This window comes from Algoriphagus resistens, from assembly GCF_001442615.1.
Taxonomy (GTDB): domain Bacteria; phylum Bacteroidota; class Bacteroidia; order Cytophagales; family Cyclobacteriaceae; genus Algoriphagus; species Algoriphagus resistens.
Genome location: NZ_LMXN01000001.1, coordinates 115,344 through 230,686 on the forward strand (window position 1 = coordinate 115,344; position 115,343 = coordinate 230,686).

Below are 115,343 nucleotides of genomic sequence, written 5' to 3' on the forward strand. Positions count from 1 at the left end.
AGATGGTCGCGAGCATCCCATCAACCCGGGCATCCAAAAGTGTGTGTGTGGACTTGATTTCCTGCATCTGATGTTCATTGGAGGTGCAGATCAGCAACTGGTATCCAGCCTGTGAGGTGACACTTTCAATTCCCGCGAGTAAGCAGCTGTAAAAATGATGGGTAAATTCCGGAATGATCAGGCCTATGGTATGCGTACGGTTTTCCAGAAGACTTTTTGCAATAGGGTTGGGCCTGTAACCCAGTTCTTTGGCCAGGGAAATAATCTCAAGCCGTTTTTTCTCGCTTACCTTACCTCCTCCATTCAACGCCCGTGATACAGTGGAGGGTGTCACATGGAGTGCATTGGCAATATCAGTGATGCTTATTCTTTTCTTTTTCATTCTGGGTGGCTTGTTAGGCCTAATTTAGAATAAATGAACGAAAGCTGGTGGATTTTAGACCTGAGTTTGAATTAGCAGGTCAAACGTTTGACCAATATACTTTTAGCCAGATTTGTGATATTGGCTAATTGTTCTGGGAAAATGGTTTTATGCCATATAAAATCCCGAGCATTTAGGTGCTTGAAGCATTTTCAAATATGGAATTAGGACAAATCGGCATAGACGTACCTTCGATGATTATAGGGACAAGTTCCCTGGGCAATCTCTACGAAGCTAAGCCTTATGGACAAAAGCTAGAATTGGTTTTGGCGGCGCTGGAATGCTTTCCCAATGGGATAGTTTTTGATTCGGCGGGAAAATACGGGGCTGGATTGGCGTTGGAAACGTTAGGACAAGCACTCTATGATTTGCAAGTTCCAAAAGACAAGGTGCTGATAAGCAATAAAATTGGGTGGAAGCGTGCGCCTTTGAAAGATATAGAGCCAACTTTTGAAAGAGATGTCTGGAAAGAACTTGCCTATGATGCGGTTCAGGATATCAGTTACCAAGGGATGTTAACTTGTTTTGAAGAAGGAAATAAATTACTCAAAGGCTACCAGACTCAGTTGGTGTCCATCCATGATCCCGATGAGTATCTGGATCAGGCTGTGTCTCCAAAAGATTATGAAAGAAGATTCTCAGATATTCTGGAAGGCTATGCAGCATTGGAAGAACTAAAGCAAGCCGGCAAAGTGAAAGCTATAGGTGTGGGATCTAAGAACTGGAAAGTTATCCAGAAAATCTATCAGCATTATCCGCTCGACTGGGTGATGATTGCCAACAGTATGACAATCTACGATCATCCGGAGGAGCTGTTTAACTTTATGAAGCTATTGGAAAAAGAGGGGGTAGGAATAGTGAATTCAGCGGTTTTTCACTCGGGATTCTTGGTAGGCGGAGAATGTTTCGACTATCAAAAGATGAAGAAAACCGATTCGGATTATCAGAAAAGGCATCTATGGAGAACTCAGTACTTTGCCCTTTGTGAGGCATTTGCCATCGATCCGGCTCATGGCTGTATCCAATTTGCCATGCAATTGCCAGGGGTCAATTCTCTGGCGCTGAATTCCACTTCCACACGTAGGGTACAGGCAAATGCAATGTTTTGCGAAACTCCCATTCCTGATTCGTTTTGGGATGCCTGTAAGGAACAAGGATTGATTGCCGGGTATTTATCAGAATTTAAATTGAATAAGACAGAATGAAAATTTTAAGCTGCGTCTCTCCTGGCGAATTTAGCTTTATAGAAGGGGGATTACCGCAGATTTCCGGTGGAAGAGCTATTGTCAAGATTAAAAAAATCGGCATCTGCGGTACGGATCTGCACGCATTTGAAGGCACTCAGCCCTTTTTCTCATACCCGAGGATATTGGGTCATGAATTGGCAGGGGAAGTGATGGAAATCGAAGAAAATAAAGAAATATCCAAGGGGGACTGGGTGACTGTGATTCCTTATTTCAGTTGTAACGTCTGCGTGGCCTGTAGAAATGGCAAGCCTAATTGTTGTCAGAAAATCAGTGTATTCGGAGTGCATGAAGACGGAGGCATGCAGGAATTTGTCTCCTTGCCAATAGCTTCTTTGGTGAAAAGAGCAGGACTCAGCCTGGAGCAACTTGCCTTGGCCGAGCCATTTGCCATAGGTGCCCATGGAGTGCGCCGGGCAGCAGTGAAGTCGGGTCAGTTTGTGCTTGTAATCGGTGCTGGACCGATTGGACTGGGAGTGATGGAGTTTGCGCGTATAGCCGGAGCAACTGTACTAGCGATGGATATCAACGAGAAGCGACTGGAGTTTTGCCGGGAAGTTTGGAACATTCCACATGTGGTGAAAGCAGGAAATTCTGCCTATGGGCTAATTGAGGAGATCACAAACGGGGATTTCTGTGATGCCGTGATTGATGCTACAGGTAGCTTGACTGCAATCAACCAGGGATTTCAATACATTGCTCATGGAGGATCCTACGTGCTTGTAGGCTTACAGAAAGGAGAGATAGCTTTTTCCCACCCTGAATTTCATAAGCGTGAGGCGACTTTGATGAGTAGCAGGAATGCCACCAGAGAAGACTTTGATCAAGTGTTGGATACTATGGCTTCCGGGCAGTTGCCACTAGAAAAATACATCACCCATCGGGTACAGTTTGATCAGGTAAAAGAGGATTTCCAGTCCTGGCTCAATCCGGAAACCGGGGTGATTAAGGCTTTGGTGGAAATGTGAATTGAACAAAAAGCCATTGGAGGCTAAGCGACTAATGAAAAATGATTATTGAGTCCAATTGAGTCTAAAAAAGAAAACTTTAACAAACCCAAAAATGCCTGATTATCAAAATTCTTTAAGAAGTTTATTTGCCCTTCTTTTTATTACTTTTTCCTTTCCGATAAAAGCACAGGAAAGCTCGCCGCTGACGCTCTGGTACCAGCAGCCAGCAGGAGATGTATGGACAGATGCTTTGCCGATAGGCAATGGACGGCTGGGCGCCATGATCTATGGAAACGTGGAAAATGAGCTGATCCAGCTCAATGAGCATACCGTTTGGTCTGGAGGTCCCAATAGGAATGATAACCCGGATGCCTTGGCTGCTTTACCTGAAATCCGACGCTTGATTTTCGAGGGAAAGCAAAAAGAAGCTGAGGAGCTGGCCGCTAAAACTATCCAGAGCAAGAAGTCTCATGGTCAGAAGTTTCAGCCTGTTGGCGATCTGAATATTAAATTTGATGGGCACGATGTATATACGGATTATCGCCGGGAGCTAAATATAGAGCGGGCTGTTTCCAAAGTCAGTTATGAAATAGACGGTGTTACCTTTACCCGGAAAGCCATCGCTTCCTTTGCGGACAATGTGATCGCAGTTCATTTGGCTGCAAGTGAGCCAGGTAAAATATCTTTTACAGCATCCATGTCAACTCCGCAGCCCAATGCAATGATTGGAATAAATCCGGCAAATGAACTGACTATCTCAGGAACCACGACAGACCATGAAGGGGTAAAAGGGCAGGTGAAATTCTATAGTCTCACCAAAATCAAAAATCAGGGAGGTAAGCTTACTGCTACAGATACCTCCCTTACGATAAAAAATGCCGACGAAGCCACCATATATATTTCCATTGCGAGCAATTTCAATAATTACCTGAATCTCAATGGTGATGAAAATGCCAGGGCAGAGGCTTACATGGCAAAAGCAGCGACCAAATCTTTTGAAGATCTGCTGAATACAAATGTGGCGGATTATCAAAACTATTTCAATCGTGTAAGCTTGAATCTGGGTGAGACAGATGCTTCCCTGCTACCGACAGATGAGCGCTTAAAAAACTTTAGGACAGGGAATGACCCTCAGTTGGTCACGCTTTATTATCAGTACGGAAGGTATTTGTTGATTTCTTCTTCCCAGCCTGGAGGACAGCCCGCAAATCTGCAGGGGATTTGGAACAAAGAGATGTCGCCCCCATGGGATAGCAAATACACCATCAACATTAATGCGCAGATGAATTACTGGCCAGCGGAGAAAACCAATCTGGCTGAATTGCATGAACCTTTCCTCAAAATGGTCTCCGAGATGGCCGAGGCGGGAGAAGAAACAGCAAGAGTGATGTATGGAGCCCGAGGTTGGATGGCTCATCACAATACGGACATCTGGAGAATTACCGGCCCTGTGGACGCGATTTTCTGGGGAATCTGGAGTGGAGGTGGGGCCTGGACCAGCCAGCATCTTTGGGAGCACTTCCAATATAGTGGAGATATGGATTATCTTAAGTCAATCTATCCCATTCTGAAAGGCGCGGCGATGTTCTATGTGGATTTTCTGGTGGAACATCCCGATAGGCCCTGGCTTGTTGTCAATCCGGGAACTTCACCTGAAAATGCTCCTGCAGCACATGAAGGTTCTTCCTTGGATGCGGGCACCACCATGGACAATCAATTGGTGTTTGACGCTTTTAGTGCGGTTATCCAGGCTTCAGAGATGTTAGAAAAAGATCGGGCTTTTGCAGATTCGCTTAGAGCCATGCGGGATCGGTTGCCCCCAATGCAAATCGGGAAACATGGACAACTGCAGGAATGGCTGGATGATATTGACGATCCCAATGACCATCACCGACATATTTCCCATCTGTATGGACTGTTCCCTTCCAATCAGATTTCTCCTTTGCGCACCCCCGAACTCTATTCTGCAGCTAAAAATACCCTTATACAGCGTGGGGATGTGTCCACAGGCTGGAGCATGGGATGGAAAGTGAATTGGTGGGCTAGGATGCTGGATGGGAACCATGCCTATAAACTCATCCAAAATCAGCTATCGCCGGTGGGGACCAATCAGGGAGGCGGAGGTTCCTATAACAACCTTTTTGATGCACATCCGCCTTTCCAGATTGACGGCAACTTTGGCTGCACTTCAGGGATTACCGAGATGCTGGTGCAAAGTGCCAATGGAGAAATTCATCTATTGCCGGCTCTACCAGAGGTTTGGCAAAATGGAAGCATTGCGGGAATTAGAGCTAAAGGAGGGTTTGAAGTAGTGGAATTGAAGTGGAACGAAGGGAAGATTGAGAAAGCGGTGATCAAATCCACTATCGGAGGAAACCTACGACTGAGGGTTCCAAACACTTTGAGTTTGGAAAATGGAGTTGCACTGAAGCATGCAAACGGCGAAAACCCGAACACTTTCTATCAGGTACCAGTTACTGCCGATCCAATTGTGGCCATAGAAGCTGAGATGATACCTGTGGACCTAAGCGATATGGAGCTATATGATGTACAAACTACTGCAGGAGAGGTAATCACGTTGGTAGCAGGGAAATGAGTTTGACATTATGTCAATTTCTAGCATAGACCGAAAATATAGAAGTAGTAAGTAGAAGCACATTTAAAACTGATCTATTATGGAACCCATTGAAAATTTTATTCTATCAAGGTTTAGTATGAGGCAGTTTTTCGGACTGGTGGCTTTAGGATTGTCCTTGATTTTGACAGTGAATCTTCCTGCCCAGACCAATCCTGTGAATAAAGTTCTAATTGTAGATGGATTCAGTAATCATGACTGGAAGCAGACTACTAAAGTGGTCAAATGGATTTTGGAAGGAAGCGGGAGGTTTGAGGTGGAGGTTTCCACGGTGCCAGCTGACAGTATTCAGAGACAGGAGTGGAATCCGGATTTTGAATCCTACGCAGTAGTCATTCAGAACACAAATAATATTCATGATCTAAAGTTAACCTGGCCTGAACCTGCACAGAAGGGGCTGGAAGACTACCTGAGGCAAGGTGGAGGTTTGTATATTCTTCACTCTGCCAATAATGCATTTCCAAATTGGAAGGAATACGACAAGATGATTGGATTGGGTTGGCGCTCAGCAGATGCAGGTATAGCGTTGGAAATAGACGGTCAAAAACAGCTGAAAAAATATCCTCGGGGAGAAGGGAAGGGGACAAGTCATGGTGATCGTTTTGATGCACTCATACAAATACTAAATCCTCACCCCATTAATGAGGGGTATCCTAAATCATGGAAAACGGTGAATACAGAAGTTTACAGTTTTCCCCGTGGTACCATGGAGAATTTGACTGTACTGTCTTATGCTTTTGATAGCACAGACACCAAGAAGATGTGGCCTGTGGAATGGGTGGTCAGGTACGGGGAAGGGAATGTATATAATTCAAGTATGGGACATCTTTGGAGAGGAGAGACCTACCCACCTGCCTATAGATGTGCGGGATTTCAGACTACTGTGATTCGGGCTACAGAATGGTTGGCTAGCGGAAAGGTAACTTACCCAGTGCCTGATGATTTTCCAACACGTGATAAATCCAGTCTCCGCCCACAGGAAATGTTGGGTACAAATGAACATGAATGATTCCTTTTAAATACAATGCCATGATAAACCCTATACCTTCTAAAAAAACCGATTTTTTGAAAAAAAGCACATTTAAACTGCTATTAATAAGTTTTTTAACCAGCTTCTGCACGATAAACAGTTTTGCGCAAGATCCTAATTTTTACATTTTCCTGAGCTTCGGCCAGTCCAATATGGAGGGGAGCGCAAAGTATGAATCCCAGGATACTGTCGCAAATGAACGCTTTAAAGTACTGCAGGCAGTGGATTGCCCGGATTTAAACAGGGAAATGGGGAATTGGTATCCAGCTGTTCCACCGCTTAGCCGATGCAATACCGGTCTAACTCCCGGAGATTATTTTGGGAGGACTTTGGCAGAAAGCCTTCCGGACAGCATCAAAATCGGAATTATCAATGTGTCGGTGGGTGGCTGTAAAATCGAGCTTTTCGAAAAGGACAGTTATGAATCGTACGTGGAAACTACCCCGGGATGGATGAAAGGGATGATCGCTCAATACAATGGAAATCCTTACGGAAGATTGCTTGATTTGGCAAAGATTGCCCAAAAAGATGGGGTGATCAAGGGAATATTGCTGCACCAGGGAGAGTCCAACACCGGTGATGAATCCTGGCCAAGGAAAGTGGAAGGAGTGTATGATAATCTGTTAGGTGACCTTGGGTTGGTACCGGATTCTGTTCCGCTTTTGGCCGGTGAATTGGTGAGTGCGGACCAGGGAGGCAAGTGCGCCAGCATGAACCCAATCATTGCAACGCTACCCGAGTTGATTCCGAATTCTTATGTGATTTCTTCTGAAGATTGTGAGGCGATTTCCGACGGACTTCATTTCTCCGCTGCCGGTTACCGGTTATTGGGATCCCGCTATGGTGAACAAATGGCCCAGCTGCTGATGGAAGAGTAAACACCGGGCTTTTAAGCCAAAAGAGTACAACCAAGAAATAACCTATAAACCTATGAACCGCTCAAAAAACCTATTACTCCTATTGTTTCTATTTGCCGGGCAACTCCAGGGTCAGCAACTGGAAAAGGAAGCCCCGCCAGGCTTCGACCAAACCAGAAGTGGGATTTCCCACGGTAGAATTGACACTGTTACCTATAGTTCTAAAACTGTGGGCAATAACCGGAAAGCCCTGGTCTATACCCCTCCTGGTTTTTCCAAAAAAGAAAAATATCCAGTGCTTTACCTACTTCACGGCATAGGTGGAGATGAAAAAGAATGGCTTAACGGTGGACATCCGGAGGTAATTCTTGATAATCTCTATGCAGATGGAAAGCTGGAACCCATGATTGTAGTCATGCCAAATGGCAGGGCGATGAAGGACGATAGAGCCGGGGGAAATATCATGGAGCCTGATAAAGTTCAGGCTTTTGCTACGTTTGAACAGGATCTGCTGAATGATCTGATTCCTTTTATTGAGAAAAAGTATCCTGTATTGAACGACAGAGAGCATCGGGCCATTGCCGGCTTGTCTATGGGTGGAGGCCAATCGCTGAACTTTGGTTTGGGCAATTTGGAGAAGTTTGCCTGGGTGGGAGGATTTTCTTCTGCTCCAAATACCAAAGCGCCTGAGGAATTAGTACCTGATCCTGAGAAGGCAAAAGAACTGCTGAAAGTACTCTGGATTTCCTGTGGGGATGCGGATGGATTGCTACGTTTCAGCTCACGTACTCACGATTACCTGTTAGAGAATGATGTACCGCATATTTATTATTTAGAAATCGGAGGGCATGATTTCAAGGTTTGGAAAAATGGCCTTTACATGTTTTCCCAGCTGCTTTTCAAACCTGTGGATCAAGCCAAGTTTGATCAATACAGTCCGCTGGGTACTCCTGCATCTACGAATGTAGGAAACTCAAAATACCCCCAGATTTTCCCTGACGGAAGGGCGGTTTTTAAGCTCAATGCGCCGGAGGCAGGAAATGTGCAATTGGATCTCGGAAAGAAATATGAAATGGTCAAAAGTGCTGAGGGAGTTTGGGAAGTGACCACAGATCCTCTTAGTGAGGGTTTTCATTATTATTCCTTAATTATTGATGGTGTGGCGGTAGCAGATCCTGCCAGTGAAACCTTCTATGGGATGGGGCGAATGGCGAGTGGAATTGAGGTACCTTTCAAAGGAGACGGGTATTACGAACTGAAGCGTGTGCCGCATGGTGAGGTGCGCAGGGTTCGGTATTTTTCCAATGTCCTAAGAAGTTGGAGACAGTTTTTCATTTATACTCCGCCTGGATATGATTCCGGTAGTTTAGAAAAATATCCGGTCTTATACATCTACCATGGTGGGGGAGAGGATGAGACAGGATGGGCCAATCAAGGAAAAACTGATTTGATCCTGGATAATTTGATAGCTGAAGGAAAAGCCAAACCTATGCTGGTAGTGATGCCTGACGGTAATATGCCAGCCAGCGCTTTTAGCGAAAATGGACTGAAGCAATTTGAGACAGAACTGAAAGCCAGTCTGGTTCCCTACATCGAAGAAAATTACCGGGCGAAAACAGGAGCTGAAAACCGTGCGTTGGCAGGCCTATCGATGGGCGGTATCCAGGCACTTTATTCCGGAATCAACAACACAGATCTGTTTGCTTATCTGGGCGTTTTCAGTTCAGGGTGGATCGCTTCCAGACAAACTGAAATTGTAGAGGCCCAATACGATTTTATGAGCGAAAATGCCGATAAAATCAACTTTGGATTGAAGGAATTCTGGATAGCAATGGGAGGCAAGGAAGATATTGCTTATGAAAACTGCCGGTTGATGCTAGGTAAATTCGATGAAATGCAGATAGATTATACGTATACCGAATATCCAGGAGGACATGCATGGCCGGTCTGGAGGAATAATCTGTACAAATTTGCTCCGCTGCTCTTCCACTAAAACCTGAAATTGAACTTTCCTGCTAAGTGCCTGGAAGCCTATTTATTTCGATTTTCTCGGAAAGCATCTCTTCACAGCTGCTCAAAGTCTGGGACTGTTTTCCAATTCTCTTAAACTTCTAAACAAGTAACAAAACCCAATAATACCATGAACCTATTCAAAACCTCAATTCTGGCATCTTGCCTGTTAATTACCTCCTTTGCCATGGCGCAGGATGGCACTATTTATCCTTTAGAAAACCCCGAAGAACCTAACGCCATACTACTCGGCACTGGAGGAGTAGAAAATCAGCCCGCTGCCGAAACCTGGTTTAAGCAATGGGGTGATCCCATGGCGAGAAACATCACTACTGCTACCTTAACGCCATTTTTACCTGAGCCTGGCAAAGCCACAGGTGCTGCGGTAATCGTCGCCCCCGGTGGGGGATTCAGATGGTTGTCCATGGGCAATGAGGGGTGGGAAGTTGCTCAGGCCCTTGCAGATAAGGGTATAGCAGCTTTTGTGCTCAAATACCGTCTGCGTCCAACCCCAGAATCAATAGATGGTTTCAAAGAATCTATGAACCAGACCTTATCCCCTCCACCAGCCCCTGAGGATTCACAGACTGCAACGCGACCGGCCCCCGCTCCTTTCACTCTTTCAGATCAGCTAGAAGATGCTGAGGCTGCCTATGCAATGATTTTGGATCGGGCAGAGGAGTGGGGAGTGGATACTAAGCGTCTGGGAATGATAGGGTTTTCTGCCGGAGCAGGATTGACTATGCATTGCACCCTTAATTCTGAGTTAATGAAACTGGCCTTTATCGGCCCTATATATGGCGGGATGGGTCCAGTGGAAGTTCCCGAGGATGCTCCTGCTATGTTCAATGTAATCGCAACAGATGATTTCCTTTTTAGAGGACAGTTCGGTGTGGTGGATTCCTGGTACAAAGCAGGCATACCTGTGGAGTTTCACCTTTATCAAAATGGGGGCCATGGATTCGGCTTGGGCAATCCTGACCGAACCAGTAATCGATGGTTTGATGCTTTTATGTATTGGCTGGAGGTTAATGATTTTCTTGATAAGTGATCGGTAGTCTTGTAAAATAACTAACCCGCTAAAGAAGGGAAATATGGAATGGACATTTGATAAGGCAATAAATTCGGAGAATGAACTCCGTGGGATATTGGGGTACCCCAGCGAAGTAGTTACAAGGAAAACCATCGATTATATTGATGCTCACTGTAGAAGTTTTATAGAGAAATCCCCTTTTATTACCATTGCCACATCTGATATGCATGGGAATTTTGATGTTTCTCCCAAAGGCGATCCTGCCGGTTTTGTAAAAATTCTCAGTGATAAACTGCTCGCTATCCCGGATAGACCTGGAAACCGCAAAGCGGATACCTTGAGAAATATCATTCAAAATCCGAATCTGGGATTGATTTTTTTAATTCCCGGAATAAAGGAAACCTTAAGGGTGAACGGTGAGGCAAAAATAGTAACTGACCAAAAAGTTTTGGAGCTACTATCTTGTGAGGGGAAAATACCTTCTCTGGCCATTATTGTCAGCGTGAAGGAGGCTTTCATGCATTGTGCCAAATGTATTATCAGGTCAAAGCTATGGATGGATACAGAAAATACCTCGCAAAGCTCACTTCCCTCCTTGGGCAAGGTGTTAGTGGACCATGGAAAACTGGAAATCTCTTATGAGGAATTGGATGATAGCATCAAGAGTGATGAGAAAACCAATCTGTATTAAAGGCAGGTAGCTTCCCGGGATTTTCCAGTGCCATAAGATCTTCTCAAAGTTGCCATATCCTGTTTGTGCCAAATTTGGTTTATCAAAAAAGTTAGAATTGAACCAAATTTTTGATTCAGAATATAATTCTGTCATATCAATCATATGTCATTTTTTATGAATGTAAAATCTGTTGCTGAAAGTTTTTTCAGATACGGATAAAAATATTTTAAAATAATGAGGTTGTTTGACCTCAAAAAGCACTCTTTATAAGTGAAGAGTGGAGATACCTTCCTGTTCAAATGAAAAAAGCCCAAAGTAAACCTATTGAAACCACTAAATCCTCCGCTATGCTCTATATGCAGCATAGTCAAGTGATGATTGTGTATACTGAAAAATCAGACCGCGAAGTCTGGAACTCCTTTAAAAACGGAGATGAAGCCGCATTTAACTATATCTACCGCAAGCATGTTGCCGATCTATACAATTACGGGATGCAGCTTTGCCAGCAGGAAGATTTGATCCGGGACTGTTTGCAAAAAATGTTTGTGGATCTGCGCAAAAACCAAGGGAAACTTGGAGATGTACAGCGGATAAAAGGTTATCTCTTCACTATCTTCCACAGAGAGCTTTTTAAATTTCTTAAAAAGGAAAAGAAATTAAACGCAGATTTAATTACGCTGGAGTGTGAAGAGAGTATTTTTTTTATTGAGACTTCACATGAAACCAAGTTGATCGACGAAGAATTTGCTCTGGAACAGAAAGCAGAAATTTCCAAAGCACTCAATCAGCTTTCCCCGAGACAAAGACAAGCTATTATCCTGCTCTATCAGGAAGAATTATCCTATAAAGAGATCGCTGAAATCATGAATTTCAACGAAGTCAAAACTGCCAGAACCTTGGTCTATCGTGCCATGGAGAAGCTAAAAGAAATATTTGAAGTCAAGCAAGCCTGACCGGCACACTTCCTCCCGATACCATGGACGAAAAAAATAAATACATAGATTTTGAGATCGAGGATTTTTTGAATGATGAATTTTTTATTCAGTGGGTAAAAAATCCTGGAGAAGAGACTAACCACTTCTGGCTTAAGTGGATTGAAAACAATCCAGAAAGAAGACATGTCCTTCAAAAGGCTCGTGAAATCATCGTAATGGTCGATTACAAAGAGAGATATGTGCTATCTGATCATGCCTATATGGATCTCTATGAAAATATAGTGGAAAAGAGTCATCAGACACGGGCAGATGGCAAGCACTTCCAGTGGAGTGGTTGGCACAAAGCTGCAGCAATTTTGTTTTTGGTTTTTTCTACTGTCTATGGCATTGAAATTCTCAATAAGAAAGACGAAGCCCAGTCTGAAGTACAGGGAGTAATCACCTGGATGACTGTGGATAATCCAGCAGGTCAGAAATACCGGTTTAGGCTGCCTGATGGCACACTTGTCCACCTTAACGCCGCAAGCAAAATCGAATATCCTCAAGCTTTTGATTCAGATCACAGAACTGTTCGCATGACCGGGGAAGCATATTTTGATGTGTCAGAAGATCCCGACCGGCCTTTTATTATTCAAATTGAGAATAGTCAGGTGAAAGTATTAGGGACCTCATTCAACCTTAAAAACGGTGATGATTTTGAACTCGCACTGGTAGAAGGAAAAGTAGAAGTAGCAGATTCTACCGGCGGGGTCATTACCCTTTTTCCAAATGAAATGCTCGTCAAACGGAAAAACGGAGAGGTTTCCAAAACTGGATTTGATCCCTTTGAAACACTAGGCTGGAGAGATCAATACCTCATTTTTAAGGATAACACCTATTCTGAGGTCATAGAAAAACTAGAAACTTGGTTTGGTGTCACGATCAACAGTACACTGACTGTAGAAAAAGGATGGTCTTATTCAGGACGGTATCACAATAAGTCCTTAGACCATGTTTTGGAAGGCCTCAGTATTTCCTCAGAGTTTACTTATACAATCGATAATAAAACAGTAACAATCTCAAACCCATAACCTATTAACCATGGAAAACTATTACCCCAACACCAGCTGAAAGAAAATAGGCAGAATTGCTAATGCTCCTCTGCCTATAGCCTTTGCCTCAATCGTCAAATTAAACAAAGGCTAAATCTCAAGTAATACACACTTAAAATCTTAAACAAAAGTATGGAAAAATCAATACTTAGGAAAATCATTATGCTTTCCAAATATTTTGTGTGTGCGTTCCTTTTTCAGCTGTTTTTCACAGCAGTACTGATGGCAAATACAGGCCATGCCCAATTAAAGGGGCTGGCCGATGTGACTGTCACAGTCAAGTTTAAAGGGAGTACACTCAATAATGTCATCACCGAGCTAGAAAACCAAAGTGGTTTTCAATTCACCTACAACAAGGCAATGGTAGCCATGAACGAGCTCAAGGTGAATATGTCTAAGTCCAATGCCCCTCTGTCGGAAGTGTTACTAGAAATTTCCAGTCAGACAAATCTAAAATTTGTACAGCTGGATGATAATATCCATATCGCAAAAGGATCGAAAAGGCCCTCCGTCAGCGAAGAAGTAAAACCAATTTCGGTAGTGGAGATCACAGGCCAGGTTCTGGATCCCACCGGCCTTGCACTTCCTGGGGTCACTGTTAGAATAAAGAATACGACCAAAGGGACCACTACAAATCTCGATGGTGAATATACCATTCAGGTCAATGAAGGGGAAACGCTGGTTTTCAGCTTTATGGGCTTTATGGAAAAGGAAGTTGTAGTAGGGAATCAGGCAGTAATCAATATAATATTGGAGGAAGATCTCCAAAGTCTCGATGAAGTAATTGTAGTGGGCTATGCAGAGCAAAAGAAGGAAACCATCGTGGGAGCGGTGGCGCAAACCAGCGGGGAAGTGCTCAAGCGTACCGGCGGGGTGTCCAACGTAGGGGCCGCACTGACAGGGAATCTTCCAGGTGTAATTACCACTGCCAGTACTGGTGTGCCTGGGGGAGAAAACCCGCAGATAATAATCCGCGGACAAAATAGCTGGAACGGTAATTCACCTTTGATTCTGGTAGATGGGGTGGAGCGGCCAGAATTTTTTAATACCATGGACATTGCTTCAGTGGAGAGTATTTCTGTATTGAAAGATGCCTCAGCTACAGCAGTATTCGGATCAAGAGGTGCAAATGGTGTAATCATCGTCACTACCAAAAGAGGCCGCGAGGGCAAAGCCCAGATCACTGCGAACGTAAGCTCTACAGTCAAAGTAGTATCCAAACTCCCGGGTAAGTTTGATGCGTATGATGCGATTGGAATCCGCAATAGAGCGATAGAAAATGAACTCTCCGCAAATCCGGCTGGTTGGGCGGATTATATTCCATACCAAACGCAATACAAATATAGATTTCCTTCAAGCCTGGAGGAGTCCGAGCGATATCCGAATGTGGATTGGCAGGAAACTCTTTTCAAGGATTATGCAATGGCTTACAATGCCAATGTAGGAATCAGGGGAGGAACTAAGTTTACACAATATTTTGCCAGTATTGATTTTCAGAATGAAGGTGATCTTTTTAGAAGTTTCGATAACAACCGGGGATATGAACCGGGATACAATTATAACAGGCTGAATTTCCGCAGTAATCTGGATTTTCAGCTGACATCCTCTACCAAACTTCAGGTAAATCTGGGTGGATCATATGGAACAAGAAAAACCCCTTGGGGGGGAGGCAATTCCAGCAGTTTCTGGAGTGCCGCCTATGCAAACCCTCCTGATGCGTTTTTGCCTGTATATTCAGATGGGGCATGGGGCGTATATGCACCGGATGACGTGGCGGCTGAGAATTCTGTTAGGATTTTGGCGGTCAGCGGCCTCCAATACATTACCAAAACCCAGCTTTCCACCAATTTTGTCCTAAATCAGGACTTGGGAATGATTTTGAAAGGCTTGAATTTCCGCGGCACACTGGCGGTGGATAATTCCTTCACCGAAGGAGACAGGGGGGTAAATGACCTTTATAATACCCCTTTTCAAAAGTGGATAGACCCTGTGACCGGAGCACATTTATATGATGATATTGTAGATGCAAACAGCCGGTTTGACTTTAGAGAAGCTGTGACCTGGGGGATTGCAGAGGGGGGAGTGGTTACGATAGGACCGGATGCTCCTCAGAGAAGACTTTACTATCAGTTCCAGCTGAATTACGCAGGAAACATAGCGGAGCATCACAATTATGCACTTATGGGCTTAATGAGCCGCCAGCAGGATGCTACGGGGAATATGATTCCGTCGTATCGGGAAGACTGGGTGTTTCGTGCCAATTACGATTACAAGAATAAATACCTCCTTGATTACAGCGGTGCCTATAACGGTTCAGAGAAATTTGCACCTGAATACAGGTTTGCCTTCTTCTCTTCCGGGGGGATAGGCTGGGTGCTTTCCGAAGAAGGGTTTATGAAGTCCCTTTCATTTTTAGATTTTCTCAAAGTCAGGGCCAGCTATGGAGAGGTTGGAGATGACAATATCGGCGGCAGATTTTTATTTATGGATCAATGGGTGTACGGAAATAGCTCTCAACTCGGAATCATAGGGGAAGGCGGGGAATACAGTCCCTATACTTGGTACAAACAATCATCGGTAGGAAACCCTGAGGTACATTGGGAGACCGTATACAAGACTAACATCGGAGTTGAGTTTGACATGTTCAACGGAGCCATCAATGGAAACTTTGAATACTTCAAAGATGATAGAAAGGATATTCTGATGTCCGATGATCGCTCTATTCCCAGCTACTATGGTACCGCAGCACCGGCAGCGAATCTTGGGCGTGTAGTGACCAACGGGTTTGAATTTACCCTAGGAGCCAGTCATACCTTCGAAAACCAGATCCGTGTATGGGGAGACTTTTCTATGACCCATGCAGAAAACGTGGTAAAGGAAAGGGATGATCCGGAATTGCAGGTGGACTACCAAAAAGACCAAGGCTATCAGCTTGGACAATACCGTACGCATATCAGCAATGGGTATTACAGTTCATGGGATGAAGTGTATGCCAGTACTCCTCACAATTCAAACGATCAGTTTAAACTTCCGGGAGGAATGCAAATCCTGGATTTTAACGGTGACGGTGTGATTGATTCATTCGATGCAGCCCCTTACGGATTTTCGGGTGTGCCTGAAAATACTTTCAGCACCAATATCGGAGCAGAATGGAAAGGGCTCAGCGTATATGTCCAATTTTACGGAGTAAATAACGTAACCAGAGATGTACCCCTAGGCAGTTTGAACAACCGGCTGAACAGGGTATATGAAGAAGGAAGTTATTGGTCTGAGGATAACATGGACCCGGATTCGCCTATGCCAAGATGGGGAGCACTGATGCCGGGATATAGTAACGGGCAGCGGTATTTATATGACGGCTCTTATCTACGACTGAAGAACGCCGAAATCGCCTATTTATTTAATGCAGATTGGGTAAGAAGAATCGGTGTAGAGACTTTCAGGATCTATGTGAACGGCAACAACCTGCTATTGTGGACCGATATGCCGGATGATAGGGAATCCAATTTCTCTTCAGCAGGTTATGCCGGCGCTTATCCTACGGTAAGAAGAATCAATCTTGGCCTTAATGTTTCATTCTAATCCAGCATTTTAAGATGAATAACTATATAAATAATATCATTAAAGGCGGGTTATTGACACTGCTTTTCCTGTCTGCCACTTCCTGTGAAGATTACCTGGAGAGATCACCCGACTCGATTATATCCGAAGAGACGGCCTTCCAGAATTTCACCAACTTCCAGGGATTCACCGAAGAATTGTACCACTGCATCCCAAATTTCACACTTGCTTACTGGGTAAGTGCATGGAATTTTGGAGAAGACGAGATAGAGTCCACTGCGGGGACTTTTACAGTCTCTTACAATTTTGACCGGGGCAATTTCTGGGCCTGGCAAGCCGAGCAAGGTGGGGGAGTAGGCTGGTTTGACAAAGGAGATGCTTCCACTACAGATGGTCATCACAGAAAGGCATTGTGGCCATTAGCATGGATGGGTATTAGAAAAGCGAACTTGGGTTTGGAAAATCTCCACCGTTTGTCGGATGCTACTGACGAGGAAAGAAGGTTTATCGAAGGCCAACTCTTGTTTTTCAGAGGCTGGTTTCATTTTCAGCTGATTCAGTATTTCGGCGGAATGCCTTATGTAGACACAGTGCTTCCAAGCAATGAGAAACTTAGACTTCCTAGACTCTCCTATAGAGAATCTGCTGACAGGATCACTGATGATTTGCGGAGAGCGGCAGATCTTTTACCGCTGAATTGGGACGATACTACTGTAGGAAAAAATACTATCGGAAAGAATTCCATGCGGATCAACAAGGCAATGGCTTTGGGGTATTTGGGCAAAAACCTGCTTTGGGCAGCTAGTCCGCTGATGAATTATACGGACACAGGGAGCAGAACTTACGATGCTGCTTATGCCAAAAAAGCAGCGGATGTATTCGGTGAATTACTGCAACTGGTAGAAACCGGGCAGACACTTTATTCTCTGATGCCATTTGCACAGAAGTCAAACCTCTTCTACACCACTGGCCAAAACTGGGCTATGCCTGGCGGCACTGAGGCGATGTTCAGGGCACCTACGACTGGTGCTAATGGTAGTAACTATCAGATTTCCAAGCAATTTATGCCATTGCTGATCAGTCAGGGGGATGCGACGATGTTTATGCCTACGGCAAATTATGTACATGACAATTATGGCATGGCAAATGGCCTACCGCTTCCCGATGATATCACCAAAGCTGATCCCGAATCTGGATATGATCCTAATTATCCTTGGAAAGGCCGTGATCCAAGATTCTACAGTGATATCACCTACGACGGTGTCAAGGTCATTCAAGGTTCTATCCCTGATGCCAATGAGGAAAGAAACAGGTATGCTAATTTGTTCACCAACGGGAGCTATAGAAATCTGAGCAATGGAAGCCGAACTGGCTACATGAGTAGAAAGTTTGTTCCGCTCAGAGCCAACAAATACGACAATGCATACGATTGGGGTACTTCACTTCATATTAATGTGCCTTACATGAGACTGGCTGATATCTACCTGATGTATGCAGAGGCAACTCTGATGGGCTACAATTCCCCAAATGCACCAAGTGCAACTTTTGGCAAAACAGCGGTAGAGGCGGTAAACGTAATCAGGGACCGAGCAGGCATGGCCAATGTGCATTCCAAGTTTACAGGGTCTGTGGAGGATTTTCTGCCTGAATTGAGACGTGAGCGGGCAGTGGAGCTTGCTTTTGAAAGGCATCGATTCACTGATCTGCGCAGATGGTTGCTCTTGATAGAGGAGCCTTATACCATCAAAACATCAGTGGAACTGGATCGGGTAGGGGATTTCAATGTGGATGATCCTACTGAAAACCGTGTGGCAAACATTCGAGAGGTAGTCATTTTGGAGCGTCCATTTACCGAAAGGCATTACTGGCTTCCACTAAAAGTATCTGATGTGTCTTTGTACCCAGAAATGACTCAGAATCCAGGCTGGTAATGCGTGCGATTACTTTTTATCATCTAAATGAATAATCATAATGAAATATATTAGACTAGTGATGGTAGGCTGTGTCGTGGCGGTAATGTTTCCGTTTCAGCTGTTGGCACAAAGTACCTTGAAATTAACTCTTAACCCAGTGGTGAAGTCCAGTATCGGTAAAACGATACAAGGAGCCATAATCACAAGCGAAGAAGACGATTACTCGGCTGTTTCAGACAGCTTAGGAGTAGTGAAACTGGTAGTCACTTCCAATGCATACCTTTCTGTGGAAGCGCCAGGATATGAAACCAGACTGTTCAGGGCCACACCTGATCTGTTGGAGATTACCCTCTATGGTGACCTGGAAGGGCAGGAGGTGAAGGTGGCCTTTCAGACAAAGGATAAGCGTGACCTAATAGGAGGAATATCCTATGTGAATATGCCTGAAATCCTTCAGGATAACTACATCTCCAATCCACTGGATATGATGGAAGCCTATGTGGGCGGTTTCAATGGCAACATCTGGGGAAATAGTAGCTCCTTGGTCTTAGTGGATGGCGTTCCCCGAGAGCTGGATAGTGTGCACCCTACTGAAATAGCGCAGATCACTTTTCTCAAAGGAGTCAGTGCAGTTGCCTTGTATGGTAGCCGTGCTGCGAAAGGTGTCATCATGATTACGACCAAAAGGGGTGTTGCAAATAGTCAGAACATCACCTTACGAACAAATGCCGGTGTGAATACTCCAAAAGCCTATCCGGAGTACCTGGGCTCTGGAGAATATATGTCACTTTATAATGAAGCGAGAGGCAATGACGGACTGTCACCACTTTATTCTGAAAATGATATCTACAATTTCTCCTCTGGGAACAATACCTACAGGTATCCAAATGTTGATTATTATTCTCCGGAATACCTGCAGGAAGCTTATGCAAAATACGATGGCAACCTGGAAATTTCAGGTGGGAACGAGACTGCCAGGTACTACACCAATGTGGGTTTCATGACAGAAGGCACAGTTCTTAATTTTGGCCAGGCTGCCGAAAACAAGAACGAGCGCTTCAATGTGCGTGGAAATATTGATCTAAACCTTAATGACTTCATTTCTGCCAAAGTGGATGCATCGGCTATTTTTTATAATAGCAAAGGAGTCAATTCCATCTACAGTATTGGTGAAGATAATATTGACTACTGGCAGGGCTCTACTATTTTGAGGCCTAATAGATTCGCCCCTCTTATTCCTATTGATTATGTGGAGCAGGGAGACGATTCATCATGGGATCTGATAGAGACTAGCGATCACTTGATTGATGGTAAATATCTCTTGGGCGGTACCCAGTTAGACCAAAAGAACCCAATTGCAGATATCTATGCTGGCGGTTCCAATACCTATACTAGCCGCCAGTTTCAGTTCAACGCAGGTGTAGATGCAGATCTTAGAAATGTAGTAGAAGGACTTTCTTTCAGCTCTCTTTTTGGTCTCAACTACAATACATCCTACACCCTGTCATTTGATAATGAATATGCAGTGTATGAACCTACCTGGACTAATTATAATGGGGTGGACCAAATTCAAAGCCTGACCAAATATGGTCAGGATGCCAGCTCCAGAACCCAGAACACCAATAACAACTGGTTCCGACAGACGGTATCCTTATCAGCGCAGCTGAATTACAAGAGAACCTTCCAGGAAAAACACAATTTCTCGGCAATACTGTTGGCAAATGGCTTTCAGATCTCTGAGTCAGCAATTTACCATAAGGTAAGCAATGCCAATCTGGGCTTGTATTTAGCATACAATTTCAAGCAGAAATACTACGCTGAGTTCAGCAGTGCGCTTGTTCATTCCGCCAAATTGCCGGAAGGAAACCGCAAAGCAATTTCACCGACCATGTCTCTGGGCTGGAGATTGACAGGTGAGGAATTTCTTTCCTCCTCCTCCGTTGTGGATGATTTGAGAATCTCTGTATCTGCAGGTATCCTCAATTCAGACTTGGATATAGAGAGCTTCTATCTCTACGAGCCAATCTATACAGATGAAGGATCCTGGTATGAGTGGAAAGATGGATTGAACAATACAGGCACTGATGTGCGACGTGGGGAAAACCTCAACTTAACTTTTCCTAAAAGAGAAGAAATCAGTTTAGGATTAGAGGCCTCCTTATTTAATAAACTAGTGTATCTCAATGGTTCTGTATTTACCAGTAGGATGACAGGGTTATTTGTCCAGAACAGTATTTTATACCCAAGTTACTTTGTGACAGGCTGGCCAATCTCATCTTGGATCCCTTATGTGAATTATAATAACGACATCAGAAACGGGGTGGATTTTCAGCTCAACCTAAACAAGAAATTAGGGGAAGTGGAATGGACGCTGGGAGTATCGGGATTGTATTATGACACTAAAGCATCAAAACGAGCTGAAAACTTCGAAGATAGCTATCAGAATAGGCAGGGAATGCCTCTTGATGCAATCTGGGGTCTGGAGAGCTTAGGATTCTTTAGTGGAATGGATGAAATCGAAAATTCTCCAACACAGGCATTCGGAGAGGTAAAACCAGGTGATATCAAGTACAAAGATCAAAATGACGATGGTATTATAAATGCCCAGGATGAAGTGTATCTCGGTAGAGGGGGATGGTCTGGGGCACCTTTGACTATGGGATTTCATGTTTCGGTTAAGGTGAAAAATTTCACATTCTTCGCCTTGGGCACCCTGAGAAGTGGAGCCTATGCTATGAAAAGCAATGATTATTTCTGGGTAAATGCTGATGATAAATACTCGGCGGTAGTAAGAGATAGATGGACAGAGGAAACCCAGAATACGGCTACTTTCCCTAGGCTTACTACCCTAAATGGAGCCAATAATTTCAGGAACTCAGATTTCTGGCTTTACAGCACCGATCGCTTTGACCTTGCCAAAGTCCAGCTGTCCTACTCCTTTCCTAAAAATATCCTTGGAAATGGCTTCATCAAGGAGTTGGATACCTATGTGAGCGGATCCAATCTCCTGACAGTAAGTCCAAACCGGGATATTCTGGAAATGAATATCGGTAGTGCTCCGCAGACGAGATTCTACAATTTCGGTATCCGAGCAATGTTTTAATGAGACCCAAAAAACTGAAAATCATGAATATTAAACTATTATTTTTCTTTGGAGTCATCCTAATGCTTTCAGGCTGTCAAGATCTCATTGATCCGGCCATAGAGAACATACAGGGAAGAGAAGATATGTTGGAGAGACCTCGGCTGGCACAGGGGCTCCTGATCAACGCCTATCTAAGGATTCCTACCAATGGCTGGTCATTCAGCGAAATGGCCACTGATGACGCGGTGAGTAACGAGCCTTCCAATGGCTTTCTGAACATGGCCACCGGGCAGTGGGCTTCCAACAGCAATCCTGTTGAGCAATGGACAGGAGCACAATCGGCTATCCAATACCTGAACGTAATGTTGGAGGATGTAGATAGTGTTGATTTTGCTGTAGATCCTATTGTGAACCAGATGTTTGTGGATAGGCTGAAGGGGGAATCCTATGGGCTACGTGCTTTATTTATGTATTATCTGCTTCAGGCTCACGGTGGAATGGCAGATGGACAATTGCTCGGCGTTCCTATTTTGACTGTGCCCCAAGATGTGGAATCTGAGTTTAACCTACCTCGGAATACGTTTGAAGAATGCATGAATCAGCTATACGCTGATGCAGAACGTGCCCTGGATTTACTTCCTATGGATTTGGGAAATATCACTGATCCTTACCTGATCCCAAGTAAATATGCAGATCTGGGTGCCGAGACTGGCCAATACAACCGGGTATTTGGAGATGATGCCATACAATTAGTATCAGGCAGAATTGTCCGTGCAGTCATGGCTCAGGCTGCGCTGCTCGCGGCCAGTCCGGCATTTAATCCCGGAGGGGATGTGCAGAAATGGCAGATTGCGGCAGACCATGCAGCTTCTATACTGAATACCATTGGAGGAATAAGTGGTTTGGCACCAAATGGGGTCACCTGGTTTACCAATACTTCTGAACTCAATGCAATCGGTGGAGGTGTAAATCCTGCTGAGATCCTGTGGAGAACCTCCATCGGACCAAGTAATAACCTGGAAAGGGACAATTACCCTCCCACCTTATTTGGAAATGGGCTGATCAATCCTACCCAGAATTTTGTAAATGCTTTCCCTATGGCCAATGGCTATCCGGTTGATTCGCAGCAAAGCGGATATAATCCCCAAGATCCCTATACAGGTCGGGATCCTCGGCTTGGGCATTTTGTGGTAGTCAATGGAAGTACTGCGGGACCTAACAATTCTGTGATCACTACCGCTGTAGATGGGGGAAATAATGATGCATTAAATAGAGTGGAAACTTCCACCCGAACTGGCTACTACCTGCGTAAGCTCCTTCGTCAGGACGTTAACCTCAATCCCAACTCTACCAATGAGCAGGTTCACATGAAGCCCAGGATTAGGTATACCGAGATTTTCCTGATTTATGCAGAGGCTGCAAATGAAGCATACGGCCCTACAAGTTCAGGTGCAGCAGGATACTCCGCTTACGATGTGATCAAAGCTATACGTCAGCGGGCGGGAATCGGACTTGAAAATGGAGATCCATATCTGGAATCTATCAAGAGTGATCAAAGTGCCATGAGAGAACTTATCCGTAATGAGCGGAGAATTGAGTTGAGTTTTGAAGGATTTAGATTTTGGGACTTGAGAAGATGGGATGCAAACCTGAGCGAAACTGCCCAGGGAATTACCATAGAAGAAGGTGAACATGAGTTGATGAATGTTGAAAACAGGGTGTACAATGATTACATGATCTATGGCCCGGTGCCATATAGTGAAACATTGAAATTTTCTGAACTCAAGCAAAACAACGGATGGTAATCCTGAAAGTACTACACATGCTGGCGAATCTCAATGAACCTAATCACACTGAACAATGAAAAATACTCCATATATAATTTTGGCACTTTGCCTATCCCTGTCTTCGTGTAAAAATGAAGATTGGGAATTCCCTGATTTTGATTATCAGACAGTCTATTTCGCCTATCAATATCCGGTAAGGACGATTACACTTGGGGATGATATCTTCGATACTTCTATGGATAATGAGGGTAAATTCAATATCCTCGCCACCACCGGAGGAGTATATTCTTCCCCTCAGGATGTCTATCTGGATGTGGTCGTAGATGAAAGTCTTACCGAAGGGCTGATGTTTGATTCAGATGGCAATAAAGTAGAGCCACTTCCATCTGAATATTATCAACTATCCACCCAGTCCATAATCATCCCAAAAGGAGAAGTGACTGGAGGAGTAGAGATCCAACTTAACAGCGGGTTTTTCAATGATCCCAAATCAATTAAAAATACCTATGTGCTTCCCTTGAGAATTTCTCAAATCAGTAATGCTGATTCTATACTTTCAGGAGTAGCACAGGTAGAAAACCCGCAACGGAACAATCCCAACAACTGGTCAGTGCAGCCAAAGGATTTTGTGTTATACGCCTTAAAATATGTGAACCCTTGGCATGGCAACTACTTACGCAGAGGCCAGGATATCATCAAAGGCTCAAATGGAAACAGTGCTTTGGACCAAACTGCAGTACGGCATGCAGACTTTGTAGTGAATGATGAAATCAATTCGCTCCATACCAGATCTATGAGTGAGGTGGAATTTCCTCTTGCCTTTCCAGGGGAGGACGGAGAAAATATACCTGCTGATTTATTGTTGACCTTCGATGAAGCCGGAAACTGTACGGTCTCTGCGTTGCGAAACGGTTATACCGCAAGTGGAACAGGCAAATTTATCTCCAAAGGGGAAAAGGATAGCTGGGGAAATCAGGATAGGGATGTGTTGTATTTAGAGTACAAAATCAATCTTCCGGAGATGCAGATAGATACCAAGGACACCTTGGTGGTACGGGACCGCGGAGTAGGTTTTGAGACATTCACACCGCTTTTATCAACTAATTAATCAAACGCAGCAAAATCATGAAGCAATTGTATGTCAGGTATTTTAGCGTTTTAGCTATTTCAATAGGACTCAGCTCCTGCGTAGAACATGTAGAAACAGATAATTTCCGGGTTGAGAAACCAGAGAATATAGCCGCACAGGAGGAATTGAATGGGTATGGAGTACTTCGTACGTATGTGGATTCTATTTCTTATCCCAATTTCAAGTTGGGTGGTGCAGTAGAAATGTCCCAATACTCTGGTAGAGGGGTGATGTACCGCCTTATCAACAGCAATTTCGATGAGATCACCGCAGGCTATGGAATGAAGCATGGCGCTATTGTACAGGCTAATGGGACTATGGATTTTTCAGGAGTTAATTCTACTATCGAAGCAGCCAAAGCCGCCGGGACTAGCATTTTCGGCCATACTTTGGTATGGCATGCCAATCAAAATGCAACTTATTTAAATAGTCTTTTAGAACCTCTGATCGTAGTTTCACCTCCCTTCAAAAATGAGCTGGATCTGTCAGGTCCTATGAATGAGGCGTGGGAAAATTGGGAAACTACCGGAGATGTGAAGATTGTATCAGGTAAAGGTATGGGAGAAGGGACTGACGCTTTTGTTCTTACTTCTGGATCTGGAAACGCTCCTGAAAGTGTACAATTGACTACTCCGGCCATTCCTGTACTCCCTGGAAAAGAATACGAAGTAATCGTCTATGTCAAATCCGACGTGCCTGGCCAGGGAGGGATCACTTTCGAAGGTCTCTCTGATAACAATCCTGAAATTGACTGGATGAACACCGGGGTAGATAGTACTGCTTTTGGTACCACTATTTCCTGGCAGGAAATCAGATTTCGCGTCAGTGATTTTGAAGGAGACTCATTCAAAATGAAGTTCAATTTCGGCTATATGCCTTCCAGTACTTATTCCATTGATATCAATAATCTATATGTATATGATACGCAGGGGGATCCTGTGATCAGCAATATAATTTCCGATGGGGATTTCGAAAACGGTAATGGCTGGGGAGGCTGGGGCAATGGCTCAACCCGTGGAGTCACTGAGGATGGAATGGGTTTTGGAGGGACAGGCAAAGCTTTCTACGTCACAAATCCTTCTGCTACCGGAGGTTTCTGGGAAGTGCAGACTGCCTATGATCTGGCTGAACCAATATCCAACGGCCAGGAATATAAATTGTCATTTTGGGTGAAAGGTGATGCAGAAGGTATCATTAGACCAGAGCTGCAGAGCCCTGATTATTCTTCAAATGGTTTTGGGCAGGTAGGTGTAACTAAGGAGTGGAAGCAGGTGCAATTGACTACAATGGTGACTGCTGGTGATAGACAGCGATTTGTGATTTCCTATGGAGAATTTGCCGGTACTGTCTATTTGGATAACGTAGTGCTCAGCAGTGCAGAAGCCACAGGAGGTTCTACTACGTTGGTGCCGAAAACTGAGGAGGAGAAAAACGCTATAGTGTCTGGAGAATTCGAGCGCTGGATGCAGGAAATGCTTTCTAATTCGAAAGAGTATATTAAAGCCTGGGATGTAGTGAATGAACCTATGGATGATGCAAATCCATCGCAAATAAAAACCGGGGTAGGCAACCCTGATATTCCCTCCGACCACTTTTACTGGCAGGACTACTTGGGTAAAGACTACGCGGTAAAAGCTTTCGAACTGGCAGAGCAATACGGCAATCCAGATGATATTCTATTTGTGAATGATTATAATCTGGAATATAGCTTGGAGAAATGCCAGGGGCTGATCGACTATGTGAGCTATATCGAAACCAAGGGGGTGACTGTGGATGGAATCGGCACACAAATGCACATCAGCATAGATTCAGATAAGGACAAAATCGTTTCCATGTTCAAAATGTTGGCGGGCACAGGCAAGCTGATCAAGGTTTCAGAATTGGATATCAAGGTAAATACCAGCAATCCTACCGCGGAAGCGCTACAGGCACAGCGTGAAATGTATAAATACATAGCTGAAATGTATGCGGAGCACATTCCCGCAGCTCAGCGCTATGGAATCACCATCTGGGGAATCACCGATAGCGCTGACAATGCCAATTGGCTACCTGGCGAGAAGCAGGGACTTTGGGATCTTGATCTAAACCGCAAGCCTGCATATGCAGGATTTGCTGAAGGACTTGAAGGAATGTGATCTGGTTTAAAACTGGCCTATGTATGGATGCAGTGCATAGGCCTTTTCAATTGTGTATGGTAAAGGATTTAGTAAGTGTTTTTTTTTATTATAGTGTTTAATATCAGTAGATTAGATGGGGTTTAGGCTGCCTAAGACTTGAGAAAAAACGTAACATGGAATAATTGTCTGTGATGCGAGATTCCCTGTCCGGAGACATACGGGCATGTGACCTATACAAATCAAAATAAAAATGCATGAAACCGAGCATGTCGCAGGCGGCACACAGAGATGTTTATATCTACCATGCGAGATTCCATATGGCCTTTAAAAGACAAATTATAATCATATGAAACACAATCTGGATTACTTGATTAAACTGGATGACCTAGTAAAAAAAGGCATTATTACTGAAGATGAATTTAACTGCGAAAAGGATAAGATTCTTGGTGATAGTATGACTAGGAGACCTGGAAATTTATTTGGTCTGAACGAAAATACCTATTGCTTTCTTCTTCATATAGCTGTGTTCTTGGGCATTGTTCATATTTTATTGGCTCTCGTGGCACCGGTAGTTCTATGGACCTTGAATAGACAAACAAGCCAGCTTGTTGACGAGCACGGAAGAAATGTGGTTAATTGGGTATTGAGTTTTTTTATATATGCGACTATATGCTTTGTTGTCATTTTTCCTGGGATCTCGCATTTACCAATGAACATTTCACCTAATTTCAATTTGCTTACTTCACTTTACTCAGGATTGTTCCCAATCACTATTTTGCTATTGATAAGCATTATGTTTGTTTTTATCGGAGGACTTAAAGCTAGCAATGGGCAGATCTGGAAGTATCCATTGGCTATTCCTTTTTTTAAACGTTGATATAGCCCATAGAAAAACAGTTATGTAAAATATTGCATTCAATCAAACCTAAAACCTATATAACCATGAAGCAGTTTTCATTTATTTTGATTTTCATTTGGACTTTCAGCAGTTCAATATGCTATTCCCAAATGGAAAACTCCGCGATAAAGGAGGATTTCAAACCTTCATCCAAGAATCAACCAGGCAAGGAATATCCACAGGTAAATTCCCAGGGATATGCCCGATTTAGAGTTGAGGCTCCCGCAGCCCAAAGCGTCAATGTAAGTTTGGGTCTTGGAGGCAAAGGCGGAACGGACCTTACCAAAGATGCTGATGGCGTGTGGACAGGCACTACAGCCGGTCCCATGGACGAAGGGTTTCACTACTACCATCTGACCATAGACGGAGGGGTGTTTAATGATCCTGGTGCAAAGAATTACTATGGATCTACCCGTTGGGAAAGCGGAATAGAAATCCCTGCTCACGACCAGGACTTTTATGCACTGAAGAATGTTCCCCATGGCCATGTTCAGCAAGTTCTGTTTCCATCACCTAGTACAAGCACCTCAAGAAGGGCTTTTGTCTATACGCCTCCGGGGTATAGTGCAGAATCGTCCAAGCGTTATCCGGTGCTTTATCTTCAGCATGGTTGGGGAGAAGATGAAACGGCATGGAGCAATCAGGGGCACGCCAATCTGATCATGGACAACTTGATCGCTGAAGGGAAAATTGAGCCCTTTCTCATCGTGATGACTTACGGTATGACCAATGAAGTGAAGTTTGGGGGGTTAAGGGATTTCAAAATCGAACCTTTTCAGACTGTACTGGTAGATGAGCTGATACCTTATATAGACGCCAATTTCAGGACGATTGGGGATCAGGATCACCGAGCTATGGCTGGATTGTCTATGGGAGGCATGGAAACTCATTCGATTACCCTTAACAGGCCGGAGGTTTTTTCCCGTTTTGCTTTGCTCAGTGGAGGAATCTATACTCCTGAGGAGTTGAAGAATTCTCCTAAGCCGGATTTGATCTTTATCAGCGCCGGAAGCAAGGAAAATCCTGACAGGGTGAGAACTGCGGTTGATGCATTAACAGAAGCCGGTTATAATGCGGTTTCCTATGTATCCGAAGGTACGGCACATGAATTCCAGACCTGGAGACGGAGCTTATATGAGCTGGCTCCAATGTTGTTTTCAAAGTAATTATCTGAAAATGAGAGGTATATGATCTGGTCTAATGAGTAATTTTAAAGAAGAAATGAGGAGCTGCTCAACCCATGAAATCTTGTTTGTACCTAACTCCAACCTATAAATAATTCTAACTATGATAGTCAAAAGCTCATTAACCTTTGTATTGCTTATCTTTTTGTTTTCGGCCAATCCTCCAAAAAATGAGGGCTTAAAAGAAATATTTTCTGGTAGCTATCACATCGGGGTTGCACTTAACTCAAGACAAGTGAACAGTTCTGATGTGAAAGTCAATGCTGTCATTCAGGAGAATTTCAACAGCATAAGTCCTGAGAATGGCTTAAAATGGCAGTTGGTTCATCCTGAAATTGACCGGTACAATTTCGAATTTGGTGATCAATATGTGTCTCTGGGTGAAAAAATCGGAGCATTCACTATCGGGCATTGTTTAGTCTGGCATCAGCAGGTTCCACGTTGGGTGTTTGTGGATGAGAAGCAGCAACAGCTATCCAAGGAAGCTTTGATCGCAAGGATGGAAGAGCACATAGAGACTGTAGCAGGGAGATACAAAGGCAGAATACATGGTTGGGATGTGGTCAATGAGGCCTTTAATGAAGATGGATCTTATCGGGAGTCAGAATGGTATAAAATTGCAGGGAAGGACTTTATGAAAGCTGCATTCCGAAAGGCTCATGAAGTAGATCCGGAAGCTGAGTTGTACTACAATGATTACAATGTATGGAGAGCTTCCAAACGAAAGGGGATTCTTGATTTTGCCAAAGAAATGGTTGCTGAAGGAATCAAAGTGGACGCAATTGGTATGCAGGGGCATTACCAACTCAATTCACCTACTTTAGAGGAAATCGAGCAAGGGATTATTGAAATCCATGAGGCTGGGTTCAAAGTAATGATCACCGAGCTTGACGTGGATGTACTTCCGAGACCAAAGAGGGCTGAAGGTGCTGATCTGAATATGAATTTTGCCAATTCTGAGGAGTATAATCCTTACAAAGATGGTATTACACCGGAGGCTGAAGCTAAGCTGGCTGAGCGGTATGCCGCTATTTTTAAGATTTATGAAAAACACAAAGACAAGATCACCAGAGTGACGTTCTGGGGCTTAGGAGATAGAAACAGCTGGCTGAATAATTTTCCGGTCCGTGGCAGAACGAATTATCCTTTGCTTTTCGATAGAAATCTGGATCCGAAGACCGATGTAATTGAGAAAATTGCCAGTGTAGTGAACTAGTGGATAAGCAAAATGGAAGAAAGGAGCGAATTCATTCAGTTGAATTTATTCCTTTTTTCTTATATGTACCCTGCATAGCCTTTCTGTTATCCCTGGATCCATTCGACAACAGAAGCATAAAATTATCTATAAAACGGACCTACGAAATGGTTACTTTACAAGAAATCCATTTGTGCCTTTACGGAATTTCAGGGGAGTCAATCCAGTTTTGTTTTTGAATACCTTGGTGAAATGGGACACTTCTCCAAATCCACATTCCCAACTTATCTCAGTGACCCGCATATCCGTCGCTAGCAGTAGTCTCATTGCTTTTTCCAGCTTCTCATTTTTCAAATACACGGAAGGACTTTCTTTGAATACTTCCTTGAATTTTCGGTTGAAGGAGGCAAGACTCATGTCACATAGAATAGCCAGTTCCTGTATGCTCAGATCTTCGTAGAGATTTGATTCGATCACTTCGAGAAAATTGATCTGAGAAGGATTAAATAATTCCTGAAAGATCATCCTGATTTTTTGGGAATTTTCGGTAGTACGTATCAGCAGCAGGATCAGTTCTTTGATTTTCAGAGAAATCAATTCTTCTGTGACAAGTGAAGGATTTTCAAAATAGAACAGGATACTCCTGATGTATCCCTGGATAAGCTCATCCACCTTAACTTGATGAATTAGTGTGCCAGAGGAATACGTACTTTGTTGTAAGAAAACAGGAAGATCATTTTTATAGATTTTCCGAAGGATATCGGGATAGAAATGAATATCAACCATTTCTGAAGGGAGGAAGGTGTTCTTTGGAAAGTACTTGGAAATATAATTACCACACTTCATGACCACTGCTTCCTGAGGATAAAGGTGGATTTTTTGTGAGGAAGAATACATCACGTTAGTTGCCTCCCGCTGGTAAAGAAAACAGGCTTCTTCATTCATCATGCGGATTTTGGAATAGGGAGTAGTAAAAAGCAGACGTTCAATCACGGGCTTTCCAAAAAAATCAAACGATTGATACTGATTTTCCATCTGTTGGCGGCTTTGAAATGCTAAGTAAAAGGATTACCTGCCAGATTGCCTCAAATAATTGGTTTTTTGAGCTAAAGTGACAAGAAGATGACATAAATGGACAAATTGAGCGGCTTTAAAAGGTGGAATTTTGAGTCAATGAGAAAGAAAAAAGTTAGGGCGAAAATCAATTGGGAAGAACTATACTTTCCTTCAATATCAGCAGGATTAGTACATCCTACCCATAGTAAAATGAATCACTGTCCGGATTTATTTATCAAAGGCTATCCAGGTCGTCCATTTTAAAAGTTTTAATTCTATGAAATCGAGCATGACGAAAACGTCACACACCGGGATGATTATAATCCATTCGAGATTCCATATGGCCCTTAAAAGACAAATTATAATCATATGAAATCATGACGGGCGGACGACACACAGGGGGATGATTATTTACCCCTAGAAACTCGCTCGACTACCGTCCTAAATGAACTAAGAAATCTAACTTATAATCATATGAAAAATCTATCCTCTGGTCAACTTGCACCACAATTCCAACATCTTACTCTCAGCGGTCATTACGTGACTTTAGATGGATTTTCAGGGAAAAAGGTCTTACTATCCTTCTTTAGAGGTGCGGCTTGTCCTTTTTGCAATTTAAGGGTAAGAGAGCTGATTCTCAACTACCATGTACTTCAACAGCAGAACATTCAGATTCTGGCTGTTTTCCATTCGAGCGCAGAAGAAATTATGGAATATGCGGGTAAGCAAGAGGCTCCTTTTCCGATTCTTCCAGATCCGGATCTCAAGCTGTATAAGGCTTATGGGGTGGAATCGTCTCTATTGGGAAAATTGAGGACAATGGGCAGCCTCAGTAAAGTATGGAAAGTAATGAACAGCGGTTTTTTCAATTTTAGATCAATGAGTGATTTGAATACTTTGCCAGCAGATTTTATTATCGGAGAAGATCAAAGAATCCTGTGGGCACATTATGGGGATAATTTTGGCGACCATATAGCTCTCGCAGACGTGATAGCTTGACCCAGTGTTTGAAAGTAAAGGGAGTTTTTCAAGCGTTGTTGTCAATTACAAGGGGATTTCCCTAATTCATTATTGCTACTTGCCTTAACAACAAGTTAGTCAAGGCAAGATAATACTACTGCTGATACTTTTTCGCTTGATGTTTTTTTACCGTAAGTAAATTTTAATTCCCGCTCATATCGCTATGCAGACCTAATTTGATTATACAGCTTTGGGTTCTGATAGGCGCATTTTTTTCACGAGTAGTTAAAAAAGTGCGTTTTTTTTGCCAAAAGTATTCTCAGTAAAAAGAACCTATTGATTTTCACTGATTTTAAAACAGATAATATTTTGATAATAACAGTTAAAATTTATAAGTTTAAATGTTTAAACATATGAACATTAAACCTAAATCAAAACCCATGAAAAAATCTTTATGTTTTATCGAAAGGCATGAAGGGTGGAGGCAGACCAAAATGCTGCAGCTGACACTCATGCTCTTTTTTTTGGTACAACTGGTAGGTGTTGCCCAGACTCAGAGTAAAACCTATTCGGGAATTGTATATGACAATTCTACCAAAGAAACTCTTCCGGGGGTAAATATCCTTGTAAAGGGTACTACACAGGGAGCTGTCACAGATATTGATGGTAAATTTTCGATTGTCGTCAATACGCCAGATCCAATATTGGTGTTTAGTTTCATAGGAATGGAATCTCTCGAATATCCTTTGGGAGCTCAGACTGAATTGGAAATCAATCTGGATCCTACCGAAGACAGTCTGGATGAAGTCATAGTGGTAGGCTATGGTACGCAAAAGAAATCTGATCTTACTGGATCCGTGGGAGTGGTAGGAGGAGAGGAACTTTTAAGAGCTCCTATAGCAAATGCACTCCAGGGGTTGAAAGGAAAAGTTGCCGGAGTAAATGTGTTCTTGAATTCGGGATCCCCATCATCCAGCCCTAGGGTGTTGATCAGAGGATTGGGGACCATTAATTCTTCCTCCCAGCCGCTATATGTGGTGGATGGAGTGGTGATGGAGAATATCGAATTTTTAAACCCAAATGATATTTTGAGCATGGAAGTGTTGAAAGATGCATCATCCACAGCTATATATGGTGCCAGAGGTGCTAATGGTGTCGTCATGGTAAGTACCAAAAGAGGAGCACAGAACACCGGGGTTACCGTAGGATATGATGGGTATTTCAGCGTAGGCGTATTGCCAAAAAAACTCGATGTGCTGAATGCGGAGGAATTTATGGAAGTTCTGGAGCAGGGGTTTGCAAACCATAGCAAATACCGTCCCGATTCGCCCATTCCTGCATTCACCAAAAACGATCCCAATTTGTTTGATGCCAATGGAAATCCTCTATATGATACTGATTGGCAGGAGGAAGCTACCAGAACAGCTTTATCACAAAATCACCAACTGTCCTTTCAGTCCAAGGCTGAGAAGTCGTCTTTTGGTGCTTTTTTGAATTATTCAGATATGCAGGGGATTATGCTTAATAATTACCTCAAGCGGATAAACGGAAAATTTGCTTTTGATGCAAATCCTAAAAAATGGCTCACAGTAGGATTGAATTTATTGGCAAACAATACTGATGAAAATGTTTTTGAGGAAAGCGGAGGACATCAGATGCCTAGAAGGTCCATGATTGAAATGCCGGCAATTTTCCCTGTCAAATTCCCCGACGGCACCTGGAGCAATTCGGGAATGGTGTCTGATCCGTATGGACTTGAAGCAATACCAAATCCCGTACACGTATTGACCACCCAGGATAGATTGAGAAAAAGAACCAAGTTGTTCGGTAATATTTATACTACATTTCATATTCTTCCCGGTCTGGATCTCCGTACCCAGTTTGGTTTTGATAAGAATGATTACAACGAGCAGATCTATAGTCCAACAGACCTGATCAATATTTCTTCCCCCAACGGATATGCTTACCTGGGGAATGAGAAAAATCTTTACTGGCAGCAGGAGAATTACCTGACCTATACCAAGGAGTTTGGTGATCACGCTATCAATGCCATGGCGGGATTGAGCTGGCAGAAAAGAACATCTGAGTTTTTCAATGTGAGTGCCACTGGGTTTTCTGATGATACATTTAGATTTAACAGAATGCAGTCCGCAAGTCAACCGGGTACGCCAAATTCGGGGTATGACGAATGGAGTATGAATTCCTATTTCCTTCGCGGAAATTATAATTACAAAAGTAAATACCTTGTCACCTTCACTGGTAGGATAGATGGTTCATCCCGGTTTGGGGACAATAACAAATACGGTGTATTCCCTTCTGTTGGTGTGGGCTATGTTTTATCAAACGAGCCTTTTATGAAGAATATGGAGAATATCAATGAACTGAAGCTCCGTTCCAGTTTTGGTATAACCGGTAATACAGAGATACCTACTTACCAATCATTGGGAACCATATCTACAGGGACTACCCTGATCAATGGAACAAGAGCGCCAATCAGCTACGTAAACCGTCTTCCAAATCCAGACCTGGAATGGGAAAAAACGAGGCAGTTTGATGTAGGCTTTGACCTGGCTTTACTGGACAGGGCATTGGTATTCAGTTTTGACTATTACCACAAATTGACCACCGATTTACTGTTGGATAGACCAGTGCCTTCTTCTACTGGATTTTCTGCAGTAAGAGATAACATAGGCTCAGTGTCTAACCAGGGTGTGGAATTTTTGGTAACGGCTTTTCCAGTTACTACCACAGATTTCAGCTGGGAGAGTAATCTGAATTTCTCCTATAACCAAAATAAAATAGAACAGCTTGGCGAAAATGACGAAGATATCTTTCCTGGTCCCAATTGGGTATCTGGTAGCCAGACTATTCTGCGCGTCGGAGAATCTTTGAGTTCCTTCTGGGGTTACGAGCGATTGGGGACTTGGGGTACGGACGAAGCGGCAGCTGCAGCTGAAGTTGGTGCTATACCGGGTGAGGCAAAACGAAGTGCCGAGCGTAAAATTATAGGAAATGGATTGCCTGCCTGGACCGGAAGTTTCATCAATAATTTCTATTACAAAAACTTTGATTTGACGCTCGATATCCAATTTGTTGCTGGGGTTGACATTTTGCAGCAATATTTTCATTCTACTCAGGATAGAACCGGCTATGCCAGTGGATTGAAAGATGTTTTGTATGATGCGTGGACCGAGACTAATCAGAACACAATGGTTCAACAGATCAGAAATGGCCCTTATTCCGGACAAAATAGTGAAGTGGATAGCCATTGGGTGGCTGACGGATCCTATATCAGGGGTAATTTGATTTCACTTGGCTACTCATTCAACCCAACAATGCTTGACAGAGCCGGACTGAATAAATTGAGAGTATATGCAAGTGTGCAGAATGCTTTTCTAATCAGCTCTGACGACTTCAAAGGGTATGATCCAGAAGCATCATCATGGGAGGGAAACCAATGGGGGCAGAATATTTTCTTCTTCCAGTATCCTCGGCCTAGAACCTTTACTGTCGGCTTGAGTCTGCAATTTTAATCCTAAAATCTAATCCAATGAAAAAGTTATCTATACTATACTTAGGGGTGTTGTTACTGGCTTCTGCCTGTGATGGGTTTTTGGAAGAAAAGCCCAAAGATGAAGTTGCTTCTACCCAATATTTTGCTCGCCCAGAACACGCCCGTGATGCTGTGAACGCATTATATAGAACCGGGGCAATGCAGTTTTACGAAGCCAACGGTTCCTATTCAGGATCTAGGATTATGTTTGGCCCCTACTTGTCAGGTTTTGTGGACAATGAATATAAAGGCCAGGAAGTGCACGTCCAAAGAGGACAGAATATGACCTATGATGGGCTTAATCTTTCCAGTTATTTTAATTCGATGTGGTCGGATATGTACATAGGGATTTCCAGAGCCAACAATGCCATTAAATATATACCGGAAACTCCTGGATTAAGTGAGGAGCAGATGAACCAATACATGGCTGAGGCAAAGTTCTTCAGGGCCTTTAACTATTATTATCTGGTAAGGATGTTCGGTGCTGTGCCTTTGATCACCGAACCCTATGAAAGCCTGGAAAACCTCTTTCTGGAAAGAACCCCGCCAAGTCAAGTGTATGCACTTATAACCGAAGACCTCGAGACCGCAATTTCCAGTGGAGGACTATCCGATATGAGTATGGTCAATAACAGCAGCAGGATTACAAAATCTGTAGCCCAGACTGTCTTGGCAGAAGTCTATCTGACTATGAGTGGAGCAGCATTAGGAGAGGATAATTATGCAAAATCTGCCGCGACTGTACGGGAGATTGTGAATTCAGGAACCTATTCCTTGGTGCAACACACGAAAAATGCTGGTGGGGAAATTGTTGCAAACGGCTCTGCCTATAACAAAATCAAAGATCGTGAGGAAGTCCCGGGTGAATTCATTTACTATTATGAATATGAAATCGGGATTGCAAACAATATTTATCCGAGCTGGAGCTATCCGTCTACCATGTCTCCCTTGCTTGCCTATGCAATTGCCAATAATGCTTATGGCCCAACACAGGCTTTAGTAGCTTCTTATGATCCTGATGAGGATCTCAGGGTCCAGGAAAAGCAATATTTCCATACCTCTATTGAACTGGATGGGGAAGTCATTGAATTTCAGCGCGCACCTTTTATGTGGGAGGATCAGGAAGCTGCCTATGAAACGGCACTTTCAGACAAAGATATGCCGATCTATACCTATGCAAACGTATTGTTAATAGGAGCTGAGGCAATTGCAATGTCGGAAGGTGTAACAACAGAAGCGGTAGAATACCTGGCACAGATACGTGAAAGAGCACTGTGGCAAAAATCACCTGCCGAGATCAGAAGTGAACTGTCGGCTCTTTCAGCCGATCAGTTTGTAGAAGAGGTCTGGAAAGAGCGTGTAAGAGAGCTTGTCTTCGAGTTCCCCATCTGGTTTGACGTGATGAGAACCAGAAAATTCCCTAAGCCTACCAATGACGGTACGGGAGATATTGATTTTGTAGATGCTGTTGGTGCTACCAATTTCTTTAACGGTGCGATCAAAGAACAAAACATGCTCTTTCCACTTCCTGACCAGGAGCTACAGCGAAACCCATCATTGACCCAAAATCCAGGCTACGCAAACTAATTTAATATTACCTAAGAAGGACGGGGTTTATACCCGTCCTTAATTTTATAGCAGTTCCTTAAAAAAAGAGAAGTGCCAGCTAACGCTTTGCACTCTTATTAAAATTAAATCATGAATAGATTAAGCAATCAGCCTCAGGTTCCATTAAAAAAACATAAGCAGGATTCTGACTCATACGATATATTTCCGGCTTTCGAACTGGAGCCGGCAAAAATAAATACTGGTTATGAAGCGCTTTTCGACCTACTTGATACGGGCGATAAAATCATTTTGGATGGGTATGTAGGAGTCGACTGGAATGAAATTTCGTCATCAATTTCTACCTATTTCGCACAAAAAGGGAAAGTATATAAGTTAATCAACTGTGCTGATTATTATAAACCGGTTGATGAGATCAAAAAACTTACTGCTCCTTTCTTGGGTGGCGACGATCCGGTTTTTGGTAAGAAAACGGATCTTGGGCTACGTGATTATTTTCTTTCTTCTTTCTTTACTCAGGTTGATCAATCTGGGCATTTGCCTACCATCGTGTATGGCTGCGGTGCCTCATTGAGCGGAATGGAAGGGAGTTTAGTTTATTTTGATCTTCCCAAAAATGAGCTGCAGTACAGGATGCGGGCCGGATCTGTCGTAAATTTAGCTATAGATGAAGCAAAAGACCCGAAACAGACTTACAAGCATTTTTTCTTTGTGGACTGGGTAATCTGTAATAAGGAGAAGAAAAGGTTATTGCCTCAGGTGGATTTCATTGTTGACCAGCAAAGATCAAGCAGCCCGTCCTGGATGAGCGGAGAGGCATTCAGAGCAGGTTTGGATGCCATGTCTGAATCTTATTTCCGTGTAAGACCCTGGTTTGAGCCCGGTGTTTGGGGTGGGCAATGGCTGTCAAAAAACATCCCGGATCTGCCACAGAACGAACCCAATTATGCTTGGTCTTTTGAGATGATAGTACCGGAAAACGGACTGATTTTTTCTTCTTCAGGAATGTTGCTGGAAGTCTCATTTGATTGGCTGATGTATAGGGCTGGGGAGAAAGTCTTGGGCAAGGCATATAGCAGGTTTAGAGATGATTTCCCGATTAGGTTTGACTTCCTTGACACCTTTGACGGGGATAATCTTTCCATACAATGTCACCCGACTACGTCCTATGCAAAAAAGCATTTCGGGGAAAATTTCACTCAGGATGAAACTTATTACATCATGGATACCACCCCTGAATCCCATGTTTACCTGGGATTTCAGGAGAATATCTGCCCGGTTGAATTTAGGGAGGAACTGGAAAATTCCGTTGCCTCCAAATCAAAAATAGATGTAGAGAGATTTGTGCAAAAGCTGCCATCTGAAAAGCATGGTCTGTACCTGATTCCAAGTGGTACCATTCATTGTTCTGGAACTGACAATTTGGTGCTGGAAATCAGTGCAACACCCTATATCTATACTTTTAAAATATACGATTGGCAGCGACTGGATCTGAATGGGGAGCCCCGGCCGTTGAATGTGGACCGCGCGTTTGAGAATCTTGATTTTTCCAGAAAAGGGACTGTTGTTCCAGAGACCCTGATCTCAAAGCCTCAGGTAATTGAAACCGGTGAAGATTGGGAAAAAGTTCTTCTCCCAACCCATCCTGAACATTTTTATGAGGTGATGCGCTATGAATTTGACTCTGAAATCATCATTTCTACAGCCGATCAATGTCATTTATTGATGCTGGTGGAAGGGGAAAGCCTGGAACTGCATACTACAGGTGGACGGATTATGAAATTTCATTTCGCAGAAACCTTCGCCGTTCCAGCAGCCGTGGGGAGTTATGCGCTGAAAAACCTAGGATCCAATCGGGCAAAAGTTGTCATTTCTTATGTCAAAGATTCAGCCTGCTAACCTCAACGCTAAAAATGAACTTATGATGAAATCGAGCATGACTCCAGTGTCACACACTGGGATGATTATAATGTATGCGAGATTCCATATGGCCTTTAAAAAACAAGTATAAACACATGAAAAACAGAAGCTATTATATGCTGAAAGGACTTGAAACAAAAAGAATATTCCTGTTTCTATTGCTGATGGCTGCGGTATTTTCAGCTGCATCAGCGCAGGATAATGAGCTGTTTAGTCTCGGGTCCGAAACAGGATCAGGAGAAGGCTTTTCCCTGTATCCGGATCAATATTCAGAGTTTATCGCAAATGATTTTGGATTTGAGGACAGGATTTTTTGGATCGGCAGAGACAATGTCAAAACAGATTTTCCTTATGTACTTCCGGGGCCAAAAAACGGCTGGGGAGGCACTGGCCCCACAGCGGGCATACGTTCGCATTTTTTGAATTTGGGCTTCGTCCTTGAAAAAGCAACAGGGTCAGACGGCAAGCTGAAGATAGCGCTTACGGATACAGATTCATTGCATGCACCCCATATGAAAGTTATGGTAAATGGAAAAGACTTTCAGTTTATACTGAAAAAGGGGGCAGGATTGGCATTGGAAAAGGGCAAGGGGACTTCCGGATCCGCACAATCCATTGAGATTCCGTTGGGAGAAGGAATCCTTCAGAAAGGACTGAACCGTATATCGATTTCAGTGCTTGATGGAGGCTGGATTGCTTTTGACCACATTTCTTTGACTAGCTCTCTTGCTCTTGATCTGATCAAACCGCAGCATGCGGTAGTAGGTGCTGTAAATGCGGCTTCCTATCAGTTGAATAATTCGGGAACTGCCGTTCAACCCCTGCTGGTAGAGATATTTCATTTGGATGAGGATCCCGAATTGTCGGTTAGGCTCGATGGCGTAGAGATTCTTACCCAAAAACTGGAAGAGGGAAAATACTTAGTTGAAGCAGGAATGCCTGCTGTAAACCAATCTACCAATAGCTCCTATGAAATTTGGCTGGATGGAAAACCGGTCAAACAGGGAGAAATCACCAGGTCTCCCCAGTCCACACAAGGGCTGAGTGGCTATGTCAATACGCTTTTGGGCACGGCACATTCCCGATGGATGATTGCTCCGGGACCCTGGATGCCTTTTGGGATGGTAAAGCTGAGCCCCGACAACCAGAATTCCGGATGGCAGGCGGGCTATGATCCTAATTTTGAATCCATAGGCACCTTCAGTCACATTCACGAGTGGACGATGACTGGACTGGGGACATTTCCGACTGCTGGTGAAGGCATCCAAACCACCGTAGGTGATCAAAGTGATGTTAATTCCGGCTATCGATCTAACATAGACAAAAGTTCCGAATATGCCGGGATTGGATTGTACAAAGTACATCTGACCGACACGGATATCTGGGCCTCTCTGACGGCTACAGACAGGGCAAGTTTTCAGAAATATGAGTTTGGAAAGGGAGAACGGGGGAGAATTATGATCGATCTGTCGATTCCTACGGAATATAGATACCAGATAGAGTCCTGCGAAATAACGAAAGTGTCACCTACTAGAATTGAGGGAAAAAGCCATCAATTGACCCCTAATGCATGGTCTAAAGGGGTAGGGCAGGATTACCTGGTGCATTTTGTGATCGAGTTTGACCGGCCTATTGCTGAGTTTGCCCACTGGGTGGACGGGGAGGTTTCCGTAGGGGAAAACCTATCCGCAACAGATCCGGCCAGTGCCGGAGCATATGTGGAATTTGATATTCTTCAAAACAAAACCGTGCAGATGCGCACAGGAATTTCATATGTGAGCATAGAAAATGCCGCTGAAAATCTTTCTGAAGAAATAACCAAGCCTTTCGGTTGGGACTTTGATGCAGTAGTGTCCAACCAACAAGCTGTATGGGATGAGCTGCTGGGTAGGGTGAACGTTGTCAGCAATGATGCTAGGGAAAAGGAGCGCTTTTACACCAATATGTACCGGGCTCTGGCCAGTAGAAATACGTTTTCGGATGTGGACGGAAAATGGAGGGATGCGGATGAAAACATTCAGCAGTTTGAAGATCCTAACGATCTAGCTTTGGGTTGTGACGCTTTCTGGAATACTTTCTGGAACCTGAACCAGTTTTGGAATCTGGTGACACCCGAGTGGTCCAATAAGTGGGTAAGATCCCAGCTTGCCATGTATGACAATGCCGGATGGCTTGCCAAAGGTCCTGCTGGTATGGAATACATTCCTGTGATGGTGGCTGAGCATGAAATCCCGTTGATTGTGGGAGCATACCAGATGGGAATCAGGGATTATGATATAGATAAGGCCTTTGAAGCAGTGGTGAAAATGCAGACCACGGAAGCCACTGGTGTAGGAGGGGGATTTGCCGGAAATAGAGACCTGGTTGCCTATTTGGAGCATCAGTATGTGCCTTATGACCAAGGCCGTTTCTCCAATTCCCTAGAGTATAGTTTTGATGATTGGACAGTGGGACAGTTTGCAAAATCCCTTGGTAAATCTTCGGAATACAAGCAATTCAATGAGCGGGGCAGCTGGTGGAAAAATGTGATCGATGCGGAGACTGGCTATGCCAGAATGAAGGATTCGGAAGAAAATTGGCTGGAAGATTTTGATCCCTTTACTTCCGGGGCTAACCACCATTACGTAGAAGGCAATGCCTGGCAACTTACCTTTTTTGTGCCTCAGGATGTACCGGGATTGATGAGTACTATAGGCAAGGAAAAGTTTCTGGAACGCCTGGAGTGGGGTTTTGAGGAAAGCCACCGCTGGAGGTTCAACGGTCCTAATGATCAATACTGGGACTATCCGGTGGTTCAGGGAAACCAGCAGTCCATGCATTTTGCCTTTCTGTTCAATTATGCAGGGAAACCTTGGCTAACCCAGAAGTGGAGTAGAGCGATTGCAGATAGATATTATGGCTATGAGGTGACCAATGCTTACCTAGGAGACGAAGACCAGGGACAGATGAGTGCCTGGTTTGTGATGGCTTCCTTGGGTTTGTTTCAGGTTGATGGGGGTACCAGAGCGGAGCCTATATATGAAATAGCAAGCCCGCTGTTTGAGCAGGTGGAAATCAAGCTGGACAATCAATTTGGAAGAGGAGAAAAATTCATCATTATCGCCAATAATGCCAGCAGGAAAAATAAGTATGTTCAATCGGCGACGCTCAATGGAAAACCGCTTAATCAATTCTGGTTCGAGGCCAAAGAACTCCTGAAAGGTGGGGCGTTGGTTTTGGAAATGGGACCGGAGCCAAATGAAAACTGGGGCACAGGAAAAATGCCTTATTAATATCAAATACAATAAGCTAGAAAGTAACAATAACCCAAAAAAATAAAATGAAAAAGTACCTGATAATAGCCGCATTTGCGCTGGTTTCAAATGCAAATGCGCAGGATAAAATAAAGACGTACGAGGAGCTTGGACAACAGATTAAAACTGATGAAAATTTTAAATACGTCAAAGAAAAGGCTCTTGAGGTAATCGCGGAAGGTTTCAATGCGGGAGACGGATACCGTGAAGTTTGGATCAGAGACTATAATACCTTCATAAATCTTGCGGCAAAAGTTTATCCCAAAGAGGAATTAAAGGAAAACCTACTGGTCTTTTTCAGGATGCAGGGAGAAGATGGCAATATCATCGACGGATTTACACCTGCGGAAAGTATAGGGGAAGCAGAGACGGATTTCAGTTATTCGGAACTTGAGCCTAGATATGCCGGGCATAAGAATACCGTGGAGACTGATCAGGAAACTTCGCTGATCCAGACGGTTTATAAATACATCAAAGCAACAGGTGACCCCTCGATATTGGAAGAAGTAATTGGCGGCAAGACTGTCTCTGAGCGCATGGAGTGGGCGATGGATTTTTTGATGAATGAGAGATTCAGTGAAGAGTATGGATTGCTTTGGGGTGCTACTACGGCTGATTGGGGAGATGTACAGCCAGAGCATGGGTGGGGAGTGGATCTGGATGAAAATACGCATCGGGCGATTGATGTATATGACAATGCCATGATGGTTATTGCCTTGGACAACTTGATGGAAATCCTCCCTGAGACCAAGACAAAGTGGGCGTCTGTCCGAGAAAAGTTCGCCGAAAACACCAGAAAGCACCTTTGGGATAAGAAAAAACAGAAATTTATCCCGCACATCTATCTGGAAGGCTCGCCTTTTCCGGAGGATTTTGATGAAGAAGAAATCTACTACTTTGGAGGTACGGCAATAGCCATTGAAGCGGGACTTTTATCTAAGAAAGAAATCAAAGTATCACTGGACGAAATGGTTTCCAGAGTAAAGCAAGCCGGGGCACCTTCTATAGGATTGACTATTTATCCTCCTTACCCTGATGGTTTTTTTGCCAATAAGATCATGAACCCGGTCTATAGTTACCAGAATGGCGGGGACTGGACTTGGTTTGGAGGCAGAATGGTGTTGGAGTTGGTGAAAAATGGCTTTGTAAAAGAAGCCTATGAGCAGATCCGGCCCATGACCGAACGAGTGGTTAAGAATATGGGATTCTATGAATGGTATTCTATTAACAATGAACCCAGAGGTTCGGGCACCTTCAAGGGAAGCGCCGGAGTATTGATGGATGCTATCGAAGCTTTGGAACAGATTGCAGAGATAAAATGATAGCAGAAATGGAAAAAGAGCTGATTCACCTAAAAGAGGGTTTGCTATGATACAGGTAGGTGTGGATATAGGTGGGAGTCATATTGCGGCATGCCTGTATGACAGTATTGGACAACAATTGATTTTGGATTCCAGATGTACTTATCATGTGGATCCCAATTGGGAGGCGGACAGGATATTGGATACCTGGAGCGCGGCAATCAGCACTACCATCTCATGCACCCGGAATAAGGTAGCAGGGGTGGGAATTGCCATTCCGGGACCTTTTGACTACTGTGAAGGGATTAGCAAGATTACTGGAGTCAATAAGTATGAATGTCTCTTCGGTATGAATATAAAAAGTGAACTCGCCAGCCGGTTGAGCATGCAGGTTTCTCAGCTAAGATTTATCAACGATGCATCCGCTTTTGCTATTGCTGTCTCAACTATTGGTAAAGCCAAGTCTTTTGGCCGGTGCGTAGCAATCACGCTTGGTACTGGCTTGGGGGCTTCATTTATAATAAACCGAAAACCGGTGTTTTCACATTCCCAGGTCCCTAAAGGTGGCTTTTTGTACAACCAATTAGTGGATGGGGTTATTGCTGATGACTTATTTTCGACCCGGGGATTACTACATCTTTATCATCTAGTAAGTGGGGAGCGGGCAACCAATGCGTTAGAAATCTACCAAATGGCTAAGAGTGATCCCAAGGCAAAGGAAACTTTTCAGTTGTTTGGTCAGGAGCTGGGGAGGTTTTTGGCCCCATTTCTAGAAAATTTTGGTGCAGAGGTGTTGGTCTTGGGCGGGAATATTTCTAATGCCTTCGAATACTTCAAAGATCAATTGATAGCTGAGCTCCCGATAGCGGATGTGTACCTTTCTGGTTTGATGGATCATGCGGCCTTGATCGGAGGGGCATTATTGGTGGATGACGAATATTATAGGGAATTGTCAGATCTAATCAGGGAAATGTGATGCAACAGACGACTATTCAAAGTATAGGATACAGGAAGATTGCACCAATTCTCCTGAGCTATATCGTAATGGGCTTTGTGGATATTGTAGGGGTATCCACAGGCTTTGCACAACAAGATTTCGAACTGACGCCCACCCTGGCCCAGCTGATTCCCTCGATGGTGTTTGTATGGTTTTTTATTCTTTCTATACCTGTAAGCCTACTACAGAATAAGATTGGTAAAAAAAATGTATTGCTCATAGGAATCGGTGCAACAGCAATAGGTATGTTTACCCCATTTGTGAACTATTCCTATCCGGTATTTCTATTCTCATTTGTATTGCTGGGAATAGGAAACACCTTTATTCAGGTATCCTCCAATCCGCTGTTGAGGGAAGTGGTATCAGAGGGGGAATACCCAAGCCTTTTGAGTATTTCACAATTTGTGAAAGCGATCAGCTCCTTGCTAGGGCCGCTCATTGTAGCATTTATGGTGACTTTTACCGGAGATTGGAAGAATGTGTTTTTGGCATATGGCCTTATCTCCATCTTAACTGCTACATGGCTAAGCAAGACGGTAGTGAATGAAAAATTCAAGGCAGATGCTACCAGTTTCAGAAAATGCTTTGCTTTACTTGGAGATCCTATGATTGCTTTTATGGTGCTTTCTATTTTTCTCATAGTAGGTATTGATGTAGGGATGAATACTAATATTCAGGGCTTGCTCGTTTCCAACTATGGTTTGAGTCTGGAAGATTCTTCCCTTGGGATTAGTTTGTACTTTTTCTCCTTGATGGTGAGCCGGTTTGTAGGAGCAATTATCCTCAATAAAATGAGTCACCTGAAATTTCTGAAATGGTCCAGCCTTCTTACTGTGTTGTTTTTCCTTGGATTGATTTTCTCTTCCAGCCTAACTGCCACACTTAGTTCAATTGTTTTGGTTGGATTGGCATCTGCCAATCTGTTTCCGTTGATCTTTGCATTGACCATTAATAAAAGACCGGCCAGAAGTAATGAGATTTCCGGCCTGATGACTATGGCAATCATTGGAGGTGCAATTATTCCTTTGGTTATGGGATTGGTGCAAAAAAACTTCACAGTAAATCAAGGATTCATTGTGTTGCTTGCTTCCTCGGTGATAATTTCCTTTTCCCATATTGCATTGAAAAAGGGCGGTGATGCAACTATTTAGCTCAACTGTTTACCTAGATTATATTTCTGATTATGGGTAATGTTTTGATTTTGTTGTAGTTAACTTTTTGATAATGTTTATCTGGTAAAATTTTAGTAAAAAAAAATGGTGATAATGAATATCTTAAGTAATGTTGAAGAATCATCGGGTAAATACAAGCCCATTTAAAATACGGATAACTAAATGTGAACCATGCAGGTTAAAGATTTTAGAATAGACCTTAAAAGTTCTATTCCTTATCATGTGCAGGTAGAAAAATACCTACGAGAGCTTATACGAATAAAAGAGTATGCATCAGGAGAATCCTTTTTACCCAAAGAGGAAAGTTTGGCCAAGCGGTTTGGGATTTCCAGAAATACAGTACGTCAAGCTATTGACAAGTTGGTACAAGAAGGATTGGTGGAGAGAAAGAGGGGGGTAGGCTCTAAAGTGATAAGCCAAAATATCTCAACACGCCTGGATCAGTGGATTTCTTTTACAAAAGAAATGAAAGATAAGGGGATTGAGGTGGTGGAATATTCTGTAAAAGTAGGTTTCGAAGTGCCTGATGAAAGAACCTTAAAAGCACTTAATGTTACCGCTGAGACAGAATTGTGCTGTATGGAAAGAGTGAGGGGTGCAAAGGATGCGAAATATCTTTACAGCATATCATTTTTTCATCCCAGAATAGGCTTGACAGGAAAGGAGAATTTTTACCAACCTCTATATGAAATGTTGGAGCAGGAATTTCATGTGGTCGTGGCAATCTCAAAAGAAAAGCTAAAGGCTGTGGCTGCCTCCAGCTCGATAGCCAAGGCGCTTGATATTAAAAAAGGTGATCCTGTCTTGAAAAGAGAGCGTATCGTACTTGATCAGGGAGACCGGCCGGTCGAATATAATGTAGTTTATTATGCGACAGATTTTTTCTCGTATGATATCGATTTAAAACGTGAGTTTTAACCTGTAATTTGACTCAATCAAAGCAGATTAGTTGATCGGTAGATTCTATTCACCTGTATTTGGTCTTTAGCAAGCCAGAAGCTTGCATCGCATGCTGTGCTGCGCTTTTTATTCCTCTTCCTTCTGGGCTTTATCGCCCTAGGCAGTTTCATATTCATCATTCCGCAAAATGAAATTAAGGTGCTCTACAAGGAAAATTTGATTCGAAATAGGCTGGTATCCACCTTTATTCCTAAATCACTTACCGTTATTATTCTTTTGTAAACCTTGAATTTTTAAAACGCTGTGTGACACTTGGAGTCATGCCTAAAGACCTCAGAAAGGCTCAATTTCAGTTAAAGATACTATGAATCAATAGTCTGAAATCAGTCAATTGCAGTATTCATTATGAAAACAGCTTTACTGAAGAGCTGAATTCAGGCTGAATGAGACTTGAGTAAAATACACCAAAAATTGATAATGAGTAAGTTACCTATGCTTAGAGGCTTGATTTTAGCGATTGCCATTACGAGCCCGATGTGTGCTTTTCCCCAGAATAGTTCTCCGGGAGACGCTAATTTCCATCTTCTTCCCAGCCATAAACCTGACCGGATTATCCTAAATCTTTCTGAAAACCCCTTAGAAGAAATCGGGGTGAACTGGAGGACAGATACCACAATAACTGTAGCTCACTTGGAATTTGCCAAAGCTACACCAGGACCGGAATTCCGTGACCAGATCCAACATCTTCAAGCGCTCACCGAAACCTTGGTATCTCAGCATGACGATGAGCCTGTCATCCATGCAAAATACCACCAAGTGAAACTGAAAGGACTCGAGGCAGGTGGAAAATACGTTTACCGGGTGGGTGGGGGACATAGCTGGAGTGAATGGTACCAGTTTACGATCCCTACAGATGACAAGGAAGTAAACTTTCTCTATTTTGGAGATGTCCAAAATGAAGTATCATCCATGTTTAGCCGGGTTATCCGTGAGGCGATCATCAATTTGCCTAAAATGGATTTCACCGTTTATGCCGGTGATCTCATAAATCATGAAAGTGCTGACTTCGAATGGGGCGGTTGGTTTGAGGCAGGCCAGTGGATCCATGCTAGTATCCCATCCATGATGACTCCTGGCAACCATGAATTTTCCAAGAATCCAGCTACGCTAACTCCTCATTGGAACACACAATTCAATCTCCCTGCCAATGGTCCACAAGGTCTGGAAGAAACCACCTACGAAGTAAACTTTCCTGAACTGAAAATCATCTCTTTGGACGGGGAGCAGATTGATGAATCACCAAGTTACAGGAAAGCTCAGATGGTCTGGCTCAGAGACATTTTGACCAATAATCCACGAAAATGGACGGTAGTCACCTTTCATTACCCGGTATATGCCACAGCTCCAGATCGATATCATGATAAGATGATTGATTTCATCCGTCCGATCTTACAGGAATTCAACGTTGATCTAGCCATACAGGGGCATGACCATGCCTACGCACGCGGCAGGGCTTATGAGCAGGACGGAAAAATGGATTATAAGAAAGGAACCGTCTATGTAGTCTCGGTGGCAGGGCCTAAAATGTACGAAGTAAAAGCAGACGATTGGATGGATCGAAAGGCTTACGGCACCCAGACGTACCAGTGGATCCAAGTCAAAGAAAATATTCTCACTTTCAGGACTTATACGGCACTTGGAGAGCTGTATGATTCTTTTGAAATCCAGAAAAATTCCGATGGGGAAAATATCCTTATCAATCATATTCCAAACACACCGGAGCGGCTGTAGATAAAAATGGAGGCTCCAAGCTATTCCTTCTGGTTTTTGACCAGAAGTACATTTCGTATCTTATCCATAGGAATAGGTCAGCTTTCGTCTGTGGACAAGGTAAAGCAGAGCCGGAAAAAAGCCTCTGGCCCTGGCTAATAATCAGCATTCCCGGGCCGGGCCCAGGAGTTCACTGAAAAGATAACGGTCAGTGAACGGAGATCCCTGCCAGCGGTGAACATTGTGTTGGACTGTTCACTAACAGGTTACCGCCCATACTCTTTCACGAAAGGGTAATGTTCTGTTCATCTCCAGAACAAACCATGAAATTAATATTGTGCATAAAATAGTTTTTACTAAACAAACAGTACTTATGAAAGAGGACCAACAGACCGATAGTTCAGGAAGAAGAACATTCATTAAAAACTCATTGATGGTAAGTGTCGGGTTCATGGGACTTAAATATTTTTCAGGAACCCCTGCATTTGCGATGGATGCTTCCTTGCTCTATGAGCAATATGGTCCGCTTTTGGAGGATCCCAAAGGTATTTTCAATCTTCCAAAAGGCTTTTCTTATAAAATTATTTCCAGAGCTGGTGAGCCTATGAACGACGGCTTTCTCTCCCCGGGCAGAAATGACGCCATGGCAGCATTTGAAAGTAAAGATGGGAAAGTTCTGGTGGTAAGAAACCATGAACTTTCTTCTGATGACACGGAAAACGGTCCTTTCGGAATTGATAATTCAAGGCTTCAACAGCTTTCTGATTCAGCAATTTATGATCGTGGCTATAACAAAAAGCCAAGTTTAGGAGGTACAACAACTTTTTTGTTTAATGAGCAAACCCAGGAAATAGAATACCAGTACCTATCCTTAGCCGGAACCATGCGCAATTGTGCCGGCGGCCCGACTCCCTGGAACACCTGGCTCAGCTGCGAAGAGACGTTTGACAGCAAACTGGAGGAAGTAAATGAACACCATCATGGATATGTGTTTGAAGTGCCGGTCTCCGAGACAGCTATTCTGGCCGATCCTGTGCCATTAAAGGCAATGGGGAGATTTAACCATGAGGCGGTGGCGGTGGATCCGGACAGTGGTTTTGTTTATCTCACCGAGGATCGAGGAGATGGGCTTATTTATCGGTTTATACCGAATGAGCAGGGAAACCTTCGGGCAGGCGGAAAGCTTCAGGCACTAAGTATCAAAGGAAAGCAGGGATTTGATACCCGCAACTGGGAAGCTCAAACCGTGAAAATAGGTGATCTGCTAAAAGTGGACTGGATTGATCTTGATAATACAGATCCTGAAGAAGATGAGCTAAGGTTAAGGGGGGTTGATCAGGGGGCAGCTCGTTTTGCCAGAGGAGAAGGTATGTGGTACGGAAATGAAGAAATCTATTTTGCCTGTACCAGTGGTGGAAAGGCCAAGCAGGGGCAAGTATTCAGATACATTCCCTCAAAAGAAGAAAAGAGAGGAGAGCAGAAGATCGGAGGGCATCTGGAGTTGTTTGCAGAGCCAAATGATAAAGAGATATTACGTGCATGCGATAATCTTACAGTGGCTCCATGGGGTGACCTTATTCTCTGTGAAGATAATAGTCGCCCAAGGCTGATTGGGATTACTCCCCAAGGAAAAATCTATCATCTGGGGCTGAATGTAGGTTATGAATCTGAATTGACGGGAGCCTGTTTTTCTCCAAGCGGTAAAACGCTCTTTGTGAATATTCAGCATGCAGGGCTTACCCTGGCTATTACAGGGCCTTGGGTGGGATAATGCCTTTATTTTGTGGTGCCCGTATCGCTTCAGACAGGATTAAGCCGGGTTTTTTAGTAAAAGCAGTTTTTCCCGACAAGAATTCTGATTGGTAGAGCAGCCTGATAGTGAAGGGGCTTACGTGATACTTTGCGCTAACCTTAGAGATATTCCTTTCGTAAGATTTGCATGTTTCTCGAGGGGCAGGATGCTCAGGTTGTCGTTGGGTTGAACTTATTATTTTGTTGGTGAAACCTGAATACTATTTGCCTAAAATCCGTTACACGGTTTTAGTTACTCACATTAGGTTATAGAATCGGAAGGAATGGAAATCAGGTTAAGAGAAATTAATCAGCAGCTAACGTTACTGGAATCAGAAATGCATGGGGTTCCCCAGGCTTTTACCGGGATATTGGACCAGCTTCACCCAAGCCAGCGTATTTCAGCTACCAACCTGTTGAAATACCTTATCTTGAGAAAGACAGATATTCAGGACCTCCAGGAAGCCTTGCATTTGATGGGCCTGTCTTCCCTGGCTAGCTGTGAGAGCCATACCCATTTTCAGATTCAGTCCACTTTGGAGCGTTTGGGAAGGAAGTTTCCGGAAAAAGACCCTAGCACGCCTGAGTTCGGAGCCGATTGCATCAAGCAACGGAGCAAGGTCTTATTTGGGAATACCCATGGGGAATGGCCTTCATCCATTATGGTGACAATGGATTCATCTGCGCTGCAACAAAAAAATGCAATCCGTGATCTGCTAAGAAACGGTATGGGTGTGGCCCGGATCAATTGCGCACACGATGATAAGCAGGTGTGGGAAAAGATGATACGTGAGATTCGGGAAGAAAGTGTAAAAGAAGGGATCGAATGCAAAATCCATATGGATCTTGCCGGTCCAAAACTCAGGGTTGTGCTTCTGCAAAAAGGGAGAAAGTCCGGTAAAGTGAAAATAAGAAAGGGAGATAGAATCTGGTTGGCTGAATCTCCTGAAATGTTCACCAAAAGCGAATTGGTGGTCAGTCCGGGAGAGCCAGGTGTAATTCAGGCGTTGAAGCCCGGGGAAAGAGTGTTCATAGATGACGGTTTGATACTGGCAAGAGTGATGGAAGTACGTGAGGAAGGGGTACGTCTGAAAATTGAGCGGGACTCCTCTAAGAAATCTAAAATCAAAGCAGAAAAAGGGATCAACTTTCCTGATTCCGATCTATCCATTTCATCCTTGACTGATTATGATATCGCATGTCTTCCGTTTGTGATGAGCCATGCTGACACTGTTGGATTTTCCTTTGTCCGTAAAGCTTCGGATTTGAAGAAACTCAGGGAGGAACTTGGTAAGTTTTCCACTGATATCCCCCCTGTCATCCTTAAAATCGAAACTAAAGAAGCGGTGGACAATTTACCCCAATTACTTCTTGAGGGAATGAAATGTCCTTATTTTGGTGTAATGATCGCAAGGGGAGACTTGGCTGTGGAGATTGGATTTGAGCGGCTGGTGGAGATTCAGGAAGAGATTTCCTGGCTTTGCGAAGCAGCTCATACTCCAGTAATCTGGGCAACTCAGGTGTTAGAAACCCTTCATAAATCCGGTATAGCATCCCGTGCGGAGATCACTGATGCCGGCCGTGCCTCTATGGCCGATTGCATCATGATCAATAAAGGGGATCATACATTACAAGTACTCAAGACACTCAGAGATATTATACAAAGAAGCCGTGGTTTGAAAATGAAAAACCGGCTGGTTTTCCGGGTCCTGGGGATTGCCGAGCAGTTTTTTCAAAACCAAAAGCACCCGTAGTCTAGAAGTTGAGTCTGAGCTGGGTAGTTTTCCCATATTGATGTGATACTATGACTATAGATTTCTGCCCGCTTATGCATATGCATAGAGATTGGTAGATAGTAAATACCCGCTGTTTCTCCCGGCCTGTTACTTCCCCACATAAATATTATCAGGATTTTTTTTGAACAATAGGCTCACCACATACTTGGAGAGATGAATGAAATGGAGCTCCATATAAAAACAAAGGGAAAGTATTGGTATTTATACTCAGCTAAAAGTTGAAATGCACCTAACTGGGTGATATAGAAGAAGATGTTGATGCTGACAAAAATTATTCGGAAATTACTCATACCATAAGCGTAGGGTAAAATAATGAAATTCAACTGACCTTTTCAGGATAAAAATCCCTGCAGAAATGGAAACGCCACGATCGCAAAGAATACATTCATTCCATAGTTGAAAAAACTAAAAGATTGTCAGAAAATGAACAGTAAAAATATTGAAAGACTTTATAAAATGTCTTTTGCGGGAGTATATCCCCATTACATTACCAAAGTTGAGAAAAAAGGAAGAACCATTGCAGAGTTGCACGAGGTTATTTTTTGGCTCACGGGCTATGATGAAGAAGATCTAATGCATATTCTGGCAAACAAAACGAACTTTGAAATCTTTTTTGCCGAGGCGCCATTGCTTCATCCTAACGCCACCAAAATAACCGGAGTTATTTGTGGTGACCGCATTGAAAATATTGAAGATGATTTAGTTCGGAAAGTTAGATACCTGGATAAATTGGTTGACGAACTGGCAAAAGGCAGGCCCATGGAAAAAATTCTAAGAAAATGACTTAAATGACAAACAACAACATCACATTGTCCCTCACAGATAAAGATGGTTTTAAAGATTCTTTAATAATTGAGCAAGTCAGACCCACGTATCCACGATTGGCAAATGACAATTACGGTTCCCCCAAAAAAATAGAGAAATGGGGTTTTGTAATAATTGCTGTGAATAAGGAATTTACGAATACACGGCAAGCAGAAATAGAAGCGTTTTTCAATACTATAGCGCAATAGTTTAGCCAGTGAAAAACTGTCAACTTGTATAAACTTCAACTGTTGATGATTTCGTGTTCAGGGAACGGGGTGCCTGTACTGCAACGAAATGTATCGGGAGAAAGCCACACAACTGGTCTGTGGGATGGGCCTTCGCTTTATCGATGCATATCAATAGGGGGATTATTGCTAGTTGTTCAAGTAGAGTCCCTTTTCCATCCTCCTACAGCCATACTCTTTTTTCTCAGAATCTGCGGGCAGAAGGCCATGGCATATTTTTTTACCATGGGTTTCTCCTTCGGCTTCACGCAAAGCTACTGACCTGGCACCCGATAGGATTGGTTTTTTGAGTCAAAACCAAAGGTGAACTGTCATTTATTTTCCTGTTAGCTGATGTTTAAGGCGGGCTTGACGGACGAAATAATGAATAAGCGTAGATCTTGCGGGGTAGAGATTTTCGGAGAATACCTATATGACTTAGGGAAATTGAATCAATTGTTTACTATAATGTAGTTAGTCTTGGCTATCTTGAAAACTAGAATTAGACCGCGTTCGCAAGTGACATACGTATCCAGCTCCGTTTGATTTTTACTTTAAAAATCTTCTTCCATGGAAAGTTCAAAAATACAACAAGTGGCCCATAGTTTGGTTTGCTTGATTTTTGGTGTGATTATTCTACGTGAAGGCGCTTTTTTGCTTGTCCCCTTACTATGGGGGATTTTTTTCGCGTTTGCTTTGAACCCAGTTGTCAATTGGCTTGAAAATAAGCGTCTGCCACGCGCCTTGGCTATTCTCATCAGCATTGCGTTGGTTCTTGTTCTGGCTGCTGGTGTTATATACCTGTTTAGTAAACAAATGTCCGGATTGCTAAAAGATGTACCGGAAATAAGCTCCTCCTTGAAGGATTTTTTAGACCAATATTTAGGCTATCTGAACAATCAGTTCGGATTGGAAGTAGACTACGAGAAGGCCCTTGACAGGCTAGGGCGATTGATTAACCCTGAAAGTTTCAATGGTCTACTGGTACAGACGGGCAAAGCGCTGGCATTGATAGGCATTATCCCACTGTATATTTTTCTTTTGATATACTACAAGGATTTTTTCCGGGAATTTCTAAGCAAGCTCAACACATCAAGAAAACAGGATTTCCTTTTTACCTGGACAGAGGATACTGCCCTGATGATTCAGGCCTACCTGACGGGCCTGCTGAAAGTGACGGGGATCGTGGCAGTAGTGGTAGGGGTTTTCTTTTATTTTATTGATATTCAGTATTTTGTGTTATTTGCCTTATTTATTGCGGTGTTCAATCTTATCCCTTATGTTGGAGTAGTGTTCAGTTCCTTTTTTACGGTATTGTATGTTTTTCTGACCACAGACTCTATTTTTTTTCCAATCCTCACACTAGGGGTCTTGTGGGGAGTGCAATTGCTTGAAAATAATATAATTACTCCCATAATAGTAGGTGCAGAAGTGAAACTCAATGCGCTCGTTGTTCTATTGGCGATCTTAATGGGAGGGTGGATCTGGGGAGTCTCTGGCATGATTCTTTTCATTCCTATATTGGGGCTTCTGAAGATGACATTGGAGAAATCAGAGAAGTATAAAGCTTATGCATACTTACTTGGCGACCAGGTGCCGATCATGGAAAGACGGGAAAACTTATGGAAGATTTTGATAAAAAAGTTAACCGGCAAATGACAGGGAAATCCCTTTGTTCTCTGATCCGCATACCCTTAGTCAGTACCATGGCCGTATAGAAATCAGCATAAAAAAGCTAAGTTCAGTCCCCATCCCAACTTTCCGCATTTCGGTGATCAGGTGTACTCAATCTGCTCAATCGGTCGGCTGTCTTTAAAAGTTAGAACAAGTTGAATGTATAACGTGTCATTGTTCCAAAATCGAACAAAAGCGTACACTTCTGATTATCCTTAGGTCCTAAAACAGTCCTAAAATTGCTATATGAAGCGATTCATAGTCTGGCATAATTTTTTAATACTACAATTAGGAATCAATTGTTTTGTCATGAAGAAATATCAATTGGGGGAATTTGAGGAGGTGGTAATGCTGACAGTCGGTGTGTTATATGATGAGGCTTATGGCGTGTCGATAAAGTCTGAAATTGAATCAAGACTGGAACGAAGTGTCAGTGTAGGAGCCTTGCAGACGGCGCTCAAACGGCTGGAGGATAAAGGGTATCTTAAGTCGAGGGAAGGGGAGAGCACGTATGAGCGGGTAGGCAGACCGAAAAAGTATTTCCAGATCACAGCTTTGGGAAAGGAGGCCATGCAGTATACCCGACAGAGCAGAGAAGATCTTTGGAAAGCTATTCCGGAGGTTGCATGGAATCTAAAGATGAGTTAGGTGGCGATGAGAAAGAAGGAAATACAACCACCTAGATTATTTCAGCGATTTTTTAGTTGGTATTGTGATAAAGATCTTCTCGCTTCAATAGAAGGGGATCTATTTGAACTATACCATGAGCGCCTTCAGAAAGAAGGCAAGTTCAAGGCTGATCTGCGTTTTATCATGGATGTGATAGTACTCTTCCGACCCGGGATCATTGGGATCAAAGACAAAGAATATAAGACTAACCACATGGATATGTTTCGGAATAATTTTAAAATAGCCAGAAGAACACTTTGGAAAAACAAGCCCGCCACCATTATCAATATGCTTGGGCTTATTGTAGGGATCACCTCATGCATGCTTATCGCACTATTTATCCAGCATGAAATGAGTTATGATACCTTTCAGCCCAATGCCAAAAGAATTGGCAGGGTGGTCATGGAATATTCATTTGATGGGAGTGAAGAAAGTTCAAAAGGAACATTTACCAGTACCAAAGTAGCTCCTGTCCTTTCTAGGACTTTTCCTGAAGTGGAAAAAGGTATCCGTATGAATCAATCTTCTGCGATTTTACAATTGCAAGGAAATCCGGTTACAGAAGCAGGTTTCATGTATGCAGATTCTACTTTTTTCGATGCTTTTGCTTACGAGATGATCCAAGGGGATCCAACCACTGCCTTAAATGGTCCAAGGAAAGTAGTTTTGACCGAAAGCATGGCCAAAAAGTACTTTGGAGAAGCCAATCCGTTAGGGCAGGGACTTGAGGTAGGGGATGATAAATCAATTTATGAAGTGACTGGGGTGATGCATGACTATCCCTATAATTCTCAGTTTCGGTTTGATTTTCTGGCTTCTTTCTCTTCTATGGGAATGAATCAGGAAGAATCCTATTGGAATGCTAACTACACTACTTATCTGCTTTTGCAGGATGAAAATTCCTTTGCAGGTATGGCGGAGAAGTTGCCGCCGTTTATGGAAAAGGAATCTGCAGATTTGGGAGCGACTATCAACTTTACTTTAGAGCATTTTGATAAGGTACATCTGTATTCTCCTTATTCGGATTTTGTGGCCAATACCAATATCAAATACCTCTACATGCTAGCCGGAATTGCCTTACTGATCTTGGTGATTGTTTGTTTTACCTACATCAATTTGAGCACAGCAAGATCTGTGGAGCGGGCAAAAGAAGTGGGGATCCGCAAAGTCTCCGGAGCCGGCCAATCCCAGCTTTTCTGGCAGTTTATCGGAGAGTCATTTCTTTTATGCGGCCTGTCTGTAGTAGCCAGTTTTATAGCGGTCTATTTTTTACTACCTAGTTTCAATAAGCTGATCAATAGAGAATTAATACTTGGAGACCTGATGTCACTTCCGTTTTTGACTTTTACCTTGGGTCTTACCTTGGGTCTCAGTTTGATAGCTGGGGCATATCCGGCGATTATTTTATCCAAATTCCAGCCTATGAAGGTTTTGAAAGGAGTATTCAAAAATACTTCATCGGCTAAGTGGCTCCAACAATCACTCACTGTGTTTCAATTTGGAATTTCAGTTTTTCTGATCATCGCCACTTTGATCGTCCAAGGTCAGCTCAGCTTTATCCAAAGCAGGGATTTGGGTTATGACAGGGAGCATATTGTTTCTTTGCCGATAGGCTGGAACACTGATTTTCAGAAAATCAACACATTGAAAAAGGAGTTGAAAGCCAGTTCACAGATTATTGAGGTTTCCAGGGCCGCTTCCAGTCCGGTCAGTATCAATAGCGGATACAGCATGAACTTACCGACCAGACCTGAAAATGAGGTGATCTCCGTCAATGCCAATCCAGTAGATGAAAACTTCATACCAGCTACAGGGCTGGAAGTGATCGCCGGAACCAATTTTACTGAACAACATATCCGGCAGACAGAAATAGAACCTTGGGAGAAAAAGGAATTTCATTACATCATGACCGAAAGTGCGGCAGATAAATTCGGCTGGAGTCCTGAGGAGGCTATTGGGAAGGAAATGATTTTAAACCAACAGGGGACGGTGGTAGGAGTGGTCAAGGATTTTCATTTCCAGTCCTTAAGAAATGACCTTCAGCCATTGGTATTGTTTTCAGCCTCTTGGGGCGGCAGACTGCTGGTGAAAATCAATGGGGAAAACATTCCGGAATCGTTGCGTTTCATCGAAAAAACCTGGGAGAAAATCTTACCTGAGCGACCTTATGCTTACAGTTTTCTCGATGAGGATTATGACCGGATGTATCAGTCGGAGATGCAGTTGGGCAAGTTGATGAATTTATTCTCCACTTGTGCCATTGTTTTGGCCTGTTTAGGCTTGTTTGGCTTGTCTTCGTATATGATCCAGCAGCGATTAAAGGAAGTCAGCATCCGCAAAGTCTTGGGGGCTTCAACCTTCCAGGTGCTCAATATACTATCAGGCAATTTTGTACGCCTGGTTTTGATCGCTATACTACTCGCATCCCCAATTGCTTATTATGTGATGAGTAGCTGGCTGGAGGATTTTGCTTTTCATATTTCAGCCCCCTGGTGGGCAGTAATGGTCGCCGCCGTTCTGACTTTGGGGATTGGACTGATCACCTCAGGGATCCACGGCCTGAAAGCAGCCTTGAGCAATCCTGTCAATAGCTTGAAGAGTGAATGATAAGTTAAATTCTAAAAGTAAATCAGGTATGAACTAATCAGAATCCGACTGGAGTTGAGCTCTGTCGGATTTTTTTAAGTGTAGAGAGGTACTCATTTTTAATGCCTAAGGATTCTTCAAAACCATCCCTTGGGAGCTGATGTGCCTATGCGCTACTGATTTAAAGTGACTTGGACTGCGGTGCTTTATTCCTTTTCGCAGTCCTAGTTTACGGGCAACTTTTGCAGACAAGCCAAATCCTTCTAGCTAGGATAGATACTGCTTTTTATAGCTAAAGGGGGTCATTCCGGTAACTTTTTTAAAATGCCTGTAAAAATTTGAAACGTTGTTGAATCCGCACTCATAACATATTACTTCGATGGGTAATTGATCTTCAATCAGCGCTCTGCACACATTGGAAATACGTATTTCGATCAGGAATTCGAAAAAGGTTTTATTGGTCATCTGTTTAAAGTACCTGGCAAAACTGGACACACTTAAGTTCGCTATAGAGGAGATTTTCTCTAAACTGATTTCCTCCCGATAGTGTGCCAGGACAAAAGTGTAAATTTTTTCTAGCCGATGCATTTCTGAGACATTGGCAAGGTGACTATTTGCATAGCCCGGTGAAATAGTTTCATATTCGGTTGTGGAACCCAACGTGTGAAGGATTTTTAATAGATGGATTACGCGTTCCAAGCTGGATGCAGTTATCGTCTCATGTAAAATCCCGGAAATTTTCTCCTTGGTTTCACCATGGATGATCATCCCTTTTTTTGCATTTTCATAGAGGGAGGATATGCTCTGGGTTTCGGGTAATTCAAGGAATTCTTTTCCAAAGCAGGTAGGTAAAAATTGAAGTACGAAAGCTTCAACTTCCTGCTCCGGATTTCCTTTAAAATACTTTTCTGAGCAACGCCAGGTGTGGGGTAAGTTTTCTCCCAATAGAATTAAATCTCCACTGCTGAAACTGCTTACAGTGTCGCCTATATATTGGGTTCCTTCACCCTGTATGATATAGTGCAATTCCAGTTCAGGATGAAAATGCCATAGGGTTCCAAAATTTGGTCGTTTATCGTATCTGATTGTAAAAGAATGGTCAGATGTGCTGGGTACTTTATGGAAGTGAGGTTTCATTGAGAATGGCTTTACCTTTATTTTGTTTTACCTGCTTTTAGTCAAAAAGGTTATCCAATATTATAGGATCCGAAATTGAATTTTGGATGCAATCGATATAATTAAATGAATTCATCTTCAATGATGATAAGATAGTATAATTTTTTGGCAAAATGTAATAATTCGTCGCTTGGTTTTTCTCTCATATTTGTAAAGTTCATTCAATAAACCCGGGAGAAAAGAGATGTCCAAAAGAAAAAAAATCCAAGTTATATCCAGTGGAGATTTAAGGTTAGATGCAAATCGTGTAGGTTGGAAATTCCAAGAAATTATGGAACGGCAACTAGAATTGACACTAGCTGATCTGGGTTACCGAGTTGAACGGGGACATCCATATGACCCTGTCAAGCAACATGGCTTTATAGATTCCCAGAAGATGGGAATTGGGGTTTTTAAGAATCTCGATACCAATCTGCCTATCATTGTCGCAGAAAGTGTTTGGCAATACACACACCATGTGCTTCCGGGTTTAATGACACATCAAGGCCCGATTTTGACTTTGGCCAACTGGGAAGGCATGTCTTCGGGATTGGTGGGGATGTTGAATTTAAATGGATCACTGACAAAGGCAGAAGTCAATTACAGCACCCTGTGGAGCAAGGATTTTCAGGACGGGTTTTTCAGGGAAAAATTGGCAGAATGGCTGACGACCGGGACAATACAGCACGATGATTCCCATGTCTTTTCATACGGTTCGGCAACCATTTCCCCGGACATAAAAAAATTAGCAGAAGGCTTTGCAAGTGAATTTTTGAAAGACAAAGCTATTATGGGGGTATTTGATGAAGGATGTATGGGCATGTTCAATGCGATTGTGCCGGACAGATTGCTCAACAAACTGGGGATATTCAAGGAGCGACTAAGCCAATCAGCACTTTATGCGGAGATGCTGAATGTGACCCAGTCAGAAGCAGATCAGGCACTTGACTGGCTTCTTGAGAATGGAATGAAATTTAACTGGGGAAACAATCCCGAGCTTGAGCTTACCAAAGAGCAGACGCTTGAACAGTGCAAAATGTACATAGCCGCGGTACGAATTGCCGACCGGTTTGGATGTGATACCATCGGGATACAGTACCAACAGGGATTGAAGGATTTGGTGGCAGCGAGTGACCTTGCGGAAGGACTGCTCAATAATGCGGAAAGACCACCCGTGTTTGACAGCAGTGGAAAAGAGCTTTTTGCAGGAAAAATTTTACCACACTTCAATGAAGTAGATGAATGCGCAGGAATAGACGCTCTTCTCACTACTAAACTCTGGGATAAGTTGGGCCTGCCTTCGGAGACGACTCTTCATGACATAAGGTGGGGCGAAGAATACCTGATCAACGGCAAGATGGAATTTGTCTGGGTATTTCTGATTTCAGGTGCAGCCCCTCCTGCACATTTTATTGGAGGCTTCTCTGGGGCAAGCAGTGAAAGACAGCCTCCCATGTACTTCAAAAAAGGAGGGGGAAGCCTAAAGGGTATCAGCAGGCCCGGACATATCGTCTGGAGCAGAATATATATTGAAAATGACAGTCTGAAGTGTGATTTGGGTGTGGGAGAAGTAGTATCACTTCCCGAAGAAGAAACGCAGCGAAGGTGGGGGCAGACCACTCCAGAATGGCCAATCATGCATGCTGTACTTCCGGGAATTTCCAAAAATCAGATGATGGGCAGACATAAGGCAAATCATATTCAAGTAGTCTATGCAGGTACAAAACAATCAGCCATAGAAGCAGCCAAAGCCAAAGCTGCTGTATTTGATTCCCTGGGAATTAAGACCTTTTTCTGCGGATGTCAAGTGGCAATCGATGCAAATTTTGGAGCAAAGCCCGAACAAACCTCAGATTATTAAACTGTCAATATTATGATTCTTACCATGCGAAATTCAATGTTTTTATTTCTGGGATTGCTGCTTTCTTTTATTGGAGTAGCACAACAAAAACCGAATGATATAACAGGTAGGTTCTATTTGCCTGAATTGGCAAAGCCAGGAGAAGCAGGGCTGTTGAAAGCTGAGTTGATCTATCCGTTAGACAAAAGACCTACGCCCGAAGTGCATGCATCTTCCCTGATAGAGACTCCTGAAGGAATTGTAGCGGCTTTTTTTGCTGGGACGCATGAAAATAATCCTGACGTTGGTATACGCGTTACGCGCTTAGTGGACGGGAAATGGACCTGGCCTGAAGAAATAGTCAATGGTATCCAAAATGATACACTTCGCTATCCTTGTTGGAATCCCGTTTTGTTCCAGCCATTGGGAAAGCCGTTAATGTTGTATTATAAAGTAGGACCTAGCCCGACTACTTGGTGGGGAATGCTGACCGTATCCGAGGACAACGGCAAAACGTGGTCAGAACCTAAAAAACTGGGAGAGGTTCCTACGATCGGGCATGTAATTGGTCCAGTAAAAAACAAGCCTGTTCAACTTGCCTCCGGCAAAATTATCAATCCATCTAGTCTGGAATACATAGTAAATGGTGACCAACAGAATTGGAAAGTTTATTTCGAACTAAGTGATGATGGAGGAGAGACCTGGAGGATGATCGGTCCAGTCAATGATGGGGTGAACTTTGATGCTATCCAACCCAGTATTTTAACCTATTCTGATGGAAGAATTCAAGCGATTTCCAGAACGAAACAGGATGTCCTTTCCCAGGTTTGGTCAGATGATGAAGGTGAAACATGGGGAGAGATGACAGCATTGGATCTGCCCAATCCTAATTCTGGGACTGATGCGGTTAGCCTGGCAGACGGTAGACAGCTGCTGATTTACAACCATTCTACAAAAAGCGGTGTCGAACCCAAGGGAAGAAATATATTGAATCTTGCCCTGTCTAATGACGGTATAAAATGGAAACCTGTGATGACTTTGGAGAATGTTCCCATTGAAGATGGCTATGCATATCCGGCAATTATTCAAGGTTCGGACGGTTTAGTCCACATAACCTATACCTATAATAGACGGTCAGTGAAATATGCAATTGTAGATCCTGCGAAATTATAATGAGAGAATGGTCAATTACAAACCGGACGATGATCTGGATCTGAAAATGGTTTTAGGAATTGATGAACGGGCGGGTTCGAATAGGGCAATGCTTTTAACAATCAATAGGAGTTGGAAAATACTAGCCTGTGTGGGTGATCATGCAAGCTTCAGGGTATTATCAAAAGTCAAATGATAGCAGAGCACAGAGCAAATCATATTCAGGTGATGTAATGTCAGTAATAAACAAACATCCCTAGAAGCAGCGGTAGTAGATTCCTTGGAATCAATTCTTTACCTCTTATGAACATAAATAAATTACAAACCCAAAAACCATAAAAAAATGAATGTAAGATTACCTTATTTTAGGGGTCATTCAATTCTGATAGTGCTTTTGCTCCTTGGGACATTAGTGCTTTCCGGTGCCTCCTATGCGCAGCAACGCACCGTGACAGGGACGGTGACAACAGGGGATGACCCATTGGGGCTTCCAGGAGTTAATGTATTGCTAAAAGGTACTACCCTAGGTACCGTGACTGATATTGACGGTAACTATTCAATCAATGTACCTGAAGGGAATGAAGTGTTGGTTTTCTCCATGATTGGATTTGAGAAACAGGAAGTAGAGGTAGGATCAAGGGCAATTATCGATATTATGCTGTCCGAGGATATCAGCGCGCTTGATGAAGTAGTGGTTGTAGGCTATGGTACCGTAAAGAAAAGTGACCTGACAGGATCTGTGTCTGCACTAAAAAAAGAAGATTTTAATCAGGGAGCAATCGCTACACCTGAGCAGCTTCTGGCAGGCAAAATGCCAGGTGTACAAGTAGTACAGAACAGTGCCGAACCTGGAGGGGGGATGTCTGTAAACATCCGTGGTGTAGGTTCTATCAATTCGGGTAATTCTCCTCTATATGTGATAGACGGATTACCATTTGGCAACAGTTCTGCTGTTTCGGGGGCTGGAGAGCGTTTTCCTGCCCCAAGGACGGAAAGATCTCCTCTAAGCTCAATAAACCCGGCTGATATAGAATCAATTGAAGTGCTTAAAGATGCTTCTGCTACAGCCATATATGGAGCAAGAGGAGCAAATGGGGTAATCTTAATTACGACCAGAAATGGTAAGAAGGGAAAGTTAAAGGTGACCTACGATGGGTATGCGGGAGTTCAGAATGTAGCTAACAAAATAGACCTATTGGATGCAGCTGAGTATAAGACAATCATAAATGAGATTATCAAATCTGGTGGAGGATCATCAACGGATCAGGTAGAGGATTATGATGGAAACGGCACGGACTGGTTGGATGAAGTTTATAATCCCAATGCTGGTATCCAAAGTCACAACCTTTCTCTTTCCGGAGGAAATGAAGCAACGAGCTATTTGATCTCTTTTAACTATTTCAATCAGAACGGATTGGTAATGAATTCCTCTTTTGAACGGTATGGATTGAGATTTAATCTTGACCATAAAGTAGATGAAAAGTTTCACACAGGAATAAACATGAGCTCCAATTATTCGAAAGATCAGTTTACCCCGGGAGGCTTTCAATTAAATGAACATGCGGGAGTTGTTTTTGCAGCAATGCAAATGGATCCAACATTGGAAGTAAAGGATGAGAACGGTGACTATGTCATTTCCCAACATATCAATGTGGATAATCCTGTGGCATTGGCAAATGGTAAAAGAGGCATCGGAAATACCTACAGAACCTTCGGATCTGTCTACGGAGAATATTTCTTTCTTCCTGAATTCTCCTTTCGTTTAAATTTAGGTGGAGATGTAAGCAACCAGCAACGTGATTACTACATTGACAGAACGACCATTGATGGGTTGGCAGCAGGGGGAATTGCAACGATTCTTCACGGAACAGCTTCAAATTATCTGGTGGAAGGGCTTTTTAATTATAAAAAGTCAGTAGGAAACCACTCCTTCAATGCAGTAGCTGGTGTGACCACACAGAAATTTATGACTAACAGGTTTTCCGCTGAAGGACGGGGCTTTCCTTCAGATGCTACCGAAACTTATAATTTGGATCTGGGCAATCCCAACCTGAACGTAATAGGAAGCAGTAAAGTAGATAATACTTTACTGTCTTATTTAGCTAGACTGAATTATACATTTAACAGTAAGTACCTCCTGACAGGATCAATCCGTGCAGATGGATCCTCACGATTTGGGGAAAACAATAAGTTTGGGTATTTCCCTTCCTTTGCAGCTGGCTGGAAAATTAATGAAGAGGGTTTTTTCTCTGATATAGAAGAAACTGTAAGTACGCTGAAATTGAGGGCGAGCTGGGGAAAAACAGGTAATCAGGAAATAGGGAATTTTCAATCAATCAGCACTTTCAGTGGAGGGCCTACAGTGGTCTATGATGATGAACAGCGATCATCCACCCAACCTGCAAGAATTGCAAATCCTGATCTGAAGTGGGAAACAACTGAGCAATTGGATTTTGGAATTGATTATGGATTCTGGGGAGACAGACTCTACGGAAGTGTCGATTGGTATGTTAAAAATACTTCAGACATGCTTTTGTCTCTGCCTATTCCCAGATCAACAGGGTTTACTTCCCAATTGACCAATATCGGTGGAATCAGAAATTCCGGGTTTGAATTTGCCCTTACTTCCAGAAATATTTCTTCGGGTAAAGTCAAGTGGGTTACAAATCTGGTCTTTACCACTTTAAAGAATAAAGTGACTGACCTGGGAGGAATAGAAAGAATTGTTTCGGGAAGTGCAGGGGCAACCGGCCAGATAGCCATCATTGAAGAGGGAATCCCGTTGGAGTCATTTTACGGGTACGAAGTTCTTGGGATTTGGCAGACCGGAGACGATTTTGAATCCACAAATGATAATGTAGTTCCCGGAGACATTAAATATAGAGACATCAACGGTGACGGTACCGTCAACACGGATGATCGGGTTGTTCTTGGTAATTCATTTCCCAAGTTCATCTGGTCGATGGGAAACACGGTTAGCTATAAAGGGTTTGATTTATACGTGTTTATTGAAGGAGTGGAAGGAGCCAAAATGCTTAATAATGGCCTGATCGATACTTATTTTCCAGCCGGGGTAAGGAGAAACAGGTATGCTGAACCTTTACTAAACAGATGGACTCCTGAAAATCCATCGAATGAATTTCCTTCTTTTGTAAATACGAGTAGCCAAGGTGAGAAACGTGTAAATAGTATCACGGTTGAAGATGCATCTTACCTCAGACTCAATACAGTCAAGCTGAGTTATCATTTTCCGGCTAGCCGCGGGATATTCAGTGCTGCCACAATAAATGTAACAGGTCAGAATCTGTTTACAATTACTGATTATAGCGGAATGGATCCTGCTATTAACCCGAATGGTGGAGCCAATTTTAGAATAGACTGGAATGCATTTCCGGTGGCCAGGACTTTTTTGGCAGGCATCAGTTTCACACTCTAATTTATGGAAATCATGAAAATCAAAAGTATATATCAATATATAGTTGTTGCACTGATTACTTGTATAACAGTTAGTTGTTCAGATTATCTTAAAGAGGAGCCTTATTCTCAACTGGCTCCTGAAAACTTCCTGAAGACTAAGGAAGGTATAGAGTCATTGATGGGAGCTGCATATGCAAATGCTTCCAATATGATATCCAATAATTCCATTTATGTATTTGCCGCGGATGAATGGATTACGGATTTTGCATTCCAGTCTGGTGACGGAGTGAATGCTACTGCGGTACAATACATAAATTTCACCTGGGATGCGTCAATCGGATTGCTGCAGGGAGAAAGTTGGGATTATCCCTATCGGGCTATACGAAATGCAAACCTTGTTCTGGAAAATCTAGAGGAATTAGAGGATTCTGAGGAAAATAAGATGGTTTATAGAGCTGAAGCAAGATTCATTCGTGCTATCAGCTATATAAAGCTCTATTGGAAATTCGGTACTGTCCCCTTGAGAATATCTAGCGATGATGAACTTCAGTTGCCTAGGGCTTCTGATGAAGAGTTGACTGCTTTCATTGAAACAGAACTTCTAGCAGCATTGCAGGATTTGCCTGCTCCTGGGGAAGAAGCGAATTACGGTAGAGCCCATAAAGCTGCTGCGCAGGGATGGCTTTCAAATTTTTATCTCAACAATAAAGAATGGCAAAAATCAGCGGATTTCGCCTCCCAGATCATGGACCAGTGGAACTATGGTTTATTCCCGGTGTATGAAGATTTGTTCAAAGTTGAAAATGAACGGAACAATGAATATATCTGGGTACGACCAGCAAAGACCAGTGCGGATAGAAGTGCCTCCAATAGTTGGATGAACACAGCATTCCCAGTAGGATTTGCCAGCGACCCAAGAACTGGCCTTGAGTTTTCTAATTCTTGGAGAAACTGGCCTAATGAATTCAGGATCAGGGACAATTTTTATTTTTCCTTTGGTGAAAATGACAATAGGAGAAACTTGATTCTCCATGAATACATCAACACTGAAGGTGATTTGATATCCCTATTGGATGAACCTGACAATACACGATCATTTAAATATTGGCCGGACCCGGAGGGGGTAAATGCTTCCTTCGGAAATGATATTCCTGAAATAAGATTTGCGGAAATCCTTCTCAACAGAGCGGAAGCATTGAATGAATTAAATGGACCAAATCAGGAGTCTATAGATTTGATCAATAGAATTAGGGCAAGGGCAGGTATGGATGCCCCCTTGAAGCTAAGCGATTTTGCCTCCAAAGAAGCACTCCGAATGCAAATACTCGATGAAAGGGGCTGGGAGTTTTATTCTGAGGGTAAGAGAAGATTGGATTTGATCAGAATGGATAAGTTAATTGAGTTTGCCCATGCTAGAGGTGCAACCAATGCGAAGCCTTTTCACCGACTGTATCCAATTCCATTTGCAACCTTGGATGCAAATCCTCTGCTCACGCAAAATGAAGGATATTAAATTGCTTGATAGATTGGGTAAATTGATCCTTCTGAGCTTTTGTTTCCTTGGTACCTTTTTAGGTGCCAAGGGCAGAGGCGAGGCTGTTCAGGATATACCGGAAAAACCCAATATACTGTTGATTTATGTGGATGATTTAGGGTATGGGGATATTCCCAATTATCCAGGATCCATCAGTAATTCCATTGCAGAAACTCCAAATATTGGACAGCTTATCCAATCTGGAATGAGTTTTACCAATGCATATTCTTCTGCACCTCTTTGTTCTGCAGCCCGGGCGGCATTGTTGACAGGCAAGTCTCCAGCGAGATTAGGTTTTGAATTTGTTACCAAATATGAGAAAGATTCCTTGGGCTGGGATGCAGAACAGTGGGTTACTTTATTCAAAAATAAAAAACTTATTTCCCCACCGATTACACTGAATCTCCCTTTGGGGGAGGAGACAATGGCGGAGGGGCTTAAAAAGTCGGGTTATGAAACAGGGATAGTAGGAAAGTGGCATGTGGCTTCTCACCATAAAGTATATAAAGGATGGAGCCTTACCCATGGTCCTGCGCAACAGGGCTTTGATACCGCAAAGGAAACCTTCGGGGCCCATCCTTATAGTGGTATGAAATCATCTCCCCAACTGAACAAGGGTGAATATCCGGAAGATTTACTTACTTCTGAAGCAGTAAAATTCATTGAGAAGAAACATGATTCCCCGTTCTTTTTAATGGTTAGTCATTATTTTGTCCATACGCCCCATTTGATCGGTTTGCAGTGGATTGAAGAAAAATATAAAACTAAACTGAACCGTGAGCTAACTGAAGGGGAAGTCCGCTACGCTGCAAACGTAGAATTGCTGGATCATTATGTAGGCCAAGTAGTACAGGCGTTGGAAAACTCAGGGCTTAAAGAAAATACAGTGGTACTGTTTACCTCAGATAACGGAGGGCATCCGGACTATGCGCATCATGCCCCATTTAGAGGAAGTAAATGGAATCTTTACGAAGCAGGTATCCGTATCCCGATGGTGATTTCTTGGCCTGGTGTGATAAAGGCCAACAGCTTGCAGGACACTCCGGTGATTCAAACTGATTTTTTCCCGACTTTCATGGCTTTGGCTGGAAATTTCTCTCAGGAGCCAAATGAATTAGATGGACAATCCATACTTCCGTTACTGACCGGAAATACATTTAGTAGGGAGAAACCTCTTTATTGGTACTTCCCATACTATCACCCGGAAGGTGGGGCATACGATGAGGCATTGACAGAAATCGGTGTGGAGGATGGCAAAACCAGCCAGACCCGACCTCAAGCGGCTTTGCGAAAAGGTTCTATGAAGCTTGTTTATTTTTTTGACACAGAGCAAATGGAACTTTACGATCTCAAAAGTGATCCTGCTGAATCCCATGATCTTAGTACGACACGTCAATGGGATGCTAAATTGATGAAAGAAGACTTGCTGAATAGGCTATATGCTGCCAATGCAAGATTTCCAAGGAATAACCCTCAAACCTATTAACCTATGAAGACAGTCTGCCTTTTAATTAGTTTACTTTCAATCAGTTTCATGGTCGCTGCCCGTCAATTTGATGATTCCAAAGTCCCTGGGGTCGTTGTTGCCTATAGTCCTGCTTCGTCAGGTAAGTATATTGGTTCTCCGAGTTTAGCGATTTTGCCTAACGGGGATTATGTGGCGTCCCATGATTTGTTTGGGCCTGAGTCAAATGAACATGTACGGGCCACTTCCAAAATATACACTTCAACTAATAAGGGGAAATCCTGGAAGGAAATCTCCGTAGTTGACGGTGCATTCTGGTCTAAGCTTTTCGTGAATCAAGAGAAACTGTATTTTTTGGGAACAGACAGGCACCATGGCAATACGATTATCAGAAAATCAGATGATAACGGAGTGACTTGGACCGATCCGGTAAACAGTTCCAGTGGATTGTTGCTAGCGGGAGAATATCACTGCGCACCTATGCCTGTGATTGAATATGACGGTAGAATTTGGAGAGGGATGGAAAGTGCAATGGGACCGGTCAAGAAGTGGGGGAAGCGTTATGGTGCTTTTATGCTATCTGCTCCCATAGCTGCTGATTTATTGGATGCAGATAACTGGACATCCAGTACTATCTTATACTACGATTCAACCTATCTGGACGGGAATTTTGGTGGATGGTTAGAAGGCAATGCGGTGGTGGATAGGCAAGGACAGCTGTGGGACATGTTGCGGGTTGACGACCGATCTACATTGGAGGAAAAAGCGGCACGGGTCAAAATAAGCCCTGACGGTAAAACAGCTTCCTTTGATCCGGTGACAGGGTTTATAAATTTCCCTGGGGGAAGCAAAAAATTCACCATTCGATACGATGAAGTCAGTGAATTGTATTGGACTATCGCCAATGTAATACCGGAAGAAATCAAACAGGACAATGAAGGTAAAAATCCAGCCAGTTTTAGAAATACACAAGCTTTATTCTCTTCAGCTGATTTAATTAAGTGGGAGCAAAAGGAAGTGTTGCTTCAACATCAGGATGTGACTAAGCATGGTTTTCAATATGTGGATTGGCTTTTCGATGGCAAGGATATTCTCTTCTTATCTAGAACTGCCTATGAGGATGGAGTGGGAGGAGCCCATAATAACCACGATGCAAATTTTCTTACTTTCCATCGAATTAAGAAGTTTAGAAAACTATAAATGGAAGAGATTCAAAATCAGGAATTCTACACAAATTCTGTTTCGATTCCGTTTCTAGCAATTTATTTGGTGATCCAGCATGGGGTCTAATGTATGATTTACACTGAGATTATAATTTAACCAGAACTGATGGCAACTTTCTAATTATAAGACAATTATGAAAAAAATATTATTTATAGCATCAATTTTAAGTTTTTGCATTCTTTCCTTTTGCTCGGAAAAAAGCAGTGATGCAGAATCTAAAACAGAAGCTCAGAATAAAGACTTTGAAATTGTAAAATACAACAATCCCAAAACCACATCTTTTTTGGGAGTTGGGCTTTGGGCCTGGCCCCTTCCCATGGATTACGATGGAGATGGTGATATGGATATGTTGGTTTCCTGTCCTGATAAGCCATTCAATGGGTTATACTTTTTTGAAAATACCACTGGAGAGGACTTTCCGGATTTTGCTCCTCCGGTACGTCTAGGGGATGCCATCAAAAATGTGCAGATCTCCCATACAGAGGAAGGAATAAAAGTAAATGTACCGGGTGCTGAATTGGTGGATTTTAAGGAAAAACTCGGAAGTGAGGAGCATGTTCTTTTTAATGCGGAGGAACTCAAGAAAGGGTTTGAGAAGGTTCGTTTCAACCAATGGAAGATGGTCGATTATGACGGAGATGATGATCTGGATGTGATAGTAGGGATAGATGACTGGGCTGATTACGGATGGGATAATGCTTTTAATGAGCAGGGAGTCTGGGTTAATGGACCCCTTCACGGTTTTGTCTTTCTATTGGAAAATGTAGAGGGGAAATATTTAAATAGAGGAAGACTTGAAGCTGGGGGGAAGATGATTGACGTGTATGGAGCACCCTCTCCCAATTTTGCTGATTACGACGGGGACGGAGATCTGGATCTGATCTGTGGGGAATTTTTGGATCGTATGACATATTTTGAAAATACCGGGACAAGAGAAAATCCTCGGTATAAAGAAGGTGTGTTTCTGAAAAATGAGACTGGCCTGATCAGGATGGATTTGGAGATGATCATACCCGTGGCCGTAGATTGGGATCAGGATGGACATGTGGATTTGGTCGTCGGGGATGAGGATGGGAGAGTGGCACTGATCAAAAATACTGGAAGCCTTAAGGATAATGTGCCCCAATTTGATTCCCCTAAGTATTTCAGACAGCAATCGGACAACCTTAAATTTGGGGCTCTGGCCACACCAGTCAGCGTTGACTGGGACAATGATGGGGATGAAGATATCATCACCGGAAATTCGGCTGGTTATTTTGCTTTTATAGAGAATCTGGGAGGGGGAGACAAACCAAGTTGGGAGGAGCCAAAATTGCTGGAAGCGGATGGAAAACCTATCCGTATACAGGCAGATGAAAATGGGTCTATCCAAGGGCCTGCTGAAGCTAAATGGGGATATACCACGCTATCGGTAGCAGACTGGGATGGTGACGGAAATAAGGACATTGTTTTCAATTCTATATGGGGGAAGATTGAATGGATCAGAAATACCGGTTCAGTCCTGGAAGCTCCCCAGCCGATCAAAGTCAACCGTGGAAAGGAAACTGCTACAAACCCTGAATGGAACTGGTGGAACTCCGCGCAGGATGAATTGGTGACCCAATGGAGAACCACACCTGTTGCTATTGATTGGGATTCCGATGGGGTGATGGATCTGGTGATGCTGGACCACGAAGGCTATCTTTCATTTTTCAAAGGGGTGAATGATAATGGACAACAGGCCATATTGCCGGGAAAAAGAATATTTTATGGGGAGGGAACTTCAGTGTTTACCAATAAAGACAAAGCTGAAAATGATGAAAGTGGCCCATTGCGGCTGAATAATGCCGAAGCAGGTGGTAGCGGAAGAAGAAAAATAGCAGTGGTCGACTGGGATAATGACGGTGATCTTGATTTATTGGTGAATAGTGTCAATGTGTCTCTGTTTGAGAATATAAGCCAAGAGCCCGAAAAGGTAGTATTCATCCATAAAGGTCCTCTCTCAGAAAAAGTCCTGGCAGGCCATACTACCAGCCCAACAGTGGTGGATTGGAATAAGGATGGTGAATGGGAAGTGCTGGCAGGTGCAGAAGATGGACATTTCTACCACTTCCAAAGATGATTGTATTTTGAAGAGAACTGCTACTACAATACTATTTAAAACTAAAGAAATAATACATTTCTTATTAAGTCTTCAAACCACCTGCCTGATTGCGTTGCTGTTTACGGTAACTCAATGCCAAACCAGAACCTCACACGTGAACAACACTAATTCAACCTTAGATTCACTTTTAATTGAAGAAATCCAGTTAACCCATCTACCTCAGGGCCATTTCCTAAACCAGCGACAGGCATTCTCCCCAGATAATGAATATTTGGTTTTTGATAATAGAAATGATGATTCCCAAATTGGTGAGAATGGAAGTATCCAGCTGGTTCATATTGCATCTAAACAAGTGGAAACAGTTTATGAAATTCCTAATCAATCATTTTTTGGCCCTGGGTCAGGAGCGGTTTCATTTCATCCTTCCCAAAAAAAAATTGTCTTTATCCATGGTCTGAATAATGCATCTGAGAGTATTCCATATGGGGTTACCAGGAGAATTGCAATGCAGGTGAATCTTGAAAAAGAGAATCAATTCACGCGTTTGGAAGCAAGAGACGTAGTGACTCCTTATACAAAGGGTGCTTTGCGGGGTGGCTCGCATGCCTATTCGTATAGCTCAGATGGTCAACTACTAAGCTTTACATATAATGATGCTATTCTCGCGGATGAATCTGTCACCAATCCTGAAGTGCGTGACTTAAGAACCGTAGGAGCATTTCTGTTGGACAAGCAAGTATCTATTCTGGGTGAAGGCAATGAAGAAAATTTTGATGGAAATGGGTTCGCTTTTTTACTTGCTGAGGTAACTGGTAATCCCAAGCCAGGATCGGATGAAATCAGTAAAGCGTACGAGGAATGCTGGGTTGGAAATGCCGGTTATAGTAAGTTGGATGGAACTATTCAGAAACGTGCAATGGCTTTTTTGGGGGATGTAATTTCAGAATCAGGTGAGAAAGTAACCGAAGTATTTATAGCCGATATTCCCGCTAACTCAGCTAGCATAATTGAATCGGTAAATGCAGGAAGCAGAATAAGCCTACCGTCTATTCCAGCTGGAGTGAGGCAGCGTAGACTAACCTTTACAACTGGGAATAAATATCCTGGCATACAAGGTCCAAGGCAATGGCTAAGAACCTCTCCAGATGGCGATGCTATTTATTTCTATAGAAAGGACGATTCCGGAGTAGTTCAGATATATTCGGTCTCTCCAAATGGAGGGGAATGCAACCCGGTAACTGCCAATGGCTTTTCATCAGATACATCTTTTAGCCTGAGTTCAGATGGGAAATACCTTGCCTATGGTGCAAAGGAAGCGCTATATATCACCAGAGTCTCTGATGGGAAGACATCAAAGATTTTAGATGCACCAGATACTGCCTACAGCAGCCTATCTAATATTAATTGGTCCAATTCAGGACATACCCTTGCTTATAATAGGAAAGTAGACCAAGACGGTCAGGCTTTTTTTCAAATATTCATCTTAAACCTAACGGCCTTTTTAAACCATAACTTATGACTTCATTTTCATTATCAAATTCCCCCTTGCGCGGTATTGTTCCCCCAATGGTCACTCCGCTCAATCCAGACGGTTCTCTGGATACGGCCAGTACAGAAAAACTGATTGAACACCTGATAGAAGGAGGGGTTCATGGTATTTTTATTCTGGGTACCACAGGGGAGTTTTCAGGTTTAAGTTATCAGACCCGAAAGGATCTCATCACCCAGACCTGTCAACAGGTAGGGGATAGAATCCCTGTATTGGTAGGTATTACCGATGTTTCTATCGAGGAAAGTATTAGACTGTCAGAATTTTCCTCTGCTGCAGGGGCGTATGCAGTGGTTGCAGCACCGCCATTTTACGCTAACATTGATCAGGAAGAGTTGGCCCGCTATTATATGCAATTGGCGGACAGAATTTCACTTCCTCTTTTTTTATATAATATGCCATCTCATACCAAGCTGACCATTGAGGTAAATACGGTAACCAGGCTTTCCTCACATCAGCGGATTATTGGTTTAAAGGACAGTTCTGCGCATGCAGTTTATTTTCAGTCACTGTGCCATGCGTTTCAGGATCAGCCGGATTTTGTATTGATGGTGGGGCCTGAGGAAATGATGGCCGAAACAGTTCTGATGGGAGGCTTTGGCGGAGTATGTGGAGGTGCTAATTTATTTCCAAAACTCTATGTAGAGCTTTACGATGCGGCAGCGGGAAGGGATTTTGAAAAGATGAGGGCCTGTCAGCATGCAGTTATGGAAATCAGCAAAAATATCTATCAGGTCGGCCAATACAAGTCAAGTTACATGAAAGGGTTGAAAACCTCCCTTTCCTTTCTCGGGTTATGCCAGCCGCACTTTGCAGCACCACTTTTTCCCTTTTCAGAAACTGAAGTAAGAGAGTTGCGAACCCGTTTTGATAGGATTATATCAGAAGTGAAAGTATCTGTGTAATCTAGCCAGTCTAATCGTCGAGGAACAGGACTTCCTCCAAACCCAAAATACCCCTAGTCAATGGAATTACCTTTAATAGATTTACTAGTTTTTCTTGCCTACATGGCGGCCATTGTGCTGTTCGGAATATCCTTTTCATTCAGGAAAAGAACAGCATTGGAATATACCACAGGAGGGGGAAGGCTGCCGAGCTGGGCTATTGGGATGTCCATCTTTGCCACATTTGTCAGTAGCATCAGTTTTCTTGCTCTTCCCGGAAATGCCTATTTATCCAATTGGAATGGATTTGTCTTTAGCCTTTCTATTCCTATAGCGGCTTGGTTTGCAGTACGCTATTTTGTTCCGCTTTACAGAAATCTTCAAAGTGAATCTGCATATTATTATTTGGAGACCAGATTCGGTCCATGGGCAAGAACCTATGCGTCCATCTGCTATCTTCTGACCCAATTGGCAAGGATGGGGGCTATTATGTACCTGCTGGCTTTACCTATGAATGCTTTATTTGGTTGGAGCATTCCTTTGATTATCATTTGCACCGGAGTAAGTGTGGTTGTTTATGCCATGCTCGGGGGAATTGAAGCGGTGATCTGGACGGATGCTATTCAGGGGATTGTATTGATAGGCGGGGCGTTGACGTGTGTGCTGGTAATCCTGTTTTCCATGCCAAATGGACCCGGAGAAGTTTTTACTATTGCTGCAGAAGCGGACAAATTTAGTCTTGGCAGCTTTGAGTTCAACTTTGTGGAATCTACTTTTTGGATGATTCTTGTCTATGGACTTTTTATCAACCTCCAGAATTTCGGGATTGACCAAAGCTACATACAACGGTACATCACGGCCCGAACTGAAAAGGAAGCCAAGCGATCCACCTGGTTTGGAAGCCTGCTCTATGTACCGGTATCGCTTTTGTTTTTCTTTATCGGTACAGCCCTTTTTTCCTATTACCAGGCATTTCCGGATTTGCTACCCGAAAGTCTGAAAGCTGCAGAGAATGCAGATAAAGTTTTCCCCCATTTTATCGTCACTGGGTTGCCCACAGGGCTTACGGGCTTGTTGATCGCTTCCATATTTGCGGCTGGAATGAGTACGGTGTCAACAAGTATCAATAGTTCTGCAACGGTTTTTCTTTCGGATCATTACCGGAAGTATATCAATAAAGACACAAGTGAAAAGCAGTCCATGCGCGTATTGCTCATTACCTCCTTTGTGATGGGTGGGTTGAGCATTGTTGTGGGGTTGGCCTTTAATGGGGTGACCAGCGCATTGGATGCATGGTGGGCCTTGTCCTCAATTTTCAGCGGAGGGATTTTGGGACTGTTCTTACTAGGATTTGTGGTTAAAAAAGCTCCCGGTAAAGCAGCGGCTGTAGGCGTGTTTTGCGGTGTTCTGGTGATTGGCTGGATGAGCCTTTCTCCGGTGTTAATGAGTGGAACTTCCTTGGATGGATTCCAAAATACCTTACATACCAACTTGACCATTGTGATGGGGACACTGACCATTTTTATTGTAGGGTTCTTGGTGACAGGGCTATTTTCAAAACAAACCACGGGAATATCATGAGTTATGTAATTGGATTGGACTATGGTACGGACTCGGTCCGCGCCTTGTTGGTCAATGCGGTAAGCGGGGAAACCGTGGAGAGTTCGGTTTTTACCTATCCACGTTGGGGGCAGCGACTTTATTGTGATGCTTCAAAAAGTCAATTCAGACAGCATCCCTTGGATCATTTGGAAGGATTGGAGAAAACCGTTTCTGATGTGGTGATAAAATCCGGTGTGGATAAAAAACAAATCAAGGGTATCTGTGTGGATACGACAGGATCCTCCCCCATGGCGGTAAATGAGCGGGGAATCTCACTGGCCATGGTTCCGGGTTATGAAGAAAATCCAAATGCAATGATGGTATTGTGGAAAGACCACACAGCCATCCAGGAAGCGGCAGAAATTACTGCGCTGTCCAAAACTTGGGGAGGGGAAGACTTTACGAAATATTCCGGTGGAATATATTCCTCGGAATGGTTTTGGGCTAAAATTTTATCAATTCACCGCAAGGATAAAACCGTCGCCAAAGCAGCGTTTTCCTGGATGGAACACTGTGATTTTATAACTGCGATTCTTACGGGGTCAAATCCTAAACAAATCAAGAGGAGTAGATGTGCCGCCGGCCATAAAGCCATGTGGCATGAGGACTGGCAAGGTTTACCTTCAAAGGAATTTCTTGGCCTCCTTGATTTTTCTTTATCCAGTCTTAGAGACAATTTATATTCCCAGACCTATACTTCCAATGAACCGGCAGGTAAAATCAGCCAGGAATGGGCTTCAACACTGGGGCTTTCTGAAGAAACCCTGATAGCTGTAGGCACAATCGATGCGCATGCCGGCGCAGTTGGGGCAGGGATTGGGGCGTATTCTTTAGTTAAGGTAATAGGAACATCTACCTGTGATATTTTAGTGGCCTCCCGGCAGGAAATGGAGAAGAAACTGGTCAAAGGCATTTGCGGTCAGGTCAATGGTTCTGTCCTACCTGGTATGATAGGTTTGGAAGCTGGCCAAGCGGGTTTCGGAGATGTTCTGGCATGGTTTTCCGGCATACTGTTGGGGCCATTCATTGAATTGATCAACAGCAGCAATCAGATTGGTTTTCAGGATAAGGCTATTCTGTTGGCAGAAATGAAGGATCGGATGCTTACATATCTATCGGACGAAGCTCAGAAATTGCAGAAAGAAGCCAGTACCCCCCTGGCTTTGGACTGGATCAATGGCAGACGCTCCCCAGATGTAAATGAGTCGCTACAAGGGGGAGTCCTTGGATTGAATATGGGGACCACTGCGGCACATATTTTCAAAAGTCTGGTAGAGGCTTTGTGTTTTGGCTCCAAAAGAATCATAGCGCGCTTTGAAGAGGAAGGATTGAGGATTGAAGATATAATTGCCATTGGCGGTGTAGCAAATAAATCCAGTCTGGTAATGCAGACCATGGCTGATGTACTGCAACGAACGATCAAAGTGACTGCTTCCACCCAAACCCCTGCATTGGGATCTGCTATCTATGCGGCTGTGGCCAGTCAGCTTTATACTTCTATGGATACTGCTATTTCTGCAATGGGTCAGGGTTTCAATGCGATTTATTCGCCTGATCCACAAATGGAAAAATTCTATGCTGATAAATATACCCACTACCTCAGTCTGGGTAGCGCCGCAGAGGAGTTTTCTAAAAGTGATTGAATGAAATTGATTACAGAAAGCTTGTTTACTGCATAAGAGGCTCTCTTGAAATTGAGTAAACCATGCCTATTCCAGCGACATTGGCTGGAAGGGCTTTTTAAACTGTGGTTTTAGACCAAAGAAAAGTAGTATAGCCGGAGACATACTTTAAAAACTCCCATCTTATCTTATTTGTCTTGATTAGTGGTGTTTTTTTCAGATTCTGCTGCTAAACCTCTAAAATTGAAATTGGCCAAAAGTGGTATGGTTTCGTCCGATTTTGGACAATTATTTTTGCTAGGAATGGCTTTTTATACTTATTTAGCCCCTTTTCTTTGGCATGGTTCTATGCTAATTATTTTTGTACTGATTATTCTCTTTCAATTATGCTTCGAAATATTCTTAAAGTTTCTTTTAGAAATCTAAAGCGTGACAAAGTCTACACATTCATCAATATCCTTGGACTGACCACTGGGATAGCTGCTGGCATTTTTATCTTACTCTGGATTACCGACGAAGTGTCTTTTGATGATTTTCACTCAGAGAGAGACCGAATCTATAGTGTGATGATTAATAATCACCAGGCCGAAGGTAGGATTGACACTTATTCAGCCACTCCGGCGATTTTAAAAGAAGCCCTGCTCGCAGAAATACCGGAAGTAGAGCTGGCCGCCCGGTACAGCTTTGAAACTGAATTGCTCATCAAACATTCTACATTTTCATTTCAGGAAAATGGAATTTATGCTGATCCTGATTTATTCAGCATCTTAAGCTTTCCTATATTATCAGGAAATAAGGCCAATCCGATTGAAGAGCAAAATACTATTGCAATTTCCCAAAGACTTGCTTCCAAACTTTTCCATGAAGAAAATCCTATCGGTAAAACGGTTGCAATTGGTGAAGGCCAGGATTTGACGGTGTCGGAAGTCTTTGAGAATATCCCGGACCATTCTTCTCTGCAATTCGATTTTGTCATTCCTTTTGAGCTCTTTTTAAAAGAAAATCCCTGGACTGAGCATTGGGCAAGCGGCGGAAGCCGCACCTTGGTATTGCTCAGGGAAAACAGCAGCATTCCAAACGAAAAAATAGCTTCGCTGATTTCAGCCCAGTGTCAGGATTGTACCACAACACCCTTTTTATTTCCTTTTAAGCAACAGCGCTTATACGGGGAGTTTGAGAATGGTACCAATATAGGTGGGAGAATTCAGCAGGTCTATCTATTTGCCGGTGTAGCCCTCCTGATCCTTGCGATGGCCTGTATCAATTTTATGAACCTGTCTACTGCCCGCTCTGCCAGCAGAAGCAGGGAGGTAGGAATCAGGAAAACAATTGGAGCCAGCCGAATCGGACTGATTGTCCAGTTTATTTCTGAGTCAGTCTTATTGGCCTGGATTGCTTTGATCATGGCGTTGATTCTTGTTCAGCTGATGCTTCCTTTCTTTAATCAAGTAACTGGCAAATCGATGGTATTGGATCTGAGCAATCCAATATTACTTACCGGGATGCTAGGCATCACCATGTTTACAGGGGTGATGGCAGGTAGCTATCCGGCGTTGGTATTGTCGGGATTCAACCCATCCAAAGTTCTTAAAGGAGATGCCAGGGCAGGTCTTGCCGGAGGCAACATCCGTAAAGGTCTGGTGGTGGCACAGTTTGCTGCCTCAGCAGTTTTGGTCATAGGCAGCTTGGCTGTGTATAAACAAATTAACTATATCAGTGAAAGGAACTTGGGGTTTGACCGAGAAAATATTCTGGTTTTAGATCAGAATGAAGGCATGGTCAAAGCCTATGAAGGAATAAAGAATGAGCTGCAGCAGATTCCGGGCGTTGAAAGCATCGCCTTTGGAGGGAATAATATTTTTTCTGTACCCATTACAAGTACTGACCCTGTATGGACAGGAAAGTCAGAAACGGCATCAGTCAATTTCAAAATCTATCGCTGTGATGCGGGTTTTTTACCGACCTTGAATATTCCTCTTTTACAGGGGAGGAATTTTAGAGATCAGCGGGATGCCTCCAATTACCTGATCAACAAAAAGGCTGCTGAGATGATGAGATTAACCCTGGAGGATGCTGTAGGGACCAAACTGGAAATGTGGCAGGGTGCAGGTGAAATAGTGGGGATCACAGAAGATTTCCATAATGATAATCTGAAGTTTGGCATTCAACCTATGATCTTCATGTATTCAGAGCAGGTGGGCAATCATTATTTTATCCGACTCTCGGATGATCAGCCCTTGGATGAACTTGTTGGGGAAGTGGCTGCAGTCTATAAAAAGTATAACCCGGATTACCCTTTTGAATATTCATTTTTGAACGAGGTGTTTGATCAGGAGTACCGTCTGGAACAGGTCATGGGGAAACTTTCCCTTGCCTTTACATTTCTGGCAATAGGGATTTCTTGCCTGGGGCTTTTCGGTCTTGCACTATTTACCGCTGAGCAACGGGCAAAGGAAATCGGTGTCCGAAAGGTAATGGGAGCTTCGGTGGCCGACCTGGTGCTGATGCTTTGCAGGGACTTTGCAGTGTTGGTAGGAGTGAGCCTGGTGATCGGTTTTCCTTTAGCATGGGTACTAATAGACAAATACCTCTCGGGCTATAGTTTTCATACCGAAATCCACTGGACTCTTTATTTAGGTGTAGCTCTCTTTATGTTGTTGCTCACCTTAGGGTCAGTGGGGTATCAGTCAATCAAAGCCGCTGTTTCCAATCCTGTGGACACTTTGCAGAGTGAGGGGTGATTGATTGATAAAGAGTTGGGTAATAGCAGAAATAGATGGGGTTAAGCTTTTCAGTCAAAAAGCTTAACCTTTGCTCCAAAGTACTATGCTGACTTGAGTATAATGGCTTTTTACCTGATCTGAAAGGACAAAGTACAAAAGTTTTTTTTCTCTGTTCAGACTATTGATTGTACAGAAAGAAATCGGCTTTTTTATCCTTCCGGGATTCCCCATTGATACGTTTCCGAGTCTAAATCCTACAGTTCCATCTGATTTTTTAACGGTTCGCAAAGATATATTTTCCAGTAATTCTATGGCAACCCATATTCACAGTGTCAATCTCTGAGAATGCCATGTCGACTTGGAACCGTCTATATATACTAGCCGCACTTTTTACATTAAGTTCTCTCTTTCCTGCATCTGGACAGGATCTGTCTGTCGGTTCTTTTGCTGAGGCTTTTGAATATGCCCATGCCCACCAACCGGACTATCTTATCTGGGAGAAAACAGCTGACCAGCAGACCTACGAAGTGCATAATGCAAAGGGTGGTTTAATGCCCAAGATTAAAGCTTATGGAAATTATGACAATTTCCTTCAGCTTCCGGTTCAGTTGGTGCCTTCTGAAGCATTTGGAGGAGAACCTGGCACATTTACCGAAATACAGTTTGGTACACAGTACCAATTGGATGTTGGACTGGAAGCAAGTCTCCCATTAATCGATACCAAAGTTTGGAACAGGGTAAGATCAGCCCATCTGGAAAAACAACTCAGCGATTCCGAATTGCAATCAGCCCGTCAAAATCATAAGGAACAACTCGCCCGTACGTATCATCTGGCCTTACTCAGTCAGGAAGCTTTGAAGATCAGTGAAGATAACTACAAAGCTGCAGACAGCATCCATCAGCTAGCCAGGCAGCAATTTGATCAAGGAGTTCTGGAGCCTCTTCCTTATCAGCGTCTCAAGGCAGCCGCCTTCCGCGCCAAGTCCCAGTATCATAAGCAAGTATCTTCCACTTCTTCCAACTGTAACAAATTAAAGTACCTATTGGGACTAGACCAAGGAGATTCTATCCACCTGACCGAGACTATTTTCTTTCAGGGCATGCCAGAGGAAATGCCCAACTACCTTTTGGAAACACAGCCTGACTATCAGGGAGCAACTGTATCATTGGAATTGGCAGAACGAAACCTGAAAGCATCCCGGCAAAGATATCTCCCAACGCTGAATGCCATTGGAAGGTATTCGCAACAGGCCTGGTCCAATGATACTAGGATGTCCAATTATACCTGGTTCAGTACAGCGATGATAGGGCTGAGATTAGAATGGACAATTTTCGGTGGGAACCTTACCAGGAATCAAATCAATTCAACCAAACTGCAACGTGAAATTGCGGAAGCCAGACTGCATCAAACTGAACAGCAGTTGGTCCAAGAGCAACATGACCTATCCACTGATCTGGTTCAAAACCTGGAAATTCTGAAAAGTTATAGAGAAACTTATGCGGTATATGAGGACAATTATCGACTTGCCCAGATCCAGTTCCGGGAAGGGGTGATCAGCATAGATGAGCTGCTACAGGTACAACAGGAACTTTGGGACAATCAAAGACAATATTTAAACAGTCTGGCGGATTATCTCATAGCCAAAGCCCTGATCGCAATTAAATCAGAGTAATCATTAAAAAATACATTAAATCCATGTCCATAATGCAGAATCTGTCCAACAAAATCAGCTCTTGGGGATACCTGGTTTTTCCTGTCTTGGTATCATGTGGAAACGGAGAAACATTGAGCCCGCAGATCAAACCCCTGACAGAGGCGGTGTATGCATCAGGATATATCCAATCCAAGGGGGAATTTGAACTTACTGCCCAATCGGAAGGAATCCTCAAGAAGCAGCTTGTGGAAGAAGGGGGTTATGTGGAAGCAGGCCAGGCTCTTTTTGAAATTGCAAGTACTGCCCAGGAGGCAAGATTGGCCAATGCTCAAAACCTATATGAGCTGGCCAGCAAAAATTCCAGTAGTACCAGCCCCTTGCTGGCAGAAGCCCAAAATGCGGTTGAACTTAGCTGGGAACAATATCAAGCAGATTCGATCAACTATATTCGCTACACCAACCTGTGGAATGAAAAGGCAACTTCCCAATCCAAATATGACGCGGCTGTCACTGCCTTCAATTCTTCCAAGCTCTCATGGGTTCAAAGCAAAAACAAGCTGGAAAACCGACGGGACCAGTTAAAAATCGAGCGGGATCAAGCTTATCAACAATTGCTATCTGCGCGGGAAGAGTCTGGTTTTTATACGGTGAAAGCTGAACAGCCTGGAATTTTCTTCCAAAGTGGTAAAGAACCCGGCGAATTGGTTCGGAAAGGTGATTTACTTGCTGTGTTGGGTTTGGAAGGAGGATTTATTGCTAATCTGAAAGTGGATGAACAGGATATTTCCCGATTGAGGATAGGGCAAAAAGTAATGCTGAAAATAGATGCTTATCCTGATAGCATTTATAGGGCCAATCTGGAAAAAATCTACACCAAAGTGGATCCGCGTGACCAGATGCTGCGGGTGGACGCAGCTGTTCAGGACAAACTTCCTGGGAAATATACCGGATTGGCATTAGAGGCAAATATTGTGACCAGGAAAAAAGATTCCGCACTGGTTATCCCACGGAATTTACTGATGGAGGGAGATAGTGTCAAAGTAGAAAAAGACGGCGAAGAACAAAAGGTAAAAGTGGAGATAGGACTGCGTACCCTCAGTGAGCTGGAGATTTTATCCGGAATTGACCGGAATACAAAACTCATCAAACCATGAGGGTGATTTTCTCCATAGCCAAAACCCATCTGCTGGCCAAACCCAAACAGTCTCTAGTGGCTATGCTCGGGGTGACTTTTGGCATAGGGATGTTCGTGGCTATGGTCAGTTTGATGAGTGGGCTTAATAATTTTACAGAAGAACTCACGATGACTTCTTCACCGGACATCCATATTTATAAGGATATCACCGGGGAGCGGGTTTCCATTTTGGAGCAGCTGAATCCAGGAGGTATCAATTTTGTGCATCACCCCAAACCCAAAAATGAATCGCAAAAAATCAGGAATGCCTTTCAGATAGCTGAATTGATCCGTCAAGATCCGGATGTTCTGGGTGCCGCTCCACAATTGTCCAGCCAGGTATTTTACAATTTCGGTCCCGTGCAGCTTAACGGAAACATTGCGGGGGTAGACATACTGGAAGAAGACAAGCTATTTGGCCTTTCATCCAAGATGAAGGCAGGAGAAATCGCAGGTCTGCTCACCACCACCAATGGCCTGATCATGGGAAGCGGACTTGCCAAAACTCTTTCCCTTTCGGTAGGTGACAATGTGACCGTCACCACGCCGGAGGGAGTTACTATATCACTCAAAGTGGTTGGGATATTTCAGATGGGCCTTGGAGAAATTGATAATATCCGCAGTTATGCAAATATATCCACGGTACAGAAAATTCTTGGCAAAGACCAGGGTTACATCACTGATATCAATGTGAAGCTGGTAGATCTCTATCAGGCAAAGGCCAAAGCCATTCAGATCCAGTCTATTTTCGGATACAAAGCCGAAGACTGGGAGACGGCAAATGCGACATTTCTTGCTGGGGCGGTGATCCGCAATATCATGACTTATTCGGTATCCATTACCTTGTTGATCGTTGCTGGTTTTGGAATTTATAATATTCTGAATATGACTATTTTCAGTAAGATGAAAGACATAGCTATCCTAAAGGCGACAGGATTTGCAGCCAAGGATGTCTCGGGCATCTTTATGACGCAGTCGCTTGTTATCGGTTTAATAGGAAGCGTATTGGGGTTAATACTGGGATTTATTCTATCCTATTTACTTTCGCTGGCTCCGTTTGACGGTGGGGACGTTATCTCCATTGATGCATTGCCAGTGAGTTTTGATCCATTGTACTATGTAATAGGGATTGTATTTGGTGTAGCCACTACTGCGGTGGCAGGTTATATGCCTTCCCGTAAAGCAGGGCATGTGGATCCTATTGAGATAATCCGTGGCATCTAGCCAAACAACTGCTAATTGATTTAGAATGAAGGAGATAATATTGGAAACAAAGGGGATCACTAAGTATTTCCATGAACCACAGACCTTTCAGGTGCTCAAGGACATCAACTTGAAAGTAGTTAAAGGTGAGTTCCTTAGTCTGGTAGGCAAATCAGGATGTGGAAAATCTACTTTGATGTATCTGCTGAGCACCATGGATACCGATTACGAGGGTATTCTGGAAATCAACGGGGAGAATCTTACCGGAAGACGTGCAGACTATCTGGCTGGATTTCGGAACCAACATATAGGTTTTGTATTTCAGTTTCATTTTCTCCTTCCTGAATTTACTTCCTTACAGAATGTGATGATTCCCGCGCTCAAGCTGGGGAAATATCCCGAGTCCAAGATCAAAAAGCGGGCGATGGAGAAACTTGAAATGCTAGGTATAGCAGACCAAGCAGAAAAGATGTCTTCCAAGCTGTCTGGAGGACAACAGCAACGTGTCGCAATTGCCCGCGCACTGATCAATGATCCGGCCTTGATTATGGGAGATGAGCCCACGGGGAATCTGGACAGTACTAATTCAGATATTGTATTCGATATATTTAGAAAGCTGACGCGTGATTTTGGGCAGACAATCATTGCTGTCACCCATGATGATGATTTTGCTGCCAATTCAGACCGAATAATTGAAATGAGTGATGGAAAAATCGTCGGTTAAACGTCCTTCAGCTCCACCAAAAGAGGAGCATTTTACCCAGGTCCAGAGAGAACTATATTTTCTTAAATTTGAAGATAGTGTACACAAATTGGATAAGATGGAAAAAGAAATGCGATCATTTTGCCCTAGCTCCTCTCATGTTTAAGCGGAAGTATTTTTGGCTCGAGTATGGGATTATTTTTACCTTTTGCACCATTGGCAGCATTATCAGATACTACATTTGGGACTTTCTAGAGCTGAAAGGTGGACTGACACTTGAGGCAGTTTTGATTTCATATATTTCCGTAGTGATTGCCTGGGAAGTCTTCCGGGGTGTCAATAGCTATCTGAACAAGGTAATGCCCTTTGAACAGGGAATCGTCAAGAGGATAGGAGTACAGCTGACGATCGGAGTATTCTTTATGAGCCTGTTCAGCTTTATTATATTATCCTACGCAGCACAGTTTTTTGAAGGTTCAATGGGCAGAATGTTCAATATAACTGCCTATGCCACCTACATCATTTTATCCTTTTTAATCAACAGTATATTTTTCGCAAAATTCTTCTTCGACCAATGGAAAAAAGGAATGCTTCAGGCTGAACGGCTTGAAAGAGAGAAAACCCAGGTACAGTTTGATAACCTTAAAAACCAACTTAACCCTCACTTTCTTTTCAATTCCATGAGTTCGCTGAACAGCCTGATATATGATAATCAGGAATTGGCCTCGGAGTTCCTTCAGAATCTTAGTAAAGTGTATCGTTATGTGCTTCAGAATGAGGAACGTACATTGGTTTCTGTCTCCAGTGAACTGGATTTTATACGTCATTTTATATTTCTGTTGGAAACACGCTTTCAGAATACTATCCAGATCCGTGTAGAAGTAAATCGCCAGCTAGGTGATTTGGGCATAGTTCCAGTCACGCTCCAGGTTCTTCTCGAAAATGCCGTAAAGCATAATCAAATGGATGAAGATCACCCCCTTCAGATCAGGATTTATTCACAACAGGACAAACTAATGGTGGTCAATTCACTTCTTCCTAAGAAGTCTGTTGAAAGCAGTAACAAGAAAGGCTTGAATAACCTCAAGTCGCTATATGCCTTTCTTACCGATATCCCAGTGGAAACCCGAAGCACTGGGGAAACTTTTGTTGTGGAAATCCCGCTGCTAAAAATGGAGAATAGCTACCTATACGATTATAAGACAGTCAGTTAAATACATGATCCATGGAGTTTTTCTTTAATACAAAACCCAGAATACTTATTATAGAAGATGAATTGTTGGTGGCCAACGGACTGATTAAAAACATCAGAGAGCTAATTCCCGAAGCCCAGATTTATCCCATCCTGACCAGTGTAAAAAAGGCGCTGCACTGGTTCGGCAAAAATGAAGTACCCGATCTTATCTTTTCAGATATCCAGCTTTCTGACGGGATTAGCTTTGATATTTTTGAGCAATATGAACCTGCTTGCCCCGTCATATTTACAACTGCGTATGATAAATATGCGCTGAAGGCCTTTGAAGTGAACAGTGTGGATTTTCTTCTAAAACCTATTGGAAAGGATGACTTGAGGAAATCCCTGGAAAAACTAAAAAAACGATGGGAGTCCTATCGGCTGCCCAACTTAAATGCGAGCCTGAGACAGAGTATTCATGGACCACTGTATTTAGAGCGCTTTCTCGTACAGCATAATCAGGGATTTATGCCTGTAATACAAGATGAAGTTGGTTGCTTTCAAAAAGAAGAGCTGATTTTTGCATGGAAAAAAGAGGGGAAGAGATACCTGACGGATTTTAATTCCATAGATGAGCTGGAATCAAAACTGAGCCCTGCTTTATTTTTTCGGGCAAATCGCCAGTACATCATCCGGATTGACAACGTATACCAGATCAAGTCCACCCACAAAGGTATTGAGGTACAGTTACACGTTCCGAATCGAATGGTACTGGATGTAAGCCGCGAAAAAACTCGAATCTTTAAAAAATGGCTGTTGGGGAATTAGGGGGATAGCTGATTGCGCCAAAGATGCTTATCATACCATGAATTTGCATACTTCAGGGTGATTTTATAGTACACAAGATCTTACATTTTTGAGCTTACCGAAAAAATCTGCCATCCATAGTGATATCAATTTAACCAATAAAAAAAGCAAGTTGATAATCTCAGGGCTGTTATCCGCCTGTTTTCAGTAGATTATTGATGAGTGTACATGCAACTATTATGGATTTGTTAGACTGTTAGTCTCATTGAAGTCAATCATCGGATTGATTAAAAGCCAAGGCTTTCAGTTCTTGTTGAACTTTTGGAATTCCAAGCAAGTAGCCAAGTTTGGCCGTTTTTTACTAAATTTTTTACAGAAATTATTATTTCCAAGGAAACCAAACCAATTCGCTACTGATTTAAAAAAAAAACAAAACCCTAACTATCAGTATTTCAGGTAGTTAGGGTTTTGAGGTGTAGAGAGTGGGGGATTCGAACCCCCGGTACGCTTTGACACGTACGACAGTTTAGCAAACTGCTGGTTTAAGCCACTCACCCAACTCTCTATAGTTGTTCTGGCTTGTAGTTTACAGAATCCCTTTTATCAATGATCTAAGGGGGGTTTGGATGGTTTCTCAACCATATCCATCTTGTAAAGCGTTGCAAATATAAGTCAATTGATCAGATTTAAGCAAATCATTGACAGATAGGATTTCTGTGGAGAAAAGTTTTCCTCTAATATGCTGAATATCAAATAAAATAATTTGACAGTTTGTTCCCGAAAATCAAAAAAATACCCTGTATAGGGTATTTTTTTTCCAGTTTGTCGCGGCTAATTTTGCTTATCATTAAAAGCCAACTATATGATTATCCAAACTTCCAACGCAAATTTCCTAATCGAGAAAAGTGAATCTAACCCTGGATGCGTCTCTATCAGCTCAAATTCTCAGGAGGAACTTTACCGCTTTTTTGGTTCTTTAGAAATTACCTACACGAATGATCCTTTATATTCCTATACGGTTCGCGCATGCAAGCAGGAATTTGCAAATGCCATGATCCTAATGGTAAAAGAGATTGACTATTCTGAATTTTTGGGATTTAGCCTTCAAACAGCCTAGTGAAAAATTGAATTCAATTTTAACGCTGATTAGGCAGATTTTGACTTAGCTTTTACTGTATCCAGAGCAAGCTGCTATCGCCATAGCTCAGAAATCTATAGTTATTTGCCAAGGCTTCGGCATATACACGCTTCCAGTCGTCACCAAGAATTGTGGCTATCAACAAGATAAGTGTAGAGCCTGGTTGGTGGAAATTTGTAATCAGTCCCTTCACTACCTTGAATTCATATCCGGGAAAAATAAATATTTCCGTGGTGCCCATAATTGTTTCAAGGCTTTTTTTGTTCATGAACTGAAGAATAGCTTCATAGGATTCTTTAGCCGTGGGTAAACTTTCCCGCTTTTCGTATGGGAACAGTTTTTCAATTCTCAAATCCTCCCCTTTACCTTCAAGCAACCTAACGCCGTACCAGTACAGACTTTCCAGTGTGCGTACAGAAGTAGTTCCTACGGTTACCACCTGGCCTAGGTGCGAGCAGATCTGTTCAATGGCCTTTATGTTGACATGGATTTGTTCACTGTGCATGGGATGCTCGGTCACCTGGCTTGCTTTTATCGGTTGAAAAGTACCTGCACTCACATGCAGTGTCACCTGGGCTTCCTTGATGCCTTTAGCCTGTAACTGCCCAAAGATCTCCGCAGTGAAATGCAGACCTGCTGTTGGTGCTGCTACAGCCCCTTCTTTTTCTGAGTAAACTGTCTGATACCTTGATTTATCCTCTTCTATCGGCTTGCGGTTTAAGTAGGGGGGTAGCGGGACCTCGCCGCTGGCTTCTACCACATCCACAAAAGCCACCTCGGAATTATCCCAACGGAACTCTACTTTACGTGTTTCTCTGTCGATCAATCTCGCCTGAAGAGTAATTGTACTATCCTTGAAAGAAATAAGTCCTTTCAGGATCTCACCATCTTTCCACTTTTTGGCATTTCCTATCATGGTCTCCCAAATTACAGGATGCTTCGCAAGCATAATCTCCGGGATTACAGTAGTGGGTGAGATAGGTTGAAGGAGAAAAATCTCAATTCTAGCCCCGGTTTCCCGTTGAAAAATCAATCGGGCAGGAATTACTTTCGTGTCATTATATACAAGCAGGGTGTCTGCAGGTAGCAAATTCGGAATGTCGCTAAAATTCAGATGTGAAATCTGTCTGTCCCTGTAATGCAAAAGCTTTGAAGCATCGCGCTTTGACAAGGGGTATTTCGCGATTTTTTCCTCAGGTAATGTATATTCGTATTCGCTTAAATCAATTGCTGGGATCTGCATACTAATGGTAATTTCTGCCTGCAAATATAGCCCAAGTCATTTCAAGTACCTTATCAAAACCCTTCTTAATCTATGTCTGATTCTTTCAAAATTACCTTTGATTACCTCAAACGAACGCTGGTTTTTAAGTTTGATGCTGGTACATCCAGGGGAGTTTTGAAGACCAAAGAGGTTTACTGGATCAAAGCTTTTCAGGAAGGCCATCCCGAAACAGTCGGGTGGGGAGAAGCCGCTCCACTGGCGAAATTGAGCCTGGATGACAGAGCTGATTTTGAGGAAGTTCTTCAAAGAACTTTGTTAGAAATTGCTGATATAAATTGGCGTAAAAATAAGGTTTTGGAGCAACTGCAGGATTCAATTCCTTTTGAATTGCCAAGCATCAGGTTTGGGTTGGAGACAGCTATTCTTGATCTTTTGAATGGGGGGGGGAAGAAGATTCTTGGAAATGGTTTCTATGATGGTGAAAAGTCCATTTCTATCAATGGCCTGATCTGGATGGGAGAAAGGGATTTTATGATGGCGCAAATCAATGAAAAGCTTGAGCAAGGTTTTGGCTGTATCAAAATGAAGATCGGCGCAATTGATTTTGGACAGGAGCTGGATCTCCTTAACTACATCAGATCTCGCTTTTCCAAAGACCAGGTTACTCTTCGTGTGGATGCAAACGGTGCTTTTTTAGCTAATGATGCAATCACAAAACTGGAACAGCTGGCCCAATACGATCTCCATAGCATAGAGCAACCCATTGCGCCGGGGAATTGGGAGGCAATGAAAAAGCTTTGCGCAGCTACACCACTGCCGATAGCGCTTGACGAGGACTTGATCGGAGTTGAAAATAAGGCGGGACTTTTAGATGAAATCCGGCCTCAACATATCATTCTAAAGCCGACTCTGCTTGGGGGGATAATGGAAACCAACGAATGGATAGCGCTTGCTGATGCTCGAAATATCGGCTGGTGGATGACCTCGGCTTTGGAGAGCAATATCGGGTTGAATGCAATTGCTCAGCTTGCAGATCAGCTGGGGGCAGAGATTCCGCAGGGACTGGGTACTGGGAAACTGTACCGGAACAACCTAAAATCACCCTTGGAAATAGAGCAGGGCAGGATTCATTATAATCCGTCCATCGCGTGGGAGGAACCTTCCTAACTGTTTAATCTGAAGAGGTAAACAGGTTTGTTTACTTTCACTTTCCAGGAAGTTTGTGTCAGTTTCCCTGTTTCTACATCCCGCTCAAAAACCACAATATCATTGCTTGCCTGATTGGCAGAGAGCAGGTATTTGCCGTCCGCAGTAAGATTGAAATTACGTGGCATGATGCCGCCGCATGATGTCTGCTGGATCAGCGAATAACTTCCGTCATCTTTTTTGGAGAAAACCGAAAGACTGTTGGCATCTCCGCGATTGGAGGCATAAATGTTCTTGCCGTCAGGTGAAATCCGAACTTCAGCAGCTCCGACTTCACCTTCATAGTCATCGGCAATCAGGGATATCCGTTGCTTAGGAGTGAGTTTTCCTTCCTTAAAATCAAATATTTCCAATACAGCTGTCAATTCTTCCACCGCAAAAATTTCAGATCCATCAGATGAAAAGACCAGATGTCTGGGCCCGTCTCCGGGCTGGGCTTTAAACGTATTGTTCAAGCTGAGGGGTTCTTTGGCAGTTGCGTCAAAACCATATACATAGATCTGATCCGTTCCCAGGTCAGCTGCAAGTAAGAATTTCCCATCTGGGCTAAATACCGTGCTGTGTACATGGGGAGCGTTTTGTCTCGACTTATTCACACTGCTCCCTTCGTGCTGAATCGTCTGAATATGGGCCAATTCTCCATTCCCGCCTATTTGATAGGCGCTTAAGCTGCCTCCGCTGTAATTTGCAACAGTAAGAAAAGCTTCATCGGGAGAGAGTGCGAGGTAGCAGGGGTGATCACCGAAACTCGGTACTTGGCTTAACTTAGTCAGTGAGTCATTCTGTGAAGAGCGGCTCAGGCTGACTATATTTCCGCCCTGAACATGGTCTATTTCTTCTAAAGAGAATACCTTGTCACCTGCAGCAGTGGCCAATACAAAGGATGGATTTTGAATACCTGGGAAAATTGTCTGTACTTCCAGTTTATTTTCCGAAGGGGTAAAATCAAGTTGGTTGATTCCCTGATTTGCTTCATCGGTATAAGTGCCTACCAAAAAAGAATAAGTTACAGAGGGTACAGTCATTTCAGTTGTTTTTTCCGTGTTACAGCCGGAAGAAAAAGCGAGGAGACCGGCCAGTAAAAGTGGGTGTTTCATAGGATTATAAGTTGTCATTCAACGGTCAGATGGAATCTCGCATGCATTATAATCATCTCAGCGTGTGACATTATTGGTCATGCTTGATCTCATACGGGAAAGGTATAGAAATATCTGCAATGACTATTTTGTCTTTTTATCGAGAAAATAGTCATTTAATTAAGAAAAAGGAAGGAAATAAGATTATTTGTTGAAGAAAACTCAATAGTTGTTTCTGTTTTTAGAATTTTCGCTAATTTGCTTATCCATTAAAACGGAAGATGAATAATGTATAAAACCTATGATACCCAAGTAGCCAAACGTTTCACCATTTACAACAGTTTATTTCTGGATCTTCCCTTCAATGACATTTACCGGACAGGAACTTTGCTTCCGATTTTAGGAACGGCATGTCAGAATGGTTTCCAAAAAGGATTGACTCCCAAAGAAATCATTGCAGGGTTCTTCGATGAATTGATGCCTGAATCGACCGAGACTCAGCAATCTGACCTGCTTTTTCAGATGATCCAATACGTGGAGCGGCAGGTAGTTTTGTTTGACTCAATAGAGGATGCCGCTTACGAGAAAATCCATGATCTGAATGGGAAAGGAACGGTAAAAGCTTTGATTGACCGTACAGACAATGATAACAAGCGGGAAGAGCTAATAGAAAAATTGAAGACTTTTTCGGTACGTCTGACACTGACTGCTCACCCTACCCAGTTTTATCCCGGAAATGTATTGGCGATCATTACTGATTTGGAAAATGCAATTCGAACCGATGATATCGGCAAGATAAATTCCTTGCTTCAGCAGCTTGGAAAAACAGGATTTACCAAGAGAGAGAAGCCAACTCCGTATGATGAGGCGGTGAGCCTGATCTGGTTTCTGGAGAATATCTTTTACCCGAGTATCTCGGATATTATGATCCGTTTGCTGGGATCTTTGAATATCCCGCTTCATGATTGGGAAAACCCAGGCCTGCTGAAAGTCGGCTTTTGGCCGGGTGGAGACCGGGACGGCAATCCATTTGTGACCCATACAATCACTAAGCAAGTAGCAGACCGCTTAAAAAAGTGGGTTCTGAAATGCTATTACCGTGATGTCCGTAAGGTTCGGAGAAGATTGACTTTCAAGCATGTGGAAGAGATTTTGATTACTATCGAGCGGGGTCTTTACGCGACTTTATTTGAAAATGATCCTGTCTATAAGACCAAAGACCAATTGCTTGCCGATTTGCTTTCTGCCAGAGAAGGACTGATCACTTATCATGAGGGGCTTTTCCTGGATGTATTGGATCAGTTCATTCTGAAGGTGAAAATATTCGGTTTTCATTTCGCCTGCATGGACATGCGGCAGGACAGCAGGAAGCACGATGCGTTGATAGAAGAGATTTTCCAGCTGCAGGGCAAGGAGCTTCAGGGAACTGAAGAAGAGCAGATCGCTGAGATCATGTCCTTGACAGGGCTACCGGAATTGCAGGCATTTCAAGACCCGTTTAACCAAGAGATACTCCAATCATTTGGGGTGATTGACTCAGTGCAGCAGGAAAGCGGGGAAGAGGTTCTCAACCGCTACATCATTTCAAACTGCCAGTCCAGGAAGCATTTGCTGGAAGTGTTCAAATTGGCCAAGCTGACCTTGGGCGCAGACAAGGAAAATCTGCCTTTGGACATAGTGCCGCTTTTCGAGACGATAGATGATTTGGCGGAAGCGCCTGAAATCATGACAAGCCTCTATAACCTTCCCGAGTACAAAGAACATTTGGCATTCAGGGGAAATAAACAGACGATCATGCTTGGTTTCTCTGACGGAACCAAGGATGGTGGATACCTTCAGGCTAACTGGTCTATACTAAGGGCAAAAGAGGAGATGACCAGAGTCTCACGGGAGAACGGAATAGAGGTCGTCTTCTTCGACGGTAGAGGCGGGCCCCCTGCGCGTGGTGGTGGGAATATGCATAATTTCTATGCTTCATTAGGTGAGAAAGTAGAAAACTCTGAGATTCAGGTTACCATCCAAGGCCAGACGATTTCTGCCAATTATGGTAAACAGGCTTCTTGTACCTATAATTTTGAGCAGCTGCTCAGTGCAGGTTTGGAAAATCATCTGTATGGTGGTGCGGATAAGAATCTGAATACAGCACAGCGAGCATTGATCGATGAGCTGGCCGGAGAAGCGTATGAATCCTATAAGAAATTCAAAAGTCACCCGAAGTTTGTCCCATATCTGGAACATGTGACCCCGTTGAAATATTTTGGAAAGACAAATATCGGTTCCAGACCTTTGAAGAGAGGAAAGGGAGAAGGGCTGAAATTTGAAGACCTTCGTGCAATTCCTTTTGTAGGTTCATGGGCGCAGATGAAGCAGAATATCCCGGGCTTTTACGGTGTGGGCGCTGCGGTAGAAGTATTGGAAAAGAAGGGGAAGTTGGGAGAATTGAAAGAACTCTACAACAGCAGTTTGTTCTTTAGGGCCCTTCTGGGGAATTCCATGCAATCGCTTACCAAGTGTTTTTATCCTGCCACCGCATATCTGAAAAAGGACAAAAATTACGGTGAATTCTGGGAGATCATGCACGAGGAGTACCTCAGGTCTATTGAGAAGCTCAAAGAGGTGTCTTCAATGGATGAACTGATGGGAGACAATAAAGTGATCAAAAAGTCAATTGAGATCCGTGAGCGGATCGTATTGCCGCTGATCACAGTGCAGCAATATGCAATCCAGAAAATCCTCGAAACTGGAAAATCCTCGGAGGTACTTGAAAAGCTGATTCTAAGAAGTATGTTCGGGATTATAAATGCAGCAAGAAACGCAGCGTAATTTCCGAATACATTTGATTTGAAAAGCTCGGTTGAACTTGTGACGTGCCCCCAAAAAGTGTCTAACTTTTTGGGGGCACGTCAATTTTTCAGTCAGGTTTTTTATGGTGTGAAGGTTTATAGTGGTTTACACCGTGAAGATGATGAACATGTGAATGCTTGATTTCAGCCTGAATCTAACGGGAAATAAAAGTGGTTACAAGCTGATTATAGTATCAAAGGCTCACAGGTATTAAAAGCAACATCGGTTGCATCATTTCGGATAATCACATTTAGATTATTTCAAGAAGAATATTTTTCCAACTCTTTCAATATGGTCAATCAGTCCCTTATGATCAAGACGATGAAAAAGAGAAAGGTCAATTTGATAGGGTAAAAGCAGATCGTCCAACTCATTAGTCTATCTTCAGCTGCTCTGTGAAAGTTGGTTTTTCACCCACTAAAGTCAGATCGATATCAGAGTTGGGACGGAATGTCCCTAAAGCCCTGGATCTATAGAGCACGGCTTTTTGAACTGTTGGATGATTTCGAAAGACTTGGTGTGTTTTTTCGATAACCTCTCTCGATAGTCCGAAATCATTACTGGTTTTTGGTTTTGTACTCATACATCTTTTCTTCCAGTTCCTTGAAAAGTTGATGGTAATTTTCTGTGATTTTGGTTGAAATTTCCTCAGCAACCTCTTCATTGTAAGTATGGAATGACTGATTTCTACTTTTGATCATTTCCATCCAGTTGTCTCCATCAGCAATCAAACTTAGGCGAAAGGCCCCCTTGTCGCATCCCGGGAGCCTGTTATTGACGAATTGCCTTGAAAAATCAAATAATCCTTCAGCAGATTCCAAGACAACTCATGAGTGAATTCAAAAGCCTGGATAAGTCCCTGTTCTTCTAAATCACTTAACTCACACTTTTTCGACAGAGAAACAGCCTTTTCGAGTTGACCAAAGGCTTTAGAATAGTTTTCCAGTCGCTGATGCCATCGTATGTCTTGTTCCATCTTTTCAAGTTAAACCAAAAAATCCCCTTTCTTCCAACATGGATGTCGAAGACCGCGTCACTGTGAGAAAGCAAAATCAAACTTTACGCCATTGCGCCTTTGGGGATTTACAAGATGCTAGTCTAGCTTCGCCAAACTCTCTTCCAGTGCCTTGATTTTAGCTTCGGCATCTGCTTGCTTCTTGCGCTCCATTTCGATTACCTGCGCAGGTGCTCCAGAGACAAATCGCTCGTTACTGAGCTTTTTCATCACAGAATTCAAGAAACCTTTCGTATAATCGATCTCTTTTTGAATGTTCTCCTTTTCCTCTTCTAAATTGATCGAACCGCCCATAGGGATAAAGCACTCATCGGACTTTACCACAAAGCTTACCGCATTTTCCACTTTCTCTGCAAAATTCAAAGAAGAGAGGTTTGCCAACTTGTTGAGAACAGCGGAGAATCTTCCGTAGAGGGCTTCGTTTTTGGTGTTGATTGTGAGATCCAATGCCTCTTTCGGAGACATGCCCTTAGAGGCACGGAGGTTTCTTACCTGTGAAACTACTTCAAACACCTGATTGGCTTCCTCGATAATCTGTAAGTCAAATCCTTTTTCCTCTGGCCAAGCGGCCAAAATCAAGGATTCTTCAACCGATCTTTCCTTGATCTGGTGCCAAAGTTCTTCGGAAATAAACGGCATAAACGGATGAAGAATTTTTAGGATATCTTCAAAAAGCGCAATGGTCTTATCGTAAGTTCTCTGATCGATAGGGTGCTGATACTCTGGCTTGATCATCTCTAGATACCAGGAGCAGAAATCTCCCCATACCAGTTTGTATGTGGCCATTAACGCATCTGAAATCCTGAATTTTTCGTAATGCCCATTGATTTCTTTCAGTGCTTGATTGAATCGGTTTTCAAACCAGGTTATACTTGAAGCATTGGCACTTCCATCTAAACTTGAATCAATTTCCCAGCCTTTTACCAGACGGAACGCATTCCAGATTTTATTTGCAAAGTTTCTTCCCTGCTCCACCAACTTGTCATCATAAGGCAAATCATTTCCCGCAGGAGAAGAGAAAAGCATCCCGGTACGTACGCCGTCAGCTCCGTTTTGGGCGATCAGATCCAGTGGATCAGGAGAGTTGCCCAGGGATTTGGACATTTTTCTACCCAATTTATCGCGGACAATCCCCGTCAGATAGACGTTTCTAAAAGGCTTCTCGCCCATGTATTCATATCCGGCAATGATCATACGTGCCACCCAGAAGAATAGGATCTCCGGTGCAGTCACCAGGTCGTTGGTAGGGTAGTAGTATTTCAGTTCCTCATTTGGCTTGCCCGAGGTGAAAACTTCTGGATCAAAAACCGAAATTGGCCAGAGCCAGGAGCTAAACCAGGTATCCAAGACATCTTCATCCTGCTGTAAATCCGCCAAGGTGAATTTACCGTCAAATTTCTCATTGGCGATTATCAAGGCTTCCTCAGCAGATTTCGCAACGACAAATTCCCCATTTGGAAGATGGTAAGCCGGAATTCTATGTCCCCACCAAAGCTGTCGGGAGATACACCAGTCTCGCACATTTTCCATCCAGGCACGGTACATGTTCTTGAATTTGGGTGGATACAACTGGATCACATCATCCATCACCGAGCTCAATGCCGGTTTGGTGATTTCATCCATTTTCAGGAACCATTGCAAAGAAAGCTTTGGCTCGATCACCGCATCCGTTCTTTCCGAATGACCCACGTTGGATTTGTAATCTTCTATTTTCTCTAACTGATCTATTTCCTTCAATTTTTTCCCGATCATCTTTCTGGCGACAAAACGATCTTCTCCTATAAGAATCTGTGCTTTCTCATTCAGTGTTCCGTCATCATTTAAGATGTCGATTACTTCCAGTTTATGCTTCAGTCCCAATTCATAGTCATTGATATCGTGCGCAGGAGTCACTTTCAGGCAGCCTGTACCAAACTCCATATCCACATACTCATCCTCAATGATCGGGATGGCACGGTTTATCAATGGAATAATAGCCTTTTTGCCCCTCAAATGAGTAAATCGGGAGTCCTTGGGATTCACACAGATCGCCACGTCGGCCATGATGGTCTCGGGACGGGTAGTGGCGATGGTAAGAATTTCATTCTCCGATCCTTCGATCTTATAGTTGATGTAATATAGTTTCGACGCGATTTCCTTGGTGATCACCTCGTCATCAGACAAGGCGGTTTTTCCCTTGGGGTCCCAGTTGACCATACGGATGCCACGATAGATTTTCCCTTTTTTATGCAAGTCCACAAAGACAGAAATTACCGCATCACTCAGACTTTTATCCATAGTAAAAGCTGTGCGGTCCCAATCGCAGGAAGCACCAAGTTTTTTCAGTTGCTCCAGGATAATTCCTCCGTATTTTTCTTTCCATTCCCAGGCATGTTCCAGAAATTTCTCACGGGTCAGGGACTTTTTGTCTATTCCCTGTTCTTTCAGCAGGTTCACCACTTTAGTCTCTGTGGCGATAGAGGCATGATCCGTTCCTGGTACCCAACAGGCATTTTTGCCCTGCATTCTGGCGCGGCGGATTAATACATCCTGAATGGTATTGTTCAGCATATGTCCCATGTGCAAGACGCCGGTGACGTTTGGTGGTGGGATTACGATGGTGTAAGGCTCTTTATTCGGATCTACTTTCGAGGAAAAAAGCTTGTGTTCCATCCAGTAGGCGTACCATTTGGCTTCGGTGGCTGCTGGATCGTATTTGCTGGCAATAGACATAATCGGAAATTAATTGAGGGGCAAAAATAGCGAAAAAGCCTATTTCGGAGGTATGATTTGGTGATCAATTGTGGATTGATTCTTTTTTTTGCCACAAAGGAGGCTGCGGAGGTTGATGCAGGAGAATATGGCTTTAGAATTGTCATGCTTCTCCAGAAGCTGGACTGTTAAACAGGTAAAAATTAAATTCTGGATATATATCTTGTCCAAATCAGTAACCTGATTTCTAAATTGGACTAAATATTTTACTATTCATCTGTTTATAATTGTTTTAAAATGGTCAGATGGAATCTCGCATGTATTCTAATCATCCCAGAGTGTGACTCTTGAGTCATGCTTGATTTCATGGAATTCAATGAAATAGAGTTGTTGAATCTTGTTTTAATTGTGTTTGGGTTTCACTTATTCTCCGTTTTCCCGATTTCTCCCAGATGCGTATGGCGAAAACTATCGTTGAATTTTAACCCATAGCCCATTATTCTGTCAAGAGAAATGTGTGCAAACAGCATGATCCCAGCGAGTACCCAATTCTCATTTTCAATGGCAAGTCCGTAAAAGGCTACGCCTGCAGCTACCAAACGATGATGGAACAGATTATATAGTAACGCCCCAATCCTAGGATTGATCAAATACCCGGTCATTCCGATGTCAGGTACCAATAAGAGTGTAGGAAACCACCACCAGGAAAAATCCAATGCGTTGAATAAATATATGGTTAGCAGAAATATTCCGGCTTCTTCCAGTTTTAATAAGTTCCTCATTTTCTTATAAATCAATGTTGAGGCAAAAGTGCAAAGGAGAAGGAAAACCGCTCTTGATAAATATCAAGAAGTTTAACTGAGTTGTTTATTTCTGATTCTACTGAATGTTTCCGGGGTCATTCCCAACATGGATGCGATGTATTGAAGTGGAACTTGGTTGAAAAGCTCCTTATTGTACTTAAAGAAATGCGTATAGCGTTCTTCGGCAGTCATGGACAAGTGGGTAAATACTCTGTCTTCTAAAAAGGTAAAGCATTTGGCGATAAACAACTTTTCAAGCTCATGCCAATTGGGAACAAGATTTCCGATGGCTTTATACGCTTCTCCACTGATTGTAAAAAGCTTGGCATCCGTTAAAGCTTCAATATTCCAGCGAGCTGGGGTGGCAAAAAGCAAACTGGAAAGATCCGTTACAAAATAGCCTGGAGTAGAAATCCATTGAGTGACTTCCTTGTCTTCGGTTTGCTTATAGATTCTAAACAGTCCTGATTTAATAAAACTAAGCTTGTTGCAAGGCACGCCTGTTTTCAAGAAAGAGTCGCCCTTTTTCAGTGTTTCCTGGTGAAAACGCGAACTTACTGCCAGCAAGCTATTCTCATCCATGACCCCAAAGTAGGTTTTTATATTTTGTTCGAGTTCTGTCATTATTCTTACTGATCAATACCGTTCACCTTAATTACAACCTTCCCTTTATGCTTTCCCTCACCAAAGTATTGGATCAACCTTGCAGTATCATCGAGGGGATAAGGACCGTCTATTTCTGGACTGATTTTATTTTGCACTACCAGCTGGGCGATTTCATCCAGTCCTTCATTTGGTTTTAGACTAAGGATTTGAAGACTTTTCGTTGAGAACAGTGAAAAAATCTTACTCCAAAAAAGTACTGAGATTAAGTTGATAGGACTGCCGCCAATGGTGACATAGATTCCAGTTGGCTTCAAGCTTCGCAGGTATGAAAATGGGGACTTGTTTGTTTTGCAATCTACAATTAGATCATACTGTTCTCCTGTCTTTGTGAAGTCAACCTTTTTGTAATCGATAACCTGATCATAGCCAAGTAATTTCATCATTGTCAATTTCTCTTCTGAGTCAACGCCGGTTACCTTACAATTGCTGAGCCTGGCCAGTTGAAGTCCTATGGTTCCTACACCTCCGCCGCCACCGTTAATGAGTACTTTATGCCCCTGCCTTATTTTTCCGATATTCCGGAGTGCCTGAAGTGCCAGGGTGGAGGCATGGGGGATAGCAGTTGCTGTTTCAAAACCCAACTCCTCCGGCTTGATAAGTACAGCGTCCTCATGGATACAGATATACTCAGCAAATGTCCCGAACCCGAACTGTGATATATCGCCATATACGGCATCCCCGACTTTCAGCTTGCTCACCATTAATCCGATTCCATCCACAACACCAGCTAGTTCCATGCCCAGGATCGGATGTTTAGGTTTGGATACCCCAAACATCAGTCTATACAGATAGGGCTTTCCACGGACTATACTCCAGTCATAATCATTGACAGCTGTAGTGTGAATTTTGATCAGAACCTCATTTTCCTTAGGAATAGGAATTGCCACTTCTTTCAATGACATCACTTCTTCAGGCAATCCGTAATTCTCAAGTACAATGGCTTTCATATGATTATAATTTGTCTTTTTAAGATCATATGGAATCTCGCATCATTATAATCATCCCAGTGTGTCATTTGCGTTATACTCAATTTCATGCGGCGTCAATAGAATAATCGTTGTCAATTAGTTTAAAAAAACGAATGGGTTGGCTACCCTTCATAGCAAGGGAGAAGATAGGCTGCAATGCTGAATATCAGATGACCAGGGACCTGATGAAAAGCCAATCTTTCTTTTTCTTCCTGTGTTTAGTGCTGAAAATAGCGAATCTTTGGTTTAAGCACTGCTAATATGTAGTCTAAAATGAAAAAGGAAGTCTTTCCACTTCCTTTTCACACGCTATCATACTAACCGCTACTTCTTCACAATCGGCAGCACAATTCTACTCAGATTTTTACCTCCATGGTGTATGGAGTTGGTGGCGATGACGCCTTCGGTTTCATCGAAGTTATTTCCTCCGGTGTTCATGTTTCGATCGAATCTCGGGAAATTGGAACTGCTGACTTCGATGCGGATTTTATGGCCTTTATCAAAGTAGTTGGATGTGCTCATCGGGGTCATTTTTACTTCATACACTTTTCCCTCTTCCATCCATACTTCCTTATCGTAGCCTTCTCTGTAGCGGACCCGTTGGATCGTTTCGTCCAGATTGTAAGCTTTCCCGTCGGGATGCACATCGATCAGTTTGATCGTCACATCGGTGTCTTTGGCATCAGAGGATAGGTAAAGGTAGGATTCTATAAAGCCGGAAACTTCTATCCCTTCCTCCAATGCATCGGAAGTATAAACCAGAATGTCTTCCCGTTCCTCCATTTTGCTTTGGTCATAGGAGCCTCCATTCCCATCGATGGCATTTCCTGTGCAGCAGACATTTCCACCGTAGGAAGGCACCGGATTCGTGGGATCATATTGGAAGGTATCTGGAGTATCTTTTCTGGGCTTTTTGTAAGACAGTATGCCATCTCCGTTTAGGGTATTTGCTTTTCCTTCAGAGTCCAGGTACAGCTCAGTCATCACTGCTTCTGCAGGAGGCCAAACCTCCGATGTCTGCCATTTATTGGAACCCATGGTATAGTACTGGATTCTTGGAAGTTCTTCCACGGTTTCATTGTCTTCACTTTTTAGCCACTTGTCAAACCATGCCGTGATCATTTCATCGTAATTCAGGCGTGCATCGCCGACACTTAGATCTCCGACCATCGTGTTCTCAGTGGCGCGGGTATAGGAGCAGTGCAGTACGGGAGCGATCACCAGGTACTGATTGTCTCTCGCCATCTGGGAAACCGCATTTTCACGGGCATGATTGAAAAGCGCAATGTTCGGTCCGGTAGACACATCAAACCAGGACACAAACCAGAAGCTTGGGGTATCAAAAGGCATGTTTTCGTGATACAATCCACCTTCAAACCACTTTGGGTCATTTGGCTTTCTGGTAATCATTTCTTCGTAGATCCCTTTTGGCCCATGGGCAGCTTTGATAATATCCTGCACTGGAAGATGGCTAAGCCCTTCTTTCCAATCTACTTTGGGATATTCTGGAGACATATCGTAAAAACGCTGTAATCTTAGCAAGTCATTCTGGGAAATGCCTTTTGGAAGGCGGGGAGCCATGGGGTCCTGCTGCACACCGGAAAGCCAGGCTGTGAAAAGCATTTGCCCGGCGCCGCCGCGATACCAGTTTCCCTGCTCATTAAATTCACCTACTTTACCTACACCTGCGCCAAATCCTTGGGGTACCATCGCTGCCAACGAAGGATGATCTAGGGAAGCAACAGCCATTTGCCATTCTGCAGTAGAAGAGCAGCCCAATAAGCCAACTTTTCCATTGCTCCAGACTTGCTTGGACATCCACTCAAAAGCATCGTAACCATCTGTCAACGGGACACCCAGTATATCCCAGTCCCCTTCAGAGAAATATCTGCCACGCTCATTCTGGACTACGTAAGCATAGCCCTTTTTGACCCAATCCAAGGCTGTCTGCATGGTACGGGTATTTAATTCACCATTTCCCCAGGTATTGAAATTATAAGGCGTTCTGGAAAAGACGATGGGATATTTTCCTTCGCCTTTTGGCCTGTAAATATCCGTGGCCAGCCGGATGCCATCACGCATGGGCATCATGACTTTCTGATCTACGATAGCTACTTCATCCAGCCGATCGATAATGCTTTTTTCCTGAGAAAAAGAAACAGAAAAGACCATGACCAATAAGAGCGTCAGGAAGAGATTATAAAGATTTTTCATTTGCTTTGGATTTCGGTTTCAACCAAAGTTAGTAAAGAGATCGATTTGGCGGTAAGGAAAATGATAGCTGGTTGGTTTTATGATTTAGAATTAATTGAAATTTAGATTCTCAGGATCAAACATCAAGAAGCCAATGACTTATATGGAAGATATAAATATGAAATCTCAATCCTTCGTTTTTTAAACTTTTCATTTCATACATAAAGTCTAAATTTACGGTCACAAAGATTTTTACCCATGAGCGACAGCCCAACCAACACCCTGATTACTTGGGTGGAAGTGACAAAAAATTCTGATTTCACCATTTACAATCTTCCATTTGGGGTTTTTCAGAATAAACGACTTAGTTCACGTATAGGAATTGCAATCGGAGACAAGATTGTGGATTTGAGTGTCCTGGATCAGGAAGGATTCTTTTCAGATATGTTTTTGCCTGAGGGAGTCTTTTTAAGTGAATCCCTCAATGACCTGATTGGATTAGGTAAAGCGATTACCAAAAAAATAAGGGAGCGTGTTCAGGATCTGCTTTTGGCAGACAATGAGAAGCTGAGAGATCATTCTGCAAGGGGAAAGGTGATGGTAAACCGCAAGGAAGCCACCATGCTTTTGCCGGTGAAAATCGGAGATTACACAGACTTCTATAGCAGTATTGAACATGCTACCAACGTAGGGAAAATGTTTCGTGATCCAGAGCATGCGTTGTTGCCGAACTGGAAGCATCTTCCTGTAGGGTATCATGGAAGGGCATCTTCTATTATTCCTTCGGGAGTACCTATTACCAGACCAAAAGGGCAAACAAAGGATCCTGAGTCGGATTCTCCGGTATTTGGTCCCACCAAAAAGCTGGATTTTGAAGCGGAATTGGCATTTATTACAGGCAAACCCACTAAGCTTGGGGATTCGGTTTCCACCGCTGATGCTGAGGATTATATTTTCGGTTTTGTGCTTTTCAATGATTGGTCTGCCCGGGATATCCAAGCCTGGGAATATGTGCCTTTAGGTCCGTTTTTGGGGAAAAGCTTTGCTTCTTCTATTTCTCCGTGGGTGGTGACCCTGGAGGCTTTGGAGCAGTTTAAAGTAGCAGGACCTGTGCAGGAACCTGAGGTTTTGGACTATTTAAAATGTGATAAACCACACAGCTTCGATATTCAGCTTGAAATGTATATCCAGCCTGATGGAGAGAAAAGCAGCAAGGTATGCGCTTCCAATTTTAAAAATATGTACTGGAATGTGGCCCAACAACTGGCCCACCAAACGGTGAATGGTTGTAATATCAATGTGGGGGATATGATGGCTTCAGGGACAATCTCAGGTCAAGAGCCGGATTCGTATGGTTCGATGCTGGAGCTTTCCTGGAATGGAAAGGAATCCGTAAAACTCGAATCAGGTACAGAAAGGAAATTTATAGAAGATGGTGACACGGTGATAATGAAAGGATTTGCGGAGAAGGGGGATATCAGAGTTGGATTCGGAGAAGTAAAAGCCAAAGTACTTCCAGCCAAGTAATTTGCAAAAAATACTAATTTAAAACCCTGACTTAGTATAAGTCAGGGTTTTTTTGTGACCTTTTATATCCTGATTGTCTTATTGGTATTTAAATTTGCTGTGTATTGAATATCAATAGTTTGGAGTGGTTTTCCCAGGCTTTATTATTCATTGGTTCCCGATAGTTGTACCTTTTTTGACGACGAATCGGGATGTGATTTTCATACCTGTCTCACTTTTTTTGGGACAATTTTTCCTTTTCAAACTTTCTAAATTTTAAAAACAAATGGCTAAGCTTAGAAATTTATCTATTACAACCCCTCTTCTTTTTGCATTGCCCCTTCGTAGCACGTGGGCAGTGAATCCAGTAGACATCAACAAGCCTGTAATGGCCGGAGATTGGGAAGGCGCAGGCAGTCTCAAATTCTCCCGGGGATTTGTGATGGTCAAAAACGACGCGAATTTTCTGTACCTCATGCTTGACGTGGTGGCTGATACCGGGAATGATCCAGGTACCAACGATTACTTTTGGCTGACTTTTGACAATAACCGGGATAGGGCGATTACCTCCGGGGTGGATGTGAACTATGGTCTGTACCCAGGTCAAGCCAATAAACTCGGCAGACAGAAGTACCTTGGTCCCGGTCAATGGACAGGACTGCTGGCAGACCCTTCCAATTCTGCGGTAGTACAGGAATTCGGGGCCAGTCCAAACGGGGATGTTTCCCATAGGATATGGAAGTTCAGGTTAGAACTAAGCGAAATCAATGTGGCGCTTTCCTGGCCGTTGAGTACGCCCTATACTTATTTTGGTTTTAGGGTGAAATCCAGCAGCCCTGGATTTACGACAGATTTTCCTACTGATTTCTATAAGGATTTTACAAAGCTCAGGCAACTTGTTCTTTCTAGAAAGCCAAGTATACCTTCAGGTTCTTTAGGTCCTTTGATAGGAAGTGTAGGCTTAATTCCGGCAGGGAAAAATTCGGACGGTCAATTTATAATAAATCAAACAACTGGCCGTGCCACCACTGCTTCAGGATATTATCACTTTGTAGAAAACGCGGCTTTCGGTGGTACCTTGAATTTGATCGGCAACAGAACGAAACTCCAACAACTCTGGGCAGCGGGCAACAGAAAGTACAAAGTGGAAATCGCCGCTCCGGGTGGTTCATTTACGAAGTTGATCAGTAATTGGTCAAACTATCGTTGGACAGGATCAACGTATACGTTGGACTCCTTCGCCCCAAATGCATTGGGTTACTATCAGATGGCAAATCCCGGAATAGATTACTCGATTGATGATCTGCTTATCCAGTTTCCTACCGCTGGTCTTTTACCGGGTCTGTATAGTGTCAAAGTTACCTTTTATGTGGGGACAAGTTATACGGAGTTGGATTCTCAGATCTTGAAATTGTATATTGATAACCATGTGCCATCTACCATCATAGAAAGTGTGAAGCATGGAAGCAATGAAGTGTCTGCCTGTGCGATAGAAACTATAGGTGCAGCTCCCGATGGACTGAATTTCCGAATTACTGCAAATGATCCTGAAGGAAATCTCAGAGGTGTAAGCTTCTATGCGACCTATGGAACTGGTCTCTCCACTTCAATTTATTCTGAAGGATATACGCCAGCAAAAGGGAATTGGGCAGGATTTACCAATAAGCTGGTTCCTGCATCAGGTAATTGGCGGCCACCACAATCTTGCGCCTATAGTTTTGTGTTATCAGTCAGCGCCAGGACCACTAATGGGTACTCGTGGATAGGATATAACAATACCCATCGCAATCTGACGCTTTTATTAGGGTAAGGAATAAATGGTTTTCTGATGAAAAGCCACTTCTGATCGGGAGTGGTTTTTTTTTGTTGAACCGTGGGGAGTGCTGAGAGTTTACCAGCAAACCGCAAGTAATATTCCGTTCCTAGGAGAGGAACGAAAGTTTAGATACTTTACAAAAAGCAAGAAAAGAGTAGTGGGCTAGGGTGTTTTGCTTTTTAATTTAGTTTGAAAAATGACACTTGGATTTGTCAACCCCCTTTCTTGGAAGAGTTTTTTCCAGAGATTTTGTAGATCAAATAACCAATCCCAACTACAAAATGCAGGATTACTATCCCAACTATGATATAGATAAACGTATTACTCATATAGGGTTTAAGCTAGTAATTTACCAGTGAACTGTATTTGTTTTAGATTTTTGAAATGCAGAAAGCCACCCCGAGCATTTCGGAATGGCTTTTTGATGCAATGGTAAAAGTTAAACGTGTATCGATTTTAATCCCAACCCTTATTTGAAACCTATCTCTTCAAGTCCTTTATGGCTTATTTTGATGGCTTCCATAGGATCCAAACCGAAGGTCTGATCTTGTTCTACCAGGTAGAATTCCATTCCTGACTTGTCTTTTTCTGCCAGAATTCTCTTGAAATCAATGTTTCCGGTGCCTACAGGGGCAAAGTTTCCTTCTGCGTTCATATCTTTTACATGCCATGCAATGAACCTTCCCGGGTATTTTTCAAAGTAGGTTAGCGGATCCACCTCAGCTTTTTGTACCCAGAATAGATCCATCTGGAAGTTGACAAATTCAGGATTGCATTTTTCAAGTAGCAGGTCTTCGATAACAGTGCCGTCTTCCATCGTCTTAAATTCAAAGTCGTGGTTGTGGTAAAGAAGCTTGATTCCGGCCTGATTACATTTTTCGCCCAGCGTGTTCATGATAGTGACCAATTCATCGGGAGTTCCCTTCATGCCCATGCCTTCAGGCCCAAAAGTAAACATACCCATTGGAGGCACTGGGATAACAAAATATTCAATCCCTGCTGCTTTCACGTCAGCAATCAATTGATCTGCATTTTCCATATTCACCATTCCCATGTGCGCGCTTTTGACAGTCATTCCCAGGGATTCCACATAGGATTTGAATTCTGTCGGCGTCATACCATAGAACTTTCCGTCCTCATAATTTGCGGCCTCAACATAGGCATACCCTGCATCAGCTACCGCCTGAAGCGTGTTTTTCGGATTGCTCGCCATGGAGTCACGGACAGTATAGAGGGCTAATCCACCAAAACTCTTTGATTCAGTCTGGACTACTTCCGGAGTTTCTGTTGCTACTTCAGTGCTCTTTTCTGTACTGCAGGAAGTGAATGCAAGCGTCAGGGCGATCAGTAGTGTGAAATTTAATTTTAGGTTTTGTTTCATTTTAGGTTGGGTTTTTACGGTGGTCAAGATAACCAATTCATACTAATATTAAGGGCGAAACCGCGCATAGTATCTATAGAAAAGCAGATTATTCCGATGATAGCCAAACATAATCCCCCAATTTCGTTTGAAGAAATACAACCAACCACCGTACGGCCATGATTCATATGTTGAAAGTACTTGATATCCAGCCAGTGACACATAATGTGAAAAAATATAGGTTGGAAAAACCTAAGGGCTACTTCTTTATTCCGGGACAGGCAACCGAAGTGGCTGTCAATACGGCAAAATGGAAAAATGAATTCAGGCCTTTTACGTTTACCTCCCTACCGGAGGAAACCCACTTGGAATTTGTAATCAAATCCTACAGAGACCACGATGGGGTAACCAACCAGCTTGATAAACTGGAAATAGGAGATGAGCTGATCCTGGATGATGCCTGGGGAGCTATTCAATACAAAGGCAAGGGAGTCTTTATAGCGGGCGGGGCTGGGATCACCCCTTTTATCGGGATTTTCCGATCATTGGAAGAAAAGGATGAACTGATTGGAAACACCTTGCTTTTTGCCAACAAGACGAGTGGGGATGTAATTATGGAATCCTATTTCCGTAAAGCCTTAGGAAATGATTTCATCTCTGTTTTAGAAAATGAACAGATCGGTGGGCACCTGCACGGAAGGATAGACAAAGAATTCATAAAGAACCATATAAGGGATTTCAATCAGGAATTCTACGTCTGTGGCCCTGAACAAATGGTAAAGGATATCAGCAAAATCCTGAAGGAGCTGGGTGCAAAGCCCGAGGCGATTACATTTGAAAAATGATCAACACATCAATAGATGTTCACTTTTCCTCCAGTTCTGTGAAATGGTCTTGCGCCAGTTTCACATAGAATTCCGGAGGATTTGAGGCTATGCACTTCTTCAATGCTGCGATAGCTTCTGATTTAGGTCTTGATCTCTACTTAATTATAATTTCAGAATACGTACGGTTTGATTTACGATGAACAGCATTGATGTCCAGTATTTTCTCTTTCCTTGAGACTTTCGCAGAACGATACCCCAGGTCATTCATTAGCTTATTGAGCTTATCCTCATAGATCGCCAATTCAGGTTCTGATGAGTCCAACGTTTGAACCAGCCAAACCAGCATCGCTTTCATTTGGTAGAAATTACTTACGCATTTATCTGAGATAAATTGGTCAAAGAGTGTTTTTGCTTCATCCGATCTCTGTAGGGAGCCAAGACTTTTGAGTGTGTAAAGCAGAAGGTTTGAAAAATGAAAATCCTCTATTACCTTCCTTTTTTGCATCAAGGGTAAAAAATACATGATCGCTTTTTCATGCATTTGCTGATAGGCATAAATGTATCCAATCTGACTTTGGCATTCTAATTTGATTATTTTATCTGATTCATTTACAAGTAGGAAAGAGTTGAATCGGTCCACGAAAGCCAGGTCAAATTTTGATATACTACATTCGTAGGGTAAGGGCTTTACTGCCTCGTTTTTAGTTAGTTAGTATTTCTTTGTTTTTTCGGAACGGTAACGTTTCATTGGTGAATTAAGCTGATTTCATAGTTCTCGCTACCTTTTTCACCAACGGCCCAATGGTCAGTCCCTGTACAATAATTGAGAAAACAACGATCACGTAGGTCACAGTAAGGAAAAGTTCCCGCTCCATCTGAGGTTCAAGAGAGAGGGCTAAGGCAATGGAAATCCCGCCACGGATTCCTCCCCAGGTCATTATCAAGCCCGTTTTAGGAATGAAGTCCAGCCGTTCTTTGAAAATAGCTATGGGGCCGGCCATTGCTATGTATCTGGCAAGCAAGGATAAGGGAATCGCAATCAACCCAAAAATCAAATATTCTTCAGTGGCCGTAATAATTAACAGTTCAAGCCCGATCAGGACGAATAAAATAGCATTCAGCAGTACGTCAATCAGCTCCCAGAATTTATCCACATAATTATTTGTGGTTTCTGACCAGGCTATTTTCGGTGATTTATTACCAATAACTATTCCGGCGACCACTACAGCCAAAGGACCTGATACATGCAGGTAGTGCGCCAATCCTGAAAGCCCCATAACCAAGGCCAGTGTAATCATCACTTCGGTTTCATAGTGGTCAATCACTTTCATCAGCCTGAATGTCAGCCACCCTGTGATCAGCCCCAGACCGATTCCGCCTACCACTTCTTCGAGAAACAGTAAGCCTACCTCACCGGCACCCACAGAGTCGATTCCTTTTTGGGCAAGTTTGAAGATTACCAGAAATATCACAACGCCCACCCCATCATTAAAAAGGGATTCCCCTACAATTTTGACTTCCAGTTTTTTAGGGGCATCCGCATCTTTGAGGATTCCTAAAACAGCAATGGGGTCAGTAGGGGAGATCAGTGCACCGAACAAGAGGCAGTAGAGGTAGTCGATCCCATGTCCAAATGCTAAGAATACGAAGTACATCATGGTTCCCACAAGGAAGGTGGAAAGCGCTACTCCGATAGTGGCAAAAACTGCAATCGGGGCTTTCATGGCCCTCAGGGAATCCAGCTTGGTATGGAGAGCCCCGGCAAAAAGTAAAAAACTTAGCATAACGTCCAGGAGCACCGTTTCAAAATCGATAGAACCGATCAGCAACTCGGCCTCCTCTAAAAAAAAGTGATTGATTTTGCCTAAGGTAATAACCACCAGTGTAAATGCAATTGAAATAATCATCAGACCAATCGTAAAAGGCAGCTTCAAAAATTTGGTATTGATAAAAGCGAAAGCTGCGGAAAGAACAGTAAGAATGGTGATGATGCTAAAAATGTCCATTGGAGTAGTTCAATAAATACTTTTTTAAAGTACACTCATTTCTTCGATTGATCAATTTTGGACCTTATTAACTGAAGCCTGAAATCATTAAAATTGCTAACTTGAGGTGGATGAAATCTATTGTGGTAAAGAAATCTAGCATGACTCAAGGGTCACACGCACGGGATGGTTATCGATCTGCAAGATTCCATGTGATCAAGAAATCAATTATAAACGCATGAAATTCAATCTTTTAATTTTATTTGCTCTTGCTATGATAAGTTCTTGCTCCCCCAAGCGTGGGGATATGGGGGAAGCTGAAACTTTGGAAGTTGCAACCCAAATGCTGAATTACGATGAGCAAACCACCCAGCAGGTGGTCGACCATCACTTAGAAGCATTTATTGGAAATGATCTAGAAGAGGTGATGGCCGATTATACAGAAGAATCTATTCTGATCACACCTGATCGAACTTACCGGGGATTGGCAGAAATCCGCGAAAATTTTGTCAATGCATATGCCGCTTTGCCAAAGGATTCAACTACTGTTACGGTTTTGAAAAATGTGGCGGTGAAAGATGTAGGTTATATCATTTGGGAAGCAGATGCCCCGAAATTTGATTTTAAGGGTTGTTCAGACTCATTTATTGTTCATGACGGGAAAATTATCCGTCAGACGTTTATGGGCATGGTGGCTCTGAAATAAGCAACACCTGATTAGTGAAAGTTGAAAATCAAAGGGAAAAGAAATAGTACAATCGCCGCCCAGATGAAGTACACAGGAATATATAGTACGATAGTTTTTCCGACTTCTATGCCTTCATTTGTTCTGCTTACTGTTCTGAAGAGTTTGCGGCCGATCATCAAAAGGTGGATCAGCATCAGAATATTACTTCCCAAAACTGCCACCCTGTTTGGGGTAAATCCCCATTCGGCTATTCTAAATAGGATTGCAGACAAAGCGACTCCATTGACTATAATGGTGACGATGGACAGAAGAAACAAGATCCAGAAGTCTGTGCTGCTCTTTTTCTTTTCGGTACTTTCGGCTACAGAGAAAAAGATCAGTGCCATGACCCCGACTAGAAGAGCGTTAAAAAGCAGCAGAAAATCCCGGTCGGTGTAAGGATCTTTTCCGGAAAAGATAATTGCCCCCAGGTAAACTATAAGCATGATCAAAACGGCGGGGCTAAATAGTTTAGCGATGATTGGCGAAACCTTATTCACTAGCTGAGGGTTAGATCGGGTCAGTAGAGTAGCCAGGATAGGAATGGCCGGAAGTCCAAAAACCACCAGATTTTCCTGGAAGAATTTTTCGATATTGATATCAATCAGGTTAAAAAGCCCAAAGGTAATCCCTGATAAAATGCCTGCTGCTATTCCCAGTAAAGCTGACATCACTACGAGGTCTCCATTGAATCTTAGAAAATCCAATCTTTTGGTCAGGTTGTTGGGTTCATTTCCGGTAAAGGCTACTCCAATAAGAATCCAGAGCAATACTGGCAGATGAATACAAGCAAGGATCAGCGTGTCACTTTCTTTGTCGGGAAGTGAATTGATATAAATAAGGCATGCTGCCGAGAGGGCACTGATGATTGCTATGGTCTTTGGTGCAAGTTTGTTTTTCCAGGCAAAAAAGAAGGTTAGGAAAGGGAATATAATAAAAGCGATATTCCTTGGGTAGAAGAAGTCTTCTGAGACAGAAAAAGTAAATGGAATTCTGGCTATCATTCCGGCAAGAAATGCTGAAATGGCGACAAAAAGCAAGTCGTTTTTAGATCCCCAAGAAATAGAATTGGATTCATAGGTTAGCCGTTCATGCCAGATTTTGGCAGGGATGCTATCGGCAATTTCAGGATAAACGGAAGTAAAAGCAGTTTTGAAGTCAGACTTGTTCTTTCTGTAAAGATGCTCCAAAAAGGCTGGATCATCGATGTGGGATTTGATTTCTTGATGCATGGTAGATAGGGGAAAAGGAGTTTGTAAATGATAAATACTTGATTTCGGATTTATGTATTAGTGCTGATTCTTCATTTGGTAGAATCGATCAAGGCAGTTATCCAGGGGAGTGCCAACAGTATGAATACACTCGCAAAATTCAAATCCGGCTTCCTTGTTTTCTGTTCCGATGAACTGGGATCTGCAATCCGAAAGTGAATTCTGTGGCATAACCTCATGTCCAAAGAGGGAAAACCAAACCAAGAAAGCCATGGTGGAAAGTACTCCGACACAAAACATAACTGGGAATTTTGTTTCGTACTTCGCAGGTTTTGCCATGCTGACTTCTTTTGAATAGCGGGTGAATGGAAGTATGTATTTTAGTTTATCGTAGTGCCATGCCAGAAGGTAGAGGTTTGCCAAAACCATCAAAGGCGAAGTAACAAAGGAACCTACAAAGCGTACTGCAAAAGATAAAACCCAAATGTTTACCATAATGGGTAGGTATAACAATGCCCCTGATAAAACTGTGCGGGGAATTAGAAGTAAGATGGCAGCCAACACCTGGGCATAGCCGATGAAAGTATAGTAATAACCGGTATGGTGCAATGCTTCCAGATAGGCACCCATGGGATGGATTTCGGATAGGCCGCTGGCAAACCGTTCTCCGAGGATTTTTACCGTGCCCGCAACCAGAAACGCATAGGCGAGCAGGATTCGGCACACGAGTTGAAATATCCAGTGCCATCTGTTTTTCTTGATGCTGAAATAATACGCCTCCAGCTTTTCGGGTAACCTTGATAATGTCATTTGATTTAGGATTTTATACGTATCAGATGTAGTGGTTTTACATTGGGTCAATCCCAATGTCCTGTGACACTGAAAGCCAATACAGCACTGATCCAGATCGCTATGAAATAAATGAGGGTGCTGAACATTAGCGCTACCAGCTTTTTATTCCCTGTGGGAAACCAGACAAAGCCCATCAAATAGAAGAATAGGGCACCAAAAATACCCCCAAAAGGAATAAAGGTCAGTGGGATAAGCATCCATGCCTCGAAAAGATCTTCTTTTGTCAGGATAATAAATGCGAGCCAAGACAAGGGGATGCTAGCTCCGATCAGTCCGGCAACAAACGCAGATTTGGGTTTAAAACCTCGTAGAAATTCGATGTTAGTTTTCATAATTTAAACGTTTTGAAAGTGCTTTGTATTTCAAAGTGAAAATCTAAATTTTTTTAGTTTTTATTTTCCTTGATTAAATTTTCCAAGAATTCAAGGTGCTCTTGAAAAGCCATTTTGCCAGTTTCAGTAGCGGAGTAATTGGTCATTGTTTTTCTCCCGACAAAGGATTTATTGACTTGGATATATTCCTGTTTTTCAAGATTTTTCAGGTGAGAAGCCAGATTCCCGTCAGTCACCTCCAGGATTTCCTTGAAAGAATTGAAGTCATATTCCTCATTTACCATCAGGATAGACATGACACGAAGCCTGACGACATTTTCAAATGCTTTATCGTAATTCCCCTTCACGTTACCTGTCGTATTTGTAGTACATCATCGCCCCATAGATGATATGCAAAACCCCAAAACCAACCGCCCATAGAATCAATCCAAACCCAGGGAAGAAAGCTGATATAATTCCCAGAACCAATTGGCAATAGCCTAAGTATTTGATGTCATTCAAGGTGAAATTAGATGCATTCAGCAAGCCTAGACCATAGAATATCAACGTTGCCGGTGCTGCTACAACTAGATATCCTCTTGACATAAGCGCCAGGCAGAAAATAGCACCTACTAGTACAGGAATAAACAAAGCCTGCATAAAACGCCTGCTGGCCGGAGACCAAAATAAGTGGGCTCTTTTCCTGCTTTTATTTTGGCTCATAACCCAGGCTGTGCCAATCGACAGAAGCAAGACAATTGCAGCGGTAGTCAGCAATTTCCTTAAGATATCGTCCTGGTTAATTGTGTTGATGTCTGTCCCGAAGGGCATGTTTGGATAATAAATCCATCCGTATGCCATCCCGGCAGCAATCAGTGCGTAGGTACCCGCAAGAATTCCAGAAAGTCCGTTAAGAGACAGAAAGCGGGTACTCCGTTCCATCATGGATTTGATTTCGGCTAACTCTTGTTCTGGTTTTCTCATATTTAAAAGTACTTTGAGATACAAAGTAAAATCAAATATTTTAAACTTTACTATATCAGGAAAAATATTTTGATATTGAGATGAGTCTTATTCTTCTTCCGGGATCGCCATGGTGTGATTGCCTATCAACTGGCATTTCCCATTGATTTCCACATAAGTTCTCATAAAATGGTATTTGGTAGGAGTTGGGCCTCGATCTACCACAGTGAAGCCGGTAACAACCGCTGTGTTGCCGGTGATCGCAACTTTTACACCTTCCTGTATTCTGGACCGGGTGTCACTTGTGCCTTTTGCCGACTGGGTTTCTGCCCGTTTTACTACCGCTTCTTTCGTGTCTATCATCGAGGCATGGTTATGTACCCAAATGAAATCTTCTGCCAAGACATTCCTGAAAAATCCAGGGTCAGGATTTAGATTGCTTGCTTCCCATTGGGCGTCCAGTGCTTTGATGGATTCCGCTGTCATGCAGCGCTGCTGGGCTTTTGCGTAAAAACTAATCAGGACCAGCAAGGATAGAAGGGAGAGACGTTTCAATTTATCGGGATATTTGGTTTACAGAGATCAATATATGGGTTTTAAGAGAATGAACAGCAATAAAGCGGGATTTCATGTAAAGTAGCCTGCGTTAAAAATAATTTTAGGAAGAAATTCTCTGCCTCATTATTTTGGCTGTATAATTCTGGTTAACCATGGAAGAACAAGAAGTTTGAATTGGTTTATGCTGCAGTCTATGGAGAGCGGTGGAAATTCACAGAAAGCCCAACTGCCTCCGAAAAATTATAGGATGAAACTTATACACTGGGAAGCCTTCATAATTAATTTCATGGATTGATCTGGATTTTCAATAGATCCAGCACGGCGCTGATGACCAATTCCGGCTCATCAAGCTGTATAAAATGACCGCTTTCGGATGTTGTAATGATTTTTAATCGGGGAATTTGATGTTGAAGTCCACGGTTTAGCTCCTGCTTTATTCTTATTACCTCCCCGGTCAGTAAAGCAGCCTGGTTAAGACGTGCTGACTCTATCAGTACAACAGGTATTGAAGAAGGTACTTTGTTTTTTCTCATGTAGCTGTCCCAGGATCTCCGGGAAGCTATTTCAGCTTGAAATCCCAGGGGTGAAGCTGGATCAGGCGTATGGATCAGACTGTCTAAGTGTCTACGCTCTTCTTGCGGAAAAGTAAGTAA

82 protein-coding genes, 1 tRNA gene and 1 pseudogene (2 of these 84 cut by a window edge) are annotated in these 115,343 nt (G+C 43.0%); 61 read left to right on the forward strand and 23 right to left on the reverse strand.

Features of this window, described 5'->3' with window-relative positions; genetic code table 11:
• Positions 1–382, reverse strand: the beginning of a protein-coding gene (locus AS141_RS00390) for a LacI family DNA-binding transcriptional regulator (RefSeq protein WP_057935644.1). It extends 641 nt beyond the left edge of the window; 382 of the gene's 1,023 nt are visible here — the first part of the coding sequence; its start codon is at positions 380–382; its stop codon lies beyond the left edge, outside the window.
• Between the two features lie 197 nt (positions 383–579).
• Between AS141_RS00390 and AS141_RS00395 the strand changes: the two genes are divergently transcribed.
• From AS141_RS00395 to AS141_RS00485, 19 genes are all read left to right on the forward strand, one after another.
• A complete protein-coding gene (locus tag AS141_RS00395) occupies positions 580–1,626 on the forward strand; it encodes an aldo/keto reductase (protein ID WP_057935645.1) in 1,047 nt (348 codons plus the stop codon).
• The gene (locus tag AS141_RS00400) at positions 1,623–2,633 is read left to right on the forward strand and encodes a zinc-binding alcohol dehydrogenase family protein (RefSeq protein ID WP_057935646.1); all 1,011 of its coding nucleotides are present in this window, start codon (positions 1,623–1,625) and stop codon (positions 2,631–2,633) included. Before AS141_RS00395 ends, AS141_RS00400 begins: the two co-directional genes overlap by 4 nt.
• 94 nt (positions 2,634–2,727) lie before the next feature.
• Positions 2,728–5,211, forward strand: coding sequence for a glycoside hydrolase family 95 protein (locus AS141_RS00405; RefSeq protein WP_057935647.1), 2,484 nt, complete (start codon positions 2,728–2,730; stop codon positions 5,209–5,211).
• Positions 5,212–5,290: 79 nt separating this feature from the next.
• On the forward strand, positions 5,291–6,259 hold the full coding sequence (locus AS141_RS00410) for a ThuA domain-containing protein (RefSeq protein WP_082632111.1): 969 nt from the start codon (positions 5,291–5,293) through the stop codon (positions 6,257–6,259).
• 56 nt (positions 6,260–6,315) lie between these two features.
• Positions 6,316–7,158, forward strand: coding sequence for a sialate O-acetylesterase (locus tag AS141_RS00415; RefSeq protein WP_082632152.1), 843 nt, complete (start codon positions 6,316–6,318; stop codon positions 7,156–7,158).
• 52 nt (positions 7,159–7,210) lie between these two features.
• Positions 7,211–9,130 (forward strand): alpha/beta hydrolase, encoded by a 1,920-nt coding sequence (locus AS141_RS00420; protein WP_057935649.1) that lies wholly within the window; start codon positions 7,211–7,213, stop codon positions 9,128–9,130.
• Positions 9,131–9,277: 147 nt separating this feature from the next.
• Positions 9,278–10,198 (forward strand): alpha/beta hydrolase, encoded by a 921-nt coding sequence (locus AS141_RS00425; RefSeq protein WP_057935650.1) that lies wholly within the window; start codon positions 9,278–9,280, stop codon positions 10,196–10,198.
• A 43-nt stretch (positions 10,199–10,241) separates the two neighbouring features.
• Complete coding sequence (locus AS141_RS00430) at positions 10,242–10,871, forward strand: MSMEG_1061 family FMN-dependent PPOX-type flavoprotein (protein ID WP_057935651.1); 630 nt, start codon at positions 10,242–10,244, stop codon at positions 10,869–10,871.
• Positions 10,872–11,152: 281 nt separating this feature from the next.
• Positions 11,153–11,806 (forward strand): RNA polymerase sigma factor, encoded by a 654-nt coding sequence (locus AS141_RS00435; RefSeq protein ID WP_057935652.1) that lies wholly within the window; start codon positions 11,153–11,155, stop codon positions 11,804–11,806.
• A 23-nt stretch (positions 11,807–11,829) separates the two neighbouring features.
• Positions 11,830–12,858, forward strand: a complete 1,029-nt coding sequence (locus tag AS141_RS00440; RefSeq protein WP_057935653.1) for a FecR family protein — start codon at positions 11,830–11,832, stop codon at positions 12,856–12,858.
• Between the two features lie 153 nt (positions 12,859–13,011).
• Positions 13,012–16,461 (forward strand): SusC/RagA family TonB-linked outer membrane protein, encoded by a 3,450-nt coding sequence (locus tag AS141_RS00445; protein WP_232424783.1) that lies wholly within the window; start codon positions 13,012–13,014, stop codon positions 16,459–16,461.
• Positions 16,462–16,475: 14 nt separating this feature from the next.
• Positions 16,476–18,371: a RagB/SusD family nutrient uptake outer membrane protein gene (locus AS141_RS00450; protein WP_057935654.1), complete on the forward strand. Its 1,896-nt coding sequence runs from the start codon at positions 16,476–16,478 to the stop codon at positions 18,369–18,371.
• Positions 18,372–18,411: 40 nt separating this feature from the next.
• Positions 18,412–21,456: a SusC/RagA family TonB-linked outer membrane protein gene (locus tag AS141_RS00455; RefSeq protein WP_057935655.1), complete on the forward strand. Its 3,045-nt coding sequence runs from the start codon at positions 18,412–18,414 to the stop codon at positions 21,454–21,456.
• A 23-nt stretch (positions 21,457–21,479) separates the two neighbouring features.
• The gene (locus AS141_RS00460; protein WP_057936185.1) at positions 21,480–23,243 is read left to right on the forward strand and encodes a RagB/SusD family nutrient uptake outer membrane protein; all 1,764 of its coding nucleotides are present in this window, start codon (positions 21,480–21,482) and stop codon (positions 23,241–23,243) included.
• 55 nt (positions 23,244–23,298) lie between these two features.
• Positions 23,299–24,333: a DUF5627 domain-containing protein gene (locus AS141_RS00465; RefSeq protein ID WP_057935656.1), complete on the forward strand. Its 1,035-nt coding sequence runs from the start codon at positions 23,299–23,301 to the stop codon at positions 24,331–24,333.
• A gap of 17 nt (positions 24,334–24,350) precedes the next feature.
• Positions 24,351–26,489, forward strand: coding sequence for an endo-1,4-beta-xylanase (locus AS141_RS00470; RefSeq protein ID WP_057935657.1), 2,139 nt, complete (start codon positions 24,351–24,353; stop codon positions 26,487–26,489).
• A gap of 328 nt (positions 26,490–26,817) precedes the next feature.
• Complete coding sequence (locus AS141_RS00475; RefSeq protein WP_057935658.1) at positions 26,818–27,348, forward strand: DUF4870 domain-containing protein; 531 nt, start codon at positions 26,818–26,820, stop codon at positions 27,346–27,348.
• Positions 27,349–27,413: 65 nt separating this feature from the next.
• Positions 27,414–28,535: an alpha/beta hydrolase-fold protein gene (locus AS141_RS00480; RefSeq protein ID WP_057935659.1), complete on the forward strand. Its 1,122-nt coding sequence runs from the start codon at positions 27,414–27,416 to the stop codon at positions 28,533–28,535.
• A gap of 121 nt (positions 28,536–28,656) precedes the next feature.
• Complete coding sequence (locus tag AS141_RS00485) at positions 28,657–29,769, forward strand: endo-1,4-beta-xylanase (RefSeq protein ID WP_057935660.1); 1,113 nt, start codon at positions 28,657–28,659, stop codon at positions 29,767–29,769.
• A 150-nt stretch (positions 29,770–29,919) separates the two neighbouring features.
• Here AS141_RS00485 and AS141_RS00490 read toward each other — a convergent pair whose 3' ends face one another.
• Positions 29,920–30,783, reverse strand: coding sequence for a helix-turn-helix domain-containing protein (locus AS141_RS00490; protein WP_057935661.1), 864 nt, complete (start codon positions 30,781–30,783; stop codon positions 29,920–29,922).
• 495 nt (positions 30,784–31,278) lie between these two features.
• Here AS141_RS00490 and AS141_RS00500 point away from each other — a divergent pair, with 495 nt between their 5' ends.
• The 17 genes from AS141_RS00500 (at position 31,279) to AS141_RS00580 (ending at position 57,804) form a co-directional block, all read left to right on the forward strand.
• Entirely contained in the window at positions 31,279–31,803 is a 525-nt protein-coding gene (locus AS141_RS00500; RefSeq protein WP_057935663.1) for a peroxiredoxin-like family protein, read from the forward strand.
• 401 nt (positions 31,804–32,204) lie between these two features.
• On the forward strand, positions 32,205–35,297 hold the full coding sequence (locus tag AS141_RS00505; protein ID WP_232424784.1) for a SusC/RagA family TonB-linked outer membrane protein: 3,093 nt from the start codon (positions 32,205–32,207) through the stop codon (positions 35,295–35,297).
• A 17-nt stretch (positions 35,298–35,314) separates the two neighbouring features.
• The gene (locus AS141_RS00510) at positions 35,315–36,904 is read left to right on the forward strand and encodes a RagB/SusD family nutrient uptake outer membrane protein (RefSeq protein ID WP_057935664.1); all 1,590 of its coding nucleotides are present in this window, start codon (positions 35,315–35,317) and stop codon (positions 36,902–36,904) included.
• Positions 36,905–37,015: 111 nt separating this feature from the next.
• On the forward strand, positions 37,016–38,782 hold the full coding sequence (locus tag AS141_RS00515) for a class I mannose-6-phosphate isomerase (RefSeq protein ID WP_057935665.1): 1,767 nt from the start codon (positions 37,016–37,018) through the stop codon (positions 38,780–38,782).
• Between the two features lie 116 nt (positions 38,783–38,898).
• Entirely contained in the window at positions 38,899–42,075 is a 3,177-nt protein-coding gene (locus AS141_RS00520) for a GH92 family glycosyl hydrolase (protein ID WP_198293473.1), read from the forward strand.
• A gap of 47 nt (positions 42,076–42,122) precedes the next feature.
• Positions 42,123–43,418: a GH36-type glycosyl hydrolase domain-containing protein gene (locus AS141_RS00525; RefSeq protein WP_057935666.1), complete on the forward strand. Its 1,296-nt coding sequence runs from the start codon at positions 42,123–42,125 to the stop codon at positions 43,416–43,418.
• 46 nt (positions 43,419–43,464) lie between these two features.
• Positions 43,465–44,373: an ROK family protein gene (locus AS141_RS00530; RefSeq protein WP_057935667.1), complete on the forward strand. Its 909-nt coding sequence runs from the start codon at positions 43,465–43,467 to the stop codon at positions 44,371–44,373.
• Complete coding sequence (locus AS141_RS00535; protein ID WP_057935668.1) at positions 44,373–45,545, forward strand: MFS transporter; 1,173 nt, start codon at positions 44,373–44,375, stop codon at positions 45,543–45,545. Before AS141_RS00530 ends, AS141_RS00535 begins: the two co-directional genes overlap by 1 nt.
• A gap of 192 nt (positions 45,546–45,737) precedes the next feature.
• Positions 45,738–46,484 (forward strand): GntR family transcriptional regulator, encoded by a 747-nt coding sequence (locus AS141_RS00540; RefSeq protein WP_057935669.1) that lies wholly within the window; start codon positions 45,738–45,740, stop codon positions 46,482–46,484.
• A gap of 459 nt (positions 46,485–46,943) precedes the next feature.
• On the forward strand, positions 46,944–48,257 hold the full coding sequence (locus AS141_RS00545) for a purple acid phosphatase family protein (protein ID WP_232424785.1): 1,314 nt from the start codon (positions 46,944–46,946) through the stop codon (positions 48,255–48,257).
• 352 nt (positions 48,258–48,609) lie between these two features.
• Entirely contained in the window at positions 48,610–50,007 is a 1,398-nt protein-coding gene (locus tag AS141_RS00550; protein WP_057935671.1) for an alkaline phosphatase PhoX, read from the forward strand.
• A gap of 304 nt (positions 50,008–50,311) precedes the next feature.
• The gene (locus tag AS141_RS00555; protein ID WP_057935672.1) at positions 50,312–51,781 is read left to right on the forward strand and encodes a pyruvate kinase; all 1,470 of its coding nucleotides are present in this window, start codon (positions 50,312–50,314) and stop codon (positions 51,779–51,781) included.
• A gap of 465 nt (positions 51,782–52,246) precedes the next feature.
• On the forward strand, positions 52,247–52,606 hold the full coding sequence (locus AS141_RS00560; RefSeq protein ID WP_057935673.1) for a DUF2200 domain-containing protein: 360 nt from the start codon (positions 52,247–52,249) through the stop codon (positions 52,604–52,606).
• 5 nt (positions 52,607–52,611) lie between these two features.
• Complete coding sequence (locus tag AS141_RS00565) at positions 52,612–52,836, forward strand: hypothetical protein (RefSeq protein ID WP_057935674.1); 225 nt, start codon at positions 52,612–52,614, stop codon at positions 52,834–52,836.
• Positions 52,837–53,424: 588 nt separating this feature from the next.
• Entirely contained in the window at positions 53,425–54,513 is a 1,089-nt protein-coding gene (locus AS141_RS00570; RefSeq protein WP_057935675.1) for an AI-2E family transporter, read from the forward strand.
• A 324-nt stretch (positions 54,514–54,837) separates the two neighbouring features.
• A complete protein-coding gene (locus AS141_RS00575) occupies positions 54,838–55,176 on the forward strand; it encodes a PadR family transcriptional regulator (protein WP_057935676.1) in 339 nt (112 codons plus the stop codon).
• A 6-nt stretch (positions 55,177–55,182) separates the two neighbouring features.
• Positions 55,183–57,804, forward strand: coding sequence for an ABC transporter permease (locus tag AS141_RS00580; RefSeq protein WP_057935677.1), 2,622 nt, complete (start codon positions 55,183–55,185; stop codon positions 57,802–57,804).
• A gap of 246 nt (positions 57,805–58,050) precedes the next feature.
• Here AS141_RS00580 and AS141_RS00585 read toward each other — a convergent pair whose 3' ends face one another.
• Positions 58,051–58,920 (reverse strand): AraC family transcriptional regulator, encoded by an 870-nt coding sequence (locus tag AS141_RS00585; RefSeq protein ID WP_057935678.1) that lies wholly within the window; start codon positions 58,918–58,920, stop codon positions 58,051–58,053.
• 310 nt (positions 58,921–59,230) lie between these two features.
• On the opposite strand from AS141_RS00585, the gene AS141_RS00590 reads away from it, so the two are divergent.
• From AS141_RS00590 to AS141_RS00680, 18 genes are all read left to right on the forward strand, one after another.
• Positions 59,231–60,799 carry a fucose isomerase gene (locus AS141_RS00590; RefSeq protein ID WP_232424786.1) on the forward strand — a complete coding sequence of 523 codons (1,569 nt, stop codon included), beginning with the start codon at positions 59,231–59,233 and terminating at the stop codon, positions 60,797–60,799.
• Positions 60,800–60,811: 12 nt separating this feature from the next.
• On the forward strand, positions 60,812–61,951 hold the full coding sequence (locus tag AS141_RS00595) for a sialidase family protein (RefSeq protein ID WP_198293474.1): 1,140 nt from the start codon (positions 60,812–60,814) through the stop codon (positions 61,949–61,951).
• 322 nt (positions 61,952–62,273) lie between these two features.
• Entirely contained in the window at positions 62,274–65,366 is a 3,093-nt protein-coding gene (locus AS141_RS00600) for a SusC/RagA family TonB-linked outer membrane protein (RefSeq protein ID WP_057935680.1), read from the forward strand.
• Between the two features lie 12 nt (positions 65,367–65,378).
• Positions 65,379–66,860 carry a RagB/SusD family nutrient uptake outer membrane protein gene (locus tag AS141_RS00605; protein ID WP_057936189.1) on the forward strand — a complete coding sequence of 494 codons (1,482 nt, stop codon included), beginning with the start codon at positions 65,379–65,381 and terminating at the stop codon, positions 66,858–66,860.
• Positions 66,847–68,367 carry a sulfatase gene (locus tag AS141_RS00610; protein ID WP_057935681.1) on the forward strand — a complete coding sequence of 507 codons (1,521 nt, stop codon included), beginning with the start codon at positions 66,847–66,849 and terminating at the stop codon, positions 68,365–68,367. Before AS141_RS00605 ends, AS141_RS00610 begins: the two co-directional genes overlap by 14 nt.
• A 3-nt stretch (positions 68,368–68,370) precedes the next feature.
• Entirely contained in the window at positions 68,371–69,546 is a 1,176-nt protein-coding gene (locus AS141_RS00615) for a sialidase family protein (protein WP_057935682.1), read from the forward strand.
• A gap of 157 nt (positions 69,547–69,703) precedes the next feature.
• Positions 69,704–71,671, forward strand: a complete 1,968-nt coding sequence (locus AS141_RS00620) for an FG-GAP repeat domain-containing protein (RefSeq protein WP_057935683.1) — start codon at positions 69,704–69,706, stop codon at positions 71,669–71,671.
• Positions 71,672–71,807: 136 nt separating this feature from the next.
• Positions 71,808–73,172: a DUF3748 domain-containing protein gene (locus tag AS141_RS00625; RefSeq protein WP_057935684.1), complete on the forward strand. Its 1,365-nt coding sequence runs from the start codon at positions 71,808–71,810 to the stop codon at positions 73,170–73,172.
• Positions 73,169–74,107, forward strand: a complete 939-nt coding sequence (locus tag AS141_RS00630) for a dihydrodipicolinate synthase family protein (protein WP_057935685.1) — start codon at positions 73,169–73,171, stop codon at positions 74,105–74,107. Before AS141_RS00625 ends, AS141_RS00630 begins: the two co-directional genes overlap by 4 nt.
• 60 nt (positions 74,108–74,167) lie before the next feature.
• Entirely contained in the window at positions 74,168–75,667 is a 1,500-nt protein-coding gene (locus AS141_RS00635; RefSeq protein WP_057935686.1) for a sodium:solute symporter, read from the forward strand.
• The gene (locus AS141_RS00640) at positions 75,664–77,331 is read left to right on the forward strand and encodes a ribulokinase (protein ID WP_082632115.1); all 1,668 of its coding nucleotides are present in this window, start codon (positions 75,664–75,666) and stop codon (positions 77,329–77,331) included. The genes AS141_RS00635 and AS141_RS00640 overlap by 4 nt, the downstream gene beginning before the upstream one ends.
• Before the next feature lie 365 nt (positions 77,332–77,696).
• Positions 77,697–80,051 carry an ABC transporter permease gene (locus tag AS141_RS00650; RefSeq protein WP_057935688.1) on the forward strand — a complete coding sequence of 785 codons (2,355 nt, stop codon included), beginning with the start codon at positions 77,697–77,699 and terminating at the stop codon, positions 80,049–80,051.
• 332 nt (positions 80,052–80,383) lie between these two features.
• Positions 80,384–81,706 (forward strand): TolC family protein, encoded by a 1,323-nt coding sequence (locus AS141_RS00655; RefSeq protein WP_157243344.1) that lies wholly within the window; start codon positions 80,384–80,386, stop codon positions 81,704–81,706.
• A 32-nt stretch (positions 81,707–81,738) separates the two neighbouring features.
• On the forward strand, positions 81,739–82,842 hold the full coding sequence (locus AS141_RS00660) for an efflux RND transporter periplasmic adaptor subunit (protein ID WP_057935690.1): 1,104 nt from the start codon (positions 81,739–81,741) through the stop codon (positions 82,840–82,842).
• On the forward strand, positions 82,839–84,086 hold the full coding sequence (locus AS141_RS00665) for an ABC transporter permease (protein WP_057935691.1): 1,248 nt from the start codon (positions 82,839–82,841) through the stop codon (positions 84,084–84,086). The genes AS141_RS00660 and AS141_RS00665 overlap by 4 nt, the downstream gene beginning before the upstream one ends.
• Positions 84,087–84,111: 25 nt before the next feature.
• Positions 84,112–84,789, forward strand: a complete 678-nt coding sequence (locus AS141_RS00670; RefSeq protein WP_057935692.1) for an ABC transporter ATP-binding protein — start codon at positions 84,112–84,114, stop codon at positions 84,787–84,789.
• Between the two features lie 137 nt (positions 84,790–84,926).
• On the forward strand, positions 84,927–85,982 hold the full coding sequence (locus tag AS141_RS00675) for a sensor histidine kinase (RefSeq protein WP_057935693.1): 1,056 nt from the start codon (positions 84,927–84,929) through the stop codon (positions 85,980–85,982).
• 11 nt (positions 85,983–85,993) lie between these two features.
• Positions 85,994–86,770, forward strand: coding sequence for a LytR/AlgR family response regulator transcription factor (locus tag AS141_RS00680; RefSeq protein ID WP_057935694.1), 777 nt, complete (start codon positions 85,994–85,996; stop codon positions 86,768–86,770).
• Between the two features lie 455 nt (positions 86,771–87,225).
• On the opposite strand, the gene AS141_RS00690 is transcribed toward AS141_RS00680, so the two are convergent.
• Positions 87,226–87,314, reverse strand: a tRNA-Ser gene (locus AS141_RS00690).
• Between the two features lie 297 nt (positions 87,315–87,611).
• On the opposite strand from AS141_RS00690, the gene AS141_RS00695 reads away from it, so the two are divergent.
• Positions 87,612–87,866 carry a hypothetical protein gene (locus AS141_RS00695; RefSeq protein ID WP_057935696.1) on the forward strand — a complete coding sequence of 85 codons (255 nt, stop codon included), beginning with the start codon at positions 87,612–87,614 and terminating at the stop codon, positions 87,864–87,866.
• 52 nt (positions 87,867–87,918) lie between these two features.
• Here the strand turns inward: AS141_RS00695 and AS141_RS00700 are convergent, their stop codons facing one another.
• Positions 87,919–89,130, reverse strand: a complete 1,212-nt coding sequence (locus AS141_RS00700; protein ID WP_057935697.1) for an S-adenosylmethionine:tRNA ribosyltransferase-isomerase — start codon at positions 89,128–89,130, stop codon at positions 87,919–87,921.
• Positions 89,131–89,202: 72 nt separating this feature from the next.
• On the opposite strand from AS141_RS00700, the gene AS141_RS00705 reads away from it, so the two are divergent.
• Positions 89,203–90,279, forward strand: coding sequence for an o-succinylbenzoate synthase (locus tag AS141_RS00705; RefSeq protein WP_057935698.1), 1,077 nt, complete (start codon positions 89,203–89,205; stop codon positions 90,277–90,279).
• On the opposite strand, the gene AS141_RS00710 is transcribed toward AS141_RS00705, so the two are convergent.
• Positions 90,276–91,415 (reverse strand): lactonase family protein, encoded by a 1,140-nt coding sequence (locus AS141_RS00710; RefSeq protein ID WP_157243345.1) that lies wholly within the window; start codon positions 91,413–91,415, stop codon positions 90,276–90,278. The two genes, AS141_RS00705 and AS141_RS00710, sit on opposite strands and share 4 nt — an antisense overlap.
• A 267-nt stretch (positions 91,416–91,682) precedes the next feature.
• Between AS141_RS00710 and AS141_RS00715 the strand changes: the two genes are divergently transcribed.
• Positions 91,683–94,217, forward strand: a complete 2,535-nt coding sequence (locus AS141_RS00715; protein WP_057935700.1) for a phosphoenolpyruvate carboxylase — start codon at positions 91,683–91,685, stop codon at positions 94,215–94,217.
• A gap of 394 nt (positions 94,218–94,611) precedes the next feature.
• On the opposite strand, the gene AS141_RS26745 is transcribed toward AS141_RS00715, so the two are convergent.
• The 7 genes and pseudogenes from AS141_RS26745 to AS141_RS00750 form a co-directional block, all read right to left on the reverse strand.
• Positions 94,612–94,821 (reverse strand): nucleotidyltransferase domain-containing protein, encoded by a 210-nt coding sequence (locus AS141_RS26745; protein ID WP_057935701.1) that lies wholly within the window; start codon positions 94,819–94,821, stop codon positions 94,612–94,614.
• Positions 94,796–95,214: pseudogene (locus tag AS141_RS27320) on the reverse strand (nucleotidyltransferase substrate binding protein). The gene AS141_RS26745 and the pseudogene AS141_RS27320 overlap by 26 nt, the downstream one beginning before the upstream one ends.
• A 117-nt stretch (positions 95,215–95,331) precedes the next feature.
• Positions 95,332–97,965, reverse strand: a complete 2,634-nt coding sequence (locus AS141_RS00730) for a valine--tRNA ligase (RefSeq protein ID WP_057935702.1) — start codon at positions 97,963–97,965, stop codon at positions 95,332–95,334.
• A 398-nt stretch (positions 97,966–98,363) separates the two neighbouring features.
• Positions 98,364–98,726, reverse strand: coding sequence for a DUF4260 domain-containing protein (locus AS141_RS00735; RefSeq protein WP_057935703.1), 363 nt, complete (start codon positions 98,724–98,726; stop codon positions 98,364–98,366).
• Positions 98,727–98,798: 72 nt separating this feature from the next.
• Positions 98,799–99,371, reverse strand: coding sequence for a Crp/Fnr family transcriptional regulator (locus AS141_RS00740; RefSeq protein WP_057935704.1), 573 nt, complete (start codon positions 99,369–99,371; stop codon positions 98,799–98,801).
• Between the two features lie 5 nt (positions 99,372–99,376).
• On the reverse strand, positions 99,377–100,360 hold the full coding sequence (locus AS141_RS00745; RefSeq protein ID WP_057935705.1) for an NAD(P)-dependent alcohol dehydrogenase: 984 nt from the start codon (positions 100,358–100,360) through the stop codon (positions 99,377–99,379).
• Between the two features lie 345 nt (positions 100,361–100,705).
• Positions 100,706–102,595, reverse strand: a complete 1,890-nt coding sequence (locus tag AS141_RS00750) for a CocE/NonD family hydrolase (protein WP_057935706.1) — start codon at positions 102,593–102,595, stop codon at positions 100,706–100,708.
• Positions 102,596–102,832: 237 nt separating this feature from the next.
• Here AS141_RS00750 and fahA point away from each other — a divergent pair, with 237 nt between their 5' ends.
• Together fahA and AS141_RS00760 are read left to right on the forward strand one after the other, a co-directional pair.
• Positions 102,833–104,101 carry a fumarylacetoacetase gene (fahA, locus tag AS141_RS00755; protein ID WP_198293475.1) on the forward strand — a complete coding sequence of 423 codons (1,269 nt, stop codon included), beginning with the start codon at positions 102,833–102,835 and terminating at the stop codon, positions 104,099–104,101.
• A gap of 265 nt (positions 104,102–104,366) precedes the next feature.
• A complete protein-coding gene (locus AS141_RS00760; protein ID WP_057935707.1) occupies positions 104,367–105,890 on the forward strand; it encodes a hypothetical protein in 1,524 nt (507 codons plus the stop codon).
• A gap of 475 nt (positions 105,891–106,365) precedes the next feature.
• On the opposite strand, the gene AS141_RS00765 is transcribed toward AS141_RS00760, so the two are convergent.
• Complete coding sequence (locus tag AS141_RS00765; protein ID WP_057935708.1) at positions 106,366–107,277, reverse strand: sugar phosphate isomerase/epimerase family protein; 912 nt, start codon at positions 107,275–107,277, stop codon at positions 106,366–106,368.
• A gap of 158 nt (positions 107,278–107,435) precedes the next feature.
• Between AS141_RS00765 and AS141_RS00770 the strand changes: the two genes are divergently transcribed.
• Positions 107,436–108,101 (forward strand): FAD-binding oxidoreductase, encoded by a 666-nt coding sequence (locus AS141_RS00770; RefSeq protein WP_057935709.1) that lies wholly within the window; start codon positions 107,436–107,438, stop codon positions 108,099–108,101.
• Between the two features lie 136 nt (positions 108,102–108,237).
• Here AS141_RS00770 and AS141_RS00775 read toward each other — a convergent pair whose 3' ends face one another.
• Positions 108,238–108,723 carry a hypothetical protein gene (locus AS141_RS00775; protein WP_057935710.1) on the reverse strand — a complete coding sequence of 162 codons (486 nt, stop codon included), beginning with the start codon at positions 108,721–108,723 and terminating at the stop codon, positions 108,238–108,240.
• A 115-nt stretch (positions 108,724–108,838) separates the two neighbouring features.
• The gene (locus AS141_RS00780) at positions 108,839–110,089 is read right to left on the reverse strand and encodes a cation:proton antiporter (RefSeq protein WP_057935711.1); all 1,251 of its coding nucleotides are present in this window, start codon (positions 110,087–110,089) and stop codon (positions 108,839–108,841) included.
• 217 nt (positions 110,090–110,306) lie between these two features.
• Here AS141_RS00780 and AS141_RS00785 point away from each other — a divergent pair, with 217 nt between their 5' ends.
• Positions 110,307–110,774, forward strand: coding sequence for a nuclear transport factor 2 family protein (locus tag AS141_RS00785; RefSeq protein WP_057935712.1), 468 nt, complete (start codon positions 110,307–110,309; stop codon positions 110,772–110,774).
• A gap of 11 nt (positions 110,775–110,785) precedes the next feature.
• On the opposite strand, the gene AS141_RS00790 is transcribed toward AS141_RS00785, so the two are convergent.
• The 7 genes from AS141_RS00790 to AS141_RS00820 all read right to left on the reverse strand — a co-directional run.
• Positions 110,786–112,027 carry a DUF4153 domain-containing protein gene (locus AS141_RS00790; RefSeq protein WP_057935713.1) on the reverse strand — a complete coding sequence of 414 codons (1,242 nt, stop codon included), beginning with the start codon at positions 112,025–112,027 and terminating at the stop codon, positions 110,786–110,788.
• Between the two features lie 57 nt (positions 112,028–112,084).
• Positions 112,085–112,816, reverse strand: coding sequence for a DoxX family protein (locus AS141_RS00795; RefSeq protein WP_057936192.1), 732 nt, complete (start codon positions 112,814–112,816; stop codon positions 112,085–112,087).
• 47 nt (positions 112,817–112,863) lie between these two features.
• Entirely contained in the window at positions 112,864–113,190 is a 327-nt protein-coding gene (locus AS141_RS00800; protein ID WP_057935714.1) for a hypothetical protein, read from the reverse strand.
• 53 nt (positions 113,191–113,243) lie between these two features.
• Entirely contained in the window at positions 113,244–113,537 is a 294-nt protein-coding gene (locus AS141_RS00805) for a winged helix-turn-helix domain-containing protein (RefSeq protein WP_082632117.1), read from the reverse strand.
• Between the two features lies 1 nt (position 113,538).
• A complete protein-coding gene (locus tag AS141_RS00810) occupies positions 113,539–114,153 on the reverse strand; it encodes a hypothetical protein (RefSeq protein WP_057935716.1) in 615 nt (204 codons plus the stop codon).
• An 87-nt stretch (positions 114,154–114,240) separates the two neighbouring features.
• Positions 114,241–114,687 carry a nuclear transport factor 2 family protein gene (locus AS141_RS00815; protein WP_157243346.1) on the reverse strand — a complete coding sequence of 149 codons (447 nt, stop codon included), beginning with the start codon at positions 114,685–114,687 and terminating at the stop codon, positions 114,241–114,243.
• A 287-nt stretch (positions 114,688–114,974) separates the two neighbouring features.
• Positions 114,975–115,343, reverse strand: partial view of an alpha/beta fold hydrolase gene (locus AS141_RS00820; protein ID WP_057935718.1) — the end only. It continues 468 nt past the right edge of the window; 369 of the gene's 837 nt are visible here — the last part of the coding sequence; the start codon falls outside the window, past its right edge; its stop codon occupies positions 114,975–114,977.

Bases quoted from the DNA above. Each gene is read 5' to 3' on its own strand.
- AS141_RS00490 (WP_057935661.1), bottom strand. From the start codon at position 30,783: ATGGAAAATCAGTATCAATCGTTTGATTTTTTTGGAAAGCCCGTGATT.
- AS141_RS00585 (WP_057935678.1), bottom strand. From the start codon at position 58,920: ATGAAACCTCACTTCCATAAAGTACCCAGCACATCTGACCATTCTTTT.
- AS141_RS00435 (WP_057935652.1), top strand. From the start codon at position 11,153: ATGAAAAAAGCCCAAAGTAAACCTATTGAAACCACTAAATCCTCCGCT.
- AS141_RS00710 (WP_157243345.1), bottom strand. From the start codon at position 91,415: ATGAAACACCCACTTTTACTGGCCGGTCTCCTCGCTTTTTCTTCCGGC.
- AS141_RS00695 (WP_057935696.1), top strand. From the start codon at position 87,612: ATGATTATCCAAACTTCCAACGCAAATTTCCTAATCGAGAAAAGTGAA.
- AS141_RS00530 (WP_057935667.1), top strand. From the start codon at position 43,465: ATGATACAGGTAGGTGTGGATATAGGTGGGAGTCATATTGCGGCATGC.
- AS141_RS00715 (WP_057935700.1), top strand. From the start codon at position 91,683: ATGTATAAAACCTATGATACCCAAGTAGCCAAACGTTTCACCATTTAC.
- AS141_RS00700 (WP_057935697.1), bottom strand. From the start codon at position 89,130: ATGCAGATCCCAGCAATTGATTTAAGCGAATACGAATATACATTACCT.
- AS141_RS00620 (WP_057935683.1), top strand. From the start codon at position 69,704: ATGAAAAAAATATTATTTATAGCATCAATTTTAAGTTTTTGCATTCTT.
- AS141_RS00395 (WP_057935645.1), top strand. From the start codon at position 580: ATGGAATTAGGACAAATCGGCATAGACGTACCTTCGATGATTATAGGG.
- AS141_RS00485 (WP_057935660.1), top strand. From the start codon at position 28,657: ATGATAGTCAAAAGCTCATTAACCTTTGTATTGCTTATCTTTTTGTTT.
- AS141_RS00525 (WP_057935666.1), top strand. From the start codon at position 42,123: ATGAAAAAGTACCTGATAATAGCCGCATTTGCGCTGGTTTCAAATGCA.
- AS141_RS00540 (WP_057935669.1), top strand. From the start codon at position 45,738: ATGCAGGTTAAAGATTTTAGAATAGACCTTAAAAGTTCTATTCCTTAT.
- AS141_RS00735 (WP_057935703.1), bottom strand. From the start codon at position 98,726: ATGAGGAACTTATTAAAACTGGAAGAAGCCGGAATATTTCTGCTAACC.
- AS141_RS00760 (WP_057935707.1), top strand. From the start codon at position 104,367: ATGGCTAAGCTTAGAAATTTATCTATTACAACCCCTCTTCTTTTTGCA.
- AS141_RS00500 (WP_057935663.1), top strand. From the start codon at position 31,279: ATGAAAAATCTATCCTCTGGTCAACTTGCACCACAATTCCAACATCTT.
- AS141_RS00420 (WP_057935649.1), top strand. From the start codon at position 7,211: ATGAACCGCTCAAAAAACCTATTACTCCTATTGTTTCTATTTGCCGGG.
- AS141_RS00410 (WP_082632111.1), top strand. From the start codon at position 5,291: ATGGAACCCATTGAAAATTTTATTCTATCAAGGTTTAGTATGAGGCAG.
- AS141_RS00650 (WP_057935688.1), top strand. From the start codon at position 77,697: ATGCTTCGAAATATTCTTAAAGTTTCTTTTAGAAATCTAAAGCGTGAC.
- AS141_RS00595 (WP_198293474.1), top strand. From the start codon at position 60,812: ATGATTCTTACCATGCGAAATTCAATGTTTTTATTTCTGGGATTGCTG.
- AS141_RS00445 (WP_232424783.1), top strand. From the start codon at position 13,012: ATGGAAAAATCAATACTTAGGAAAATCATTATGCTTTCCAAATATTTT.
- AS141_RS00765 (WP_057935708.1), bottom strand. From the start codon at position 107,277: ATGAAACAAAACCTAAAATTAAATTTCACACTACTGATCGCCCTGACG.
- AS141_RS00740 (WP_057935704.1), bottom strand. From the start codon at position 99,371: ATGACAGAACTCGAACAAAATATAAAAACCTACTTTGGGGTCATGGAT.
- AS141_RS00705 (WP_057935698.1), top strand. From the start codon at position 89,203: ATGTCTGATTCTTTCAAAATTACCTTTGATTACCTCAAACGAACGCTG.
- AS141_RS00795 (WP_057936192.1), bottom strand. From the start codon at position 112,816: ATGACATTATCAAGGTTACCCGAAAAGCTGGAGGCGTATTATTTCAGC.
- AS141_RS00605 (WP_057936189.1), top strand. From the start codon at position 65,379: ATGAAAATCAAAAGTATATATCAATATATAGTTGTTGCACTGATTACT.
- AS141_RS00800 (WP_057935714.1), bottom strand. From the start codon at position 113,190: ATGAAAACTAACATCGAATTTCTACGAGGTTTTAAACCCAAATCTGCG.
- AS141_RS00440 (WP_057935653.1), top strand. From the start codon at position 11,830: ATGGACGAAAAAAATAAATACATAGATTTTGAGATCGAGGATTTTTTG.
- AS141_RS00425 (WP_057935650.1), top strand. From the start codon at position 9,278: ATGAACCTATTCAAAACCTCAATTCTGGCATCTTGCCTGTTAATTACC.
- AS141_RS00790 (WP_057935713.1), bottom strand. From the start codon at position 112,027: ATGCATCAAGAAATCAAATCCCACATCGATGATCCAGCCTTTTTGGAG.
- AS141_RS00560 (WP_057935673.1), top strand. From the start codon at position 52,247: ATGAACAGTAAAAATATTGAAAGACTTTATAAAATGTCTTTTGCGGGA.
- AS141_RS00655 (WP_157243344.1), top strand. From the start codon at position 80,384: ATGTCGACTTGGAACCGTCTATATATACTAGCCGCACTTTTTACATTA.
- AS141_RS00535 (WP_057935668.1), top strand. From the start codon at position 44,373: ATGCAACAGACGACTATTCAAAGTATAGGATACAGGAAGATTGCACCA.
- AS141_RS00550 (WP_057935671.1), top strand. From the start codon at position 48,610: ATGAAAGAGGACCAACAGACCGATAGTTCAGGAAGAAGAACATTCATT.
- AS141_RS00600 (WP_057935680.1), top strand. From the start codon at position 62,274: ATGAATGTAAGATTACCTTATTTTAGGGGTCATTCAATTCTGATAGTG.
- AS141_RS00660 (WP_057935690.1), top strand. From the start codon at position 81,739: ATGCAGAATCTGTCCAACAAAATCAGCTCTTGGGGATACCTGGTTTTT.
- AS141_RS00665 (WP_057935691.1), top strand. From the start codon at position 82,839: ATGAGGGTGATTTTCTCCATAGCCAAAACCCATCTGCTGGCCAAACCC.
- AS141_RS00730 (WP_057935702.1), bottom strand. From the start codon at position 97,965: ATGTCTATTGCCAGCAAATACGATCCAGCAGCCACCGAAGCCAAATGG.
- AS141_RS00520 (WP_198293473.1), top strand. From the start codon at position 38,899: ATGAAAAACAGAAGCTATTATATGCTGAAAGGACTTGAAACAAAAAGA.
- AS141_RS00455 (WP_057935655.1), top strand. From the start codon at position 18,412: ATGAAATATATTAGACTAGTGATGGTAGGCTGTGTCGTGGCGGTAATG.
- AS141_RS00610 (WP_057935681.1), top strand. From the start codon at position 66,847: ATGAAGGATATTAAATTGCTTGATAGATTGGGTAAATTGATCCTTCTG.
- AS141_RS00745 (WP_057935705.1), bottom strand. From the start codon at position 100,360: ATGAAAGCCATTGTACTTGAGAATTACGGATTGCCTGAAGAAGTGATG.
- AS141_RS00780 (WP_057935711.1), bottom strand. From the start codon at position 110,089: ATGGACATTTTTAGCATCATCACCATTCTTACTGTTCTTTCCGCAGCT.
- AS141_RS00475 (WP_057935658.1), top strand. From the start codon at position 26,818: ATGAAACACAATCTGGATTACTTGATTAAACTGGATGACCTAGTAAAA.
- AS141_RS00630 (WP_057935685.1), top strand. From the start codon at position 73,169: ATGACTTCATTTTCATTATCAAATTCCCCCTTGCGCGGTATTGTTCCC.
- AS141_RS00505 (WP_232424784.1), top strand. From the start codon at position 32,205: ATGAAAAAATCTTTATGTTTTATCGAAAGGCATGAAGGGTGGAGGCAG.
- AS141_RS00400 (WP_057935646.1), top strand. From the start codon at position 1,623: ATGAAAATTTTAAGCTGCGTCTCTCCTGGCGAATTTAGCTTTATAGAA.
- AS141_RS00810 (WP_057935716.1), bottom strand. From the start codon at position 114,153: ATGAGAAAACCAGAACAAGAGTTAGCCGAAATCAAATCCATGATGGAA.
- AS141_RS00405 (WP_057935647.1), top strand. From the start codon at position 2,728: ATGCCTGATTATCAAAATTCTTTAAGAAGTTTATTTGCCCTTCTTTTT.
- AS141_RS26745 (WP_057935701.1), bottom strand. From the start codon at position 94,821: ATGAGTACAAAACCAAAAACCAGTAATGATTTCGGACTATCGAGAGAG.
- AS141_RS00430 (WP_057935651.1), top strand. From the start codon at position 10,242: ATGGAATGGACATTTGATAAGGCAATAAATTCGGAGAATGAACTCCGT.
- AS141_RS00515 (WP_057935665.1), top strand. From the start codon at position 37,016: ATGAATAGATTAAGCAATCAGCCTCAGGTTCCATTAAAAAAACATAAG.
- AS141_RS00465 (WP_057935656.1), top strand. From the start codon at position 23,299: ATGAAAAATACTCCATATATAATTTTGGCACTTTGCCTATCCCTGTCT.
- AS141_RS00635 (WP_057935686.1), top strand. From the start codon at position 74,168: ATGGAATTACCTTTAATAGATTTACTAGTTTTTCTTGCCTACATGGCG.
- AS141_RS00750 (WP_057935706.1), bottom strand. From the start codon at position 102,595: ATGAAAAATCTTTATAATCTCTTCCTGACGCTCTTATTGGTCATGGTC.
- AS141_RS00785 (WP_057935712.1), top strand. From the start codon at position 110,307: ATGAAATTCAATCTTTTAATTTTATTTGCTCTTGCTATGATAAGTTCT.
- AS141_RS00675 (WP_057935693.1), top strand. From the start codon at position 84,927: ATGTTTAAGCGGAAGTATTTTTGGCTCGAGTATGGGATTATTTTTACC.
- AS141_RS00680 (WP_057935694.1), top strand. From the start codon at position 85,994: ATGGAGTTTTTCTTTAATACAAAACCCAGAATACTTATTATAGAAGAT.
- AS141_RS00770 (WP_057935709.1), top strand. From the start codon at position 107,436: ATGATTCATATGTTGAAAGTACTTGATATCCAGCCAGTGACACATAAT.
- AS141_RS00470 (WP_057935657.1), top strand. From the start codon at position 24,351: ATGAAGCAATTGTATGTCAGGTATTTTAGCGTTTTAGCTATTTCAATA.
- AS141_RS00460 (WP_057936185.1), top strand. From the start codon at position 21,480: ATGAATATTAAACTATTATTTTTCTTTGGAGTCATCCTAATGCTTTCA.
- AS141_RS00575 (WP_057935676.1), top strand. From the start codon at position 54,838: ATGAAGAAATATCAATTGGGGGAATTTGAGGAGGTGGTAATGCTGACA.
- AS141_RS00450 (WP_057935654.1), top strand. From the start codon at position 16,476: ATGAATAACTATATAAATAATATCATTAAAGGCGGGTTATTGACACTG.
- AS141_RS00580 (WP_057935677.1), top strand. From the start codon at position 55,183: ATGAGAAAGAAGGAAATACAACCACCTAGATTATTTCAGCGATTTTTT.
- AS141_RS00545 (WP_232424785.1), top strand. From the start codon at position 46,944: ATGAGTAAGTTACCTATGCTTAGAGGCTTGATTTTAGCGATTGCCATT.
- AS141_RS00565 (WP_057935674.1), top strand. From the start codon at position 52,612: ATGACAAACAACAACATCACATTGTCCCTCACAGATAAAGATGGTTTT.
- AS141_RS00570 (WP_057935675.1), top strand. From the start codon at position 53,425: ATGGAAAGTTCAAAAATACAACAAGTGGCCCATAGTTTGGTTTGCTTG.
- fahA (WP_198293475.1), top strand. From the start codon at position 102,833: ATGAGCGACAGCCCAACCAACACCCTGATTACTTGGGTGGAAGTGACA.
- AS141_RS00555 (WP_057935672.1), top strand. From the start codon at position 50,312: ATGGAAATCAGGTTAAGAGAAATTAATCAGCAGCTAACGTTACTGGAA.
- AS141_RS00640 (WP_082632115.1), top strand. From the start codon at position 75,664: ATGAGTTATGTAATTGGATTGGACTATGGTACGGACTCGGTCCGCGCC.
- AS141_RS00590 (WP_232424786.1), top strand. From the start codon at position 59,231: ATGGAACGGCAACTAGAATTGACACTAGCTGATCTGGGTTACCGAGTT.
- AS141_RS00670 (WP_057935692.1), top strand. From the start codon at position 84,112: ATGAAGGAGATAATATTGGAAACAAAGGGGATCACTAAGTATTTCCAT.
- AS141_RS00615 (WP_057935682.1), top strand. From the start codon at position 68,371: ATGAAGACAGTCTGCCTTTTAATTAGTTTACTTTCAATCAGTTTCATG.
- AS141_RS00510 (WP_057935664.1), top strand. From the start codon at position 35,315: ATGAAAAAGTTATCTATACTATACTTAGGGGTGTTGTTACTGGCTTCT.
- AS141_RS00480 (WP_057935659.1), top strand. From the start codon at position 27,414: ATGAAGCAGTTTTCATTTATTTTGATTTTCATTTGGACTTTCAGCAGT.